Genomic DNA, 115,343 nt, shown 5'->3' on the forward strand with positions numbered 1-115,343 from the left:
GACCGCCGAGCCGGTGCGCTTTGTTTATCAGCGCGACATGCCGAACGAAATGGTGGAACTGCTGCGCGGCAAGCTGGGCATCTCCAACTACGATTCGGTGATCGCCGGTGGCCGCTACCACAACTTTAAAGACTTCATCAGTTTCCCGAACGTCGGCAAGGCCAATCTGGTCAACAAGCCGCTGCCGCGCCTGCGCCACATCTGGTTCGACGGTTTCCGCAACGGCTTCGACGCCATTCGTGAAAAAGACGTGCTGCTCTACTACCCGTACCACACCTTCGAGCACGTGCTGGAGCTGCTGCGCCAGGCGTCGTTCGATCCGAGCGTGTTGGCGATCAAAATCAACATCTACCGCGTGGCGAAAGATTCGCGCATCATCGAATCGATGATCCACGCCGCGCACAACGGCAAGAAGGTCACGGTGGTGGTCGAGCTGCAGGCGCGCTTCGACGAAGAGGCCAACATTCACTGGGCGAAGCGCCTGACCGAAGCCGGCGTACACGTGATCTTCTCCGCGCCGGGGCTGAAAATCCACGCCAAACTGTTCCTGATTTCGCGCCGTGAAGGCGATCAAATTGTGCGCTATGCTCATATCGGCACCGGCAACTTTAACGAAAAAACCGCGCGCATCTACACCGACTATTCGCTGTTGACCGCCGACTCGCGCATCACCAACGAGGTGCGTCGGGTGTTCAACTTTATCGAGAACCCCTACCGGCCGGTCACCTTCGACAACCTGATGGTGTCGCCGCAGAACTCGCGCCTGAAGCTGTATGAGCTGATCGACAACGAAATCGCCAACGCCCAGGCCGGGGAACAGGCCGGCATTATGTTGAAAATAAATAATCTGGTGGATAAAGGGCTGGTAGATCGGTTATATACCGCGTCCGGCGCCGGCGTGAAGATCCGCCTGCTGGTGCGGGGCATGTGTTCCCTGATTCCCAACCTGCCGGGGATCAGCGACAATATTCAGGTGATCAGCATCGTCGATCGCTTTTTGGAACACGATCGGGTTTACGTTTTCGACAACAAAGGTGACAAACGGGTGTATCTGTCCTCCGCCGACTGGATGACCCGCAACATAGATTACCGTATCGAAGTGGCGGTATCGCTGCTGGATCCGGCGCTGAAACAGCGCGTTCTGGACATTCTGGAGATCCTGTTCAGCGATACGGTCAAGGCCCGTTATGTGGATAAAGAACTGAGCAACCAGTACGTGCCGCGCGGCAACCGCCGCAAAGTGCGCGCCCAGGTGGCTATTTACGAGTATTTAAAAGCTCTGGAACAACCAGGACAGTAGGCCAGCAACTATGCCGCTAAAAAACACTGCAACGAACAAACCGCAGGAAATCGCCGCCATCGACCTCGGGTCGAACAGTTTCCACATGGTGATCGCCCGCGTCGTCAACGGCGCCTTACAGGTATTGGGCCGTTTGAAACAACGGGTACATCTCGCCGACGGATTGGACAGCAACAACGTACTCAGTGAAGAGGCGATAGAACGCGGCCTGGCCTGCCTGGCCCTGTTTGCCGAACGGCTGCAGGGCTTCCCGGCGGATAACGTCACCATCGTCGGGACCCACACCCTGCGTCAGGCGGTGAACGCCGAAGTATTCCTCAAGCGCGCCGCCAAAGTGATCCCCTACCCGATCGAAATCATCGCCGGCCAGGAAGAGGCGCGCCTGATCTTCATGGGCGTGGAACACACCCAGCCGGAGAAAGGCCGCAAGCTGGTGATCGACATCGGCGGCGGCTCCACCGAGCTGGTGATCGGCGAAGACTTCGAGCCGCTGCTGGCGGAAAGCCGTCGCATGGGCTGCGTCAGCTTCGCCCAGCTGTTCTTCCCGGGCGGAGAGATCAGCAAAAACAACTTCCGCCGCGCTCGGCTGGCGGCGGCACAGAAGCTGGAAACGCTGGCCTGGCAGTACCGCATTCAGGGCTGGCAGTACGCGCTGGGCGCCTCGGGTACCATCAAGGCCGCCCACGAAGTGCTGGTGGCGATGGGAGAAAAAGACGGTCTCATCACCCTGGAACGCCTGGAAATGCTCGCCGAACAGGTGCTGCAGTTCAAAAGCTTCGGCTCGCTGAGCCTGCCGGGGCTGTCGGAAGACCGCCAATCGGTGTTCGTGCCGGGGTTGGCTATCCTGTGCGGCGTGTTCGACGCGCTGGCGATCCGCGATCTGCGCTTGTCCGACGGCGCGCTGCGCGAAGGCGTGCTGTATGAAATGGAAGGCCGTTTCCGCCACCAGGACATCCGCAGCCGCACCGCCAAGAGCCTGGCCGATCACTACAACATCGACCGCGAACAGGCCAAGCGGGTGCTGGAAACCACCGAACTGCTCTACTCGCAGTGGATGGCGCAAAACACCAAGCTGGCGCATCCGCAGCTGGAGGCCCTGCTGAAATGGGCCGCCATGCTGCACGAAGTGGGGCTGAGCATCAACCACAGCGGCATGCATCGCCATTCGGCCTACATTCTGCAAAACTCCAATCTGCCTGGCTTTAACCAGGAACAGCAGCTGCTGTTGGCGGCGTTGGTGCGTTTCCACCGCAAGGCGATCAAGCTGGAAGAGCTGCCGCGCCTCAACCTGTTCAAAAAGAAACACTACCTGCCGCTGATCCAGCTGCTGCGTCTGAGCACCCTGCTCAACAACCAGCGCCAGTCGACCACCACGCCGGAAACGCTGCGCCTGACCACCGACGACAACCACTGGACGCTGCGCTTCCCGGCCGGCTACCTGGCGCAAAACAACCTGGTGCAGCTGGACTTCGAGCGCGAGCAGGCCTACTGGAACGACGTCGTCGGCTGGAAGCTGCTGATCGACGAAGAAGGCTCGCAAGACGAACAGCGCTCCGCCTGATCCCCCGCCCCCTGCCAGCCAGGGGGTTTTTCTTTCCGCCCCCGCTCCGCCAACCTAAACGAAACCCTAATACGGCGCGCCGCCCGCCGGAAAAAAATGGACAACTTTTGTCATCAGCGCCTAAAATCCGGTTACAAATTCTCGAGCGAATAACACAGGACACCGGCATACCGGGTGATATATGCGCAAGAAAACCACCGGACAGATGACGAAGATAGTGTTGTTTATCAGCTTTATCATTTTAGTCGGCCGACTGCTGTACGCCGCCGTGGTGGCGGTGCCTCATCATCAGGAAAAAAAGCAGGCCGCTGCGCAAAACGCCGCCGAAGTCAGCGCGCCGCAACAGGACGCCTCCTCTGAATAACCGCCGCGCCCCGTCCGTTTCATAAAAATGACTCCGGCACTCGCTATGCTCTATCTTTTAATGAGCCTGCGTCAGGAACGCCGAGCGCCCGTTAAGGAACACCATGTCAGCCGCAACCCATAACGTCAAAAAAGTCGCTGAACACCGCCAGCGCATTCTTACTCTGTTGTTGAACAATAAGGAATTGGTCGACGGCATTCTCGGCCGGCCGGGGGATGAACACGCCCTCAGCCAAAGCGAACGGCTGAACCAAACGGCGGAAATTACCGGCCTGCTGGACGACATGCACGCCGCCGACCTGGCGGACCTGCTGGAAGCGCTGCCGCAGGACGAACGCATGGCGCTGTGGCGGCTGGTGGGCAACAGCAAGCGCGGCCAGACGCTGGTGGAAGTCGCCGAGCCGGTCTGGGACAGCCTGATCGAGGAAATGAGCGACAAAGACCTGCTCAAGGCGATCAAAACGCTGGATGTCGACGAACAGGCCTACCTGGCGCAATACCTGCCGCGTAACCTGATGGGCCGGTTGCTGACCTCGCTGGAGCCGGAGCAGCGCGCCCAGGTGCGCGAGATGAGCCAATACGCCAAAGACAGCGTCGGCTGGATGATGGATTTCGAACTGGTGACGGTGCGGCCGGACGTCACGCTCGGCGCGGTGCACCGCTTTTTGCGCATGCGCAAAACCATTCCCGACGCCACCGATAAACTGTTCGTCACCGATCGCAAAAACACCCTGCTGGGCGAGCTGCCGCTGACCGCGGTGCTGCTGAACGACCCGGAGATCCCGGTGCGCGACGTGATGGACAGCGATCCCGCCACCTTTCAGCCCGAAGACAAGGCCGATGATGCGGCCGGCGCCTTCGAACGTTATGACCTGATCAGCGCCCCGGTGGTTGATGCCAAAGGCAAACTGATGGGCCGCCTGACCATCGAAGAGATCGTCGACGCCGTCAACGAAGAGAGTGACACCAATTTGCGCCGCATGGGCGGTTTGAGCCCGGAAGAAGACGTGTTCGCCCCGGTCAGCAAGGCGGTCAAGACCCGCTGGGCCTGGCTGGCGATCAACCTCTGCACCGCATTCATCGCCTCCCGCGTGATCGGCCTGTTCGAACACACCATTTCCCAGCTGGTGGCACTGGCGGCGCTGATGCCGATCGTCGCCGGCATCGGCGGCAACACCGGCAACCAGACCATCACCATGATCGTGCGCGCGCTGGCGCTGCACCAGATCGAAGTCGGCAACATCTCGCGCCTGATGCTCAGAGAGTTGGGGGTGGCCATCATCAACGGCGTAGTGTGGGGCGGCATCATGGGCGTGATCACCTGGCTGCTGTATGGCGACGCGGCGATGGGCGGCGTAATGACGCTGGCGATGCTGCTCAACCTGCTGCTGGCGGCGCTGATGGGCGTGGTGATCCCGATGACCATGCTCAAACTGGGCCGCGATCCGGCGGTCGGCTCCAGCGTGCTCATCACCGCGCTGACCGACACCGGCGGCTTCTTCATCTTCCTCGGCCTCGCCACCCTGTTCCTGCTGTAAGACGCTCAAAGCCGGCCCCGCGCCGGCTTTTTCGTCATTCTGTCGCCGGGCCTGCGCTAATGCAGTAAAGTCGGCCCTCCCGGTAGGTTTTCCTCTCACGCTGTACTACCCTTTGCCAATAAATCGTCTTAATTCATCCACGTCATGAATTCAATCACAGGCAGAGGCCATCGGTAAGGGTGTCTATGGAGATCAGCGCGCCGAACACGTTCGGCACACACAAAGGCGTCGTGCTGACGCATTCCCTGTTCGTGGCGCTGGCGACGTTTTTGCTCGCCTTGCTGAGCCTGTCGTTATCCAGTGAGGCTCATCACTTCACGCCGCTGTGGTTCCCGACCGCCGCCGCGATCGCCGTGCTGTATCGCCATCCCCCGCGTCATTGGGGTTTGCCGCTGCTGGCCAGCGGCACAGGCATCGTGCTCGCCAGCTTCCTGCTGTTCGGCCTCAGCGCCATTCCCGTCAAGCTGGCCGCCATCAACCTGCTGGAAGCGGCAGTGTGCGCTCTGCTGCTGCGCCGCACGCTGCCGGCGATCGATCCGCTGAGCGATCTGGGCTGTTGGCTGCGCTTCGTGGTCTGCGCGGTGATATTTACCCCATTGTTCAGCGCGCTGCTGGCCGCCGGACTGACCCCCACGCCGGACCAGACGTTTTGGCAATCGTTCGGCACCTGGTTCATCGCTGAGGCGATAGGGGTGCTGTCGCTGGCGCCGCTCGGGCTCACCTATCACCGCCGCCTGTTGGCTGGGCTGAATCCGTATCCGCTGCTGTTGACCCTGATGGGATCGCTGGCCTTCAGCTATCTGGCGCTGACGCATCTGCCCTTCCCCTTTACCTTCGTCATCCTGCCGCTGCTGTGGGCGGCTATCGCCCTGTCGCGCTTCGAAACCTTCACCGTCTGTTTCTGTACAATCCTGCTGATCACCGTCCTGCTGTCGCTGGGCCTGATGCGCCTTACGTCTTCCCGGCACACTTTCCTGGGCGAACTCGGCCTCTATCTGCCGATGTTGCTGATCCTGATCCCGGCGCACGCCATGGCGATGGTGATGCACACCTTCCGGGTGGAAAAGCAACATATCGTCGAGAGCGAAAGCCGCTTTCGCAGCGCGCTGGAGTATTCCGCCATCGGCATGGCGCTGGTGTCGCCGGAGGGCAAATGGCTGCAGGTTAACCAGGCGCTGTGCAAGCTGCTCGGCTATCCGCCCGAAAGACTTTATCGCCTGACCTTTCAAGAGATCACCCACCCGGACGATCTGAACGCCGACCTATCCCAACTGCACGAACTGCTCGACGGCCATATCAGCAGCTACACCCTAGAGAAGCGCTATATCCGCAGCGACGGCCAGACGGTCTGGGCGCTGCTGGCGGTCTCGCTGGTGCGCGACGGCGAAGGCCGGCCGTTGTACTTCATCTCTCAGGTGGAGGACATCAGCGACCTTAAGCGCAGCGAGGCGGAGAACAACCGGTTGGTGGAGCGCATCACGCTGGCCAACCAGGTGGGCGGCGTCGGCATCTGGGAATGGGTGATGGGCCAGGAAAACTTCACCTGGGATCAGCGCATGTTCGAACTCTACGATCTCACCCCCGACCAAACGCCGACGCTGGCGTTGTGGCGCACCCTGCTGGTGCCGGAAGATCGCGAGCGCACCGATCGCGAACTGGCCGAGCTCCTGGCGCAGCCGCGGCCATTCATCATGGAGTTTCGCATCACGACGCGTGGCGGCAAAGTGCGCCATATCCGCGGCCAGGGCAACGTGATCCTCGACGATCAGAGTCGGCCGCTGCGCCTGATCGGCACCAATATCGACATGACCGAGCTCAAGAGCCTCGCCGAGGCGCTGCACGAAGAAAAGGAGCGCCTGCACATCACTCTCGACGCCATCGGCGAAGGGGTGATCTCCACCGACAGCCACCTGCGTATCACCTTTATGAACCCGGTGGCGGAACAGATGTGCGGCTGGCCGCTCGAACTGGCGATCGGTATGCCCGTCGCCGGCGTGGTGCGCCTGACCAACGGCAAAGACGGCCCGGAAATCGAAAACCTCACGCAATACCCACGGCAGTGGCCGGCGGATTATGCGCTGGTGCTGCACAGCCGCGACGGGCGTTATTTCGACGTACAGCAGTCGGTCTCCCCGCTGAAAACCCTCGACGGGGAAACCATGGGTGCGGTGATGGTGCTGCAGGACGTCACCGCTTCGCGCGAACTGATGAAAAAACTCAGCTACAGCGCCTCGCACGATGCGCTGACCGGGTTGCCGAACCGCACCCGCTTCGAGAAACAGCTGAAAGCGGCGATCGTCGCCGGCGGGGAACCGTCGTCGCCGCATTCGCTGGTGTTCCTCGATCTGGATCGGTTCAAGGCGGTGAACGACACCGCCGGCCATGCGGCGGGCGATGCCCTGCTGCGGGACATCGCCCAGCTGATGCGGCATCAGCTGCGCCATAGCGACTGCCTGGCCCGGCTGGGCGGCGACGAGTTCGGGCTGATCCTGTACGACTGCCGGCTGGAACAGGCCAAATCGCTGGTGCAGCAAGTGGTTAATCAAATCAGCCAGCACCCGTTCTACTGGGAAGGGAAGATTTACCGCGTCGGCGCCAGCGCCGGCATCACACGCATCAGCGCCGACGCCAAAAGCAGCGAACTGCTGGCGCAGGCCGATATCGCCTGCTACACCGCCAAGCACCAGGGGCGCGGCCAGGTTTATCTGTACGAAACACGGCAGAAACAGCGACTGGAGCGGCAGCACGAGGTGCTGAGCCTGCAGGAAGTGCAGACGATCATCAGCGAGGGGCAACTGCGGCTGCTGACTCACGCGGTCGCGCCGCCGGCGACGCCGCTGTCGGCCGCGTTTCACCAGGTGAAGCTGCAGGTGATGGCGCCGGACGAGTGCCCGCTGTCGCACGAGGCGTTCATCGCCGCCGCGCAGCTGTACGGCCTGATGCCGGACATCGACCGTTGGACGGCGGCGCAACTGCTGGTGAAATATGCCGACGACATCAAACGCAAAGGGCTGTCGCTCGCGCTGCCGCTGGCTATCGATAGTCTGCTCAGCGCCGACTTCCAGCGCGAGCTGACGGAAACGGTGCGCACTTCCTCGCTGCCGCCGCAGGCGCTGCTGTTCAGCGTCGATGAGGCCGCGATACTGGAGCACGCCGCGCAGTGTCGGGCATTTCTCCGCGAACTGCAGCAGCAGGGCTGCCGGCTGATCGTCAACGGCTTCGGGCATAACATCAATGCGTTCGATGAGCTCAGCGACCAGAGAATCGACATCATTCGCATCGATGAGCGCTTTATCACCAACGTGCACTGCAACCAGATGGACGAGCTGATGGTCGCGATGCTCAACGGCGCGGCGCATCGAATCAAGGCGCAGACGCTCGCCGGGCCGGCCCACCAGCCGGTGACGCTGCAGGCGCTGCGCGATATCGGCATCGATCTGGCGGACGGCGATCAGGTGGCGCTGGAGCAGCCGCTGGCGGTGTTGCTCAGCGACGGTTATTTCGGCATTCGCTAATCCCTCTTCCTCACCGGCGCCGTCGCACGGGCGCCGCCGCACTCCCCCGTATTTCACATTGTGTTAACCCATACGAGATTAGTGATATAAATAACACCTTAGGCTTAAACGATTAAGTAAGATGAATCGCCCATGCGAGTATCAGCGTATCCGTTGATTTTCCTCGACATGTGATGACTCAGGATAAGGGACTATGGAAAAGAAATGGTTTTCCGCCAGGGAACTGATGGGGAAGGCGGGGTTGCCCTCAACCCCACAAGGAGTCAATTTGATGGCCCGGCGAGAAGGCTGGGTCAGTCGCCGCCGCAGCGGCGTACAGGGCAAAGCGCTGGAATACCATATCGACAGCCTGCCATTCGGCGCGCGCAGCCTCTCGGCGTTGCACGAGGCCGATCATCCGGACTACGACGTCAAACGCCAGGATCCAATACGGGTCTGGATCGAGTATTACTACCACCTGACGCCGGCCGAACGGGAAAAGCTGCTGGCGTTCCTGATGCGTGAAGGCATGAGCCGCCTGCTGCAGCTGATCGAGTCCCCCCGCTAGCCACGTTCAACTCTCCCCTTCCGGCGCCCAGCCACCGTTGTGCCACAGGTGCAGCGTGGCGTAAGAGCGCCACGGGCGCCAGCGCTCGGCGTAGCGTTCAATCTGGCGCGGCGTCATGCCAGGGAAACGCTGTTTGATCAGGTAGTCGCCGGCCAGGAACACGTCCGGCCACGACCAGGCGCGCATCGCGATATAGCTGGCGGTCCAGTTGCCGATACCGGGCAGCGCGGTCAGCGCCTTGATGCCCTGTTCGATATCCAGCACGTTGTCGAGCTGCAGCCGCCCTTCGCCCAGCGCGCGGGCAATCTCGATCAGCGCCGCCGCACGCTTCACCTGCACCCCGAGCGGGCGCAGTTCTTCGGGCTGCAGCTGCGCCACCCGTTCTACGGTGGGGAAAACGTGGGTGATGCCCTCATGCGGCGTCGCCAGCGCTTCGCCCCAACGTTCGGCCATCCGCCCGGCGAAGGTCGCCGCCATTTTCACGCTGACCAGTTGCCCCAGCACCGCACGCGTCGCCTGCTCGAAACTGTTCACGCAGCCCGGCAGGCGCAATCCCGGCGCATCGGCCGCCAGCGAGCCCAGCGCCTCATTAATGCGATCCGGCGCGGCGTCCAGATCAAACAGCAAGCGGACCCGGCGCAACACCTCCGTCGTCACCAGACTGAGCGTCGGCGCGATCTCGACCCGAACCCGATTGCGCGCCTCTTCCGGCTGCACGCTGAACCAGCCGCGGTGTTCAGTGCCACCCTGGCTGACGGCGATCGAGCGCAGGTAGCGGCGCCCCTCGACCCGCTCCACGCCCTGCACGGCGCGCGCCTGCAAGAAATTCAGCATGCGCGCCCAGTCATAGGGCGGCCGATAGCCCAGGTGAAACACCAGCCCGCTGGCGGCCGCCCGTTCACCGCGCGCGCCGCCGCTGCGCAGCGCCGACGGGATCAGGCGGTAGCGCGCCTTGAACAGCTCGTTGAAACGCCGCAGGCTGCCGAAACCGGCGGCGAACGCCACCTCGCTGAGCGGCAGGTCGGTATCCGCCAGCAGACGCTTGGCCTGTAGCAACCGGTGCGACTGCGCGTAATCGATCGGCGAAGCGCCAAACTGTTCGGCGAAGATACGCCGCAGGTGGCGATCGGAAATGCCCAGCCGCGCCGCCAGCGCTTCGCAGCTGTGCTCGGACAGATAGCCTTGCTCGATGAGCTGCACCGCCACCTGGGCATAGCGGTTGCCCAGATCGATCAGCGCCAGGCCAGGGGCCAGTTCCGGTCGGCATTTGAGGCAGGGGCGAAACCCCGCCAGTTCAGCCGCCGCCGCGCTCGGATAAAAGGTGCAGTTTTCCCGCTTCGGCGTGCGGGCGCTGCACACCGGGCGACAATAGATGCCGGTGGAAGAGACGCCGACGAAAAAACGGCCGTCGAATTTGCGGTCACGCGCGCGCAGCGCGTCGTACAACGCTTGCTGTTGAGTATTCATGGCAACGCTCGGGTTCGGTTTTTTCTGCATTATGGGGCTCGCCTGGCGCGCTGACGTGCGGAATTCGGACATTAAGTTAAGCACGCCGCCGCCGCGCCCGCTAAATTTTTCGACACTCGCGCATTGGCGCATTGCCCGCCGGCCCCGTCTCGGGTAAAGTCGCCCCCCTTCATTGGCATGGGGACAAAAAAGAGATGTTTATTGGATTCGATTACGGGACAGCCAACTGTTCCGTTGCAGTGATGCGCGACCACGGCCCCGAGCTGTTGACGCTGGAAAACAACGAGCCGTATCTGCCTTCGATGCTGTGCGCGCCGACCCGCGAAGCGGTGAGCGAATGCCTGCACCGCCATTGGCAGGTGCCGACCGGCAGCGAAGAAAACCAGCAGCTGCTGCGCCGCGCCATCAGTTACAACCGCGAAGAAGACATTCCGGTCAACGGCGACAGCGTGCTGTTCGGCCTGCAGGCGCTGGCGCACTATATGGAAGATCCCGAAGAGGTGTACTTCGTGCGCTCGCCGAAGTCCTTCCTCGGTGCCAACGGCCTGAAACCGCAGCAGATCGCGCTGTTCGAAGACCTGGTGTGCGCCATGATGTTCCACATCAAACGCCAGGCAGAAAACGTGCTGCAGACCGGCATCGATCAGGCGGTGATCGGCCGGCCGATCAACTTCCAGGGCATCGGCGGCGACGAAGCCAACCGGCAGGCGCAGGGCATTTTGCAGCGCGCCGCCGAACGTGCCGGTTTCAAGGACATTGAATTCCAGTTCGAGCCGGTGGCGGCGGGGCTGGACTTCGAGGCGACGCTGAGCGAAGAGCAAACCGTGCTGGTGGTGGACATCGGCGGCGGCACCACCGACTGCTCGGTGCTGCTGATGGGGCCGCAGTGGCGCGACCGCGCCGATCGCCAGCAGAGCCTGCTGGGCCACAGCGGCTGCCGGGTCGGCGGTAACGATCTGGACATCATGCTGGCCTTCAAACAGCTGATGCCGCTGTTCGGCCTGGGCGGCGAAACCGCGAAGGGCATCGCCCTGCCGGCGCTGCCTTACTGGAACGCGGTGGCGACCAACGACGTGCCGGCGCAAAATGACTTCTACAGCGCCGCCAACGGCCGCGTCCTGCGCGATCTGATCCTCGACGCGGCGGAGCCGGAAAAGGTCAAACGCCTGCTGAAAGTGTACCAACAGCGCCTGAGCTACCGATTGGTGCGGGCGGCCGAAGAGAGTAAGATCGCCCTGTCCGGCCAAACGGCCATCAGCGCGCCGCTCAATTTCGTGCAGGCCGATCTGGCGGAGAGCATCAGCCAGGCTCAGCTCGCCGACGCCATTTCGCAGCCGTTGATGCGCATTCAGGAGCAGGTCAGCGCCGCGCTGGCCAGCAGCCAGACCGCGCCGCAGGTGATCTACCTGACCGGCGGCAGCGCACGCTCACCCCTGCTGCGCGCCGCGCTGCAACAGCAGCTGCCAGGCATTCCGATCGTCGGCGGCAACGACTTCGGCTCGGTCACCGCCGGGCTGGCGCGCTGGGCGCAAACGCTGTTCCGTTGACAGCCCAAGGGCGCGGCTCGCCGCGCCCTTGTTCATTGGAGGCTATGCATCATGTCGACCATCCTTACCCTCGACAGCGCCAGGCTGCGGCTGCGCGCCTGGCGCGACGACGATCTGCCGGCCTTCGCCGCGCTTAACGCCGATCCGCAGGTGATGCGCTATTTCCCGGCGACGATGACGGCCGAGGAAAGCCACGCGCAGGCCGAACGCATCCGCGCCTTCATGCAACAACATAGCTGGGGGTTATGGGCGGTGGAAGTGAAAGGCGGCGCGCCTTTTATCGGTTTTGTCGGGCTGGCGCGGCCGGGCGACGATCTGCCTTGTGCCCCCTGCGTGGAGATTGGCTGGCGGCTGGCGGCGGCTCACTGGGGCAACGGCTACGCCGCTGAAGCGGCGCGCGCCGCGCTGGCGTACACCTTCGACACGCTGCACTTGCCGGAAGTGGTGTCCTTCACCGCCGAAAATAACCAGCCGTCGCGCCGGGTGATGACGCGCATCGGCATGCAGTTTGACGGCGAAACCTTCCTGCATCCGCGCCTGCCGACGGGCCATCCGCTGCAAAAGCACGTCTTGTATCGGCTGAACCGGCAAATGTGGCGCGAACGCCACGGCGATTAATACAGCGTATCCTTCAGCCGCTGCGGCAGCGCGCTGTCGTACTCCTCACCGTCGAAGCGCGTTTGGCTCACCGCGGCCAAAATATGGCCGGGGCTGGGCAGCGCCGAACGTTCGAGGCGGCTGCCCTCTTCCCACAATCCCGAACGCAAGATCGCCCGGCTGCACTGGAAGAACACCGCCTCCACCCGAATGCGCAGCACCGAACGCGGCAGCTGGTTGCGGTGGACGAAGCGCTGCAGCATCGCCGGCGCCACCACGATTTCCGCCCGCCCGTTAATCCGCAGCGTTTCGCCGATGCCGGGGATCAGCAACAGCAGCGCCACCCGGTTGTCGTGCAGGATATTACGCAGGCTGTCGATGCGGTTATTGCCGCGACGGTCCGGCAGCAGCAGGGTTTTCTCGTCTTCGATATGGATAAAACCGGCCGGATCGCCGCGCGGAGAGACATCCATGCCGTCCGGCCCGACCGTCGAGAGCGCGGCAAACGGCGCCGCCTCGATAAACGGGCGGTACACCGGGTGAATATAGCTGACTTCTTTAAAAACCGAGGGCGCGGCGGGTTTGCCGTACAGCTGTTCCAGCGTCGCGAGGTCGTTGATGATATCACCAGACATTGCGGGTTCCTGAATGGGCCATGTTAACCCCTTCAGCATAGAGCAAAATCGCCGCCGGGTAACGCCCCCTACTCGGCGCTGGCGTCGTTCAGCGCCTGAATGTCGTCCGCATCCAGCGTCAGCTTAGTGGCGCTGACCAACTCATCCAGCTGCGGCAACGAGGTCGCACTGACGATCGGCGCGGTGATGCTCGGGCGCGCTATCAGCCAGGCCAGCGAAACCTGCGCCGGGGAGCTGCCGTGTTTGCCCGCCACCTGATCCAGCGCCGCCAGAATGCGGAAACCGCGCGGGTTCAGGTAGCGTTCGACGATGCGATCGCCGCGCTGGCTTTTGCCCTCGTCCGCTTTGCTGCGGTATTTGCCGGTCAGAAAACCACTGGCCAGCGCGAAGAAGTTGATCACCCCGAGGCCATGGCGCTGCGCCACGCCTTCCAGCTCGGCTTCATACCCTTCGCGCGCATACAGGTTATATTCCGGCTGCAGGGTTTCGTAGCGCGCCAATCCGTTGCTCTCGCTCACCCGCAGCGCTTCTTCCAGGCGATCCGCCTGATAGTTGGAGGCGCCGATCGCCCGCACCTTGCCGGCCTTGATCAGCGCATCGAACGCCGCCAGCGTCTCTTCCAGCGGCGTATCGCGGTCATCGTCGTGCGACTGATAAAGATCGATATAATCGGTTTGCAGGCGACGCAGCGAGTCCTCCACCGCCTGCTGAATATAGCGCGGCGACAGCCCCTGCTTGCCTTCGCCCATCGGTTTGCCCACCTTGGTGGCGATGATCACCTGGTCGCGCTTGCCGCTCTTCTTGAGCCATTCGCCGATGACGGTTTCCGATTCGCCGCCCCGGTTGCCCGGCGCCCAGCTGGAATAAACGTCGGCGGTATCGATAAAGTTGAGCTGATTGTCCACCAGCGCATCCAGCAGGCTGAACGAGGTCGCTTGATCCGCCGTCCAGCCGAACACGTTGCCACCGAAGGTTAACGCCGGCACCTGAATGCCTGAACGACCCAGTTGTTTCTTGCTCATCACAAAGGCTCCATGGGTTAAATGATTTGCCTGTTAATTATTAGCGCCAAATACAGGAAATCGTTAAAACGTATTGGCTATAAGCCGGAATAAATCACTTATAAACATAGCACGCTCAAATCACCCACTTATTAAGACAATGCTGACGGTTCCTCCATATTTCCTTCATTTTTATGCCGTCTTCGCTGGCTAAACTAGTATCCTGTAAGGAGTGTCATTTTTGTGGCAATGAGTGCCCGCGCCCCTGCCTTTTGGAGAGAATTTTCACCACCATGAATGCAAAACCCCAACGTCGTTCCCTGCTGCTGCGCCTGCTGGTTGCGGCGATTGCGATCATCGTCGCCGTTCTGGCCTGGCGCCATTTCAGCGCCGCCCAACCGACCGCTGGGACGACGCCGGGCGCGCACCAGGCCGCCGGTAAAACGGGAGCGGGCCGCGCGGCGGGCGGCAGACGCGGCGCGCCGATGTCACCGGTGCAAGCGGCGACCGCCACGCAACAGACGGTGCCACGCTATCTTTCCGGTTTGGGCACCGCCACCGCCGCCAATACCGTGACCGTCACCAGCCGGGTCGATGGCCAACTGATGGCGATCCACTTTACCGAAGGCCAGCAGGTCAAAGCCGGCGATCTGCTGGCGGAAATCGATCCCCGGCCATTCCAGGTTCAGTTGACCCAGGCTCAGGGGCAGTTGGCAAAAGATCAGGCCACGCTGGCCAACGCCCGACGCGATCTGGCGCGCTATCAGCAGCTGGTGAAAACCAATCTGGTGTCCCGTCAGGAGCTGGATACGCAGGCCTCGCTGGTGCAGCAGACCGAAGGCGCGATCAAGGCCGATCAGGGCGCGGTCGACAGCGCCAAACTGCAGATCACCTACAGCCGCATCACTGCGCCAATCGACGGCCGCGTCGGCCTGAAACTGGTCGACGTCGGCAACTACGTTACCAGCGGCAGCACCACCGGTCTGGTGGTGATCACGCAGACGCACCCGATCGACGTGGTGTTCACGCTGCCCGAAGGCAACATCGCCGATCTGCTCAAGGCGCAAAAAGCCGGGCCGGTGAGCGTCGAAGCCTGGGATCGCACCAACCAGAACAAGCTGACGACCGGTTCGCTGCTGAGCCTGGACAACCAAATTGATACCGCCACCGGCACCATCAAGCTGAAAGCGCGCTTCGCCAACGAAGATGACGCGCTGTTCCCCAATCAGTTCGTCAACGCGCGGCTGCAGGTGGATACCCTGCACGATGCGGTGGTGATCCCGACCGCTGCGCTGCAGATGGGCAACGAGGGCAACTTCGTTTGGACGCTCGGCGAAGACAATAAGGTCAGCAAACATCGGGTCACCGCCGGCGTGCAGGACAGCCGGCAGGTGGTGATCAGCGCCGGTCTCAACGCCGGCGATCGGGTGGTGACTGACGGCATCGATCGCCTGACCGAAGGCATGCAGGTGGAAGTGCTCGCGCCGAGCGAAGCGCCGGCGGCGGCCAACGCCAAGCGCGAACCTGACGTTCAGAGGAAGTCCTGATGCAGGTGATGCCTCCCAACGCCGGCGGCGGTCCGTCCCGCCTGTTTATTCTGCGTCCGGTCGCCACCACGCTGCTGATGGTGGCAATATTGCTGGCGGGGATTATCGGTTATCGCGCGCTGCCGGTGTCCGCCCTGCCGGAGGTGGATTACCCCACTATCCAGGTGGTGACGCTGTACCCCGGCGCCAGCCCGGACGTGGTGACCTCCGCCATTACCGCGCCGCTGGAACGCCAGTTCGGCCAGATGTCCGGCCTGAAGCAAATGGCGTCGCAAAGCTCCGGCGGCGCCTCGGTGGTCACACTGCAGTTCCAGTTGGCGCTGCCGCTCGACGTCGCGGAGCAGGAAGTGCAGGCGGCGATCAACTCCGCCACCAACCTGCTGCCGACCGATTTGCCTTACCCGCCGATCTACAGCAAGGTTAACCCCGCCGATCCGCCGATCCTGACGCTGGCCGTGACCTCCACCGCCATGCCGATGACGCAGGTGGAAGACATGGTGGAAACCCGCGTGGCGCAAAAAATTTCTCAGGTGACCGGCGTCGGCCTGGTGACGCTGGCCGGCGGCCAACGCCCGGCAGTGCGCGTAAAATTGAACGCGGCGGCGGTCGCCGCCTATGGCCTGAACAGTGAAACCATTCGCGCCGCCATCAGCAACGCCAACGTCAACTCGGCGAAAGGCAGCCTTGACGGCCCGACCCGATCGGTCACCCTCTCCGCCAACGACCAAATGAAATCTGCCGACGACTATCGCCAGCTGATCGTCGCCTATCAGAACGGCGCGGCGATCCGCCTGCAGGATATCGCCACCATCGAACAAGGGGCGGAAAACACCCGGCTGGCGGCCTGGGCCAACCAGCAGCAGGCGATCGTGCTGAACATCCAACGCCAGCCCGGCGTCAACGTCATCACCACCGCCGACAGCATCCGCGAAATGCTGCCGACGCTGATTAAAAGCCTGCCCAAGTCGGTCGACGTCAAGGTGCTGACCGATCGCACCACCACCATCCGCGCCTCGGTCAGCGACGTGCAGTTCGAGCTGCTGCTGGCAGTCGCGCTGGTGGTGATGGTGATCTACGTGTTCCTGCGCAACGTGCCGGCGACCATTATCCCCAGCGTGGCGGTGCCGCTGTCGCTGGTGGGCACCTTCGCCGCCATGTACTTCCTCGGCTTCTCCATCAACAACCTGACGCTGATGGCGCTGACCATCGCCACCGGCTTCGTGGTGGACGACGCCATCGTGGTGATCGAGAACATCTCGCGCTACATCGAGAAAGGGGAAAAACCGCTCGACGCCGCGCTGAAAGGGGCCGGCGAGATCGGCTTCACCATCATCTCGCTGACCTTCTCGCTGGTGGCGGTGCTGATCCCGCTGCTGTTCATGGGCGACATCGTCGGCCGCCTGTTCCGCGAGTTCGCCGTCACGCTGGCGGTGGCGATTTTGATCTCCGCCGTGGTGTCGCTGACGCTGACGCCGATGATGTGCGCGCGCATGCTCAGCCACGAATCGCTGCGCAAGCAGAACCGTTTTTCCGCCGCCTCCGAACGCTTTTTCGAGCGGGTGATCGCGCGATACGGCCAGTGGCTGAAAACGGTGCTTAACCATCCCTGGCTGACGCTCGGCGTGGCCGTGGGCACCCTGGCGCTGACGGTATTGCTGTATCTGCTGATCCCGAAAGGTTTCTTCCCGGTGCAGGACAACGGCATCATTCAGGGCACGCTGGAAGCGCCGCAGAGCGTCTCGTTCAGCAACATGGCCGAGCGCCAGCAGCAGGTCGCGGCGCAGATCCTCAAAGATCCGGCGGTGGAGAGCCTGACCTCGTTCGTCGGCGTCGACGGCAGCAACGCCACGCTCAACAGCGGCCGGCTGCAGATCAACCTGAAGCCGCTGAGCGAACGCAGCGAGCGCATTCCGGCGATCATCAGCCGCCTGCAGCAGCAAACGGCGCAGTTCCCCGGCGTGAAACTGTATCTGCAACCGGTGCAGGATCTGACCATCGATACCCAGGTCAGCCGCACCCAGTACCAGTTCACCCTGCAGGCGATGTCGCTGGACGATCTCAGCCTGTGGGTGCCGCAGCTGATGGATGAGCTGAAGCAAACCCCGCAGCTGGCGGACGTCACCAGCGACTGGCAGGATCAGGGGCTGGTGGCCTATGTCAACGTCGATCGCGATTCGGCCTCCCGCCTCGGCGTCACCATGAGCGACGTGGACAATGCGCTGTACAACGCGTTCGGCCAGCGCCTGATCTCCACCATCTACACCCAGGCCAACCAATACCGCGTGGTGCTGGAGCACGACGTCAGCGCGACACCGGGGTTGGCGGCGCTCAATGAGATCCGTCTGAGCGGCAACGACGGCGCCGTGGTGCCGCTGAGCGCCATCGCCAAAATCGAAGAGCGCTTCGGCCCGCTGTCGGTGAACCATCTCGACCAGTTCCCGTCGGCCACCGTTTCGTTCAACGTCGCCGACGGCTACTCGCTCGGCGAGGCGGTCGACGCGGTCACCCAGGCGGAAAAAAATCTCAATATGCCAAGGGACATCACCACCCAATTCCAGGGGGCGACCCTGGCCTTCCAGGCGGCGCTCGGCAGCACGCTGTGGCTGATTTTGGCGGCGGTGGTGGCGATGTACATCGTGCTGGGCGTGCTGTATGAAAGCTTCATTCATCCGGTCACCATCCTCTCCACCCTGCCGACCGCCGGGGTCGGCGCCCTGTTGGCGCTGATGTTGGCCGGCAGCGAGCTGGACGTGATCGCCATCATCGGCATCATCCTGCTGATCGGCATTGTGAAGAAGAACGCCATCATGATGATCGACTTCGCGCTGGCGGCGGAACGCGAGCAGGGTTTATCGCCGCGCGACGCCATCTATCAGGCCTGTCTGCTGCGTTTCCGGCCGATCTTGATGACCACGCTGGCGGCCTTGCTCGGCGCGCTGCCGCTGATGCTGAGCACCGGCGTCGGCGCGGAGCTGCGGCATCCGCTCGGCGTCTGTATGGTCGGCGGTTTGATCATGAGCCAGATCCTGACGCTGTTCACCACGCCGGTGATCTACCTGCTGTTTGACAAGCTGGCGCGCAACACGCATCGCCAGCTGGATACGCAGGAGCTGCCGTGAAATTCTTCGCCCTGTTCATTCACCGGCCGGTGGCCACCACCCTGCTGACGCTGGCCATCGCCATCAGCGGCGCGATCGGCTTTCGCCTGCTGCCGGTGTCGCCGCTGCCGCAGGTGGATTTTCCGGTGATTTCGATCAGCGCGTCGCTGCCGGGCGCCTCGCCGGAAACCATGGCGTCCTCGGTGGCGACGCCGCTGGAGCGCGCGCTGGGCCGCATCGCCGGGGTTAACGAAATGACCTCGATGAGTTCGCTCGGCAGTACCCGCGTCATTTTGCAGTTCGATCTCGATCGCGACATCAACGGCGCCGCGCGCGACGTGCAGGCGGCGATCAACGCCGCGCAAAGCCTGCTGCCGACCGGCATGCCGAGCCGCCCCAGCTACCGTAAGGTCAACCCCTCCGACGCGCCGATCATGATCCTGACGCTGACCTCGGACACCTACAGCCAGGGGCAGCTTTACGATTTCGCCTCCACCCAGCTGGCGCAGAAGATCAGCCAGACCGAGGGCGTCGGCGACGTTTCCGTAGGCGGCAGCTCGCTGCCGGCGGTGCGGGTGGAGCTGAACCCTTCGGCGCTGTTCAATCAGGGCGTGTCGCTGGACAGCGTGCGGCAGGCCATCGCCAACGCCAACGTGCGCCGTCCGCAGGGCGCCGTGGAAAACCCGCAGCAGCGCTGGCAGATCCAGGCCAACGACGCGCTGAAAACCGCCGATGCTTATCGTCCGCTGATCATTCATTACAACAACGGCTCGGCGGTGCGTTTAGCCGACGTGGCCGAGGTCAAAGACTCGGTGCAAGACGTGCGTAACGCCGGGATGACCGACGCCAAACCGGCGATCATTCTGGCCATCAGCCGCGCGCCGGACGCCAACATCATCGAAACCGTCGATCGCATTCGCGCCGAGCTGCCCGCCCTGCAGGAGAATATCCCGGCCTCGATTCAACTCAACGTCGCGCAGGATCGTTCGCCAACCATCCGCGCGTCGCTGGCCGAGGTGGAACAGTCGCTGGCGATCGCCATCGGGCTGGTGATCCTGGTGGTGTTCATCTTTCTGCGCTCCGGGCGCGCCACGCTGATCCCGGCGGTCGCCGTACCGGTGTCGCTGATCGGCTCGTTCGCCGCCATGTATCTGTGCGGCTTCAGCCTCAACAACCTGTCGCTGATGGCGCTGACCATCGCCACCGGCTTTGTGGTGGACGACGCCATCGTGGTGCTGGAAAACATTTCCCGCCACGTCGAGGCCGGCATGAAACCGATCAACGCCGCGCTGCTGGGCGCGCGGGAAGTCGGCTTCACCGTGCTGTCGATGAGCGTTTCGCTGGTGGCGGTGTTTATCCCGCTGCTGCTGATGGAAGGCCTGCCCGGCCGGCTATTCCGCGAGTTCGCCGTCACCCTGTCGGTATCGATCGGGCTGTCGCTCATCGTCTCGCTGACGCTCACGCCGATGATGTGTGCCTATTTGCTGCGCCACCAGCCGGCGCGTTCGCAGCGGCGCGCACGCGGCTTCGGCAAAATGCTGCTGGCGCTGCAGCAGGGTTACGGACGCTCGCTGAACTGGGTGCTCGGCCACTCGCGCTGGGTGCTGGCGGTGTTCCTCGCCACCGTTGCGCTCAACGTCTGGCTGTATATCAGCATCCCGAAAACCTTCTTCCCTGAACAGGATACCGGGCGTCTGATGGGCTTTATCCAGGCCGACCAAAGCATTTCGTTCCAGGCGATGCGCGGCAAACTGGAAGACTTCATGAAAATCGTGCGCGAAGATCCGGACGTGGAAAACGTCACCGGTTTTACCGGCGGCTCGCGCACCAACAGCGGTTCGATGTTCATCTCACTGAAACCCCTGTCGGTACGCAGCGACGACGCGCAGAAAGTGATCGCCCGCCTGCGTGCCCGCCTGGCCAAAGAGCCGGGCGCCAGCCTGTTTCTGATGGCGGTACAGGATATCCGCGTCGGCGGCCGGCAGGCCAACGCCAGCTACCAATATACGCTGCTGGCGGACGATCTCGCCGCGCTGCGCGAATGGGAGCCGAAGATCCGCACCGCGCTGGCCGCATTGCCCGAGCTGGCGGACGTCAACTCGGATCAGCAGGATAAAGGCTCGGAGATGGATCTGGTCTACGATCGCGAAACCATGGCGCGCCTCGGCATTTCGGTGTCCGACGCCAACAACCTGTTGAACAACGCCTTCGGCCAGCGACAGATTTCGACCATCTATCAACCGCTCAACCAATACAAAGTCGTGATGGAAGTGGCGCCGCCCTACACTCAGGACGTGAGCTCGTTGGACAAAATGTTCATCATCAACAACGAAGGCAAGGCGATACCGCTCTCCTACTTCGCCAGTTGGCGACCGGCCAACGCGCCGCTGTCGGTAAACCATCAGGGGCTGTCCGCCGCCTCGACCATCTCCTTTAACCTGCCGGACGGCGGCAGCCTGTCGGACGCCACCGCGGCGGTAGAGCGCACCATGACTCAGCTCGGCGTGCCGTCCACGGTGCGCGGCGCGTTCGCCGGCACCGCCCAGGTATTCCAGGACACCCTGAAGTCGCAGCTCATCCTGATCCTGGCAGCGATCGCCACGGTGTATATCGTGCTCGGCGTGCTGTATGAGAGCTATATCCATCCGCTGACCATCCTTTCCACGCTGCCTTCCGCCGGCGTGGGGGCGCTGCTGGCGCTCGAGCTGTTCGGCGCACCGTTCAGCCTGATCGCGCTGATCGGCATCATGCTGTTGATCGGTATCGTGAAGAAAAATGCCATCATGATGGTCGACTTCGCGCTCGAAGCGCAGCGCAACGGCGGCATCAGCGCCCGCGAGGCGATTTTCCAGGCCAGCCTGCTGCGTTTCCGGCCGATCATGATGACCACGCTGGCGGCGTTGTTCGGCGCGCTGCCGCTGGTGCTGACCCGCGGCGACGGCGCGGAGCTGCGCCAGCCGCTCGGCATCACCATCGCCGGCGGCCTGGTGATGAGCCAGCTGCTGACGCTGTACACCACCCCGGTGGTCTACCTTTACTTCGACCGGCTGCAGGCGAAGTTCCGCCGCAACAAGCAACTGGCCCCGCTGCCCCATTAATGGCCGACCGATGCTGATGAAACACACCGCCACGGTACGCTGGCAACTCTGGATAGTGGCATTCGGCTTCTTTATGCAGACGCTGGATACCACTATCGTCAACACCGCCCTGCCCTCGATGGCCGCCAGCCTGGGGGAGAACCCGCTGCGCATGCAGTCGGTGATCGTCTCCTATGTGCTGACGGTGGCGGTGACGCTGCCGGCCAGCGGCTGGCTGGCGGACAAGGTCGGCGTACAGCGGGTGTTTTTCAGCGCCATCGTGCTGTTCACCCTCGGCTCCCTCCTCTGCGCCCGCTCGGAAACCCTGAACGAACTGATCGCCTCGCGCGTGCTTCAGGGCGTCGGCGGCGCGATGATGGTGCCGGTCGGCCGTCTGACGGTGATGAAAATCGTGCCGCGCGAGCAGTACATGGCGGCGATGACCTTCGTAACGCTGCCAGGCCAAATCGGCCCGCTGATGGGGCCGGCGCTGGGTGGCTTCCTGGTGCAATACGCCAGCTGGCATTGGATTTTCCTGATCAATATTCCGGTGGGTATCGTGGGCGCCATCGCCACGCTGCTGCTGATGCCCAACTACCAAATGCAGACCCGCCGCTTCGACGTCAGCGGCTTTCTCCTGCTGGCGATCGGCATGGCGTCGCTGACGCTGGCGCTCGACGGCCACAAAGGCATGGGGCTGTCCGGCAGCGCCATCGCCGGCCTGGTGGCGCTAGGCGTGGCGGCGCTGTTGGGGTATGTTTGGCATGCTTACGGCAATAGCCGCGCCCTGTTCTCGCTGCGGCTGCTGCGCACCCCGACTTACAAGATCGGACTGCTGGCCAGCCTGCTGGGGCGCATCGGCAGCGGCATGCTGCCGTTCATGACGCCGCTGTTTCTGCAGGTGGGCATGGGCTTCTCGCCGTTCCACGCCGGGCTGATGATGATCCCGATGATCATCGGCAGCATGGGCATGAAGCGCATCGTGGTGCAGGTGGTCAACCGCTTCGGCTACCGCAACGTGCTGGTGGCCGCCACGCTGCTGCTGGCGCTGGTCAGCCTGAGTTTCCTGCTGGCGGCGATGCTCGGCTGGCTGTGGCTGCTGCCGGTGGTGCTGTTCTTCCAGGGGATGGTCAACTCGCTGCGCTTCTCGGCGATGAACACCCTGACGCTGAAAGATCTGCCGGACCGGCTGGCCAGCAGCGGCAACAGCCTGCTGTCGATGGTCATGCAGCTGTCGATGAGCCTCGGCGTCAGCGTCGCCGGCATCTTGATCGGCAGCTTCGCCCATCACCAGGTGGTGGCCGATAGCCCAGCCATTCACAGCGCATTTATTTACAGCTACTGCTGTATGGCGTTGATTATCGCCCTGCCCGCGCTCGCCTTCGCGCGCGTGCCGGCCGATAGCGCGCCCAACCGCACGCTGACCAAAGAGCCGGGTACCGGCTCAACGAGGTTGCAATGAGGATAGGCATTACCGGGAAGCTGTTCCTGGCCATTTTCGCTACCTGCATGCTGGTGTTGATCACCATGCATTGGGGGGTGCGCGTCAGCTTTGAGCGCGGCTTTATCGATTACATCAAGAGCAGCAACGAGCAGCGCATCAACATGCTGAGCGAAGCGCTGGAGGAACAGTACAGCCATCATGGCAATTGGATATTCCTGCGCAACAACGATCAGGTGGTCTACCAAATCATGCGTTCGTTCGAACAGAACAGCGACAGCAGCCACAATCTGCCGCCCAAGGGCTGGCGCACCCAGTTTTGGGTGGTGGACAGCCAGTTCAATCGGCTGGTCGGGCATTCCGGCCCGTTGCCGAAAGAGGGGCCGCGCCATCCAATCCGCTATAACAACGAGATCGTCGGCTGGGTGCTCACCACCCCGGTCGAGCGCCTGACGCGCAATACGGACATCAACTTCGATCGCCAGCAGCGGCGCACCAGTTGGATTATCGTCGCGCTCTCCACCCTGTTGGCAGCGGCAGTGACCTGGCTGCTGTCGCGCGGCATGCTGGCCCCGGTCAAGCGCCTGGTGGCGGGCACCCACCGCCTGGCGGCGGGCGATTTCACCACCCGCGTGGCGGTCAGCAGCCAGGATGAACTGGGCAGGCTGGCGCACGACTTCAACCAGTTGGCCACCTCGCTGGAAAAAAACGAGCAGATGCGTCGCGCCTTTATGGCCGACGTGTCGCACGAGCTACGCACGCCGCTGGCGGTGCTGCGCGGCGAGCTGGAGGCGCTGCAGGACGGCGTGCGCCAGCCGACGCCGGCGTCGCTCAGCTCGCTGCAGGCTGAGGTATCCACCTTGACCAAACTGGTCGACGACCTGCACCAGCTGTCGCTCTCCGATCTCGGCGCGCTGGCCTATCGCAAGGCGCAGGTGGACTGCGTGCACCTGGTGCAGATCGCCGTCGCCGCCTTCCGCGAACGCTTCCGCGCCAAAGGGCTGGAGATCGTCACCCATCTGCCGGCCCAGGCGCCGCTGTTCGGCGATCCCGATCGCCTGAACCAGCTGTTCAATAACCTGTTGGAAAACAGCCTGCGTTACACCGACGTCGGTGGCCGGCTGGAGATCGGCGCCGAGCTGCAGCCGGGGAGACTGATCCTCTGCTGGCAGGACAGCGCGCCGGGCATCAGCGATCAGCAACTGACGCGCATTTTCGAACGCTTCTATCGGGCGGAAGGTTCACGCAACCGCGCCAGCGGCGGCTCAGGGCTGGGGTTGGCGATCTGCCACAACATCGTGGAAGCGCACGACGGGAAAATCCGCGCCGAGCATTCGCCTTTAGGCGGCGTGCGCATTACAGTAGAATTTGCTACCCCGATAAAAAATAAGGCGCCCTGATGGACATTCAGAATCAACCCGTGCAGATCATGATTGTTGAAGATGAGCCCAAGCTGGGCCAGCTGCTGGTGGATTATCTGCAGGCGGCGGGCTACGCCACCCGCTGGCTGACCAACGGTAATGAAGTGGTGCCGACCGTGCACCAGCATCCGCCGGCGCTGATCTTACTCGACCTGATGTTGCCAGGGGCCGACGGCCTGACGGTGTGCCGCGAGCTGCGCCGCTTCAGCGACGTGCCCATCGTGATGGTGACGGCGAAAATCGAAGAGATTGACCGCCTGTTGGGATTGGAGATCGGCGCCGACGATTACATCTGCAAACCCTACAGCCCGCGTGAAGTGGTGGCGCGAGTGAAAACCATCCTGCGCCGCAGCTATCGGCCGCAGGAGAACGCGCGGGAAGATGACCTGCTGCACATCGATGAACCGCGCTTCCAGGCCAGCTATCAGGGGCAGTTACTGGATCTGACGCCGGCGGAGTTCCGCCTGCTGAAAACGCTGGCCAGCCAGCCAGGCAACGTGTTTTCTCGCGAGCAGCTGCTGAACAACCTGTACGACGACTACCGGGTGGTCACCGACCGCACCATCGACAGCCACATCAAAAACCTGCGCCGCAAGCTGGAACTGATCGACGGGGAAAAATCCTTTATTCGCTCGGTATACGGTGTGGGCTACCGCTGGGAAGCCGAGCCCTGCCGGCTGATGAATGGGGTTTAGAGGGAAATCAGCGCGTCCAGTCTTCAACCGCCAACCCGGGCACCATGGCGAATGCGCGATCGTTGGTCACCAGCGTCGCGCCACGGCTCTGCGCGTGAGCGGCGATCAGTTGATCCATCGCGCCCATGATTTTGCCCTTTCTCACCATGTTTGCCCGCATTTCACCGTAGCAGCGGGCGGCCTCGCGATCCCATGCATAGACCGTCACCGCAGCAAGAAAGGCCTCGACCATGCTTTGCAACGCCTTGTTCCGCCGTTTGGCCACACCGTAAAGCAGTTCCGCCTCCGTGACGCTGGAAATACATACGGCAGAAGGCGGGAGCTTTTGCATGACGTTAAGCACCTGCGGATGCTGCCGAAACAAGTGGCTGACGGTGTTGGTATCAAACATGTACATCGCCTACTCTTCCTCTGAGAATGGATCGCGGTCTGCAACCCCTTGCTGACGATCTTCCGCGCCAAGAAACTCTTGCGGCACCGGCGTTTGGGCGATAATGCTCAGCAGCGGTGCCCAGCTGTCCGGCTTTGCTGGATATTTGGATAAAATCACGTTTCCCTCCCGATCGCGACGGATATACACACGATCCATATCAAATTCAAATTCCACCGGTAACCTCACCGCCTGATTTCTACCGTTTTTAAACAGCTTGGCGATTCTTTCCATCTCGACACTCCACAGCAGGCATAGGCCAAAGCATATGCCTGCAGCGCGTCGATGCCAAGATCTATCGCTCACTTTTCACTCACCTTTACGTAGCGGGCAAACGGTAACGCGCAATGCTGCTCGATGAAACCACGTAATTGTCATTATGCGGCGCACTGCGCAATCACCGCGCCTTTCCTTAGCTTCCCGTGCGGCGCCGGGCTCACCGAATGAAAACTCCGCGCCGGCGCAAAAAAACTGCGCATTTTTTCGACTAAGCTGCAGTGAGGTTTAGCCGCCGATTTTCAAGCGATTGGCTACACTTACATCACGAATCGGAACCTACAGGAGAAGAACCATGGCAATCGGTCATTACGAGCTGAAAAAAGCAAAGAACGGACAGTACCACTTCAACCTGAAAGCCAGTAACGGCGAAATTATTCTGGCCAGCGAGATGTATGCCAGCAAAGCCTCGGCGGAGAACGGCATCGCCTCGGTGCAGACCAATTCACCGCACGAAGCGCAGTACGAACTGAAGCACAGCGCCAGCAATCAGCCCTATTTTGTGCTGAAGGCCAAGAACCATCAGGTGATCGGCGTCAGCGAAATGTACAGCTCCGAAAGCGCGGCCAAAAACGGTATCCAGTCGGTGACGAAAAACGGCCCGACCACCGATATCCGCGATTTGAGCGCCTGATCCCCCGTTTCGCCCGCGCGGTGGCCGCCACCGCGCGTTTTCCGTTTGACCGGGATCAATCTCCCTTGAATAAATCCGGTTAACTGCTGATTTCTTGCCGCGCTGCGGCTACAATCCCCCGCTTTTACTGCGCCATCAGGTGGCGTGGTGCTGACCTGAAATCAGACCGAGACACACTATGTTTACACCGGAACTTCTCTCCCCGGCCGGAACGCTGAAAAACATGCGTTACGCCTTTGCCTACGGCGCCGATGCGGTTTACGCCGGCCAGCCGCGCTACAGCCTGCGGGTACGCAACAACGAGTTCAACCACGAGAATCTGGCGCAGGGTATCAACGAAGCGCATGCGCTGGGCAAAAAATTCTACGTGGTGGTGAACATCGCCCCGCACAACGCCAAGCTGAAAACCTTCTTGCGCGATCTGAAGCCGGTTATCGATATGGGCCCGGATGCGCTGATCATGTCCGATCCTGGCCTTATCATGATGGTGCGCGAAGCCTTCCCGCAGATGGACATCCACCTGTCGGTGCAGGCCAATGCCGTTAACTGGGCGACGGTGAAGTTCTGGAAGCAAATGGGCCTGACCCGCGTGATCCTGTCGCGCGAACTGTCGCTGGAAGAGATTGCCGAGATCCGCGCCGAAGTGCCGGACATGGAGCTGGAGATCTTCGTCCACGGCGCGCTGTGCATGGCCTACTCCGGCCGCTGCCTGCTGTCCGGCTACATCAACAAACGCGATCCCAATCAGGGTACCTGCACCAATGCCTGCCGCTGGCAGTACAAAGCGGAGGAAGGCAAAGAGGACGACACCGGCAATATCGTGCACCTGCACGAACCGATCCCGGTGCAGACCGTCGAGCCGACGCTGGGCATCGGCGCGCCGACCGACAAGGTGTTCATGCTGTCTGAAGCGCAAAAGCCAGGTGAATATATGAGCGCCTTCGAAGACGAACACGGCACCTATATCATGAACTCCAAGGATCTGCGCGCCATCCAGCACGTGGAGCGTCTGACGCAGCTCGGCGTGCATTCGCTGAAGATCGAAGGGCGCACCAAGTCCTTCTACTACTGCGCCCGCACCGCCCAGGTCTACCGCCGCGCCATCGACGACGCCGTTGCCGGCAAACCGTTCGATCCGACCCTGCTCACCACGCTGGAAGGCCTGGCGCACCGCGGCTATACCGAAGGCTTCCTGCGCCGCCACGTGCACGAAGCGCAGCAGAATTACGAATACGGCTCTTCGCTCTCCGAGCGCCAGCAGTTCGTCGGCGAGTTCACCGGCGTGCGCCGCGAAGGCTGGGCGGAAGTCGACGTGAAGAATAAATTCTCACTCGGCGACAGCGTCGAGATGATGACGCCAGGCGGCAACGTGCTGTTCACCCTCGAAAGCATGCAAAATAAGAAAGGCGAGCCGATTGAGGTCGCGCCGGGCAACGGCCATATCGTTTATTTGCCGATCCCGCAGGATATTGATCTCAATTATGCATTGCTGATCCGCAATTTGGCGGAAGAAAATAGCGCCGGAGCCTAACAATCAATCGTCGCCATTCGGCGGCGATTTTTAGCAAATATTAGAATTGGATCACATCAATGTGCCCGCAGCTTGGTTACTATCACGCTGCTTAAAACGAACAACGAAAATATTTGCATAGCAATACTAGGAACCACCTCCTTAGCCGGCCCAATCTCCCTTGGGCTGGCTTTTTCTTTATGGGTCCGCCATTGCCGCCGGTGCGCCTATTTTTCATTACGTTTTCCCGTTATCCATTTTAATAAAAATAATAACGCCACATCGATATATAAATAACGCTATAGCGATTAATCCTGCCGCCATTAAAATTCCGCTTATTGTCAGGTTAAATTCAGATAAATTCGCATCGTCTTCATATTCACGGCACAATAGGAAATAACCGGAATTAGCTGAATATTCTGATGGCTTGGCGGCGTAGGCTGGTTTATCTTGAGGCATTCTTGGTTTTCCGCCGGAGGAGATCGGTAATGCCTCAACACTCACATGCAGCCGCCCTGCTTATTCTCAACGGCAAGGGCGCCGGCAACGAAGAACTGCGTCAGGCGGTCACACGGCTGCGCGAAGAGCAAATCACGCTGTACGTGCGCGTGACCTGGGAGCACGGCGACGCCGCGCGCTACGTCGCGGAAGCTGCACAACTCGGCGTCGGCACCGTCGTCGCCGGCGGCGGTGACGGCACCATCAACGAAGTGGCCGCCGCGCTGGTGCAGCTGCCGGCGCATAACCGGCCGGCGCTGGGCATTCTGCCGCTCGGCACCGCCAACGACTTCGCCATGGCGTGCAATATCCCCCCATCCCCCGAACTGGCGCTGCAGCTGGCGATCAAGGGCCGCTCGGTACCGATCGATCTGGCGAAGGTCAACGGCGAGCGCTACTTCATCAACATGGCCACCGGCGGCTTCGGCACCCGCATCACCACCGAGACACCGGAGAAGCTGAAGGCAGCCTTGGGCGGCGTGTCCTACTTCGTGCACGGCTTGCTGCGCATGGATACGCTGCAGGCCGATCGCTGTGAAATCCGCGGGCCGGACTTCCGCTGGGCCGGCGAAGCATTGGTGATCGGCATCGGCAACGGCAAGCAGGCCGGCGGCGGCCAGGAACTGTGCCCCAGCGCGCTGATCAACGACGGCCTGCTGCAGCTGCGCCTGCTGATCGCCGATGAACTGCTGCCGGCGCTGGTCGCCGCCCTGTTCAACGACGAAGAGAGCAACAGCATCCTCAGCGCGGCGCTGCCGTGGCTCGAGATCGACGCGCCGCATGAGATGACCTTCAACCTCGACGGCGAACCGCTCAAAGGCCGCCATTTCCGCATCGAAGTGTTGCCGCAGGCCATCGAATGCCGCCTGCCGCCTAACTGCGCCCTGCTGGGCTGACCTTGTCGGGCGCAGCCGCTGCGCCCCACTTCTTCCCCTCCGTTCATCCGCTTCCACTCGCGATCAAATGTGATCCTCTCCGGCAAATTCATCAATTCATACTTGTATGGTAGTTAGTTCATGACGTATTTTCGCGCTATCTCTCCGCAGCTACAGGATGTGAAGGTTATGAAAATCGTCAACGCCGAGGTGTTCGTCACCTGCCCGGGGCGCAACTTTGTCACGCTGAAAATCACCACCGATGACGGCATCATCGGCCTCGGTGACGCCACGCTGAACGGGCGCGAATTGCCGGTGGCCTCTTACCTGAAAGATCACCTCTGCCCGCAGTTGATCGGCCGCGACGCGCAGCGGATCGAAGACCTCTGGCAATTCTTCTACAAAGGCGCTTACTGGCGGCGCGGCCCGGTGACCATGTCCGCCATTTCCGCCGTCGACATGGCGCTGTGGGACATCAAGGCCAAGGCCGCCAACATGCCGCTGTATCAGCTGTTGGGCGGCGCCTCACGTTCGGGAGTGATGGTGTATTGCCATACCACCGGCCACTCGATCGACGAGGTGCTCGACGACTACGCCAAACATAAAGAACAAGGCTTCAAGGCGATCCGCGTGCAATGCGGCGTGCCCGGCATGAAAACCACCTACGGCATGGCCAAGGGCAAAGGCCAGGCCTATGAGCCGGCCACCAAGGGTGACTGGCCGGAAGAGCAGCTGTGGTCGACGGAAAAATACCTCGATTTCACCCCCAAACTGTTCGACGCGGTGCGCAACAGGTTCGGCTTCAACGAGCACCTGCTGCACGACATGCACCACCGCCTGACGCCAATTGAAGCGGCGCGCTTTGGTAAAAGCGCCGAGCCGTATCGCCTGTTCTGGATGGAGGATCCGACGCCGGCGGAAAATCAGGCCTGTTTCCGCCTGATCCGCCAGCATACCGTCACGCCGATCGCCGTCGGCGAGGTGTTCAACAGCATCTGGGACTGCAAACAGCTGATCGAAGAACAGCTGATCGACTACATCCGCACCACCCTGACGCACGCGGGCGGCATTACCGGCATGCGGCGCATCGCCGACTTCGCCTCGCTGTATCAGGTGCGCACCGGTTCTCACGGCCCTTCCGATCTGTCGCCGATCTGCATGGCGGCGGCGCTGCACTTCGATCTGTGGGTGCCAAACTTCGGCGTGCAGGAATACATGGGCTATTCCGAGCAAATGCTCGAGGTGTTCCCGCACAGCTGGACGTTCGACGACGGCTATATGCATCCGGGCGACAAGCCGGGCATCGGCATCGAGTTCGATGAGAAGCTGGCGGCCCGTTACCCCTATGAACCGGCCTACCTGCCGGTCGCGCGTCTGGAGGATGGCACCTTATGGAACTGGTAAACACCATGCGCAGCGTCGTGATCGAACAGCCCGGGCGCCTGGCGCTGCAGACGCGCGCGCTGCCACAGCCGGCGGCCGGCGAGGTGCGGGTCAAGGTGAAATTCGCCGGCATCTGCGGCTCCGACGTCCATATCTATCACGGCCATAACCCGTTCGCCCGCTACCCGCGGGTGATCGGCCACGAGTTCTTCGGCCTGATCGATGCGCTGGGCGAAGGCGTCGATCCGGCGCGCCTCGGCGAACGCGTCTCGGTAGACCCGGTGGTGAGCTGCGGCCACTGCTATCCCTGTTCGGTCGGCCGCCCCAACGTCTGCACCTCGCTGCAGGTGATCGGCGTGCACCGCGACGGCGGCTTCAGCGACTACGCCTGCGTGCCGGCACGCAACGCCTATCCGGTTCCGGCCGCCATCAGCGATCGCCACGCCGCGATGATCGAACCCTTCACTATCGCCGCCAACATTACCGCCCATCTGCAACCACGCCCCGACGACATCGCGCTGATCTACGGCGCCGGGCCGATGGGGCTCACGGTGATCCAGACGCTGAAAGGCGTGTACGGCGTCAAGCAGGTGTGGGTCGTCGATCGCATCGCCGAACGGCTGGACATGGCACGCGCCAACGGTGCCGACGAAGTATTCAACAACGCCGAGGCCGCATTGCCGCAGGCGCTGCAGCAGCGCGGCATTCAGCCGACGCTGATCGTCGATGCCGCCTGCCACCCCGCCATTTTGCCGGAGGCGATCGCGCTGGCTTCGCCGGCGGCACGCATCGGCATCATGGGCTTTTCCGGCGATGCCTGCACCCTGACCCAGCAGAGCATCACCAGCAAGGAGCTGTCGATCTTCTCCTCGCGCCTGAACAGCGCGCGCTTCCCACAGGTGATCGCCTGGATGGCGGACGGCAAGCTAGACCCGCAGCGGCTACTCACCCACTGCGTGCCCGCCGGCGACGTCGAACGGGCAATGCAGATGTTCGAGCGGGATCAGCGCACCTGCTGCAAGGTACTGCTGCAGTTCGAGTAACGTCACGGCAGCATCGGGGCATGGGGCGGCACCCGCCGCCCGTGCAAACAACGAAGCATCACGATTAAAACGACACCCAGTGGAGTGCTTTATGTTTAAAAACCTGCGTTGGACCATCGTGTTCCTGCTGTTCATGGTCTACATGATCAACTACCTCGATCGCGTGGCGCTGTCGATCACCGTGCCGATGATCGAACAGGATCTGATGCTGAACGCCGAACAGTTCGGCCTGATCTTCGGCAGCTTCTTCTTCGGCTACGCCATCTTCAACTTCGTCGGCGGGCTGGCGGTCGACCGCTTCGGCCCGACGCTGGTGCTGGGCGTGGCGGTCGGCCTGTGGTCCATCTTCTGCGGCATGACGGCGATCGCCACCGGCTTTTACTCAATGCTGATCCTGCGCGTCCTGTTCGGCATGGCCGAAGGGCCGATCTGCGCCTCGGCCAACAAGATGATCAACGGCTGGTTCCCGAAGAAACAGGCGGCGACCGCTATGGGCCTGCTCAGCGCCGGTTCACCGTTGGGCGGCGCGGTGGCCGGGCCGATCGTCGGCTATCTGGCGCTGGCGTTCGGCTGGCGGCCGGCGTTTATGATCATCTGCGCCATCGGCATCGTCTGGATGCTGGTGTGGTTCTTCGTGGTGGCGGATAACCCGGCGAAAAGCCAACGCGTCAGCAACGAAGAACGGGCGCTGATCGCACAGTTGAAACAGGAAAATCTCGGCGAGGAAAGCGCGCTGAGCGACGCCGCTCACGGGCTGGGTTACTACCTGAAGCAGCCGATCATTCTGGTCACCGCCTTCGCCTTCTTCTGCTACAACTACATCCTGTTCTTCTTCCTGAGCTGGTTCCCCTCGTATCTGGTGCAGGCGCACAACCTGAACATCAAAGAGATGAGCCTGACCACGATGATCCCGTGGATCGTCGGCTTCGTCGGGCTGGCGCTCGGGGGCTATATTTCCGACAAGATCTTCAACATCACCGGCAAATTGCTGCTGTCGCGCAAGATCGTGCTGGTCACCAGCCTGCTGGCGGCGGCGGTGTGCGTGGCGTTGGCGGGCACCGTCAGCAGCGTGGTGCCGGCGGTGATGCTGATGTCGGTGTCGATCTTCTTCCTCTACATTACCGGCGCTCTCTACTGGGCGATTATCCAGGACGTGGTGCATAAATCCCGGGTCGGCGGCGCCAGCGGGTTCATTCATTTGATCGGCAGCGTCTCCGGCATCATCGGGCCGATCGTCACCGGCTACATCGTGCAGAACACCGGCAAATTCGACAGCGCCTTTATGCTGGCGGGCGGCGTCGCCGCGCTGGGCGCGCTGCTGGTGCTACTGGTGATCAAGGCGCCGCGCGCAACGGCGGGCGTGCAAATCTTAAAACCCTAACGCCAGACGGGGCGGCTTCGCCCCTTTGCTTACCTCTCCAGGGACATTGAACATGAGACTTTCCGACCACAGCGCGCTGCCGGCCGCCGTTATCCGGCCCGGCTACGCACGTGAGCGCGTGAAACCGCGCATGGCGCATATAGGCTTCGGCGCGTTTCACCGCGCGCACCAGGCGATGTACGCCGACAGGCTGGCCAGCGAGTACGGCAGTGACTGGGGCTACTGCGAAATCAGCATGCAGCACGGCCAGCAAAAGATCGCCGACCTACGGCAACAGGACCTGCTGTTCTCGGTGGCGGAGATGGACGACGACGGCTGGCGGGGCCGGGTCATCGGCGTGGTTCGCCAGGCGCTGCACTTGCAAACCGACGGGCTGGCGGCGGTGCTGGCGGCCCTGACACAGCCTGAGATCGCCATCGTCTCGCTGACCATCAGCGAAAAGGGCTATTGCTACCACCCCGCCAGCGGTCGGCTGATGGAGGAACACCCGGCGATCGCGCACGATATCGCTCACCCGGCACAGCCGCAGTCGGCGCCGGGGCTGCTGCTGGCGGCGCTGCGCCTGCGCCGTGAACTCGGGCTGCTGCCGTTCGCCGTGATGTCCTGCGATAACATGCCGGCTAACGGCCGGGTCACGCGCCAGGTGCTGGTCGAACTGGCGCAGCGGCAGGATCCGGCGTTGGCCGACTGGGTGCGTCAAGAGGTCGCCTTCCCTTCCACCATGGTGGATCGCATCGTGCCGGCGGTAACGCCGGAGGCCCGCCGGCAGTTGCGCACCTGGCTGGGCGGCGTCGAGGATGACGTCGGCGTGGCCTGCGAGCCGTTCAGCCAGTGGGTCATTGAGGACCGATTTCCTCAGGGGCGCCCGGCCTGGGAAAAGGCCGGCGCCGAACTGGTGAGCGACGTGCTGCCGTACGAGGAGATGAAGCTGCGCATGCTGAACGGCAGCCATTCCTTCCTCGCCTACCTCGGCTACCTGGCCGGTTATCAGCACGTCGGCGACTGTATGCAGGATGCGGATTTTGTCCGCGCCGCCCGTCACCTGATGCTGGCGGAACAGGCGCCGACCCTGCAGGTGCCGAACGTCGATTTGGCGCAGTATGCCGACTCGCTGCTGCAGCGTTACCGCAACCGCGCGCTGAAACACCGCACCGCGCAGATCGCCATGGACGGCACGCAGAAGCTGCCGCAGCGGCTGCTGGACGCGATCCGCTGGCATCTGGCGCGCGGCAGCCGCTTCGACTGCCTGGCGCTGGGCGTCGCCGGCTGGATGCGCTACGTCGGCGGCCGCGATGAACAAGGCGAGCCGATCGCCATCAGCGACCCGCTGCGCGAGCGCCTCGCCGCGTTGGTCGCCGGCAGCGAGGAAGGCCGGCCCCGCGTCCTGGCGCTGCTGCAGCTCGACAGCGTCTTCGGCCACGATCTGCCCGATTCGCCTGACTTCGTCCGCGCCGTCAGCCACGCTTATCATCAACTGCTGAGCCAGGGGGCCAAAGCCGCCGTCGCCGCTCTGCCGCTTACCGACCGGGAGGTTTCCGATGACCGTCACCACGCATAACGCCGTCAATACCGGCAATCAACCGCTGCTGCGGCGCGTCGCCAGCGCTTCGGCCATCGGCACCGCCGCCGAATATTATGATTTCTTCGCTTACGGCACCGCCGCGGTGCTGTTCTTCGGCCAGCTGTTTTTCCCCAGCGCCGATCCGCTGATCAGCACGCTGGCGGCCTTCGCCACCTACGCGGTCGGTTTCCTGGCGCGCCCGCTGGGCGGCATCGTGTTCGGCCATATCGGCGACAAGGTCGGCCGCAAGAAGGCGCTGGTGATCACCATCCTGATCGTCGGCCTCGGCACCTTCTGCATCGGCCTGCTGCCCACCTATGAGCAGATCGGCATCTGGGCGCCGCTCGCGCTGATCTTTATCCGCGTGCTGCAGGGCTTCGGCGTCGGCGGCGAACAGGCAGGCGCGGTGCTGATGACCGCCGAATATGCGCCGCCGCCCCGGCGTGGCTTCTACGCCAGTTGGGTGCAGATCGGCGCGCCCGCCGGTTTCCTGCTGCCGTCCGGGCTGTTCGCGCTGCTGACCGCCGTGCTGTCGCCGGCGCAGATGCTGGACTGGGGCTGGCGCATTCCGTTCCTGCTCAGCCTGCTGCTGGTGCTGGTCGGGCTGTTTATTCGCCTGAGGATCGACGAATCGCCGGTGTTTACCCAGATCCGCGCCACCAAAGCGGTGGAGAGCCGGCCGGTGGTGGAAGTGGCCCGCCGCTATCCCGGCCTTATCGGCAAAGGGGTATGTGCCAAGCTGATCGAAGCCTGCGCCTTCGCCATGTTCACGGTGATCGTACTGGCCTACGGCAAAGCCAACCACCTCAACGAGACCATTCTGCTGGAGGCGATGATCGTGGCGGTGCTGCTGGAGATTTTCGCCATTCCGCTGATGGGCCGCCTCTCCGATCGGCTGGGGCGCAAACCGGTTTACATCGCCGGCGCGCTGCTGCAGGTGGTGTGCATCGTGCCGTTCTTTATGGCGATCAACCTCGATAGCTTCTGGGTGACGCAGATCGCCATGATCGTGGTGCTGACCTTCGGCCACAGCATGTGCTACGCGCCGCAGGCCTCTTACTTCCCGGAGCTGTTCCCCACCCGCGTGCGCTGCAGCGGCATCGCGCTGATCTGGCAGATCGGCTCGCTGATCGGCAGCGGCATTCTCGGGCTGTTGGCGGTGAAGATCCTGCAGGTGACCGGCGGCCACTACTACGGGCTGGCGGGGTACATGATGGTGCTGGGCGTGGTGTCGGCCATCGGCCTGAGCCTGATGCCGGAAACTGCGCCAGCGCGGCGCAAGCAGGAATATCAGGATTGGCATCACTGAGTTACCCTGCTCGGCGGGTGGATTTATCCCCCCGCCCTTAACCAATAATCTGCTAGTATGGTGGCATTCGAATTCCAGCCAGATGCCTGATTGTCGCCATGTCTGAAACGTACAGTCTCACCAACAACGTCCCGGTCAACCAACAGATCTATCGCTTCCTGCGCAAGGATATCGTCGACTGCACCATTCCCCCCGGCACCCTGCTGTCCGAGAAAGAGATTTCTACCCGCTTTTGCGTTTCGCGCCAGCCGGTGCGCGAAGCCTTCATCAAGCTGGCGGAGGCCGGCCTGGTGCAGATCCTGCCGCAGCGCGGCACCTTCGTGATGAAGATTTCCGCCAAGCGCGTGGCCGACGGGCGCTTTATCCGTCAGGCGGTGGAATGCGCCATCGTGCGCCGCGCGGCCGAGCGCGCCACCCCGGCGCAGCTGATGACGCTGGAGCATAATCTGCACCGCCAGGCGCTGGCCGCGCAGAACGGGCAAACGCGCGAGTTTTTGGCGCTGGACGACGAATTCCACCAACTGCTGACCCAGTTTGCCGACTGCCCGCTGGCGTGGGAGACCATCGAAACCATCAAGGCCACTATGGATCGAGTGCGTTTCCTCAGCCTAAGCGAAGTCTCGCCGCCGGAGAGCCTGATCAAGCAGCACTACCGCATCTACGAGGCGCTGAAAGCGCGCGATGCCGAGGCGGCGGAGCGCGCCATCCACGATCACCTGCAGGAGATGATCTACTCCATCACCCCGATCGCCCTGCAGAACACCGAGTGGTTCGAGATCGAATAATCAATCGCTTAGCGCGCCGGGGGCGATCGCCCCCGCGTATTTGGCCACGCCAATGGCATTTCCTCTCAATCGCATCTATTGTTTGTCCTTGCCGGATCAAGTTCGGTAGCATCGCTTTACAGCTTCAATCACCGCTTTTTTACTGCGCCGGTGGTCAAAAACCCTTGCATTGCCGGTGTATGAAGAAGCTTAATCGGGAGTGAATCATGACTGATATTGTGCAGTTGCTAGGAAAGGAAGCGGAAGATCTGCTGCAACACCGCTGTACCACTATCCCCGCCGAGAATCTCTACCTGCCGGGCGACGACTTCGTCGACCGCGTAATGATCGATAACAACCGCCCCAACAGCGTGCTACGTTCGATGCAAACCCTGTTCAACCACGGCCGCCTGGCCGGCACCGGCTACCTGTCTATCCTGCCGGTCGATCAGGGCATAGAGCACTCCGCCGCCGCCTCGTTCGCCGCCAACCCGCTGTATTTCGATCCGAAGAACATCGTCGAGCTGGCGATTGAAGCCGGCTGTAACTGCGTCGCCTCCACCTACGGCGTGCTGGCGTCGGTATCGCGCCGCTACGCGCACAAGATCCCGTTCCTGGTCAAACTCAACCACAACGAAACGCTGAGCTACCCGACCCAGTACGACCAGACCCTGTACGCCAGCGTCGAGCAGGCGTTCAACATGGGCGCGGTGGCGGTCGGCGCCACCATTTACTTCGGCTCCGAGCAGTCGCGCCGCCAGATCGAAGAGATCTCGATCGCCTTCGAGCGCGCGCATGAGCTGGGCATGGTCACCGTGTTGTGGGCCTATCTGCGTAACCCGGCGTTCACCAAGGACGGCGTGGACTACCACTCCAGCGCCGATCTGACCGGCCAGGCTAACCACATCGCCGCCACCATCGGCGCCGACATCGTCAAACAGAAAATGGCGGAAAACAACGGCGGCTACCGCGCGGTGAAATTCGGCTATACCGACGATCGCGTCTACAACAAACTCACCACCGATCACCCTATCGATCTGGTGCGCTACCAGCTGGCCAACTGCTACATGGGCCGCGCCGGGCTGATCAACTCCGGTGGCGCCGCCGGTGAGAACGACCTGCAGGAATCGGTGCGCACCGCGGTGATCAACAAACGCGCCGGCGGCATGGGCCTGATCCTGGGGCGTAAAGCCTTCAAGAAATCGATGAAAGACGGCGTGGCGCTGATCAACGCCGTGCAAGACGCCTACCTGGACAAGAAGGTCACCATCGCCTGATGTGACAGACCGCCTGTCCCAAAGCCCGGCTCGCCGGGCTTTTTTGTGCATCGAGGGAGGTCTTGACAAGGAAATAATGCAACCGAATGTATTTTATAAGCAAAAATAAGAATTAGTTTTTATTTACTATCCTTGGGCTTTTTTTATTCTAAATATGCGAAAGAGAACGACATAAATCATTAAAGATTGAAAGTTAACCTTATCAAATTTTAAATTTCCCACCTTTTCCAAAAACACAAAAAGTTAGCGCATTAATAATTATTATAGTTCATTGTTATTTATGGACTTTTGACTAAATTTCACGCTAATTAATCCACACTTTTATGGTGGTGCTATCATGAAAGTCAATATTGTCATCATCTCCCTGCTCATCCTTTCGCTATCGTCTTGCGCGCTATTTAAATCTCCGGCCTCTAAGCATGAGTTGAAACCGGGAGAAACGTATTGGTTTGACTATGACTCAACAAGAAGCAGCGCCATTTATATTCCCGCAGACTCAAATATCAAGTACTGCGTGGCTCCCCCACCTGATGTCGCGCAGTCCGTTATTGCCGCGCTGAAAGCTGAAATGAGCACGGAACAAATTCAAAAAGTCAGTGGTGATGCAGGGTTCAGCACCGCCGTAGTCGATCTGGCTCGGCGCACCACCACGGTAAATTTTATCCGTGATACGTTGTATCGCGTCTGCGAAGCCAGACTACAAGGCCCGCTCACCGCTACGGAAAAAGAAATTTTCCTGGCCGCGATAGCCGCCGCCAAAGATATGGCAATCGCTGAAAAAGACAAACAAAAGCAAGAGCTGGCCCAAACGGCCGAAAGAAACGGTGCTTCCGTACAGACAATACAAAAGATTCTCGAACAGTAACAGAAACAAGCTAACAACGGCGATTTCCGTATATCACCCTACCCAAAGCCCGGTTCGCCGGGCTTTTTTGTGCCCGTTCCCCTAAACCCGACGCCGTCAACCTTCTCTTTCTTTCACCTTAAACTTTCAAAATAAAATATTTATCTTTCAAATTGTGATCTATTTAAAACAAATAGCCCACCAAAGTGACTACTGTAAGGCCCATGGCGACAGAGCCGCCGTTCGCTCCAGGCCATATCAGTCCATTACAGGAGAACATAATGATTGAGCTAATCACCCACGGCGCCGAGTGGTTTATCGGCCTGTTTCAGAAAGGCGGTGAAGTGTTTGTCGGCATGGTGACCGGCATTTTACCTTTGTTGATCAGCCTGTTGGTTATCATGAACGCGCTGATCAAATTTGTTGGCCAGGAACGTATCGAACGATTGGCGCAGCGCTGCGCGGGCAACCCCGTTTCGCGTTATCTGCTGCTGCCGCTAATTGGCACCTTTGTCTTCTGCAACCCGATGACCCTCAGCCTGGGGCGCTTCATGCCGGAGAAATACAAGCCGAGCTACTACGCGGCGGCCTCCTACAGCTGCCACTCGATGAACGGCCTGTTTCCGCACATCAACCCCGGCGAACTGTTCGTTTATCTCGGCATCGCCAGCGGCCTGACCACCCTCGGTCTGCCGCTCGGCCCGCTGGCGGTGAGCTATTTCCTGGTGGGGCTGTTCACCAACTTCTTCCGCGGCTGGGTCACCGATCTGACCACCAGCCTGTTTGAACGCAAGATGGGCATCCGTCTGGATCGCCAGGTGCAACTTTAATTCGTGGAGTGCAGCATGAGTGCTTATATCCGTATTGAAAAAGGCGCCAGCGGCTGGGGCGGCCCCCTGGAATTGCCGATCGAACCCGGTAAAAAAGTGGTGTACATCACCGCCGGCACCCGACCTTCCATCGTCGATCGCCTCAGCGAATTGACCGGCTGGCCGGCCGTCGACGGCTTCAAAGAGGGCGAGCCGCCGGCGGAAGAGATCGGCGTGGCGGTGATAGACTGCGGCGGCACCCTGCGCTGCGGCCTGTACCCGAAACGCCGCATTCCGACAGTCAACATCCACGCCACCGGCCAGTCCGGCCCGCTGGCGCAGTTTATCCTCGAAGACATCTATGTCTCCGGCGTGCGTGACCACAACATCAGCCGAATCGAAGCGGCAGATAGCCAACCCGCCGCCGCCGTTGCAGCGCCGCCCAAGGCGCGCGACTACGACACCAGCAAGAAAATCACCGAGCAAAGCGACGGGCTGTTGGCGAAGGTCGGCATGGGCATGGGATCGGTGGTGGCGGTGTTCTTCCAGGCCGGGCGCGACACCATCGACACCGTGCTGAAGACCATCCTGCCGTTTATGGCGTTCGTCTCGGCCTTGATCGGCATCATCATGGCCTCCGGCCTCGGGGACTTTATCGCTCACGGCCTGACGCCGCTGGCCAATAGCCCGATCGGCCTGGTAACGCTGGCGCTGATCTGCTCATTCCCGCTGCTGTCGCCGTTCCTCGGCCCCGGCGCGGTCATCGCCCAGGTGATCGGCGTGCTGGTCGGGGTGCAGATCGGCCTCGGCCATATTCCGCCGCAGCTGGCGCTGCCCGCACTGTTCGCCATCAACGCGCAGGCCGCCTGCGACTTCATTCCGGTCGGCCTGTCGCTGGCGGAAGCCAAGCAGGACACCGTGCGAGTCGGCGTGCCCTCGGTGCTGGTCGGCCGCTTCCTGACCGGCGCGCCGACGGTGTTGATCGCCTGGGCCGCCTCGGCCTTCATTTATCAATAATTTGATTCACAGGGAGACATTTATGCACACCATTTTTCATACCACCATCACACAGATCGGCGGCTGCGCCCGCGACGCGTTGCTGGACAACATGCTGATCACCTTCCGTGAAGGCGCGCCGGCGGATATCGAAGAGTTCTGCTTCATCCACCGCCACGGCGCGACCGCCGGTGAGCTGCAGGTCGGCGGCGTGATGGAACTGGCGCAGCAGCGCTACGCCATCACCGCCGTCGGCAGCGTCGCCACGCAGAATCTGCGCGAGCTGGGCCACATCACCGTGCGCTTCGACGGCGAAGCCGAAGCCGAATTCCCCGGCTCGATCCACGTATCCGGCCCGACGCCGACCGATATCCCGTTGGGCAGCACGCTGTCATTTATCGCATAAGGAGTAGACCATGTCTGAAGTAGCTGTAGTGATTGGCGGCGGCCAAACGTTAGGTGCCTTTTTGTCCCACGGGCTGGCGCAGGCCGGTTATCGGGTGGCGGTGGCCGATCTGAACGCCGACAATGCCAATCGGGTGGCACAGCAGATCAACGAAGCGTTTGGCGCAGGCAGCGCCTGCGGTTTTCAGGCCGACGCCACCGACGAACAGAGCGTGATCGCGCTGGCGGCGGCGGTTGACCGGGCATTCGGCCAGGCCAACCTGCTGGTGTACAGCGCCGGCATCGCCAAGGCGGCGCCGATCACCGATTTCCCGCTGGGCGACTTCGACCGCTCGCTGCAGGTGAACCTGGTGGGCTATTTCCTCTGCGCCCGCGAGTTCTCGCGCCTGATGATCCGCGACGGCATCGCCGGGCGCATCATTCAGATCAACTCCAAGTCCGGCAAGGTCGGCAGCAAGCACAACTCCGGCTACAGCGCCGCCAAGTTCGGCGGCGTGGGGCTGACGCAGTCGCTGGCGCTCGATCTGGCGGAGTACGGCATCACCGTGCATTCGCTGATGCTCGGCAACCTGCTGAAGTCGCCGATGTTCCAGTCGCTGCTGCCGCAATACGCGCAAAAACTGGGCATCGCACCGGAGCAAGTGGAGCAGTACTACATCGACAAGGTGCCGCTGAAACGCGGTTGCGACTATCAGGACGTGCTGAACACCCTGCTGTTCTACGCCAGCGAGAAGGCCTCTTACTGCACCGGCCAGTCGATCAACATCACCGGCGGCCAGGTGATGTTCTGACGTCATCGAGGCCCCATTCCGCGGAAGGGGGCCTAAGGAGAACCCCATGACACAAGCTCTGATCGCCTTTGCACTGCTGGCCTGGCTGCTGCAAATCGCCTTCGGCTGGTGGCAACTGCAGCGCTTCAACCGCGCCTTCGACGGCCTGTGCCAACTGGGCGCCGTCGGCGTCGGCCGTTCCGGCGGCCGTTTCCGCCCGCGGGTGGTGCTGGCGCTGGCCTTCGATGCCGATCGGCGGGTGTGCGGCAGCCTGTTGCTACGCGGCCTGACCGTTTTCGCCCAGCCCCGCCCGCTGCCTCGATTACACGGTTTGCATCAGCGGGATTTGCGCCCGGATGTGATCTTCCCCGAGGATCGCGCATGCCAGTCTGCACTATCGTTAGCGATTGAACCCAAATCGTGATATTTTCACATTAAAAGGCATTACCTTTCATAGTGAATTATTCAGCGAGGGGAAATGCCCCACTCTTGTGAACGGGAATCGCGATGAAACCAAAGCAGCGGCAGGCCGCTATCCTTGAATATCTGCAGCGGCATGGCAAAACGGCAGTGGACGCCCTGGCCGAGCATTTCTCCACCACCGGCACCACCATCCGCAAGGATCTCACCCTGCTGGAAGAAGAAGGCGAGGTGATCCGCACCTACGGCGGCGTGGTGCTCAGCCGCGACGACGGCGATCAGCCGATCGACCGCAAAACCCATATCAATACCGAGAAAAAGCGCCACATCGCCAGCGCCGCTGTGGCGCTGATCGCCGACGGGGACTCGCTGATCTTCGACGCCGGCAGCACGGTGCTGCAGATGGTACCGCACCTGGCGCAGTTCAATAACATCACGGTGATGACCAATAGCCTGACCATCGTCAACGCGCTGGTGGAGCTGGACAACGATCAGACCATCCTGATGCCAGGCGGCACCTACCGCAAAAAATCGGCCTCGTTCCACGGCAGCCTGGCCGAATCGGCGTTCCAGCAGTTCAGCTTCGACAAGCTGTTTATCGGCGCGGACGGCGTCGATCTCAACGCCGGCGTCACCACCTTCAACGAAGTGCACAACGTCAGCAAAGCGATGTGCGAAGCCGCCGGCCGCATTATTCTGTTGGTCGACTCCTCGAAATTCGGCCGTAAGAGCCCGAACGTGGTGTGCGAACTCAGCGCCGTCGACACGCTGATCACCGACCGAGACATCAACCCCGATTACCTCGCCGCCCTGCAGGCGAAAGGCATCAATATCCTTCTGGTAGGAGACCCCGATGAGTAACGCCAACGCCCTGCTCGCCTTCGCCCGCGAAACGCTGGAGATCGAGCTGACCGAAGCGCAGCGCCTGCTGGCGCGCCTGGACGACAACTTCGTCTGCGCCTGCGAACTGCTGCTGAACTGCCGTGGCAAAGCGGTGATTTCCGGCATCGGCAAGTCCGGCCATATCGGCAAGAAGATCGCCGCGTCGCTGGCCAGCACCGGCACGCCGTCGTTCTTCGTGCACCCGGCGGAGGCGCTGCACGGCGATCTCGGCATGATCGGCGCCGACGACGTGGTGGTGTTCATCTCCTACTCCGGCCGCGCCAAAGAGCTGGACCTGATCCTGCCGCTGCTGGCGGAGAACGGTATTCCGGTGATCGCCGTTACCGGCGGCAAAGAGTCGCCGCTGGCGCAGGCCGCGGCCTGCGTGTTGGATATCGGCGTCGAGCGAGAAGCCTGCCCAATGGGGCTGGCGCCCACCTCCAGCGCGGTCAACACCCTGATGATGGGCGATGCCCTGGCGATGGCGCTGATGCGCCAGCGCGGTTTCAACGCGGAAGACTTCGCCCGCTCGCACCCAGGCGGCAGTCTGGGCGCGCGCCTGCTGAACCGCGTGCATCACCTGATGCGCACCGGCGATCGCCTGCCGCGCGTGAGCGAAAGCGCCAACGTGATGGAAGCGATGCTGGAACTGAGCCGCACCGGGCTCGGGTTGGTGGCGGTCTGCGACGCGCAGCAGCGGGTGGTGGGCGTATTTACCGACGGCGACCTGCGCCGCTGGCTGGTGAAGGGCAACAGCCTGCAGGATCCGCTCAGCCCGGCGATCACCCGCCCCGGCTATCGGCTGCCAGAGCAGTGGCGCGCCGGCGAGGCGCTGGAAGCGCTGCACGAACAGCACATCAGCGCGGCCCCGGTGGTCGATATGGACGGCGTGCTGGTGGGGGCGCTCAACCTGCACGATCTGCATCAGGCCGGCATCGGCTGATCAACGCCGGGGGCGCCATCACCGGCGCCCCCGGTCAGATCATTTCCAGTCGGGATTGTTCTCGAACTGCTGCTTCAGCAGCGCCTTCATGTCGTCATCCGGCTTGCCGAGCCACTGGTACTTGGCATACTTCTTCGGATGATCGACGGCTTCCGGCCGATCTTCCACTTCCACCCGCACGCCCCAGGCCTGGGATTTGTCCGCGCTGAACGCCACGATCAAAAAGTTGTTGCCGCAGTCGTGCGGTTTGCACAGGTTGCCGACCAGATACTCTTTGCCCTTCCAGTTCAGATTCTGCGCCGGCGTAGAGGTGCCGACGCCCTTGCGCGCCCAGCCCGGCATCCGCGCCTGGCCTTTCACCATGTTTTGCCAGCTGGCCTGATACCCCGGCTGCTGAATCAAATCCGACGTGGTGACGATCTGCTGGGCAAAGCTGCCCGCGCTGAAGCTGAGCAGTGCGCCGAAGAGGGCGCAACGCAGCGCCTGGTGTCCCGTCATAGTCCTTCTCCCTAGGTTAAATCAGGTTTCGCCCGTCAAACCGGGCCTGAACTAGTCAGACCACGGTTGCGGCAAAAAGTTGACTCACCACCAGGCGTGAAAATGATGCACCGGCCCGATGCCGTGCCCCACTTCCAGGGTGTCCGCCTGTTGCAGCGCTTGTTGCAGGTAGTCCTTGGCGGCGGCCACCGTGGCCGCCCAGTCGGCATGGCGCGGGCGCAGCGCCGCCAGCGCGGCCGAGAGCGTGCAACCGGTGCCGTGGGTGTGGCGGGTGGCGACGCGCGGCGCGGTAAAGCGCTGCTCGCCTTCTGCGGTAAACAGCCAGTCCGGGCTCTCACTTTCGCTCAGGTGGCCGCCCTTCATCAGCACCGCCCGGCAGCCCATCGCCAGCAGCGCCCGCCCCTGCTCACGCATCTGCGCTTCATCTTCCGCCGGCGCGCACGCCAGCAGCGCCGCCGCTTCTGGCAGGTTCGGCGTAATGATCGACACCAGCGGCAACAGCTCGCGCCGAATAGACGCTACCGCCTCCGGCGCCAGCAGCGGATCGCCGCTTTTCGCCAGCATCACGGTATCCAGCACCACGAACTCCGGCCGATAATGGCGCAGGCGTTCGGCCACCGCCTGCACGATGTCGGCGTTGGCCAGCATGCCGATCTTGACGCTGTCGATGCGCACGTCGCTGAACACCGAGTCCAGCTGCGCGGCGACGAACGCCGGATCGATGTAATACACCGACTGCACGCCGCGGGTATTTTGCGCCACCAGCGCGGTGATCACCGAGGTGCCGTAGGCGCCAAGCGCCGAGAAGGCCTTCAAATCGGCCTGAATGCCGGCGCCGCCGCTGGGATCGGTGCCGGCGATGGTCAGCGCGTTAATGCGTTTCATCACAGATCCTCCCCGCGCAGTTGATACAGCGCGTCGAGGAACGCCGGCGTAAAGCTGCCCGGCCCGGCGGCCTGCCTGGCCGCGAGGCCGCCGCAGTGGGACATCACCCGGCAGGCGGACGCCACGTTGTCCAGGCGATCGCCCGGCAGGGCGCAAAACGCCGCCGCCACCGCCGACAGCGCGCAGCCGGTGCCCACCACCCGCGTCATCAGCGGGGAACCGCCTTCGATCGCCCAATCGCGCTGGCCGTCGGTGACGTAATCCACCGCGCCGGTGACCGCCACCACCGCGCCGCTGCGCCGCGCCAGCTCACGCGCGGCGGGCAATGCTGCCAAGGAATCGTCGCCGCTGTCCACGCCGCGGCCGCTGGCCAGCAACCCACTGAGCGCCATGATTTCCGAAGCGTTGCCGCGTATCGCCGCCGGTTTCTCGTCCAGCAGCTGTTTGGCGAAGGCGGTGCGGTAGGAGAGCGCACCGACCGCCACCGGATCCAGCGTCCAGGGCTTGCCGGCCCGATTGGCGGCGGCCACCGCCGCCCGCATCGATTCGGCACGCAGCGCGTTGAGGGTGCCGACGTTGATCAGCAGGCCGTCGGCCAGCGCGCTGAACTGCGCCGCCTCTTGCGGCTCCACCACCATCGCCGGGGAAGCGCCGAGCGCCAGCAACACGTTGGCGGTCAGCGATTGCACCACTTCGTTAGTCAGGCAGTGGATCAGCGGAGGGCGCTGTTGGAATTGGGTCAGACAGGCCGCGGCGCGCGCGCCGGGTAGTGCATCAGGTCGAGCGATCATATTCCTCCCAACCGGCGTTCAAGAAGGCGGCGCCGGCTGGGCGGCCGTGACTTCCCTACGCTGGCATTATCCAGATCAGGTAATACGGGTATTTCTCAGCCTTCACGTAGAAGGGCACCCCGAGTCATGAAAATCAATAGGTTGTGATCAACGTTGCGTTAATCCCTGCAGGGGATCATGCCAGCGGCGGCGCGGACAAACAAGCGAATAAATTGACTCGCGCCTAAGCGATGTTTCCCTCTTTTCCCGCCAGATACAGGCTCAGCACGCCGGGCAGCTCCGCCAGCGTGAACGCCACGCTCTGCGGCGCCGTCTTGAAGATATGGTGCAGCGTACCGGCCACCAGGCTTTGCAACAGCCGGGTTTGCTGCAGGATCTCCGCTTCGGCGGTCTCGGGGCGGCGCAGCTGCAACACGCTGGCGATCAGCGTCAGGAAGCTGGACTTTTCATCCGGCAGGTTCATTTCCCGCATCACCGGCAGGTAGTCGGCATGCTCACGCAGGTACTGCGCATAGGGTGAAAACAGCCGCTGGATCACCGCTTCAGCGGAGAGGCGCCGCCACTCATCGTCACTGGCCAACGCCATGTCGCGCACCAGCGCCTCAATCGACTCGGTATGCCGATCTGCCAGCGCCTTGATCACCGCGTGGCGATCGGGAAAAAAGTGATACATCGAACCGATGGAGGTTTTGGCGTGCTTGGCGAGCCGCTGCATGCTGAGCGCCGCCAGGCCGTCCTGCGCCACGATCGCCGCCGCTGAATCCAGAATGGTTTGTACGCGTTGCCGCCCTCTTTCCTGCTGTGGCTCTCGCCCGGTGATGTTTTCGTCGATTTGCATATTCGTTTCTGCCCGCTGTCATCAACGCATTATACCCATTTGCCGCTACGAAGGCAGGGCGACACAAAAAACTAGATTAACTCCTCTAGTTTAGAGTAGAGTATTTATTCTAGTTTACCCTGACGCAAGCGTGGGGAAGACAAACAGTGACCTCACTCACTGAAAAAGAGTCATTTCATTCGGCCCGTCGCCCAAGCCAATCGTCAGAGAATGCCCTATGCCCGACAAAAAACTGCTTATCACCTGCCTGACCGCGCTGTTGCTCACCGGGTGCTCGCCGGCACCGTCGATAGTGGTGTTCGGCGCTTCGTTCCCCGACTGGCTGTTTTGCCTGTGCGGCGGCGTGGCGGGTATGGTGGCGATCCACCTGCTGCTGCGCACCCCGGAAAAACGCGCCTGGCTGGCGCCGCAGCTGCTGACGTATCCGGCGCTGACCGCGCTGATCGCCATGCTGATCTGGTTACTGGTTTTCCCCCACTGAGACTGACGCCATGACCCAACCACACACCCCAAACCGGCGCAGACTGCTGGTGCTTACCATCCTGGCGTTGACATTCATCGTGGCCGCCGTCGTCGTCTGGCGGGTGGAAAACGCCCCCAGTACCGACGATGCCTACGCCTATGCCGACACCATCGACGTGGTGCCGGAGGTGAACGGTCGCATCGTCGAGATGCCGATCCACGACAACCAGGAAGTGCGGCAAGGCGATCTGCTGTTCCGCATCGATCCGCGCCCTTACCAGGACGCGCTGGCGGCCAGCGAAGCGCGCCTGATCACGCTGAATGAACAGATCAAGCTGACGCAGCGTTCGGTCAACGCACAGCAGTACAACGCCGAATCGATGAACGCCATCGTCAAACGCTCACAGGCGCTGGTGGCGCAGGCGACCGACACCCTTAACCGCCGGCAAAAGCTGCTCGGCAAGAACTACGTTTCGGCGGAAGAAGTGGAAACCGCCCGCACCTCCCAGCGCTCGGCGCAGGCGGAATTGCAGGCCGCATTGCTGCAGGCGAAACAGGCGGAAGCCGCCGTCAGCGGCGTCGAAGCCCTGGTCGCACAGCGCGCCGAAGTGCAGGCCGACATCGCCATCGCCAAACTGAACCTGGAGTTCACCGAGGTGAGGGCGCCGTTCGACGGCCGCATCGCCTCCCTGAAAACCACCGTCGGCCAATATGCCTCCAGCGCCAAACCGGTGTTCACGCTGATCGACACCCGCCACTGGTACGTGGTCGCCAACTTCCGCGAAACCGACCTGAAAGGCGTGCATCCCGGCGTGCCGGCCACGCTGTATTTAATGAGCGACGCCGGCCAGACCTTCAGCGGCAAGGTGGAATCGATCAGCTACGGCGTGCAGCCCGACGACGGCGGCACCGTGCTGGGCGGGCTACCCAACGTGTCGCGCAACATCAACTGGGTGCACGTGTCGCAGCGCTTCCCGGTCAAGATCGCGGTCGAGGCCCCCAACCCGGCGCTGTTCCGCGTGGGCGCTTCGGCGGTGGCCAAGCTGAACCTGCGCCATGAAGAATAAAACGATGTCTCGCGGCTGGCTGTCCCCGTTGATCGACGAGCTGCGCCCTTCGGACAGCCGCATCAACCTGATGATCCGTGCTCTGCTCTCCAGCGCGATCGCCATCGTGATCTCGCAGACGCTGCAGGTGCCGTGGCTGGCGCTGTCGCTGATCGCTGTCTTCTTTATCACGCAGTCCAATATCGTTATCACCCGCACGATCGGCATCCTGTTTTTCGTCAGCTCCACGCTGGCGATCGGCGCCGCTATCCTGGTACTGAAGTTCACCTACGACTACCCGATGCTGCGCATCCTGCTCTCCAGCGCGCTGTTTTTCCTCAGCGTGTTCCTGATGCGGGTGACCAAGGTTGGGGTACTGTTCTTCCTGATGGCGCTGGTGGTGATCTACACGCAAAGCTTTGTCGATCTCACTCCGCAGGCGGAAGTGGTGATACGGCTGGTGCTGTGGGTATGGGTGGCGATCAATTACGCCATCCTGCTCACCCTGATCGTCAATACCCTGCTGCTGCCGGCCGAACCGCTGAAGCAGCTAAAGGGCCGGATGAACGCGGTGTTGGACGAAACCCGCGCTATGTTGGCCAATGGCGGCGAGACGCGCGATCTGAGCGCCATCTCGCAGCACGCCACCGAGCTGCATAAGCTGCTGCGCTTTTCGGTGATGCGCAGCGATCGCTGCCGCGCCAGCGAGCCCGGTTATCTGGCGCTGATCACCCTGGTGTTGCAGCTGAATATTCTGGCCTATCAGCTGCCGCCGGCTTTCGGCGCGGCCGCGCGTCAATTGGCGCAAGAGATAGACGCCGCCTGCCGCGCGCTGCAAACCGCGATCAGCCACGACAGCGCGCTGCGATTTTCCGTCGCGATCGCCGGCAGCGACGATCCGCAGGTGCCGGCGCCGCTCAATGAAATGGCCGGCCTCCTGCAGGTCTACACCAACCGCAGCGACTACGCCGACGCCCTGCAGGCCGCGCCACCGCCAAAAGTGCCCTTCTTTACCCCCGATGCCCTGACCAACCCGGTTTACATCCAGTTTTCGTTGAAAACGCTGCTGACCGTGCTGGTCGCCTACGTGTTTTATACCGCCGTCGATTGGCCCGGCATTCATACCATCATGCTGAGCTGCCTGATCGTGGCCCAGCCCAGCCTTGGCGCCACACAGCGGCGGGCGCGGCTGCGTCTCGGCGGCGCGGCGATCGGCAGCCTGCTGGCGCTGATCTCGGTGGTGTGGATCATGCCTCACCTCGACAGCCTCGTCGGCTTACTGCTGCTGACGCTGCCGGTGATCGCCCTCTCCGCCTGGATCGCCGCCGGCTCCGAGAAGATAAGCTATGCAGGGGTACAGATCCTGTTCACCTTTTCCCTGGCGCTGCTGGAAAGCTTTGGCCCGGTCACCGAGCTGACCGAGATCCGCGATCGCCTGATCGGCATCGTGCTGGGGGTAGGGTTCGCCACTTTCATTCACGCCACGCTGTGGCCGGAATACGAAGGAGAGTCGCTGCGGCAGCAGGTTGCCAACGTGCTGCGGGAACTGGCGCGCTTCCTCGGCGGCGAGAACACAAACGCCATCGGCATCTGGCAAAAGATCGAGGGCTGCGAAGCGGTGGTGGCCCGGGTGACGCTGGAGCCTACCTGGCAGTTGGCAGATGATAACCATGAAAGCTTCACCCGGCACATCCAACTGATCTTTAACCAGACGCGCAGCCTGTTGCTGACCAGCGAAAAGCTCAACACCTATCTGGCAGGCGGCGGCGCGGCGCTGTCCGTGCACGAACGCCAGGCGCTGATCGAGGTGCAACGCCAGGGCGGGCGCGTTCTCGCCGAGTATGCGGCGCAGCTTGCCAGCGCGCCGCAAGCGCTGCGGACGCCCGACTTTCATCCACCGCTGGCCGCCCTGCATGCCGACACCGTGCGCCACCTGGCTCAGGAGTTGAGCGACGAGCTCAATCGCCTGCCCGCCTGGGGCGACGCCTAGCATTTTCCGTTTGTGGCCGTGCACGCCCGGTGCAATGCGCTATAGTGAGCACAAACCACCGGGAGATGCCATGCAGATAAGACCCTACCAAGAGACCGATCGCCCCTTCCTGCGCACGCTGTACCTGGCGTCGCGCAAGGCGGCGTTCGGCTGGCGCGATACCTCAAACTATCAGTTGGAAGATTTCGACGGCGCGACGCTGGGCGAAGCGATTTGGGTGGCGGAAGACGGCGGCACGCTGCTGGGATTCGTCTCCGTCTACCGCGAAGATAACTTCATTCATAACCTGTATGTCGATCCCCATCAGCCGCCGCGCGGCGTCGGCAGTGCGCTACTGCAGGCAGCGCAAGCCACCTTCACCGCCACCGGCTCGCTGAAATGCCTGGTGAAGAATGAAAATGCGCTGGCGTTCTACCGCAAACACGGTTGGCGCATCATCTCTACCGGTAACGACGGCGAAGAAGATTATTACCTGATGCATTCGCCGGCCCGCTAGCCCTTACCCGCCGCATCCGGCATGCCGCGCAGCGTCAGCCGCCAAAACAGCAGCGCGCTCAGGCTGACGCCCGCCCCCAGCCAGCAGACGCCGCTCCAGCCCGCCCAGGCGTACATATGGGTGCCGGCAAAGGCGCCCAGACCGCTGCCGACGGCGTAAAACAGCATATAGCAGCCCACCAGCCTGCTGTGCGACTGCGGGTGCGCGCTGAAGATCATGCTCTGGTTCAGCACGTGGATCGCCTGGCCCGCCAGATCCAGCAGCACGATGCCCGCCACCAGCCAAACCAGGCCGCTGCCGAGCAAACCAAGCGGCAGCCAGGCCAGCGTCAACAGCAGCAGACACACGCCGCTGGCCGCCTGCCCCAGCCCGCGATCCGCCAGATGCCCGGCGCGCACCGCCGCCAGTGCGCCCACCGCGCCGACCAGGCCGAACGCCCCCACCGCGGCATGGCTGAAGTTGAACGGCGCCTGGCTCAGCGGCAACACCAGCGAACTCCAAAAGAGGCTGAAAGCGCCGAACATCAGCAGCGCCAGCATGCCGCGAATTTGCAGCGTGCGGTCATGCAGCAACAGGCTCAGCATCGAACGCAGCAGCGCGGGATAACTCAGCGTGCTGGGAGCGGTGTGCGGCGCAGGCAGCAGCCGCGACAGGATCGGCAGCAATACCAGCGTCACTCCGGCAGAGAAGAAATACACCGTGCGCCAACCGCCAACGTCCGCCAGCACGCCGGACAGAGTGCGCGCCAGCAGCAATCCCAGCACCACTCCGCCCTGCGCCGCACCAACCACCCGCCCGCGCTCCTGCGGCGCCGCCAGGGCTGCGGCGTAAGCGATCAGCCCCTGCGTCATGGCGGTGCCCAATAAGCCTACCAGCAACATCCCTACCAGCAGCCAGGGCGCGCTGTGCGCCCAGCCCACCAATAGCAGCGCGCCGATCAGCCCCAGCTGTTGTCCCGCCAGCAACCGATGCCGGTTCAACCGATCCCCCAGCGGCACCACCAACAGCAACGCCAGCGCGCAGCCCAACTGAGTCACGGTGATCACCATGCCAACCGCCGCCAGGCTGATGGAAAAATCACGGGCGATGGCGTCCAGCAACGGCTGCGCATAATAAACGTTGGCCACGCTGAAGGCGCTGGCGGCAGCCAGCAGCAGCACCAGGGTGGCCGGCAGGCGCCCTAGCGCCGCACAGGGGGGATCCAGCAGTTTGTCGCTCATTACACACCTCAATCTGGTTTCATTATTAAACCCAATGAACTTTAGGTGCAGAGGTTTTATAATGCAACCAGAATGTGCAGCTGGAGATAAACGCCGTGAAACGTAAAAGCCTGGAAGACGCGCCGTGCCCGGTGGCGCGCACGCTGGATGTGATTGGCGACTGGTGGTCGCTGCTGATCGTGCGCGACGCCTTCGACGGCGTCACCCGCTTTAGCGAATTTCAAAAAGGGCTGGGGATGGCGAAGAATATCCTTGCCACCCGGCTGCGCGCCCTGGTGACGCACGGCGTGCTGGAGATCGTGCCCGCCGCGGACGGCAGCGCCTATCAGGAATATGTGCTGACCGAGAAAGGCCGCGCGCTGTTTCCGGTGATCGTCGGCCTGCGCCAGTGGGGGGAAGATCATTTGTTCGCCGAGGGAGAGGCGCACTCAACGCTGGTGGAAAGCGACAGCGGTCGCCCCGTCCCGCGCCTGACGCCGATCGGCAGCGCCGGGCAGACGCTCACCCCGCTGAATACCCGGGTGGTGAAGGTATGAAGCGTCTCAATAAGGCCTGCATCACCTTGCGCTATTGCATCTATTATCGAACAGCTTCCGCAATCCCCTGCGGGTAATGTATAGTCCGCGTTTTACGGAGATCCCATGCTGACTAACTCATCCATTCGTTTGAACAAATACATTAGCGAGAGCGGTATCTGCTCACGCCGCGACGCCGATCGATACATCGAACAGGGCAACGTTTTCATCAACGGTAAACGCGCCACCGTTGGCGCCCAGGTATTTGCCGGCGATGTGGTAAAGGTTAACGGTCAGCTGATCGAACCGCGCAATGAAGAAGATCTGGTGCTGATCGCGCTGAACAAACCGGTCGGCATCGTCACCACCACCGAAGACGGCGAGCGCGACAACATCACCGACTTCGTCAACCACAGCAAGCGCATCTTCCCGATCGGCCGCTTGGACAAGGATTCGCAGGGGCTGATCTTTCTGACCAACCACGGTGACCTGGTCAACAAGATCCTGCGCGCCGGTAACAATCACGAGAAAGAGTATCTGGTGACGGTCAACAAACCCGTGACCGACGAGTTTATTCGCGGCATGGGCGCCGGCGTGCCGATGCTGGGCACCGTGACCAAAAAGTGCAAGGTGAAGAAAGAGGCGCCGTTCGTGTTCCGCATCACGCTGGTGCAGGGGCTGAACCGCCAGATCCGCCGCATGTGCGAACACTTCGGCTACGAGGTCACCAAGCTGGAACGCACGCGCATCATGAACGTCAGCCTGAAAGGGTTGCCGCTGGGCGAGTGGCGCGATCTGACCGATGACGAGCTGATTGAGCTGTTCAAGCTGATTGAAGGCTCTTCGTCCGAGGCTAAACCGACGAAGAAAGCCCCGGCCAAATCTGCCCCGGCGAAAAAACCGAACGCCGGCGGGCCGAAAGGCGCCGACAAAGCCGCTGCGCCAGCCGGCCGCAAGCGCTTTGCCCAGCCAGGGCGCAAGAAAAAAGGGCGTTAACGCCCTTTCTCCCTCGCTCAGCCCGCCTTTGCGCGGGCTTTTTCATCATAAAAGTCAGCCACAGGCCGCCACTGCGTTCTCACCATAAAAAAGGCCCGCATCAAGCGGGCCTGCAAGTACCAGAGAAGTCTGGAGGAAAAAATCAGAACGACCAGCGCAGGTTGGCGTTGACCGAATTAACGCGAGTATCGGCGCCAAATTGCCCCTGATAGCCGACATCCAGCGTCGCGGCGTGCGACAGTTTCACGCTCACACCGACATCGCCCACCATCACGTTGTCATCCACGGCCTGGCCCTGCGTGACGAACGCGTCGCTGCCGGCAAACGCCATGCGCGATGAAGTGTTCTTATCGCCGTAGGCGTGCTGCCAGCCGAGCGAGCCGTAAAGGCTGACGTTCTTCGGCAGTTCGGTCACGCCGCGCACCCCGAGCGTAGAGTAGAAGGTGTTCATCGTTTCATTGCGCACGCTCAGCGCCGCCGCGCCACCCGACTCCTGGAAGCTGTCGGTATGCAGGCGGATGTAGCTCAGGTTGATGAACGGTTCGACGTTCATCTCCGGCTGGCCGAAACGGTAACCCGCTTCGGTGAACGCCAGCAGCGAGTTCGCGTCATAATCCGACTTCAGCCGATCCGAGAAGCCGCTGAAATCGACGTTGCGCTTGCCTTCAATCTTGTGCCAGGTGTAACCCAGCGCGCCGCGCAGCGAGAACGCATCCTGCTGCCCGGCCGCATACAGGCCGAGGTGGTAGTTGTCGGTATCGGCCTTGGAACGGCGGCTGTCGACGTCGTAGTCGCCGCGGCTGTAACCAAAGTAGCCGCCGATGCGCACGTTATGGTCCGCCAGCTTGCGATCCGCGCCCAACAGGAAGCCAGTGGTGTTGCCATCCAGCTTGCCCACGTTGCCGTTGCCGCTGTTTTTGCCCCAGGAACTGAAGGTTTGCCCCCAAACGCCGCTGTTTTGCGCCTGCGCCGGTTGCACCAGCGACATCGCCAACGGCGGTATCGGCAGGCTGTCATTGTCGAACAGGCGCAGCATGCGCTGGTTCAGCACGTTGAACAGCTGGGTGCTGCCGGCGATCAGGTTAGACTGCATCGACGGATAGACTTCACCGGACAGCTGATTGAACGCCTCGCGCGCTTCCGGCGCGCTCAGCAGCAGCAGCGAGTTATACAGCGCCAGCGAAGGGCCGCTCTGCGCCAGCGTCGAGAGCGCGCCAGCGGTATTCCACTGGTTGCCGCTCTCGGCCACCGTTTGGAAAATGCCCGGTTTGCCGCTGCCTGGATTCTCGCCCCCCGGATTTTCACCGCCTGGATTCTCTCCCCCTGGGTTTTCCCCGCCCGGATTCTCGCCCCCTGGATTCTCACCGCCTGGGTTTTCCCCACCCGGGTTCTCGCCGCCAGGGTTTTCACCGCCCGTGTCTTTCTGCGCGATGGTCAGATCCACGGCGTTGGCGCTGTGGTTCAACGCCACATCGAGGAAGGCGGACTTGGAAACCGCCGACGCGAACTGGCCGTCAATGCCGCCGTCCGAGGTCAGAATGCGGTAGCTTTGGCCGGTTTTATAGCTGGTTTGCGGATCCAGCGCCGTAACCTGCACCTTGGCCTGATCGCTGATGGTGGTTTTGCCCGCCACCAGCAGTTGATCGCTGCGGCCGTCGCCGGCGATATCGACGTCATAGAAGGATTCGCCGATAAAGTTCAGGTAGCGTTTCAGCGTCAGCGTGCCGATATTGCCGTCGCCGGGCGAGATATGGCCGCCGGACAGGATCTCGGTCTGGCCCAGCGTGCCGTTGCCGCCCAGCGTGCCGCCGGCCTTAATCGACGCGGCGCTGCTGTAGCCCTGCCCGTTATTGACGTCGGAACCCGCCGTCGCATTGAGGATCAGCGTGCCGCCGTTTTCGGCGCTGAGGGTTTGGATCTCGAAAATGTCGTCTTCTTTCTGGGTATTGATGTCGCTGGCGATGATGAGCTTACCGCCGCGCGCGGTGACGTTTGCCTGCAGGCCAGTGAGATCGCCGTTCAGCGTCGTGTGCCCGGCGGTGTTGATCACCTCGCCTTCGCCGCTCATCTTGTTGCTGAAGACGTAATTGCCGTCGGTATGGTTAAAGTACACATAGCTGCGGAACAATCCGCCCCGCAGGGCGATCGCCGTCTGGGCATCGATAGTGCCAGCAGCGCCCGCCGCGCCGAGCGTCGGCTCGGTCAACCCGGTGCCGGTATCCATGTTGCCGCGGCTGCCGATAATCAGCGCGCCGCGGTTAGAACCGGAACCGGTCTTGCCCAGCACCACTTCGTTGCCGCCGGCGGAGAATGTCCCGCCGTCCATGACCGCCAACACGCCATTGCCGTAATCGCCGACGTTGACGCTGCTGCCGCTGGTAAACCGTGAGCCGCTGCCGGCGATCGTCAGCTCGGCGGTTTTACGCGCGCCGGAGACGCCCGCCACCTGAATATTACCGACGTTGACCGCGCCGCCGTTCAGCACGTCCAGATCGCCGTAAAGCGTGAGCGCACGGCCGACGTTCCATTGGGAATTAGCCCCCGTGACCGTGGCTTTCGGGCTCAGCATATCGCTCTCGCCCGGCCCGCTGCCATTGCCGATGCTTGCGTCAAAGGCGGTATTCAGCACCGCGCCGTCTTCAATCGCCAGCGTGGATCGTGCCCCTAAATCGGTGCCGACGCTGAGAAAATTGCTGGTGACGCGAGAACCGGCGCCGGTGGCGATAAGGTGGCTGTCATAGCCACGGGTGGTGCCGACCACGATCTCTTTCGCGCTGGCCAGCGCACCGTCTTCAACCCGCAAGGTGCCCCGCCCCAGATTCAGGCCGCCACGCAGCACGAACTGATCGTTCACCGCGTTCAGCTCGGCGTTCGGCCCACGGACCGTGACTACGCTCTCATGAATTTGGCCGTTGAACATCCGGCCAATATTGATGTTATAGGCGCTGATCTTGCCATTCTCGATCAGCAGATTGCCGCTTTGATTGCGGCCGACGTAAACGTCCCCGGTGTAGGCCAATGATTCGGTAATTTTTGAGTCGCCGTCAAAAATGGCATCGTCTGCGCGAGCGATATCGGCGGGCGCCAGCATCAACAGCGGCGCAGAAAATAGAGCGAGGTAAAGTTTGGAAAGCGGTGTACTAACCGCTAAAGGGTGCGATGTCTTGTCATTCACGGGCTATCTCCGTACTCGTTAGCGTGATGTCGCGAAATTTATTGTTATAGGAAAACTCAATACACTAGAGGAGGTGTGAGGCGTTATTTCGCGCACGCCGGTTTAGTGATCGTCGAAGCAAAAGCTTATTGCCCCCCGGCGCTGACGCTCCGACGATGGAAAACCAGGAAGCGGCAATACCGCCCCCGAAGCGAATTATTTATGCGTGACCACCGGCGTACAGGTCGGCGCGCTCAGCGACGGCGACGAACCTAAAATTCCCGGCATCATCAGCGACGAGCAATCAAAAATACGGCCTTTTTCCGTGGTGGCGCGATAAGAAAGTTTTTGGCCGCCCAGCGCATCTGGCTGTGCGCCATTGACATTGGTCACGGTAATTTCGTCCGATGAGCCCAGGCCCAGCATTTTGGCGGTTTCCGCCTGCAGTAATGGAATGGCCTGATCGGTTTTCAGGGTGGAACAACCGGCTATCATCATCGTAACGGTTAAAGCGATAAGTGGTTTCTTCATAAATTATCCTTTATAACCAATCAGTTAAAATTACCGATTAGCTTTATGTTTTCTCTTATCCAAATCCTCGAATAATATATTTCCCTTTCCTAAACGAAAAAACCCTCCTAAAGTAGGGAGGGTTGATAATAATTCATCAGACCTATCTGATATTTGAAGGCGAAAGGAGAATCCTTTGGGGCAGGATTATGCGTTGGTCGTTGATGACCATCCATTGGTAGCAAGCGGCATTGCCAATTTTCTCAGCACGCATTGCCGATTCAAACAGGCGCATGTGGTGACCAATGAAGAGAATTGCTACCGCCATATTAGGGAAAATGGCCCACCGCGTTTACTGGTGATTGATTTTTGGCTCTCTTCCGGTACGGCGTTGAAATTACTCAAAGAAGTAAAACAACGTTATCCGCAGGTGCGGATTTTGGTGGTCAGCGGCGACGAGAATAACAATATCTGGCAGAAAGTGCACAATGCCGGCGGGCATGGGTTCGTGTTAAAAAATGAACCGCCAGAATTATTCGCCAGGGCGGTTTTTGCGCTGAATAACAATCAGGAATGGTTCCCGGAAGGCAATGAAGCCGCCATTAAAAACAACCATGACCATTTAAATAAATTCAATTTAACGCCGAGGCAATTAGACGTATTAACTATGATGCTGCGCGGCCTGCCAAATAAAAGAATTGCGACACAACTGTCTATTTCCGAGCCGACCGTCAAAGAGCATATCAGCAATATATTGAAAAAGATCGGCGTCAACAGCCGAGTGGAAGCCATCACGCTGTTGCACGGCAAACGGGATCCGTCGTCATGAGGTTTTTCCAGCATTTACAAAATGATGGCATCTCCCCACGCGCACAGATCCGCCTGCTGGACAACACCTTCATGCGGCTGGTGTTCAGCTTCACCGCCGTGCCCTTTGTCGGCATTCCGTTCGCCATCTGGATTTATTTGCTGGGTGATGAACTCGGCCCAACCATTACCTGGATCATCGTTTACCTGCTATGCGCCGTGGCGATCCGAATAGGACATCGTCGCTACCTGCATGAGGCCAAAGAAAATGATGAAGACACCGTGCTGCGCCGCTGGCTGCCGCGCATTAATAAGGTGGCGTTTATTCACGGGTTGGGGATCTCATCACTCTATTTAATTACCCCACAGACCCATAACTTTGACTTTTTTCTGCTGCTCAATATCAGCATCGCTGCGATCGTCGCCGCCAACGCAACGCACCTGACGCCCGTCATCAGCACCTTTACCCGCTTTTTCTTCGCCTCCTGGGGGCTGCTGAACCTCGGCATCATCTGGCGGCTGGAAGACGTGATGTTCATCGTACTGATGCTGAACTTGCTGTACGGCTTCGCCATTTACCGCCACGCATTAACCTCGCATGCGTTCTTTATTCAGCAGGCGCTGCTCGAAGAACAAAGCTCGCGCCTGGCGGAGCAGTTCCGCCAGGCTAAAGAGGAGGCGGAACAGGCGCTACTGGACAAGAACCAGTTCCTGACCACCGCCAGCCACGATCTGCGCCAGCCGGTGCACGCCATGGGTTTTCTGATCGAAGCCATCATCCACAAAAACCGGGACGACAGCCTGACGCCGCAGCTGCTGGATCTGCAACAAAGCGTGCGTTCGGTGCATTTGATGTTCAATTCACTGCTCGATCTCAGCAAGATCGAATCCGGCAACGTGCGCACCGCCGCCACCCATGTGGATATCGGCGCCCTGCTCGACTCGGTAGTCACCCTGTTCCGCGAAGAGGCCAACAGCCGCGCCCTGGCGCTGCGCACCTGGCGGCCTAGACGGCGTATCAGCGTGATGGGCGATCCGCTGCTGGTGCGGCAATCGCTGATCAACCTGATCCAAAACGCCCTGCGCTATACGCAACAGGGCGGCGTGCTGATCGCCATCCGCCCACGCGGCCCCGAGTGCCTGGTGGAAGTGTGGGACACCGGCGTGGGCATCGCCGACGAAGAGAAAAGCAAAATCTTCTCCCCTTACTACCGCCCTGAACTGGCGTGGAAAATCGACAGCGCCGGCCACGGGCTGGGGCTGGCGGTGGTGGCGCGCTGCGCCAAGCTGATGAAGGTGAAGTACGGCATGCACTCCGTCGAAGGCAAAGGATCGCGTTTCTGGATGCGCTTCACGCAATATATCGGCGAAGACAAAGCACCGGAAACCGCGGCCGCCTACGACAACACCGCCACGCCTACCCGCTATGCACCGCTGCGCGGCGCCTGCCTGGTGGTGGACGACGATCCCTTGGTGACCTCCGCCTGGGAGAGCCTGATGAGCACCTGGGGTATCACCGTGCGCTGCGCGGCTTCCGCCGAGGAAGCCTTCGCCATTGTCGAGGACGGTTTTACGCCGTTCGCTGTGCTGTGCGATCAGCGCCTGCGTTCCGGCGAGAGCGGTTTCGACATCCTGAAAGCGCTGTTCGAACGCCTGCCGGACGTGAGCGGCGCCATGGTCAGCGGCGAGTTCAACTCACAGATATTGCAAGAGGCCGAGCAGGAAGGCTATCTGGTGCTGCGCAAGCCGCTGGAGCCGGCCAGGCTGCATGCGCTGCTGACGCAGTGGGGGGCCGGCTAGCGCGAGGCGGTGCCTTAGCGGGCAAGATGCCGCAGCAGGCCTTCAAGGTTGCGCTCCCCCTCCGGGGTTTGCGCACCGGCTTTCAGCCCACCGCGGATCAACCGCTCCGCGGCCGGGCGTGCGAACAATCCCGCCCAAGCGTCGTGCTCGCGATAAAAACCGGCCTGCAGATCCGGCGCTGGCATCGCCTGCTTGGCCGCCGCAATCACGCCCGCAGGCAATGCCGCGATATTGCGCGCTAACCGATCGACGAAATCATCCAGCTCGGCGGCAGGCAAGGCGCGGTTAATCCAGCCGTAGCGTTCTGCGGTAGCGGCATCGATCAGATCGGCGCCCAGGATCACTTCCAGAGCGCGGCCGCGCGTCATTCGGCTCGTCAGATACTGCGTCGCACCGCCGCCGGGCGTAATGCCCATCAAGGCCTCGCACTGGGCCAGCCCCGCCGCTTCCCGTGCCGCGAAAGCCATATCGGCCGCCGCCACAAACTCGGCGCCGCCGCCGCGCGCCAGCCCAGCCAACTTAACGAGAGTGACCTGCGGCTGGCTGCGCAGCAGTTCGCCAAACGCCTGGAACGGATTTAGCCCCTCCGGCGCATTGCTCGCCAGTTCGTCGAAAGCGTGCGGCTCATCGATCAAGGTCATGTCGACATGAGCAATAAAGAACGCTGGGTTCGCGCTCTGGAACACCAACACCCGCGTATCCGGATCGTCGCGCACCGCGAGCAATAAACGGCTGATTTCCGACATCAGCGCCACATCAAGTACGTTTACCGGTGGGTTATCGATAGCGATGGTCATCACGCCGTGCGCATGAGACAGCCTGAGCTTGCTGAAATCTGTATCTGTCATCTCAATGTCCTTTTACCTGGGGTACAAGTGCGGGTTTTTCGCGCCCTGTGCCGAATGGTATACTTTGCATACCTGGCGTCAATTACGCACCTTAAGCATCCCAGGGATGCAGGAGGATACCGATGGATACGACCGACCTTGTTTACCGCGCCGACTGCCCAAGCCGCATCGTGCTCGATCAGATTGCCGATAAATGGTCCATGATGGTGCTGGAAGTGCTGCGCGAGCCGCAGCGCTTCAACGCCATCAAGCGCCGTTTGGATGGCGTCACGCAACGCGTGCTGACCCAGACCCTGCGCAAACTGGAACGCAACGGCATGGTGCATCGCAAAGTGTTGGACGGGCGGGTGCTTGGCGTTGAGTATTCGCTGACGCCGCTCGGCAAATCCCTGCAGGGGCCGTTCTCGATACTGTTCGACTGGACGCTGGGGAATATTGAGGCGATTCAGGAGTGCCAACGCAAGTATGATGAGCAGGACGAGTGATGTAATATCCATAAAAACAGAAAATTAATTCAGAAGTAATTTAACTCAAAAAATTCAGAACATTAATTAGATGGCCACCGAAACGGTCATCGAAAAAATACATACTGAACAAAAACATTACCGAACATACTTAAATTTAACGAACTTGTTGATGAAAGCATTAAGCCCATCACCCTTTTCGGCTAGCTTCTTCATCGTCTCTACATTTTCTGCACCGGCACTCGCGTAACTATAGGTATAAGGTCTAGTAGTACCGTCGAACCATACAGTTATATATGTATCCCCTACATCATAACCTCGGATACCTGAATCATGATTAACATCCCTATAAACTTGCACTTTAACCTCCTGATTAATAATTCAAAATGAATTTATAACCAAGGGAAACACCATAGCAAGGATTTATTAAAATATTAAAAAAAATGAATATATATGTCATGAATTACAAAACACTGTTAACCACCAAGCAAATTAAATTATTTTGATTTATAATCAATCAAATAATTATTCGCATGAGTAACTAAAAATTACAGCGCATCGCAAACATTAATTATTTTTAAATGATAGCTAGTTAATAGCACATGCACATTTAGATATCTTATTGCCCGCGAGTAAAGTTGCAGCACAGAGTTTTATAAATATCAACAAGGGATTTAATTTTTAATATTACAGATAACTCTGTTACAGTTAATACGCTGGTACAACTTAACCAGCGTTAGCCTTTAAAAGCTTACGTATCTAAACCCAACCATTCCGTAATCTATCATACAGGCAGGCGAGTTTTTTAAAGTAAGTCGCATAACTAGAGTTTTCAGGATTAAGTTTTTCAATGTTTTTAATCAAAAAATCACTTGTAATATCAAGTTCTAATTTATCCCATAAAAAAGGAAGATAAATCGCTGCAGACTCTGGTGTATTATGCTCTATAATATATTTTGTATCTTTATCTTTAAATTTTTTAACAAAATACCTTAAATAGCCAGTGCATTGATAATTTTTGTCTATTCTGGAAACCCACTTATCTAATTCCAAATGAGAGCTTAGATACTCATCACGATTTTTAATCCCTAGCCTATTCAGGTATTTAAAAACAGGAATATTAGGAGAACGCTTGCCAGCAACTGGAATTACACTAGTGATAACACTATTAGCATCATACTCTTTATTGTCTAAGAGTAGATCTTCAAATAAATCCAAGTTACTAATCTGTGTATATCCCACTAAACCAACTTCCTCTTCTCTCTTCCTTGCAGCTGCTACACCTACCCCAACGACAAATTCAACATCCTCATGTTTCTCCACTTCGTCAATATCTACAACATAAATTTTCTTCTCCGGCTCATTAGATTGAACTAAGTTATAAAGTTGCTCCTTACAATAACGTAATATACGCGCAGGTATTTTTCTTTTATTTTCAGATATAGCTTCATATATCGGAGTAAAGTCATCAGCTCTAATAAGAGTAATCGGAATCTGTACCCGCTCAATAGTTGTATATGTTTCTGATATTGAACACTCCAATAAGCCTTCCTCTCGCTCAACAAATATCAAGTTATTTCTTAGTTGCTCTATATTTTCTCGACCAATACAAATAGATATTGAACTTAATAAATCACTGATATTTTTATCAGATAATGAATACCCAATAAAAATCACAGGATGCTCAACAAATATTGTTATTAACTTCGAGGCTAAATATGGGTTTTTCTGATTAAACTCCTGATAATCATTATCTGTCATTATTAACGTTCGTGGTTTATGAGCACTCCCATGAATTTTATAAATCTCAGCAATTGATTGTGGGTTGGAGAACAATAGTTCGTTTTGGCCTGTATATACCTTGTAGTCAGGAAATAGTTGTTCTAGAAAACAGTCCCAATTCGTAGTTATCACACCATCAACATTTAAATTTGATAATAGCACTATCTCATTAAAGTACTTACTTTCATGAAGTGGAATATTAATTGCACTAGTTAAAAAATCGCAGATTTCAAATCTCAAAGCAGACGTTTTATCGGTAACACGCTTGCTATGCTTCTCACGACTAGCAGTGTAACGTGCATCCGACCACCATTCATTGTTAAAGTCCTCAGCAATCAACCGCGCTGCAGTTGGGTATGTCCCGTCACCAGTAGAGAGATAATACTCAAATGGTTTACCCGTTACGCAAAATTTTTCTAGAAGTGTTTTCCAATCAGGCAAGCCAAGATACCGACGAGAAAAACCTGAACCGATAAAGAGGAATGGGCCTGAGCTACGATCCTTAAATATAGCTATTAGTGATTCTTTGAGTTCTTCATTATTCATTTTTAACCCCATCGATATGCTGTGCTATCTAGGATGATAAACTTTTCATCCTAGTTATATACTAATAACCCAAGTAGCAACTAAATTCTATGCGATGCGTTCAAAAATTTGATAACAAAGTTTTATAATTATTATGCTAATGATATTTATGGTTATATATCACGTAAATGTGCACGAAATCACTATATAATATAGGGTGCGCGCACGGAGCAGCATCCTGCAATCCCCAATATTAGGGCTCTGCATTCATTGTGGCGACTGGTTCCAATAGTAATCTATATTCGTAGCTCCCAAAATTAACGCGATGCTGTTACTGGTAGAGCAAAAATCACTCTTTTCGATATAAGATCAGCTCAAATCAGAGTAGGTTAATAGCATCTAGCATACAGCCCATCTTTATCATTATTGCAATTTTAGCAAGATAGTCTTAAGTAAAAAGCCCGCATCAACGCGGGCTTAAGTATACTTTTTGTTATTCAGTACCAGCCTACGCCAGGCACCAAATCACTCCCACTCAATCGTCGCCGGCGGCTTGCCGCTGATGTCGTACACCACGCGGGAGATGCCGTCCACTTCGTTGATGATGCGGTTGGAGACGCGGCCGAGGAAGTCATACGGCAGGTGCGCCCAGTGCGCGGTCATGAAGTCGATGGTTTCTACCGCACGCAGGGAGACCACCCAGTCGTATTTGCGGCCGTCGCCCATCACGCCGACCGAACGCACCGGCAGGAACACGGTGAACGCCTGGCTGACTTTGTTGTACAGGTCGGCTTTGTGCAGCTCTTCGATGAAGATGGCATCGGCGCGGCGCAGCAGATCGCAGTACTCTTTCTTCACTTCGCCCAGCACGCGCACGCCCAGACCCGGGCCCGGGAACGGGTGACGGAACAGCATGTCGTACGGCAGGCCCAGCTCCAGGCCGATCTTGCGCACTTCGTCTTTGAACAGCTCTTTCAGCGGCTCGACCAGGCCCAGCTTCATCTCTTTCGGCAGGCCGCCCACGTTGTGGTGCGATTTGATCACGTGCGCTTTGCCGGTGGCGGAAGCGGCGGATTCGATCACGTCCGGGTAGATGGTGCCCTGTGCCAGCCATTTCACCTGCTCTTGCTTGCAGGCTTCTTCGTCGAACACTTCAACGAACACACGGCCGATGATTTTACGCTTGGCTTCCGGCTCGTCCACGCCCGCCAGTGCGGTCAGGAAGCGGTTTTCCGCCTCAACGTGCACGATGTTCAGGCCGAAGTGGTCGCCGAACATTTCCATCACCTGCTTGGCTTCGTTCAGGCGCAGCAGGCCGTTGTCGACGAACACGCAGGTCAGGCGTTTGCCGATGGCGCGGTGCAGCAGCATCGCGGTCACGGAGGAGTCGACGCCGCCGGACAGGCCGAGGATCACGTGGTCTTCACCCACCTGCTCGCGGATGCGCTCGACCGCATCTTCGATGATGGTGGCTGGCGTCCACAGGGCTTCACACTGGCAGATGTCCAGTACGAAGCGCTCCAGCATGCGCTGGCCCTGGCGGGTGTGGGTCACTTCCGGGTGGAACTGCACGCCGTAGAAGCGTTTTTCTTCGTTGGCCATAATAGCGAACGGGCAGGTATCGGTGCTGGCGATGGTCACGAAGTCGGACGGGATCGCGGTCACTTTGTCGCCGTGGCTCATCCACACGTCCAGCAGCGGTTTGCCGGCCGGGCTGATAGCGTCTTCGATGTCGCGCAGCAGCGCGCTCTCTTTGACGATTTCCACCTGCGCGTAGCCGAACTCGCGTTCGTTGGAACCCTGCACATGGCCACCCAGCTGCATCGCCATGGTCTGCATGCCGTAGCACACGCCCAGCACCGGCACGCCGGCGTTGAACACGTAGTCAGGGGCGCGCGGGCTGCCGGCTTCGGTGGTGCTTTCCGGGCCGCCGGACAGGATGATGCCGCTTGGGTTGAATTCGCGGATCTGCGCTTCGCTAACGTCCCAGGCCCACAGTTCGCAGTAAACGCCGATTTCGCGCACGCGGCGGGCGACCAGTTGAGTGTATTGCGAACCGAAGTCCAGTATCAGGATGCGATGCTTATGGATATTTTGTGTCATGTGAGGCGAATTCCAGCAACAAGAGAAAAAGAGCGAAAATGTGTATTTCGGGATGGGGCTTGGCGCCCCACCCCGGCCTCTCACTCAGGAGAGGTTAAGGCATCAGCCCATGCGGTAGTTCGGCGACTCTTTGGTGATGGTCACGTCGTGCACGTGGCTTTCCTGAATGCCGGCGCCGCTGATGCGCACGAACTCCGCCTTGGTGCGCAGATCGTCGATGGTGGCGCAGCCGGTCAGGCCCATGCAGGAGCGCAGGCCGCCCATCTGCTGGTGCACGATGGCTTTCAGCATGCCTTTATAGGCGACGCGGCCTTCGATACCTTCCGGCACCAGTTTGTCGGCGGCGTTATCGGTCTGGAAGTAACGGTCGGAAGAGCCTTTGGACATCGCGCCCAGCGAGCCCATGCCGCGGTAAGATTTGAACGAACGGCCCTGATACAGCTCGATTTCGCCCGGGGATTCTTCGGTGCCCGCCAGCATGGAGCCGACCATCACGCAGGATGCGCCCGCGGCGATCGCTTTGGCGATGTCGCCGGAGAAGCGGATGCCGCCGTCGGCGATAACCGGAATGCCGGTGCCTTCCAGCGCTTCCACCGCGTCGGCGATGGCGGTGATCTGCGGTACGCCCACGCCGGTCACGATGCGGGTGGTGCAGATGGAGCCAGGGCCGATACCCACTTTCACCGCGCTCACGCCGGCTTCAGCCAGCGCTTTGGCGCCCGCTGCGGTCGCGACGTTGCCGCCGACGATCTGCAGATCCGGGTATTTGGCGCGAGTTTCGCGGATGCGCTGCAACACGCCTTCGGAGTGGCCGTGCGAGGAGTCGATCAGCAGGACGTCAACGCCTGCCGCCACCAGCGCGTCAACGCGCTCTTCGTTGCCGGCGCCGGCGCCGACCGCCGCGCCCACGCGCAGACGGCCGTGCTCGTCTTTACAGGCGTTCGGCTTACGTTCCGCTTTCTGGAAGTCTTTAACGGTGATCATGCCCAGCAGGTGGAAGCTGTCGTCCACCACCAGCGCTTTTTCTACGCGCTTTTCGTGCATCTTCTGCAGCACCACGTCGCGCGCTTCACCTTCTTTCACGGTGACCAGGCGATCTTTCGGCGTCATCACCGCAGTCACCGGCTGAGACAGATCGGTCACGAAGCGCACGTCACGGCCGGTGATGATGCCGACCAGCTCGTTGTCTTCGGTAACGACCGGGTAACCGGCGAAGCCGTTGCGCGCGGTTAGCTCTTTCACTTCCTGCAGCGTGGTGGACGGGGTAACGGTCTGCGGGTCGGTAACTACGCCGCTTTCATGCTTCTTCACGCGGCTGACTTCTTCAGCCTGGCGCTCGATGGACATGTTTTTGTGGATGAAGCCCAGGCCGCCTTCCTGCGCCAGCGCGATGGCCAGGCCGGATTCGGTCACGGTATCCATGGCTGCGGACAGCATAGGGATGTTCAGGCGGATGGTTTTGGTCAGTTGAGTGCCGAGCTCTGCGGTGTTAGGCAGAACCGTGGAGTGGGCTGGAACCAGGAGGACGTCGTCAAACGTCAGAGCTTCTTTAGCGATACGTAGCATGGGCAATATCTCACCAGGGTGGGCTGTGAAAAAGATAAAATATTGCCGCGGCATTATACAGAGCGGAATCGGTTGCCTCCAGCACTTTCTTACAAAAAGTCTTGATTACCTTTTTCAGCCATGTAGTATCGACCAATTAAGTGATTGTTTTGAAATTTGATCTGGGTCACATGTCGCTACCTGTTTCGCCTTCCATTTTTACCGTAAGCCGCCTCAATCAGACGGTTCGCCAACTGCTGGAAAGGGAAATGGGGCAGATTTGGCTCTCCGCCGAGATCTCCAACCTCTCCCAGCCCGCCTCCGGCCACTGGTATTTCACGCTGAAAGACGACCGCGCCCAGGTGCGCTGCGCGATGTTCCGCAACAGCAACCGCCGCGTCACCTTCCGGCCGCAAAACGGCCAGCAGGTCTTGGTGCGCGCCAGCATCACGCTGTATGAACCGCGCGGCGACTACCAGCTGATCGCCGAGAGCATGCAGCCCGCCGGCGACGGCCTGCTGCAGCAACAGTTCGAGCAGCTGAAACAGCGCCTGAGCGCCGAAGGGCTGTTCGATCAGCAGTTCAAGCAGCCGCTGCCCGCCCCGGCCAAACGCGTCGGGGTGATCACCTCCGCCAGCGGCGCGGCGCTGCACGATATCCTGCAGGTGTTGCAGCGGCGCGATCCATCGCTGCCGATCGTCATCTACCCCACCTCGGTGCAGGGCGCGGAAGCGCCGATGCAAATCGTGCGCGCCATCGAGACCGCCAACCGCCGCGATGAATGCGACGTGCTGATCGTCGGCCGCGGCGGCGGTTCGCTGGAAGATCTGTGGAGCTTCAACGACGAACGCGTGGCGCGGGCGATCTTCGCCAGCCGCATTCCGATCGTCAGCGCCGTCGGCCATGAAATCGACGTCACCATCGCCGACTTCGTCGCCGATCTGCGCGCGCCGACCCCTTCCGCCGCCGCCGAACTGGTCAGCCGCAATCAGCTTGAGCTGTTGCGCCAGCTGCAGTCGCAGCAGCAGCGGCTGGAGATGGCGATGGATTACTATCTGGCGCAGCGCCAGCAGCAGTTCACCCGCATTCACCACCGTTTACAGCAGCAGCATCCGCATCTGCGCCTGGCGCGCCAGCAGACGCTGCTGTTCAAGCTGCAGCGCCGAATGGAAGACGGCATGCAGCAGCAGCTGCGCCTGGCCGCCCGCCGCAGCGAACGCGTCCAGCAGCGGCTGGCGCAGGTGCAGCCGCAGGGCCGCATTCACCGCTACCAACAGCGCGTGCAGCAGCAGGAATACCGTCTGCAGCAGGCGATGGAGCGCCAGCTCAACGCCTACCGCCAGCGTTTCGGCGTGGCGTGCAGCCAGCTGGAGACCGTCAGCCCGCTGGCGACGCTGGCGCGCGGCTACAGCGTGACGCAAACTCCGCGCGGCGAACTGCTAAAAACCACCAAGCAGGCGCAGGTCGGCGAACTGCTGAAAACCCGCCTGCAGGATGGCTGGGTGGAAAGCGAGGTGAAAACCATCACCGTCGCCAAAAAGCCGCGCAAGAAGCGCGCGGCCGAGTAACCCCCCTACTCCAGCGTAAAACGCTCGCCCGGTTCGCCGTTCACCCACAGCGCGCGCGTTTCACCTTCCGGCAGGCTGAGCGTCAGCGTGCGCCAGGCCGGGCAGAAACGCCCTTCCGTCGTGATATCCAGCATGATGCGTTGATTGTCGCAGCGCATTTCCCAGCGCAGCCACAGCGCATCGCCCTGCCGCCAGCCGTCGCTTTCACCGTCGTCCTCAAACAGCAGCCCACGGCTTGCACCGCAGCCCTTGAGCGGAAACAGCCGCAGCTCGCGCCGATCGTCGGCGGCCACGTCCACATGCGCCAGCCGCTGCGACAGCGGCAGCGCCGCCCCGGCACGCACCAGCAACGGCAGGCGCTCCAGCGGCGCCGCCAGCGTCACCGTCTGGCCGCCGCCGAACCACTGGCCGCTGTAGAAGCAGTACCAGCCTTCGCCGTTGTCCGGCAAATACACCGAACGCCGGCGCTGCGCCGGTTCCACCACGCTGGCCACCAGCAGATCGCGGCCAATCAGAAAATCGTCGTTCTCGCCAAAGGTGCGCGCATCCTGTTCGTGATCGAGGAAGGTCGGGCGCAGCATCGGCTCGTCGTCCGCGCAGGCCTGCCATAGCAGGGTGTAGAAATACGGCAGCAGCCGGTAACGCAGATTGATCGCCTCGCGCACCGCCGGGGTGGCGGCCGGGTACATCCAGGGCTCGTTGACCGTGGCGTCGTCGTTCCAGGAGTGGATAGTGAAACGCGGATGCATCACGCCGTTTTGCACCCAGCGCACCAGCAGCTCCGCGTCCGGTTTGTCGCCGGAGAAGCCGCCGACGTCGTGGCCGAGGTTATACAGCCCGGACAGGCTCATGCCCAGCCCCATGCGGATGTTGTAGCGCAGCGTCTGCCAGCTGGTGCGGTTGTCGCCGCTCCAGGTCTGCACGTAGCGCTGCATGCCGGCGCAACCGGAGCGCGAGATCAGGTACGGCCGCTTCTGTGGCGCGAAGCGCTGCTGGGCCTCCATCGAGGCGCGCATCATCAGCAATGGCATCACCGGGCGGATATGCTTGATGGCGATCGGCCGCCCGAAGCCGTGGCAGCGTGCTTCGCCGTCCCACACTTCGTACTCGTTGTTGTCGTTCCAGGTCGAATCGATGCCCATCTCCAGCAGCTGCCGCGTGACGCCCTGCTGCCACCAGCGCACCGCCGCCGGGTTGGTGAAGTCGAGGTGCGATCCCTCGTCGTCCCAGAAACTGGAGCGCTCCGGTGCGTCGCTTTGCGAATCGCGGATAAACAGCCCCTGCGCCGCCACCGCCTGATACTGCGGGTGATCCTGCAGCAGGCATGGCTTGATGTTGGCCGCCAGCCTGAGGCCGGCGTCGTGAAACGCCTGGCTGAGCAGCTTGGGCTGCGGCACCTTGTCGTAGTTCCAGTTGAACACGTAGCGCTTGTTATTGATCGAGGTGTAGCCCGACGACAGCTGGAAAGAGTCGCAGGGTATGGCGTGTTGACGGCACAGCGCGATGAACTGCTGCAGCTGCTGCTGGGCGTCCGGCGCGTCGGTGTAGTGCATGGTCGAACCGCTGTAGCCCAGGCTCCACTTCGGCCCGAAGTGGGTGCGGCCGGTCAGGCGCACGAAGGCCTTGGTGACGTCCAAAACCTTCGGCCCGAGGAACAGGTAGTAATCCAGATCGCCCGCTTCGGCCTGATAGCGGCGGTAGGCCACGTGGTAGTTGTCTATCTCGTTGCCCAGATCCAGCCAGCAGTTGCTCAGGTTATCGTAGAACAGGCCAAAGCTCGCCTCCGGCCCACGGGTGATGGTAAACGGAATGTGCTTGTACAGCGGATCGGTGCTGGCGGCGTTGTAGCCCATGGCGTCCAGATTGCGCATCTCAAAGCGGCGGCCGGTGCGTTCCAGATCGCCGGCTTTCTCCCCCAGGCCGTAATAGCGCTCATCGGCGAAACGCCGCTGGTAATGCGCCACGCCGTCGCCGTGCGCATTGAGCAGGTAGGCGCTGGTTGGCCGATCCGACGCCAGCGGCCGCCACTCGCCGTCGGCATTGCAATACTCCCACGCCAGCCACAGCGGCTGATGCACCGTCACGCGCAGCAGCGGCGTGCTGACCACCAGCCGATCGCCCTCCCGACGCAGCTGATAGCCCGGCAGGCTGAAACCGGCGACGCTGAGCCGATCGCGCCCTTCCCAAGGCACATCCTCCTGCGGCGCGATGCTCCAGGTGCGATCCAGCGCCAGCCCGCCATCACGTTTGATCAACACGCGGAACAGACCGTCTTCCAGCACGTACAGGCAGAAACGGTGGCGTTCATCGACCAGCAACTCGACGTGGTCGGCATGCTGCGCCGCCAGCGTCCAATTTTTCAACGTTTTCATAAATATTCCACTTAGCTGTGTGAAAGGGTTTTCTTACCGCCGCGCTCGGCGATCAGGGCGACCAGGAACAGGGCGCCAATCAAATCGAAGAAGCCCATCGCAATAAACAGCGGGTTAAAGCCGAGGGTGTCGGATACCGCGCCGATCAGGAGCGTGAACAGGAAGCTGGCGATCCAGGCGCTGGAGCCGCGCATGCCGTTGACCGTCGCCATTTGGTTTTTATCGAACGATTCCACCACCAGGGCGCTGAGCATGCAGGAGATCACCTGATGGCCGAATCCGCCGATCGAGATCAGCGCGATCGCCACATAGGGATCTTGGGTGATCGCCACGAACGCCAGCGACACCATCAGGAAAGCGCCGGTCACCGAGCTGGCGACCACCGAGTTGACGCGGCTGCAGCCGAACCATTTGCGGTACAGGGTGGTGAGATAGCCGCTGGCGACGCTGCCGATATCCGCCGCCAGGAACGGCAGCCAGGCAAACATCGCGATCTGCTTCAGATCCATGCCGCGTTCGGTGGCCAGGTACAGCGGCACCCAGAAGCTGAAGACCGCCCAGGCCGGCTCGGCGAGAAAAGCCGGGATGGCGATGCCGTAGAATTTCTTGTTCTTGCACAGGCTGGCCAGCGAGGTGAGAAATGGCAGCTTCGGCAGTACCGGTTCGTTGTCTTCGCGGATCAGATCCAGCTCCTGCTGGCTGAGGTTCGGGTGCTGCTGCGGCGAGTGGTAGAACAGCCACCACAGCACGACCCAGATCAGCGCCAGCCCGCCCGAGAACAGGAACGCGCCCTGCCAGCCGAAGGAGACGTGAGCGATGACGATGATCGGCGGGGCCAGCATGGCGCCGATGGAGAAACCGACGCCCGCCCAGCCGGCGGCGATCGGCCGCTCCTTCTTCGGGAACCAGTCGGAGATCGCCTTGGCGTTGGCCGGGGTGGCCGCCGCCTCCGCGCCCCCCATGAAGAAGCGCAGAATGGACAGTTGCAGCCAGCTGCCGGCACCGGCGTGCAGCATGCACACCACCGCCCAAATGCCGGCACAGATCAGAAAGCCCATCTTCAGGCCGATGACGTCGATCAGCCAGCCGCAGATCGGCTGGAACACCGTGTAGGCCAGCTGGAACGACGCCACCACCCAGGCATATTGTTCGGTGCTCATGTTCAGGCTGGTTTTCAGCTCCGGCGCCAGAATGCCCAGCGAGTTGCGGGTGATGTAGTTGACCGTGACGCCCAGCAAGAACAGCGCCAGCATCCACCAGCGCAGCGATTTGAACTTGCGCCGGCCGCTCTGCGCGACCGCCTGATTGATCTCCACACTCATCGATTCTCTCCCCGCGGCCGCCGGCTATGGCGACACGCGTTTTGGTAGGGTACGTTGTGCTATCAAATAAGGGACAGTGAAAACGGGTCGGCGCCATATCGCCGGCCGACAGAAAATCACAACCCCATGATTTATTTTTTGTTTTCTTCTTTGCACACCGTTAAAATTGGACTGACAGGTCGTTAAAATTGGTGTACCAATGCAGACTACTCAGCGAGAGCGCGCAGCGAAACGGGGTTTTTTGCAAAGATTTTCACAGGTGGGTGAAAAAATAGTCATAATGGGCATGAAAGCCGGTCAAGACGCTGAAAATCCGCGGTGAAAATATTCTCATGGACGAATTTGAAGGAGATCACAGAATGAACGGAAAGCTGAAAATCCAGGAGATCGCTCGCCAAACCGGGTTGTCGATCAGCACCGTTTCCCGCGTGCTGGCGGGCAAGGCCAACACCAGCGCCGAGGCGCGCCGCAAGGTGCTGGACTGTGCGCAGCAAAACGGCATTCTGCAGGGTATTTCCAGCGGCCGGCTGATGCTGAACAACGTGATGGTGTTCGCGCCGCAGCGCGCGTTCGACGTACGCACCGACATCTTCTACTACAAGGTCATTCAGGGTATCGCCGCCGCGCTGATGGAGCACGAGGTGCGCATCCGCTACTGCGGGCTGGAAGAGCAACACAGCGACGGCGCGCTGTTTCTGGAAAAGATGAGCGACCCGCACACCGAAGCGGCGCTGATCATCGGCATCGACGACGAGCATATCCACACCCTGGCCGCCGATCTGCACAAGCCCTGCGTGCTGATCAACTGCAGCGATCGGCAGATGCGGCTGGACAGCGTCTCGCCGGATCATCAGCTGATCGGCGACTATTCCGCCAGCTACCTGTTTCAGCAGGGGCATAGCCATATCCTCAATCTGCAGTGTCTGCGCCGCCACACCATGGAGCTGCGGCTGGCGGGCATTCGGCAGGCCTACGCCCGGCATCATCTGCCGTTCGACGATGGCAGCCATCTGGTCACCACCTCCGGCTTCGGCAGTGAAGAGGCCGAGCAGGCGCTGACCACCTATCTCGATGGCCTCCACGGCCACTCCCCGCTGCCGACGGCGATCCTGGCCGGCGGCGACTACATGGCGGTCGGGGCGGTCAAGGCGCTCAACAAGCGGGGGCTGAGCGTGCCGGGCGACGTCTCGGTGATGAGCACCGACGGCTTCAACCTGGCGGAAATCCACGATGTGCCGCTGACCTCGGTGCAGGTGCCGCGCGATGAGCTGGGCTACGAGGCGATCCAACTGTTGCAGCGGCGCATGCTGCGCGCCGACGCGCCGCCGTGCAATCTGCTGCTGCACGGCCGGCTGGCGGTGCGCGCCTCAGTGCGGCGCATCAGCCCGCACAAGACCGCACCGGCGGTGAGCACGCATGACCACAGGCTTTATGACGAGTAGACTACACTTAGGCTCAGTGCATTCATTCGATGAGGTAAATTTTTTGCCTAAGGAGAGCCACTATGCCAACCCAGCGCATGCGTTCCGTCATTCCTCCCTACATGCTGCGCCGCATTATTGAACACGGTAACGCCCCGCAGCGCGACTGCGCGCTGCACACCCTGAACCACGTGCAAAGCCTGCTCGGCAACAAGCCGCTGCGTTCACCGACCGAGAAAAACGCCCGAGCCGGCGAAGCGCTCCGCGATATCTACGACGTCCAGAACGGCACCCAACTGCCCGGCAAACAGGTGCGCAAGGAGGGGCAGCCCAGCAACCACGACGTGGCGGTGGACGAGGCCTACGACTATCTCGGCGTCACCTACGATTTCTTCTGGCAGGCCTACCGGCGCAATTCGCTGGATAATAAAGGGCTGCCGCTGGTCGGCAGCGTGCACTACGGCAAGGAGTACCAGAACGCTTTCTGGAACGGCCAGCAGATGGTGTTCGGCGACGGCGACGGCGAGATCTTCAACCGTTTCACCATCGCCATCGACGTGGTCGGCCACGAGCTGGCACACGGCGTGACCGAGAGCGAGGCTGGGCTGATCTACTACCAGCAGTCCGGCGCGCTCAACGAATCGCTGTCTGACGTGTTCGGTTCGTTGGTCAAGCAATTCCACCTGCAGCAAACCGCCGATAAAGCCGACTGGCTGATCGGCGCCGGGCTGCTCGCCAAGGGCATCAAAGGCCAAGGGCTGCGCTCGATGTCGGCACCCGGCACCGCCTACGACGACCCGCTGCTGGGCAAAGACCCGCAGCCCGCCAGCATGAAGGATTATATCCAGACCAAGGAAGACAACGGCGGCGTACACCTCAACTCCGGCATTCCCAACCGCGCGTTCTACCTGGCGGCAACCGCGCTGGGCGGCTTCGCCTGGGAAAAAGCCGGCTACGTCTGGTATGACACGGTGTGCGACAAAGCGCTGCCGCAAAACGCCGACTTCGCCACCTTCGCACGCGCCACGGTGAAACATGCGCTAGCGCGTTTCGATCAAAGCGTGGCGGACAAGGTGCAACAGGCCTGGCATCAGGTGGGGGTGGAGTAATGAAACCGCTGCCGACGCTCAATCAGGATACGGTCATTGAGCTGGCGCGCGAGGGAGGCTTCGCCTACATTCCCAAACTGGCGGGCCAGCGCCGCATTGCGCTGGCCGATATCACGCCGGAGCAACGGCAGCGCCTGAATCAGTTGCTGAATCAGACACTGCCGTACGCCCAGGAAGAGGGCCAACCCAACTCCCCCGGCTGCGGCGACCAGCGCTACTACCGCGTACAGATCAACTACACCAGCCCCACCCTGAGCACCGAGATCGTGCTGTTAATCCCGGAAAGCAGCGCGCCGCAGGCGCTGGTGGATTTGTGGAAAACCGGCCAGGTGGATGAGTGAGGGCTTACAGCGGCTGATAGCTGAAATTCACCCGTTTTTTGGAGATCAGCCCGTGCCCGTTCTGGCACAGGTAATCCACCGCCCCGCAGGCTTTCAATTCTTGCAGCGGCTGCCCGCACTCCGGGCAGCTCGCCAGCTGCCGATAATCGCAGAGGCAGGCTTCACAATGGTAATGACCCGCTACCCACTTCATGGTCTGACGGCAGTGCGGACAGTGCGCTTCCATAACGACTCCAGATTAAATCGCACCCCATGAGCGCAAGAAATAGATGCCCAACGCGGTGGTGAAGAACGAACCGACGGTGGTGATGGCGATAATGTTGGCCGCCAGCGTGGCGTTGCCGCCCATGGCGCGCGTCATCACATAACTGCCCGAAGCGGTCGGCGTGGCGGAAAACAGGAAGATAATGCCCAGCGCCGCACCCTGAAACCCGCACAGCCAGCCGGCCAGCGTCATCAGGAACGGCACCAGAAACAGCTTGGCCGCCGACGACAGCGCCGCCACGTTGGACGAGCGGAACATGGCGCGAAAATCCAGGCTGGCGCCGGTGCACAGCAGTGCCAGCGGCAGCGACAGCGCGGAGATATAGCTGCCGGTCTGGCGGATCACGGTCGGGATGCCCAGCCCGGTTTGCGCATACAGCAGCCCGCACACCAGGCCGATGATCAGCGGGTTGGTAACGATGCTGCGCAGCAGCGACAGGTGGCTGATTTTCTTGCCCTGCCCACCCTGTAGGCTGCGCGTGAGGGTGATAACCGACAGTATGTTGAACAGGATCACCGTCACCGTCAGGTACAGCGAGGCGAGCGCAATGCCTTCGCTGCCATAGGCGGTCATGGCGTAGGCCAGGCCGACGATGGCGGTATTGGCGCGGAAGCCGCCCTGCACGAACACCCCGCGCTCACGCGGTTCTTTCACCAGCCACTTGGCCGCCAGCTCCAAGAGCAGGAAGGTCGCCAGCGTGCCGACCGCGCCGAACAGCACCAGCGGCAGGTTGCCGAGCAGCTGCGGGTGGTTGGTGGCGATGCTGAAAAACAGCAGGCACGGCAGCGCCAAATTGAACACCAGGCGGGTCGCGCCGTCGACGAAACGGTCATCCATCAGGCGCCAATGGCGCAGCAGGATCCCCAGCAGCATCATCAGCAGATTCGGCACGGTGACGTTAAACGCAAAACTCCAGGTTTCCCAGGACATGGTGTTCCTTCAGGCAGGCGAGGTAATCTTCAGATAATAAAACGATTTCGGGCCAATAAAAAAGGGGCGCGGCATCACTGCCGCGCCCCTCATGAGCAATTACTTGCTCTTTTTCAGGTGGCTCATCAGGCGCTTGCGCTTACGCATCTGGGTCGGCGTCAGCAGGTTGCGTTTGCCGGCGAACGGGTTGTCACCCTCTTTGAACTGGATGCGGATCGGCGTCCCCATCACGTTCAGCGAGCGGCGGAAGTAGTTCATCAGATAGCGCTTGTACGAATCGGCCAGATCGCTGACCTGGTTGCCGTGGATCACCACGATCGGCGGGTTGTAACCGCCGGCGTGGGCATATTTCAGCTTCACGCGGCGGCCGCGCACCAACGGCGGCTGGTGATCGTCAACCGCCATCTGCATGATTTTGGTCAGCATCGAGGTGTTTACGCGACGGGTTGCGCACTCGTAGGCTTCCTGTACCGATTCGAACAGGTTGCCGACACCGCTGCCGTGCAGGGCGGAAATAAAGTGCACGCGCGCGAAGTCGACGAAGCCCAGACGCAGGTCGAGCATCTCTTTCACGTGCTCGCGATCTTCTTCGCTCATGCCGTCCCACTTGTTGACCGCAATCACCAGTGAGCGCCCACTATTGAGGATAAAGCCGAGCAGCGAGAGATCCTGATCGGAGATGCCTTCACGCGCGTCGATCACCAGCAGCACCACGTTGGCGTCTTCAATCGCCTGCAAGGTCTTGATCACCGAGAACTTCTCGACGGTTTCAGTCACCTTGCCGCGTTTACGCACCCCGGCGGTGTCGATCAGCACATATTCGCGTTCGTCGCGCACCATCGGAATGTAGATGCTGTCGCGGGTAGTGCCCGGCATGTCATACACCACCACGCGCTCCTCGCCGAGGATACGGTTAGTGAGCGTAGACTTACCGACGTTCGGGCGGCCGACGATCGCCAGTTTGATCGGCAGATCCTGCGGGTTGAACGCTTCTTCCGGCTCTTCGTCTTCTTCGCCTTCCAGCGTTTCACCGTTTTGCTCGGCCCAGTAAGCGGCGTTGGCCTCTTCCTCGGTCAGCTCGACGTCTTCCGGTTTTTCCGGCACGAACGGCACCAGCACGTGTTCAATCAGCTGGGTCACGCCACGGCCGTGAGAAGCGGCGATAGCGAACACTTCACCCAGGCCGAGCGAGTAGAAATCGGCGGTGGCGGTGTCCGGATCCAGACCGTCGGTCTTGTTGGCCACCAGGAAGGTCGCCTTTTGGCGGCTGCGCAGGTGCTGGGCGATGCCCTGATCCGCCGGCATCAGGCCGGCGCGGGCGTCGACCATGAACAGCACGATGTCCGCTTCTTCGATCGCCAGCAGCGACTGACCGGCCATGCGCGTTTCGACGCCGTCTTCGGTGCCGTCGATGCCACCGGTATCGACGATGATGAATTCATTGCCTTCGATTTCAGCACGACCATACTTGCGGTCACGCGTCAGCCCCGGGAAATCCGCCACCAGCGCATCACGCGTATGGGTTAAACGGTTGAACAAGGTGGATTTACCCACATTCGGGCGCCCGACCAGCGCGACGACAGGTATCATTGTTGAAGCCTCATTACTTAATAATCAATGCGTTACTGCACTGTGGATAGACACCAGCGGTGCAGCTTATAAAATACGAAACGGCCCCTGAACATTCAGGAGCCGTTTTCCCCTTCATCTTTCGCGCCACAGCGGCGTTGTCTGCGCACCTTCGCCTCGGTCACTTAGCTCACTAAGCTCCCGAGGACTCATGCGCTTGCCGCCTGGCTGCAACCCGAAATCTTTCGGGCGCAAGAAGGATCACGACGAGCGGCGTTAGCGGGTGAAAGCGTAAACTTTCCCGCCGCGAGCCTGGATGACCAGCTTGTCGCCGGCCACCATCGGCGCAGACAGGAAGCCGGAGCTGTCCACTTCCTGCTGGGCGACAAAACGGCCATCGGTGGTGTTGACCCAGTGCAGATAGCCTTCGGCGTCACCGGTCACCAGATAACCATTATACATCACCGGCGGCGTCAGGTTGCGGTGCAGCAGATCGCTTTGCGTCCACACGGTCACGCCGCCTTCGGTGCTGAGCGCCACCACGCGATCGTTCTGGTCGATCAGGTAGATGCGGCCCGCGTCGACGATGAAATCATTCACCGAACCCAGCTCGCGTTTCCAGATGATCTGACCGGAACGCAGATCCAGCGCCGTCAGGTTGCCGTTGTAACCCAGCGCGTAGACCACGCCGTCAACGATTACCGGCGTGGTGTCCACGTCGTTCAGGCGATCGATTTCGGTCGCGCCGCTCGGCTGAGAAATGCGCTGTTGCCAGATCAGTTGGCCCTGCTGCATCAGCACGGCGCTGACGCGGCCGTTGTCACCGCCGACGATGGCGGCGCCAAAGGCGACGGCCGGCGCGGATTCACCGCGCAGCGACAGCGAAGGCATGTCCAGGTTAACCGTCCACTTCACCGCGCCGTCGGCTTCGTTCAGCGCCTGCAGCATGCCGTTGGAGGTGTGCACCAACACCATGCCGTCGCTGATAACCGGACGTGAAATCGCTTCGCCGGCCACTTTGGTCTGCCAGGCGATGGCGCCGTCGGCGGTGTTCAATGCGTAAACCACCGCTTTTTCGCTGCCGACGTAAACCTTGTCACCCGCAACCGTCAGGCCGCCCGACAGCAGCGCAGACAGGTTGCTGGAGAAGAAGCCGGTCTTCTCGGAGAGATTGACCTTCCACTTCTCGTTGCCGCTGTCGGCGTCCATCGCTTTCACGATGCCGAAGCGATCGGCGGCGTAAATGGTGCTGTCCTGATAGGCCGGACGCAGGTGGGAGTAATACTCACCGATGCCGTCGCCCACCGAGGTACTCCACGCCTTGCTCGGCGTGAACTGATTTTCAACTTTCGGCAACGGCGACATGGTAACCACGTCTTCTTCGCTGTTAAACAGCGAGCAACCACTCAGCAAGGCAGCGGAAACCAGTCCGACCAAGAGTGTTTTACGCAATTGCATGGGAATTCCCCTTAGCTGGACAAGTTATTCAATTTCATGCGCAGCAGAACCTGCAGCGCCTGAGAAGCATTGGACTCAATGCCTTTGCTGTAAGCTTCGCGCGCGCCCTTGGCGTCGCCCTTGGCCTGCAATACATCGCCGCGCACATCCTGCATCATCGCCGCCCAGCCTTCGCCTTTCACGCCATCCAGCGTTTTCAGCGCTTCATCCAGCTTTTTCTCCTGCAGCTGGACACGCGCCAGACGCAGGTCGATCATCGCCAACAGGTTGTCGTCTTTGGTCTGGCCCTGCGCCAGCACCAGCTGCTGTTCCGCCTTGGCGAAATCATTCTGTTCGACAAAGTGCTTGGCCAACTGCAGCGCGGCCAGTACGCCGTAGCTGTTGCCGTTAGCCTGGACAAATTTCTCTGCGGCAGCCACGTCATCCGGCTTGCCGGCCGCCAGACGATCGCTGGCTTCCTGATAGGATTGCGATGCCGCCATCATGTTGGAGTTTTCATGGCTCTGCCAGTAACGCCAGCCAACCAGGGCACCAATTCCGAGCACCACGCCCACCGCCAGCGCTTTGCCGTTCTCGACAAAGAACCGACGCAGTGCGTCGACTTGTTCGTTTTCAGTGGTATAGACTTCCACGGTGTCCTTCTCCTTAACCTAACATCAAAGCCAGACGCGCAGCGACTTCGCTTTGCGCCAGCGTTTCTTGTTCACCACTGCGCAGGTCTTTCACCACCACCTGCTGCGCCGCCACTTCGCTCTCACCCAGGATCAGCGCGATGCGCGCGCCCCATTTGTCCGCACGGGTGATCTGTTTCTTGAAGTTGCCGCCGCCGTAATTGGTCATCAGCTTCAGCTGCGGCGCCGCGTCGCGCACCTGTTCAGCCAGCTGCATCGCCGCGCTCTGGGTGCCCGCGCCGGAAGAGATGACGTACACGTCGATAGCCGACGGCGCCTTGAATTCCGGGTTAACCGCCTGCACCAGCAACACCAGGCGCTCGAGGCCCATGGCGAAACCGACCGCCGGGGTAGCACGGCCGCCCAATTGCTCGACCAAGCCGTCGTAACGGCCGCCCGCACAGACGGTGCCCTGCGCGCCCAGGCTGGTGGTCACCCACTCAAACACGGTGCGGTTGTAGTAATCCAGACCGCGCACCAGGCGCTCGTTAACGGTATATGGGATACCTGCCTGCGCCAAAAGTTCACACAGACCGGCGAAGTGAGCACGGGATTCTTCGTCCAGGTACTCGGACAGGCGCGGCGCGTCGTTCAACAGCGCCTGCACCTCAGGATTCTTGGAGTCCAGCACGCGCAGCGGGTTGCTGTACATGCGGCGTTTGCAGTCTTCGTCCAGCACCTCGACGTGCTGCTCCAGGAACGCCACCAGCGCGTCGCGGTAGTTGGCGCGCGCTTCCAGCGAACCGATCGAGTTCAGCTCCAGCTTGACGTGCTCGGCGATGCCCAGCGCTTTCCACCAGCGGGCGGTCAGCAGGATCAACTCAGCGTCGATATCCGGGCCTTGCAGGCCGAACACTTCCGCGCCCAGCTGATGGAACTGGCGATAGCGGCCCTTCTGCGGGCGCTCGTAGCGGAACATCGGGCCGATGTACCACAGACGCTGTTCCTGATTGTACAGCAGACCATGTTCGATGCCGGCGCGCACGCAGCCGGCCGTCCCTTCCGGACGCAGCGTCAGGCTTTCGCCGTTGCGGTCTTCGAAGGTATACATCTCTTTTTCCACGACGTCGGTCACTTCGCCGATCGCGCGTTTGAATAACGGGGTCTGCTCTACAATCGGCAACCGGATTTCGCTGTAACCGTAGCCGCCCAGCACCTGCTTGAGGGTGCCTTCAATACGCTGCCATAATGCCGTTTCTTCCGGCAGGTAGTCGTTCATGCCGCGAATGGCTTGAATGTTCTTTGCCACGTGAGTTCTCTGTCCGTTGTCTGTAAAAATGAACCCGATTATAGGGACTTTGCCGCCCGGTATTCAACGCGGATGCGGTTTTCTGCCCTTCAGGCTCATAAACAAGCGGGCCAACTGGCCCGCCGTGTAGCGATAACGCTTATTTTTCCAGCAGGTTGACCGTGATGCGGTTGCTTTCGTCCATCATCGCGGCCTTGGCGCGAATTTTCGCTTCCAGCTGGTCGATCATCTGTTCGTTGTCGAAACGCTCTTTCTGGCGCACGCCGTCTTCATAGAAGCCGCTCTTCTTGTGGCCGCCGGTCACGCCCATGGTGGACACCAGCGCTTCGCCCGGGCCATTCACCACGCAACCGATGATCGAGACGTCCATCGGCGTGATGATGTCTTCCAGGCGCTGCTCCAGCGCGTTCACCGTGCCAATCACATCGAACTCCTGACGCGAACAGGTCGGGCAGGCGATGAAGTTGATGCCGCGCGCGCGGATGCGCAGCGACTTCAGAATGTCGAAACCGACCTTCACTTCTTCAACCGGATCCGCCGCCAGCGAGATGCGCAGGGTGTCGCCGATGCCTTCAGACAGCAGCATGCCCAGGCCGATGGCCGATTTGACCGACCCGCTGCGCGCGCCGCCGGCTTCGGTGATGCCCAGATGCAGCGGCTGATCGATGCGCGACGCCAGCAAGCGGTAGGATTGCACCGCCAGGAACACGTCCGACGCCTTGACGCTGACCTTGAACTGGTCGAAGTTGAGGCGATCGAGGATGTCCACGTGGCGCATGGCGGATTCCAACAGCGCTTCCGGCGTAGGTTCGCCGTACTTTTCCTGCAGGTCTTTCTCCAGCGAGCCGCCGTTGACGCCGATGCGAATCGGGATGTTCTTGTCGCGGGCGCAGTCCACCACCGAGCGAATGCGCGATTCGTTGCCGATGTTGCCCGGGTTGATGCGCAGGCAGTCTACGCCATATTCGGCAACCTGCAGCGCGATGCGATAATCGAAGTGGATATCGGCGACCAGCGGCACGTTGACCTGCTGCTTGATCAGTTTGAACGCCTCGGCGGCGTCCATGGTAGGAACCGAAACGCGGACGATGTCGACGCCCACGCGCTCCAGCGCTTTGATCTGATTAACCGTTGCTTCAACATCGGTGGTACGGGTGTTGGTCATCGACTGCACGGCAATCGGCGCGCCATCACCAATAGGCACCTTGCCGACGTAAATGCGTGTAGATTTTCGACGGTTGATGGGCGCTTGGTTATGCATTACTTACTCTCCATTGCTGCTCTGACATCACGACCAGCCGCGCGATTACTGCGCGGCGACGGTCAGGCGAGCAACACGGTTTGACTTAACGAACCGGCTTAAATCAACCGGTTTACCCTGATACTGGATCTGAACTGCCGCCGGCGCGCCGATGGTCAGTTTATACGGCGCAGTGCCGGTCAGGTTCAGCTTGCCACCTTGCTTCTGGGTGCCGCTGAACAGCGTTTTACCGCTCGCGTCGGTCACCTGCAGCCAGCAATCGGCGGAGAAATCCATCACCAGCGCGTTCGGATCGGCCGCCGGCGCAGCCACGCCCGCATCGGCGGTCGGCAGCGGCGCTTGTGCCGCCGGCGCGGTTTCCGGCAGGGTTGTCTGGCTTGGCGACACCACGGCAGGCTGCTGCTGGGCCGCGCTCGGCGCCTGGGCGGTCGCCGCAGGCGTCTGAGCCGCTGCGCCGGTATCAGCCGGCGCGGCGCTGTTGTCGGTCAACGGCACGTTGGTGCCGGCGTCGGCATTGCCGTCCGTCAGCGGCACGGACTGCCCTTCGTTATTCTGTGAAAGCTGCGCCGAGGATTGATCGGCCATGGTGGCGATCTCTTCCTGCTGCGCCTTGTGGTTTTGCCACCACCAGGCGCCGGTCAGGCCGATCACCACGAACACGATAAGCCAGGTGAAGCTCATCAGCCAGCCGTCGCGTTTCTTGCGGCGCTTGCCCAGCGAGAAGCTTTGCATCGGCGCCACTTTCGCCATCTTCAACGGCGCCTGCTTGGCCAGCATCGGCAGCAGTTCGTCTTCCGGCAGATGCACCAGCTTGGCGTAGGAACGGATGTAGCCGCGCACGAAGGTGGACGCGAGGTCAGCAGACACGCTGTCTTCCTCGATATCGCGCACGGTGGACATTTTGAGACACAGGCGTTCTGCAACGGTCTGTTGGCTCAGCCCGAGTTGCTCACGGGCCTGACGCAGGCGCTGGCCCGTCGTCATGGATACGGTTTTATCTTGGGAGGCTTCAGTATTCATTAGCTAAGAACTGCTGGTACTGTTTGGATTGTGGAAAACTTCGCGCTAGCTGCTTGCCATAGCGTTGAACGCTATCCTGGCGGCCGGCTGACGCGGCGAAACGAATCTGTAACCATAAGCTGCTGGCGCTGGCCGGCAGAACATGCTGATAAACATCCAATAAAAGTTGCGACTGGGCGCGCTTCCCTTCTCCAAATTGCTTTTCGGCCTCCGCCAACAGCGGAGTGCCTTTGTCCGGATCGACTTTTAGCGCGCGGCTCAACAGCGTGCGCGCCTCATCGTTTTGTCCGGCCTTGAGAAAACAGTAACCTGCGTTTTCCAGGCTGTCGGCGACCTGGCCATAATCGGGCACCAGCGCCGCAGCGCTAAACTGCTGTTGCGCCGGTACATACTGCCCTAAACCGCAAAGAAACGCACCGTAATTATTCAATACGGTGCCATTGCCCGGCGCAAGTTTGAGCGCTTGCCGATAACGCTGTTCGGCCTCGGTGTTTTCACCGTTCCGCTGCGCGTAGAGCGCCATGCCCAACTGCGTGCGGTAATCCTGCGGGGCTGCGTCCAGCGCCTTTTCCAGGTTCTGGCGCGCGGCGTCCATGTCGCCTTGCTGCAGGTACTCCAGGCCCAGTTGCAACCGCGTCTGGCCCGCCTCAGAGACTTGTGCTTCCTTTTCCGGCGCTGAACCGGAACACCCGGCCAACAACCCGGCCGCCAGCCACATACCCCACAGTTTCAGCTTCATGCCCGCATTCATTTCCTTATCGGCCGTCAGCTAACGCCCGCCAGCGACATGCTTGCGCATAACAGGCTGTTAGATAACAAAAAATGGTACTATAGGATTCAGACCGCCCGTACGTTGATAGGTTCCCCGGCCATTTTCTTCTTCAGGGTACGCTTGGTACGGTCGATCACTTCACCCGCCAGTTGCCCGCAGGCGGCGTCGATATCGTCACCACGGGTTTTACGAACAATAGTCGTAAAGCCGTATTCCATCAACACCTTGGAGAAACGATCCACCCGGCTGTTGGAGCTGCGGCCGTAGGGGGCGCCCGGGAACGGGTTCCATGGGATCAGGTTAATCTTGCACGGCGTGTCTTTCAGCACTTCCGCCAGCTGATGCGCATCGTCGGTGCTGTCGTTGATATGATCCAACATCACGTACTCGACGGTCACGCGGCCCTGGTTGGCGTTGGATTTCTCCAGATAGCGACGCACTGCGGACAGGAAGGTCTCGATGTTGTATTTGCGGTTGATCGGCACGATCTCATCGCGGATGGTGTCGTTCGGCGCGTGCAGCGAGATCGCCAGCGCCACGTCGATCATGTCGCCCAGCTTGTCCAGCGCCGGCACTACGCCAGAAGTAGACAGGGTCACGCGGCGTTTGGACAGGCCAAAGCCGAAGTCGTCCAGCATGATTTCCATCGCCGGCACCACGTTGTTCAGGTTGAGCAGCGGCTCGCCCATGCCCATCATCACCACGTTGGTGATCGGACGTTGGCCGGTCACCTTCAGCGCACCGATGATTTTCGCCGCGCGCCACACCTGGCCAATGATTTCCGACACGCGCAGGTTGCGGTTGAAGCCCTGCTGCGCCGTCGAACAGAATTTGCACTCCAGCGCGCAGCCTACCTGCGAGGAGACGCACAGCGTCGCGCGGTCGGCTTCCGGGATGTACACGGTTTCGACCTGCTGATCGCCGACTTTAATCGCCCACTTGATGGTGCCGTCGGCCGAACGCTGTTCTTCCGCCACTTCCGGCGCGCGGATTTCCGCCACGCGCTGCAGCTTGCCGCGCAGGACTTTGTTGATGTCGGTCATCTGCTCGAAATCGTCGCAGCAGTAGTGGTAAATCCACTTCATCACCTGATCGGCGCGGAACGGCTTCTCGCCCATTTCGGCGAAGAACTCGCGCATTTGCTGGCGGTTCAGATCCAGCAGGTTGATTTTGGCCGCAGCCGGTTGCTCCACGTTAACGGAGGGGGTAGTCAGCGAATTATTTTCAGACACGGTGTGCTCGGACGTGATGGGTTCTAACATAATGATCTCTGGCCTCGTTATTACACGTTATGGCGCTAAAGAATGGACAGTAAGTTGTGCATTTCAGCCCGCATGATTCGGGTGGCGGCACTAAAAACACGCCCCTGACAAGTCGTCTTATCAGGGGCGCGGCATTGTACAAATTTTAGTAGCGGGTGGCTACGGCTGAAAGGCATTCAGGGCATTTTTATTGTTTCAGCCGGTGAATGCCTGGCTATCAGCTCAGAAACGCGCGATTAACGTGCGCAGATTTCGCTTTCGTTGAAGAAGTAAGCGATTTCGCGCTGTGCGGATTCAACAGAGTCGGAACCGTGAACGGCGTTAGCGGTGAAGCTGTCCGCGTAGTCGGCGCGCAGGGTGCCGGCCAGTGCGTTGTCCGGGTTGGTTGCGCCCATGATGTCGCGGTTGCGCTGCACGGCGTTTTCAGATTCCAGAACCTGCACCATGATCGGGCCGGAGGTCATGAACTCAACCAGACCGTCGAAGAATGGGCGGCCTTTGTGCTCAGCGTAGAAGCCTTCAGCTTGTTCGCGAGTCAGACGCAGCATTTTAGCGGCGATGATTTTGAAACCGGCGCGCTCGAAACGCGCGTAGATAGCGCCGATGTCGTTGTTGGCTACAGCGTTTGGTTTAACGATGGAAAAGGTACGTTCTACGGTCATGATGGCCTCTGTATGACTTCCAAAACAGGCCGGTCTGCAATGTTGCCGGCCTTCTCAAGTGGCGCAGATTATATGTGCGCCGTTAACGCTTGCCTACGGGAAAATCAACATTTCATTAAAAAAATATGATCTTCATGGGGCATTTTCGACCACGCGGCGGCGCTACTGGGTCTTGTCGGTAGACGGGATCAAATTGCGCAGCCAACTGCCCCAGCGGCGCTGGTAAAACGGCTGCGTATGGGCGATCAGATAGTGGCTGATGCCGCGCTCGTTCTCCGACACCAGGCAGAAATCCACCGGTTCGTCGTTTGGCGCCGTTTCGCTGGCGACGCTGCCGGCCTCGTTGATCAACGCCTCGATCTCCGCCGGCTCGGCGTCCACTTCCAGCCCGATCAGCAGATTCGGCTTCTCGTCCGCCACCTGGTCGTGCATCAGCGCCAGGAACGCGCGGCGCACCGGTTTGCGCTGGCTGAACAGCGTGGTCAACGCATCCACCATCGCCGACGGGTACTCCTCGGGCTGCCCCAGCAGAATTTGGGTCTCTTTATCGACGTAATGCTCCACCGGTTTGACGACGCCGCCGGTCGCCAGCAGCATCGCCACCTCTTCCGGGTAGAACTCCTTGCCGTACTCCGCCTTCGGGTTGAGGAACAGATCCGCGCCCTGGGTGATTTCGAACAGCACCCGCGCCGGCATGGCGATGAATGGCTGTTCGTCCTCAACGGCCTTCTGCAGTGCTTCCAGCGAGGTGAAGAACGGAATGATGCTGCCGCCGTCCTGCTTTTCCCAATGCTGGATATTGACCGGCGTATCCGCGTTCAGCGTGATGTCGCCGTCCTGCTGCACCTGTTCGCTGTCGCCGAGGATCAGCACCGTGGCCTCGAGCAGTTCACGGAAGAACGCCGGGCGGTGGGCCGGCTCCGTCACCGCCAGCTTCAGCAGGCGTTCAAGTTCGTTCTCGCTCGGGGCGGCATCGTGATGATGGGCACTCATGGCAAACTCCAGGATCAAATAGCGAGGCCCAGCATGCTGGGCCCCGAAGATAATGCGCATTCTAGCGCCCGATGCGGCGGGCGTTCAATTATTTGGCTTTGCTCAGCAGCAGGTTGGCCAAGGTACGCACGCCCAAACCGGTCGCGCCGGCCGACCACTGATCCACCGCGCCTTTGCGGTAGGTGGCGGAGCAGTCGATGTGCAGCCAGCCCTGTTGGTAATTCTTGACGAAGTGCGACAGGAAGGCCGCCGCGGTGCTGGCGCCGGCGGTGTAGGCCGGGCCGGCTACGTTGTTCAGCTCGGCGAAGTTGGACGGCAGCTGGCTACGGTGGAACTCGGCCAGCGGCAAACGCCAGAACGGCTCTTGCTCGGCGGCGGCGCTGCTCAACAGTTCCTGCGCCAGCGCATCGTCGAAGCTGAACAGGGCGTGGTAGTCGTTGCCCACTGCGGTTTTGGCCGCGCCGGTCAGGGTGGCGCAGTCGATAATCAGCTGCGGATCCTGCTCAGAAGCGTCGATCAGGCCGTCGGCCAGCACCAGGCGCCCTTCCGCATCGGTGTTCATCACCTCAACGGTTTTGCCGTTGCGGTAGCGAATGATGTCACCCAGTTTGAAGGCGTTGCCGCTGACCATGTTGTCGGCGCAGCACAGGTACAGCTTCACGCGCTGCTTCAAGCCGCGCGCCGCCGCCAGCGCCAGGGCGCCGGTGATGGTGGCCGCACCGCCCATGTCAGCCTTCATCGAATCCATAAAGGCGCTCTGTTTCAGGCTATAACCGCCGGTATCGAAGGTGATGCCCTTGCCGACCAGGCAAGCGAACACCGGCGCGTCCGGGTTACCGGTCGGGTTGAAGTCCAGCGCCAGCAGCACCGGCGGGCGTTCGGAACCGCGGCCGACGGTGTGGATGCCAGCATAGTTCTGCTCGCGCAGATCTTCGCCCTTGGTGATACGGTAGCTGACGGCATCGCAGCCGACGTCGCACATCAAATCGACAGCGCGGGTCGCCAGTTGCTCCGGCCCCAGCTCTTCCGCCGGCATGTTGATGGTGTCACGCACCCAGTCGACGATCTTCAGGCGCTTATCCAGCTCCTGACGCGCGGCTTCCGGCAGTTCAGCCCATTCGACGTTGCGCTGCCCTTTCGGCCCGCGATAGCCTTGCCAGAACGCCCAGCTGTTTTCCAAATCCCAACCGTCGCCGGCCAGCTTGACGTTTTTGATGCCCTGGCCATCAATTTTGCGGCCCGCGCGCTGGATCGCGCCCAGCTTGTCGGCCCTGGTCAGGTGGATGGTCATCCCTTCGCCGTTGGTACTCAGCAGCGCTTTCTCGCCCCAGCGGGCGTCGGCAGGTTGTTGCGACAGCGTGACCTGCATGAATTCTGTTGTCATAGCCTTCTTACTCCGGATTATTCTTTTATTAATCTTGTCGGATACAAAATAAACGGGCCGCCCATGGCAGCCCGTTACGCTATTTACTCCGCTTCATCTAACCAGACCAGCAGGATCGCTTCCAGTATTTTTTCGTTGGAAGCCTGCGGATCGTCGTCGAACTCTTCGAGATCGCAGATCCACTGATGCATGTCGGTAAAACGCACGGTTTTCGGATCGGTGTCCGGGTATTGGTCGTACAGGGCTTCGCCGATTTCACGGCTGTCGGTCCACTTCAGTCCCATTATGATCTCCGGGTTGACGCTGCGGCTAACAATTAATGCTCACGCGCGTGGTTGACGGTGTAGCGCGGCATTTCGACCACCAGATCTTCGTCGGCGACCAGCGCCTGGCAGCTCAGACGGCTTTCCGGCTCCAGCCCCCAGGCTTTGTCCAGCATGTCGTCTTCCAGCTCGCTGCTCTCTTCCAGCGAATCGAAGCCTTCGCGCACGATGCAGTGGCAGGTGGTGCAGGCGCAGGATTTCTCGCAGGCGTGCTCGATTTCAATGCCGTTGCGCAGCGCAACGTTGAGGATCGACTCCCCTTTTTCGGCTTCCAGAACCGCCCCTTCCGGGCAAAGGTCTTGATGGGGCAGGAAAACAATTTTAGGCATGGTTAAACCTCATCCACAGAATGGCCAGCCAGCGCGCGGCGAATGGAAGCGTCCATGCGGCGCGCGGCAAAATCTTGCGTTTGTGCATCTAATGTTTTGATGGCGTCTTCGATAGCGGCGGGATCTTCACCCTGCGCCGCCTGCTGCAACGCCTGGGTCGCGGCGGCGATCGCCTGGCTTTCCGCCTCGCTCAGCAGCGCGGCGTCGGTGGCCAGCGCACCCTGCAGGCTTTCCAGCACCCGCGCGGCTTCCACGCGTTGCTCCGCCAGCTTGCGCGCGCCCACGTCGCTTTGCGCGTTGGCCATCGAATCCTTGATCATGCCGGCGATTTCGCTGTCCGACAGACCGTATGACGGCTTGACCTGGATCGAGGCTTCAACGCCGGTGGATTTCTCCATCGCGGTGACGCTCAGCAGACCATCGGCATCCACCTGGAAGGTGACGCGAATGTGCGCGCCCCCGGCAGGCAATGGCGGCAGGCCGCGCAGCGTGAAGCGCGCCAGCGAACGGCAATCCTGCACCAGCTCGCGCTCGCCCTGCAGCACGTGGATCATCATCGCGCTCTGGCCATCTTTAAAGGTGGTGAACTCCTGCGCGCGCGCCACCGGAATGGTGGTGTTGCGCGGGATCACTTTCTCCACCAGACCGCCCATGGTTTCCAGGCCCAGCGACAGCGGGATCACGTCCAGCAGCAGCATGTCGCTGTCCGGCTTGTTGCCCACCAGGATGTCGGCCTGGATCGCGGCGCCGATGGCGACCACTTTATCCGGATCGATCGACGTCAGCGGCGTGCGGCCGAAGAAGGCCCCCACCTGCTCACGCACCAGCGGCACGCGGGTGGAACCGCCGACCATCACCGCTTCCAGCACCTCGTCGGCGGCGACGCCGGCATCTTTCAGCGCGCGGCGGCAGGCCATCAACGTACGTTTCACCAGCGGAGCGATCAGCGCTTCGAACTGGGCGCGGGTCACCTCGCCCTGCCAGCCGGCTACCTCAACGCACACGCTGTCGGCATCGCTCAACGCGATTTTGGCGGCGATGGCGGCGTCCAGCAGTTGGCGCTGCACACCATGATCGCTGCGATCGGCCACGCCGGCCTGCTCGCGCAGCCAGTCGGCCAGCAGGTGATCGAAATCGTCGCCGCCCAGCGCGGAATCGCCGCCGGTGGCCAGCACTTCGAACACGCCGCGGCTGAGGCGCAGAATGGAGATATCAAAGGTGCCACCGCCCAGATCGTAAACCGCGATCACCCCTTCCTGGCCGGAATCCAGCCCGTAGGCGATCGCCGCCGCGGTCGGTTCATTCAGCAGGCGCAGGACGTGCAGGCCGGCCAGACGCGCCGCGTCTTTGGTGCCCTGGCGCTGCGCGTCGTCGAAGTAAGCGGGAACGGTAATCACCACGCCATCCAGCTCGCCTTCCAGCGCCGCTTGCGCGCGCGCGGACAGAGCCCGCAGGATATCGGCGGAGACGCCAACCGGGTTAACCGGGCCGGCGGCGGTGACGATCAGCGGCAGGCCGTTGTCGCTGGCCTGAAATTGATACGGCAGGTTCGGGTAACGTTGCTGCACGTCCGCCAACGAACGACCCATCATGCGTTTGATGGAGCTGACGGTATTGGCCGGATCCTGCGCCGCCTGTTGGCGCGCATCCCAGCCGACGCGCTGCGCGTCCGCCTGATAATGCACCACCGAAGGCAGCAAATGGCGTCCCTGATCGTCGGCCAGCGTTTCCGCTTGCCCGCTGCGCACCGTGGCGACCAGCGAGTTGGTGGTGCCTAAGTCGATGCCGGCGGCCAGGCGTCGCTGGTGCGGCGCGGCGCTGAGGCCAGGCTCACTAATTTGTAATAAGGCCATGTTGAAGCTTCCACAATCAGAATCAGAAGGTGTTACTCAAAACCCAGCAGTTTTTCTTCGAGTTGTTCAACCTGTTGCTGGAGTTTGTCCAAAAAGCGCAGCTTGCGCACGGTGTCGGCGGCCTCCGCCCACTGTTCACTGTCCAACTGCTGCAGCATCAGCGCGCTGCGCTGCTTGATGGAGGTGGCCAGCCGCGCGCCGAAATCGGCCAGCAGGCTTTCCGCCTCCGGCTTGCGCTCAATGGCGTCGAGCTCTTCGCGCAGCTCCAGCTGTTCCATCAGAAAGGCGGTGTCGCGCATCGTATGCTGTTCGTTGCCCAGATCGAAGCCGTGCAAAGATAGCATATACTCCGCGCGTTTTAACGGGTGCTTCAGCGCCTGGTAGGCTTCGTTGATGGTCGCCGCCTGCTGCAACGCCATCAGGCGTTCGCGCTCCGGCTGGTTGGCGAAACGATCGGGGTGGAATTGGCGCTGCAGATCCTGGAAGCGGGACGCAAGCAGGCTGCCGTCCACGGTGTAGCGAACGGGCAGCCCGAATAAAGTAAAGTAATCCATAGCGTGCTCTGGGCGTTAGCGGATGAAGTTCCCCCGCCGAAACGGGGGAGCACGATGGACTGTCAGACGTTGAAACTCTCGCCGCAGCCGCACTCGCTTGAGACGTTCGGGTTGTTGAACTTGAAGCCTTCGTTCAGGCCTTCCTTAACGAAATCAAGCTCGGTGCCGTCAAGGTAGACCAGGCTCTTGCCGTCGATGATCACCTTGATGCCTTTGTCTTCAAACACGATGTCGTCATCGTTGGCTTCGTCAACAAATTCCAGCACATAGGCCATCCCGGAGCAGCCGGAAGTTCGCACTCCCAGACGCAGGCCGAGACCCTTGCCGCGGTTCGTCAAAAACGCCTGAACACGCTGCGCAGCGCTGTCGCTCATGGTAATAGACATCACAACCTCACACTTCACATCAAAGCCCGGCGCGGCCGGGCCGATTCAGACAAATTACTTGGCGCTATGCTTGCTCTTATAGTCGGCAATCGCTGCTTTGATGGCGTCTTCAGCCAGGATCGAGCAGTGAATTTTGACCGGCGGCAATTCCAGCTCTTCGGCGATCTGGGTGTTTTTGATCGCTTCAGCCTGATCGAGCGACTTGCCTTTCATCCATTCGGTCACCAGCGAGCTGGAGGCGATGGCGGAACCGCAGCCGTAAGTTTTAAAGCGCGCGTCTTCGATGATGCCTTCATCGTTAACCTTGATTTGCAGCTTCATCACGTCGCCGCAAGCCGGTGCCCCTACCATGCCGCTGCCGACGGTAGGATCTTCGTTGTCGAAAGAACCCACGTTACGCGGGTTTTCATAATGATCGATTACTTTTTCGCTGTAAGCCATGACCTTGCTCCTGAAACCTGAGAATTAATGATGCGCCCATTCGATGCTGTTGATGTCCACGCCCTGCTTGAACATCTCCCACAGTGGGGACAGATCGCGCAGACGGCCGATGGATTTACGCACCAGTTGAATGGTGTAGTCGATCTCTTCTTCCGTGGTGAAACGCCCCAGGGAGAAACGGATCGAGCTGTGCGCCAATTCATCACTCATGCCCAGCGCGCGCAGCACGTAGGACGGCTCGAGGCTGGCGGAGGTACAGGCTGAACCGGAAGAAACGGCCAGGTCTTTCAGCGCCATGATCAGCGACTCGCCTTCAACGTAGTTGAAGCTGACGTTCAGGATGTTCGGTGCGCCGTGCTCCAGATCGCCGTTCAGATACACTTCTTCCATATCTTTCACGCCGTTCCACAGACGATCGCGCAGGGTGCGCAGACGCGACATCTCTTCGGTCATCTCTTCTTTGGCGATGCGATAAGCTTCGCCCATGCCGACGATCTGGTGGACAGGCAGGGTACCGGAACGCATGCCGCGCTCGTGACCGCCGCCGTGTACCTGCGCTTCGATGCGGATGCGCGGCTTACGACGCACGTACAGCGCGCCGATGCCTTTCGGACCATAGATTTTGTGGCCGGAGAACGACATCAGGTCGACTTTCAGCTTGCTCAGATCGATAGGCAGTTTGCCCACGCTCTGGGTGGCGTCAACGTGGTAGATGATACCGCGCGCACGGCACATTTCACCGATCGCTTCGATGTCCTGCACCACGCCGATTTCGTTGTTGACGTGCATGATGGAGACCAGGATGGTGTCATCGCGCAGCGCCGCTTCGAGATCCTGCAGGCTGATGATGCCGTTGCTCTGCGGCGCCAGGTAGGTGACTTCAAACCCTTCGCGCTCCAGCTGACGGCAGGTGTCCAGCACGGCTTTGTGTTCGGTTTTGCTGGTGATGATGTGCTTGCCTTTTTTCTGGTAGAAATTGGCAGCACCTTTAATCGCCAGGTTGTCGGATTCGGTCGCCCCGGAGGTGAAGACGATTTCGCGTGGGTCGGCGCCCACCAGTTCGGCGATTTGGTTACGGGCGATGTCTACCGCCTCTTCCGCCTGCCAACCGAAACGGTGGGAACGGGAAGCCGGGTTGCCGAAAGTGCCGTCCAGGGTCAAAAACTGCATCATCTTCTCAGCAACGCGCGGGTCAACCGGCGTCGTTGCTGAGTAATCCAGATAAATCGGTAATTTCATTGCTCTTGTGCTCCGTACATCACTTCCAAAAACTAAAATAATTTCGCCAGCTGCTTATGCGCGCAGATTAACGTTGATAGTTTCTTGCGGACGACCGTTGGCCGTGCGGCGCGTATCGTTGTTTTGACGATCCGCCACCACCAGCACCTCCTGGTTATTGACCAGTTCTGCCAGCGTAATGTTGTTCAGGAACCCGCTGATGCGCTCGCTCAGATCGCGCCACAGGGCGTGGGTCAAGCAGCGATCGCCGCCCTGACAGCCTTCTTTGCCCTGGCAACGGGTTGCATCTACCGATTCATCGACGGCAGTGATGACAGCGCCAACGGCGATCTCACCCGCGTCTTTACCCAGCAGATAACCACCGCCCGGACCGCGCACGCTGGCCACCAGGCCATTCTTGCGCAGACGGGAGAATAATTGTTCCAGATAAGAGAGCGAAATACCCTGGCGTTCGGAAATGTCCGCCAGTGGCACCGGCCCTTCCTGGGAATGCAGCGCTACGTCAAGCATAGCGGTTACGGCATAACGGCCTTTGGATGTCAGTCTCATAGCTCAATGGTTACCTGTTGGTCAAATATGGCCGAAAGTCTGACATTCCTGAGTAAAACAGTCAACTATTTAACCTAGTAATTAACTCAAGTATTAGCACGTTTTGAACTTAGCAAGAACAAAGGTATATAAAATACATGTTATAACCTTTGGATAACTAATACTATTGTCGCCCACCGTTATGCCACATCAATTAATTACCTTGATGTTTATCCTGTTTCTCGATCGACGTCAGCATGCCGCGCAGGATATTCAGCTCCTGCCCTTCCGGGCGCGCGCGGGTGAACAGCCGGCGCAGGCGGCTCATCACCTGGCCCGGATGGGACGGGCGAATAAAGCCGGTGCGCTGCAGCGTCTGCTCCAGGTGCTGATAAAAACGCTCGAGGTCATCCACCAGCGGATACGGCGTCTCTTCCAGCTGCGGCGCGCCCGCCTGTTGGCGATCGAGGTAAGCCACGCGCACTTCATACGCCAGGATCTGCACCGCCATCGCCAGGTTCAGCGAGCTGTAGTCCGGGTTGGCCGGAATGGCGACGTGGTAGTGGCACTTCTGCAATTCATCGTTGGTCAGCCCGACGCGTTCGCGGCCGAACACCAGCGCCACCGGCGCGTGCTCGCCCTCGTGCACCGCGCGCACGCCGCATTCACGCGGCTCCAGCATCGGCCACGGCAAGGTGCGAGAACGTGCGCTGGTGCCCACCACCAAGCTACAGCCGGCGATGGCGTCATCGAGGGTATCGACGATGGTGGCGTTGCCGATCACGTCGCTGGCGCCGGCAGCCAGGGCGATGGCCTGAGAATCGGGTTTGATCAGCGGATTAACCAGATAAAGGTTGGTTAACCCCATGGTTTTCATGGCTCTGGCGGTCGAGCCCATGTTGCCGGTATGTGAAGTCTCTACCAGAACAATGCGGATATTGTGCAGCATACAAACTCTGAGCGTGGCGGAAAATCGCAGCATCTTAACACAGCCGTAGGCAATTTGCCGAACAGCTGCTATACTTCGCGCCGTTTCCTGTTCTTTAACATCCTAGTTGGAAGATACCCATGCATCCGATGCTGACTATCGCCGTGCGCGCTGCGCGCAAGGCCGGTAACCTGATTGCCAAAAACTACGAAACCCCGGACGCTGTAGAAGCGAGCCAGAAAGGGACCAATGACTTCGTCACCAACGTCGATCGCGATGCAGAGCATCTGATCATCGACGTCATCCGCAAGTCTTATCCGCAACACAGTATCGTGAGCGAAGAACGCGGTGAGCTGATCGGCGAAGATCGCGATGTGCAATGGGTGATCGATCCACTGGATGGCACTGCAAACTTCATCAAACGTTTCCCTCATTTCTCCGTTTCCATCGCCGTACGCATCAAAGGCCGTACTGAAGTGGCCGTGGTTTACGATCCGATGCGCAACGAACTGTTCACCGCCACGCGCGGTCAGGGCGCACAGCTCAACGGCTACCGCCTGCGCGGTACCAACGCCAAAGATCTGGATGGCACCATCCTGGCGACCGGCTTCCCGTTCAAAGTCAAACAGCACGCAACGCCTTACATCAACATCGTCGGCAAGCTGTTCACCCAGTGCGCAGACTTCCGTCGCACCGGTTCCGCCGCGCTGGATCTGGCCTATGTGGCCGCCGGCCGCGTAGACGGTTTCTTCGAGATCGGCCTGAAGCCGTGGGACTTCGCCGCGGGCGAGCTGCTGGTGCGTGAAGCCGGCGGCCTGGTGACCGACTTCGTCGGCGGCCACAACCACTTCAGCTCAGGTAACCTGGTCGCAGGTAACCCACGCGTGGTGAAAGCCATGCTGGCCACCATGCGTGAAGAACTGAGCGAAGCGCTGAAGCGTTAATCGCCAGAAGCGAATCGAAAAAAAGCGCTGCCGATGCAGCGCTTTTTTTATGCCAGTTAGCGGGAGAAGGGGCGGATGCCGCCGCCGAATTCCGGCTGCGCGCTGACGTACAGCAACAGCCCGGCGGCCAACAGGATCAGACCGCCGGCCAGCGCCAGCGAGCCCCAGGCCACCGCGCTCCAGGCGGCGGGCGCGCGCGAACGGCTGAGGCGCACCGCCAGCCGGCGGCTGTAATGCACCAGCAGCGCCAGCATGGAGATGGTCAACGAGGTGCCGAACGCCATCGCCAGCGCGGAGAACACTCCCCAACCGAACACGCCGATCACCTTGGAGAACAGCAGCACTAAAATCGCCCCCGAACAGGGACGCATGCCCATCGCCAGCACGATGGCGGCCTGAGTGCGCCAGTCGCTTCCCGCCTGCAGCTCGCTGTCGCTCGGCAGATGCCGGTGGCCGCAGCCGCAATTGGCGCTGTGCACATGATCCGCCGCCAATGGCGTCAGGCTGTTGATGCGCAGCGCCGGCGCCGGGCGCATCGCCTTGATCGCCGCAAACAGGCGTTTCAGCGCGCGCCAACTCAGCAGCACGCCAAGCAGCATCACCAGAATAAAGCTGCCCTTCTCCAGCCAGAAACTGCTTTGGTGCAGCTGGCGCGAAGAGAGCTGTAACACCACCAGCATCAGCGTGACCAGCGCGATCGCCACCCCGCCCTGCACCAGCGAAGCCGCGAAGGTCAGCTTCAGGCTGCTTTTCAGCCGCGCCGGATGGGTGGCCAGGTAGGTGGCGATCACCACTTTGCCGTGGCCGGGGCCGAGCGCATGCAAGACGCCATAGCCGAGGCTGAACAGCATCAGCGCCAGCCCGGCCTGCTGCGGCGCGGCCTTCACCTGCTGCAACAGCCCCGACATCTGCTGGTGCAGCGCTTTTTGCCACACCACGCTCTGCATCAGCAGCTGCGGCCAATAGTGCCACGCCAGCAGCGCGGCGGCCGCCAGCACCAGTGTGAACGGCAGCAGCGGCCACAGGCCGAAGGCCCAGTGACGCCGGCTCGTCGTCGGTTGCGAGAGATTTAACGACATTGCAGCGTCACCCGCTGGGCGAACTGTTGCCCCAGCGCCAGGTCTTCGCCGGGCGAGTCGTTCTTGTCGAGCGACAGCGCATAGGCCTGCAGCGACGCATTCGGCTGCGGCGTCATCAGCTTGTAGCTGCACTGCTGCGCCATCTCCGGCGGCAGATGCAGTGCATTTTGGTCTTTATAGGTCATATCCACGAAATAAGTCGGATCGTAAGTAGAAAGTTCGAACGGCTTGCCCGCCAGCGGCTGCGGTTCGGCCAACGGCAGCACGAACTCCAGCACCGCCTGATTGCCCTGGCGCGACAGGTGATATTCGCTGGGCAAGTTCAGGTATTTCACCGGTTTGCCGTCGCGGTAAAGATCGGTGAAATAGTGCTGCCCCAGCACGTTGGCCATCACTTCCGCCGCCAGCTTTTTCCACACTTCCGAATCGCTCTTGGCGTTTTTCGCATCGTAAAGCAGATCCGCCGAGGTGATTTCATCCATCACCCACACCATTTTCAGGCCAACCAGCCGCTGGTCTTTGGCGACGAAGGTGGTATTCATGTCGATAAAGCTGTGCGGATGCGCGATCGCACCGGCGCTGAACACGGCGCCAAAGGCAGCCAAAAGTCGACGTAACTTCATCATTATCCTGCCTTACCCATATTTGTTATAACGTAACATAAATAACTGCCGAACGGCCCGCCTCCGCCGGCGATATTTGTGACGAAAGTTGTAAGCCGAAGTAAAAGCCGCGCGTTAACCCTGCCGGCACAAAGCCTTTTGCTATGCTTAGGCATAATCGCAACCTTTTATGCCGGAAGGTGATAATGAGCCTGGACACCTCTCCCGTGCCCGCGCTCTCCGGACAACAACGGCGCTGCCATCTGCTGCTGATGCTGTACACGCCGGAGCCCGAGTTACAGCTGGAGACCCTAAGCCGAATCAACGGCGTCGCCCCCCCGATAACCCGGCAAGATATAGCCGAGGTGGCCAGTGAAATCCAGCGTTTCCATCACCTGGAGATCGCCGTCGATCCCGACCATGGCTACCACCTGCGGGGCAGCGCGCTCAACCAACGCCTGTGTCTGATCCATTGGCTGCGACGGGCCCTGCGCTGCAGCCCGCGGTTCGTCGAAGACGATTTCGCCCCGCGCCTGCGGCACGCGCTGGCGGCAGATGCCGCCCCAGCGTCTGCGCTGGCTCAAGCGATCGACGCCTGCGAGCCACTGCTCAGCCGCCACTTTGACGCGCGCGACCGCCAATTCCTGCAGCATTACCTGCTCTACTGCGCCTGGCAAAATCGCCTGCAGCGCCATCCGCATTTCGACGCCGTTCAACGCGACTGGCTGCGGCAAAAGCCGGAGCAGCAGGCCGCCGCTTGGTTGCATCAGGCCAGCAACCGGCTGTTTAACCAGCCGCCGCAGGCAGACGAGCGCGATTTTTTGGCGCTGACCTTCACCATGTTGAAAAATCACAGCTACCACAGCAATGACTCGGCGCAAGAGCAGAGATTGATAGCGGCGATCGACAGCATGGTCGAGCGTTTCCAGCAGCTTTCCGGCATGGCCTTCAGCAGCAAGACGGAGCTGGTCAGCCAGCTGTTCGCCCACCTGGCGCCGGCGCTGGAGCGCTGCCGTTTCGCCATCGGCATCGACAATATGCTGCTGGAAGAAGTGGTGCGCAAATACCCGCGGCTGATGCGCACCACGCAGGAAGCGCTGATACCGCTGGAACAGGAATACGGCGTGCATTTTTCCAACGAGGAGGCGGGCCTGGTGGCCATCAGCTTCGGCGCCTGGCTGATGCAGGACAACGCGCTGCAGGAGAAACAGGTGCTGCTGCTGACGCTGGATAACCCGCAGTTGGAAGAGGAAGTGGAATACCAGATCCGCGAGCTCACGCTGCTGCCGCTGAACATCAAGTATCTGCCGTTGAGCGACTATCTGCGCGGCGGAGCGCCGCAGGGCGTCATGCTGGTGATCACCCCTTATGCGGCGGTGCACAGCGATCCGCACCCGCCGTTGATCTATACCGAACTGCCGCTGGAAACCCGGCAGCGCCAGGCCATCCGCGCGCTGCTGGAAGCGCCTTAATCAGCGGCTGACGCTGACCGCCGGCGGCCGGATGAACAAGGCCGGCACCGCGACCGCCGCCATCACCCAGAAAACCCCGCCCTGCCAATGTTCGAACAGGAACCCGGCAATGACCGTCATGACGGCAATACCGCCGCCCATCGCCAGCGCCGAATACACCGCCTGCAGCCGGATCACCTCTTGTCCCTGGCGCGCGGCGATAAAGCGCATCGCCGCCAGATGGCAGACGGTGAAAGTGCCGCAGTGCAGGATCTGGATCAGCAGCAGCCAGCCCAGCTCGGTGCTATAGGCCATCAGGCTCCAGCGCAACACGCCGCAGCAGGCGGAGAGCAACAGCAGGTTGCGCGCATTCCAGCGGCGGAACAGCACGTTGCTGCTGGCGAAAATAATCACCTCCGCCACCACGCCCAGCGACCACAGATAGCCGATGGTCGAGGCCGAATAGCCCGCCTCCTGCCAGTAAATGGAGCCGAAGCTGTAGTAGCCGGCATGCGCCCCCTGCAGCAGCGTGACGCACAGCAGGAAGCGCCAGACCGGCCCTTCTTTCAGCAGTGCCCACAGCGAACGTTCGGTATCGCTGTGGGTGCGTGCTTCGCCCTGCGGCATGACGCTCGGCTTCAGCAACATGCCCAGCAGCATCGCCAGCACGCTGAAGATCAGGCTGTAGAGAATGGCGTTATGGCCCCACACCGCCACCAGCTGCCCGGTCAGCGCCGAGCCGATGACGAACGCCAGCGAGCCCCACAGCCTTACCCGGCCGTAGTCCATACGGATCTGCTTTTGCCAGGTGGCGGCCAGCGCGTCGGTCAGCGGCACCAGCGGCGAGAAGAACAGGTTGAACCCCGCTATCACCAGCATCAGCCAGCCCCAGCCGTTGCCGAAACAGAAGCCAACCGCGAAAGCCAGTGTCAGCAGCGCCAGCAGGCGCAGGGCGGAGACTAAATGAGAGGGATCTTTAACGCGGGGTGCAATCAGTAAACTGCCGAGGAAGCGGGCCACCAAACCGGCGCCGAGCAATATGCCGATGGTTTCCGGCGCGATGCCTTCGCCTTTCAGCCACACGCCCCAGAACGGTAAGAAGATGCCATAGGAAAAGAAGTAGGTGAAATAGCTGAGCGCGAGCCAACGCGTGGATTGCAGAACCATGATCCCTCCGGAGTGAGGGCAATACTTTGACAGAGCTCACACCGCCCCGCAATCTTCATTCCGCTTCAATGCGTTAGAGTGCCAGACAGCTCACAGTTTACCGCGAGCGGCCACAAAAAAACCCGCCGCAGCGGGTTTTATCAGGCAAAAGCGGGATTATGCGTAAACCGGCAGGCGGGCGCAGATATCCAGCACTTTCTTCTTGGTGCGTTCGATGGTGGCTTCATCGTTGATGTTGTCCAGCACATCACAGATCCAACCGGCCAGTTCGCGCACGTCGGCTTCTTTGAAGCCGCGACGGGTGACGGCCGGGGTGCCGATACGCACGCCGGAGGTGACGAACGGGCTCTTCGGATCGTTCGGCACGCTGTTTTTGTTGACGGTGATGTTGGCGCGGCCCAGGGCGGCGTCCGCTTCTTTACCGGTCAGGTTTTTATCGACCAGATCCAGCAGGAACAGGTGGTTATGGGTGCCGCCGGAGACCACTTTGTAGCCGCGCTGCAGGAACACGTCCACCATCGCCTTGGCGTTGACCGCCACTTGCTGCTGGTAAACCTTGAACTCAGGCTCCATCGCTTCTTTCAGCGCCACCGCCTTGCCGGCGATCACGTGCATCAGCGGGCCGCCCTGGCCACCAGGGAACACGGCGGAGTTCAGCTTCTTGTACAGCTCTTCGTCGCCGCCCTTCGCCAGGATCAGGCCGCCGCGCGGACCCGCCAGGGTTTTGTGGGTGGTGGTAGTGACGATGTGCGCGTGCGGTACCGGGTTCGGGTACACGCCGGCGGCGATCAGGCCGGCCACGTGCGCCATGTCGACGAACAGGTAAGCGCCGATGCTGTCGGCGATTTCGCGCATTTTGGCCCAGTCAACCACGCCGGAGTAAGCGGAGAAGCCGCCGATGATCATTTTCGGCTTGTGGGTTTGCGCCTGTTTGGCCAGATCGTCATAGTCGATTTGGCCTTTGTCGTCGATGCCGTAAGGCACCACGTTATACAGTTTGCCGGACAGGTTAACCGGGGAACCGTGGGTCAGGTGGCCGCCGTGCGCCAGGTTCATGCCCAGAATGGTGTCGCCCGGCTGCAGCAGCGCGGTGTACACGGCGAAGTTAGCCTGGGAGCCGGAGTGCGGCTGCACGTTGGCGTAATCGGCGCCGAACAATTCTTTGGCACGATCGATAGCCAGCTGCTCAACGATATCCACGTATTCGCAGCCGCCGTAGTAACGCTTGCCCGGATAGCCTTCAGCGTATTTGTTGGTCAGCTGGGAACCCTGAGCCTGCATCACGCGCGGGCTGGTGTAGTTCTCAGACGCGATCAGCTCGATGTGCTCTTCCTGACGCACCACTTCCTGCTCCATGGCACGCCACAGTTCCGCATCGTAATCGGCAATGTTCATTTCACGCTTTAACATCCGGCATCTCCTGACTTAAATCAGCTAACTAAAAAATCACCAAATAACTACCCGTTTGGGTTCTGGGCCACAGTGTAAACCGTTTCGCCCCACCGAAGATAGGTCTTGACAGAGGTTTTTACGCAAACGATTGGCATGAGGTGGCGCAAGGCTTTGATCCGCTAAATGCCGCCGTTTATCAACGGACATTTCCTCATGCGAACAATGCGCTTTTTTCATGTTCTGTGAGCGCGATCGACGCCCGAAGAACACCGCAACGAAAACAAGGGTATTTACAAGCGACGCGGAACCCAATAAGATGCATTTAAAATACATCATTACAATTATCGTCAAGATCCTAACCTAAGGAGCGCTTCCATGCTGGATAGCCAAACCATCGCCACCGTGAAATCCACCCTTCCCCTGCTGGCTGCGACCGGGCCGAAGCTGACCGCCCACTTTTACGATCGCATGTTCGCGCATAACCCGGAATTGAAAGATATTTTCAACATGAGCAACCAGCGCAACGGCGATCAGCGTCAAGCGCTGTTCGACGCCATCTGCGCCTACGCCGCCAACATCGAGAACCTGGCGGCGCTGCTGCCGGCGGTGGAGCGCATCGCGCAGAAGCACACCAGCTTCAATATCCAGCCGGAGCAGTACCAAATCGTCGGCGGTCACCTGCTGGCGACGCTGGACGAAATGTTCAGCCCGGGCCAGGAAGTCCTGGACGCCTGGGGCAAGGCCTACGGTGTGCTGGCCAACGTATTTATCCAGCGTGAAGAGCAGATTTATCAGCAGAGCGAAACCGACAACGGCGGCTGGCGCGATCTGCGCGCATTCCGCATCCTGAAGAAACAGCCGCAGAGCGACGTGATCTGCAGCTTCGTGCTGGCGCCGGTGGACGGCGGCCGGGTGGCGGACTTCAAACCGGGGCAATACCTGGCGGTCTACATCAAGCACGACAGCCTGGAGCATCAGGAAATTCGCCAGTACTCGCTGACCACCTCGCCAAACGGCGAGTTCTACCGCATCGCGGTGAAGCGCGAAGATCAGGGGAAAGTGTCCAACTACCTGCACCAGCAGGCGCAGGAAGGCGACGTGATCGACATCGCCCCGCCGCACGGCGACTTCTTCCTCGACGTGGCGCCGACCACGCCGGTGGCGCTGATCTCCGCCGGCGTCGGCCAAACCCCGATGCTCGGCATGCTCAACACCCTGCACGACAGCCAACATCAGGCGCAGGTCCACTGGCTGCACGCGGCGGAAAACGGCAGCGTACACGCCTTTGCCGATGAGGTAGCGGATATTGCCGGCCGTATGCCAAATCTGAGCCGCCATGTGTGGTACCGCGAGCCGGGTGCCGATGACGTGGAAGGCCGCGACTACCACAGCCGCGGATTGATGGATTTGAGCGCGCTGCAAGGCAGCCTGGCCGATCCGCAGATGCACTATTACTTCTGCGGCCCGGTGGCCTTCATGCAGTTCGTGGGCAAACAGCTGCTGGAGATGGGGGTAGAGGCCGAACGCATCCACTACGAATGCTTCGGCCCGCATAAGGTGCTGTAATGCTTGCGGAGCGCGGCCGTCAGACCGCGCTCCCTCTTCATTTCGCCTGCAGTTGGCGCGCGTCCTGGACCTGCTGCACCGTCACCGGCGCCGCCTGGTTGCCCCAGCTTCCCCGCAGATAGCTCATCAGATCCGCCGCCTGCCGATCGTTCAACGCCCAGCCGTAAGCCGGCATGTCGAACGCCATCGCCTGCTGCGTGATCGGCGTATGCGCCCCCTCCAGCACCACCCGCAGCGCGGTCAGCGGATTGTCCGCCGTTACCGTGGCATTGCCTGCCAGCGCCGGAATGGCGAAGTCGGTACCCTCCCCCTTATTGCCGTGGCAGGTCGAGCAGTACATTGCATAGGTCGCCTTGCCACCCGGGTTATCCGCCTGCGTGGCTGGCGCAGCGGCTTTGGCGGCGGTTTCCGGCGCCAGACTGCGCAGGTACACCGCGATGGCGTTCAGATCGCCGTCGCTGAGATACTGCGTACTGTGGGTTACCACCTCGCTCATCGGCCCGGCGACCGCCGCATGGCGGCTGCGCCCGGTTTTCAGCAGCGCCGTCACCTCTTCCGGCGGCAGGCCGCGCAGATTGGAGGCGTACCAGCCGTCCAGCTCGGCGCCGCTCAGGAATACCGGCGCCTTACCGTCCAGGCCCTTCTCCTGCATCGCCCAGCCGCGCGGCGTGTGGCAGCTGCCGCAATGGCCCGCGCCCTGCACCAGATAGGCGCCGCGGTTCCACTCGGCGCTTTGCTGCGGATCTGCCTGATACGGTTGGTCGTCGTGGAACAGCGAGTTCCACACCGCCAGCGGCCAGCGCATCGACAGCGGCCAGCTGATATCGCTGTCGCGGTTGGCGACGTTCTGCGCCGGCACCTCTTTCATCAGATAGTCATACAGCGCGCGCATGTCTTCCGCGCTCATTTTGGCGTACGAGGTGTACGGCATCGCCGGATAAAGCCGGTGACCGTCTTTGGCGATCCCCTGACGCATGGCGCGATCGAACTCTTCGAATGAGTAAGCGCCGATGCCGTGCAGCTTGTCCGGCGTGATGTTGGTGGCGTAGATAGCCCCGAGCGGCGTCGGGAACTTCATGCCGCCCGCCAGTTCAGCGCCACCCGGCGCGGTGTGGCAGGCGGTGCAATCACCGGCTTTGGCGACGTATTCCCCGGCCGACATCGCCTGGGCAGAACCGCCGGCGGCCAGCAGGCTCAACAGGTACAGCGAGCGCAGACTCATGCTCCCTCCTTGGCGGCAACCTTGCCGTAGGCCAGTTCATTCACCGCACGCCACGCCTGATCGATCGCCGAGTTGGCGTACGGGCTCCAGTCGGCATCAGAGTTGGCGATAACGATCTTGCCGATCGGCTGCCGCGCCGTTCCGATGATTTTCTTGGCTTCATCTTCGTCGTCAAACAACCCGTTGAGGAAGTAGGAGTAACCGTGCGACCAGCGGTTGACGGTGATCGCCTGAATGTCGCGCTGATGGTCGAAACCGGCGTCGCCCAACATGCCCTGCAATTGTTCGCGGATCATCTGTTCGTGCACCTCGAACGGGGTGCCCAGCAGCAGCGCACGCCCTTTGCGCGACTGCTCGCGCGGGCTGAGGCCGCTGCCCGGCAGCGTCGGCACATAGACCATATGCAGGCCGATTGGCCGATCCGGATCGCGCGGGTGCTGATACCCGCCCATGCTCACCGGATAGTCCAGCTTCACGCGGCTGTACGGCGCGGCCGGCGAATAAATTTCGTGCACGCCCAGCTTGATGAACGGCTGCCAGTTGCGGATCACCACCTTGCTGTACACCAGCGGCGCCTTGACGTTCTGCTTCAGCGCCTCCTGCTGCTCGTGCGACATCTCAGGCACCAGGTATGGGATCATCATGTTGTAGCCGGCCATCACTACCTGCCCGGCGCGCACTTTGGTCATCTTCTCGCCGGTCATATAGGTGACTTCCACCTTGTCGCCGACGTTGGCCGCGTGCAGCCCGGTGCTGTTTAAACGCAGCTTCACCGGCGACTCCGGCCGATCGAGCTGGCTGTAGTCGAATTTGGCCAGCACCACGTCGTTCATGTCTTTGCCGGCCGGCGCCACCGCCGGGATCAGCTTGCGCACCATCAGGCGCGCCAGCGTGGCGTTGCCGTCCGGGAAGTGGAACACGTAAGGATCGTCGAGATCCGCCTGCGACTCTTCGTCCAGCGGCGGCAGATTCATGCCGCCGAGGCCCGGCAGATCGCAGATGCGTGCATCGCTGCACGAGGTGCCGTCGATGCCCACCGCCTGGAAGTCGTTGGTGGTCTGCTGGAAATACCGGATCGCCAGCTCGCTCAGGCCCACCTTCTCGCGCAGGAACTGGGTGTAGCTGTGGGTATCCAGCCACTCGACCTTCTGCTCCAGCGTCATCTCCGGCAGATAATCTTTCTCCACCGTATGCAGTGCGATCAGCGCCTGGCGATCGCTTTCCGGCAGCGGGAAATCGCCGATGAACGCTTCATACGAACGGCCGTTGAGGCGATCGCGCGGAATGTCGTCCGCCACTGTGCGGCCCGGATCGCCGCTCACCACCTTGTCGACGCCGAAGTTCTTGCGATCGAAGTAAACCCCGCGGCTCAGGTTAAGATCCGGGTAGAAGGTGGTGTCAAACGCCTGCTCCAGTTGGTCGATATCGACGCCGAGCTTGTGCAGCAGCCCCATCGCCACCGGGCTGAAGTTGGAGCGCGGCGACTGCAGCGATTCGCTGCCGCCGTAGCCGAGCAGCATGCCGTCGTCGGTGTTGAATTCGTTGCGCTTGGCGTGGCCGCCGAAGTCGTCATGGTTGTCGATCAAAAGAATGCGCTGCTGCTCGCCTTTCAGCTGCTGCCAGAAACAGGCGGCCGCCAACCCGCTGATGCCGGCACCGACCACCACCAGATCGAACTCTTCAACGGCGGGTACGCTGCCGAAATCAAAGGTTTTACCGTCGCGCCCCAGTTGATGCGCATGCTCGAACGAGCCCGGATGGTTACCCCGCAGCCCGGTCAGCGCCGGCGGGTAGTACAGGGTTTGATTGGCGGTTTGCGGCGACGCGCGCAAGATTTGCAGCGGCGTCAACCCGGCGGCGATGGTGATCGCCACCCCGTTGAGAAAATCGCGTCTGGTGATACCCATATAGGCTTCCTTTCAATTTTTATTATCATCAGCCGGCCGGAGCCGGCTCGAAGGCCGCGCTATTGTGCGGATAATTACTGTAAAATCAATGTTTGAACATTACATGACGAATGGCCGTGTAATCCTCCAGCCCGTACATCGACATATCCTTGCCGTAACCGGACAGTTTCTGGCCGCCGTGCGGCATTTCGCTCACCAGCATGAAGTGGGTGTTCACCCAAGTGCAGCCATATTGCAGCCGGGCGCTTAAGCGATGCGCGCGGCCCACGTCGCGGGTCCACACGGACGACGCCAGCCCGTAGTTGGATTCATTCGCCCAGGCCAGCACCTGCTCTTCATCGTCAAACGGCGTCACCGTCACCACCGGGCCGAACACTTCGCGCTGCACGATCTCATCTTCCTGGCGCGCGCCGGCCAACAGCGTCGGCTGGAAATAGTAACCCGGCCCTTTCACCTTCTCGCCGCCGGTCACCACCTGCACGTGCGGCAACGCTTTGGCGCGCTCGACAAAACCGGCCACCCGCTCCAGATGCTGGGCGGTAATCAACGGCCCCAGTTCGGTGCTCTCGTCGTCCGGCGCACCAATCTTCAGGCTGGCCACCGCCTCGCCCAGCCGCTTCACCAGCTCGGGATAAATGCTTTTCTGCGCGTAGATGCGGCAGGCGGCGGTGCAATCCTGCCCGGCGTTGTAGAAACCGAAGCCGCGAATGCCGTCCACCACCTGCTGCAGATCGGCATCGTCGAACACCAACACCGGCGCCTTGCCGCCCAGCTCCATATGGGTGCGCTTAATGCCGGCGGCGGTGTGAGCGATGATGTGCTCGCCGGTGGCGATCGAGCCGGTCAGCGACACCATGCGCACCTTGTCATGCCCGGTCAGTCGATCGCCGACGCCGGCGCCGCGGCCGAACAGCACGTTGAGCACGCCCGGCGGGAACAGCCCGGCGGCCAGTTCGGCCAGTTTGAAAGTGGTCAGCGGCGTTTGCTCCGACGGCTTGATCACCACGCAGTTGCCCGCCGCCAGCGCCGGCGCCAGTTTCCAGGCCGCCATCATCAGCGGGTAGTTCCACGGGGCGATCGAAGCCACCACGCCGAGCGGATCGCGGCGGATCATCGAGGTATGCCCGGCCAGATACTCGCCGGCGGCCATGCCGGTCAGGCAGCGGCTGGCCCCGGCGAAGAAGCGAAACACGTCGGCCACCGCCGGCAGTTCGTCGTTCAACACGCAGTGATAAGGCTTGCCGCAGTTGAGCGACTCCAGCCTGGCGAAGGTCTCGGCATGCTCGTCGATCAGATCTGCCAGCTTGAGCAGATGCTCGGCGCGCTCCTTCGGCGTGGTTTGCCCCCAGGCGGCGAACGCGGCATCCGCCGCCAGCACCGCGCGATCGACCTGCTCCGGGCTGGCCTCCGCCACCTGCGCGATCACTTCGCCGGTCGCCGGGTTATACACCGGCTGGGTCGCGCCCTGGCCATTCACCAGTTGGCCGTCAATCAACAGTTGGCTTTGCATAGGGTTATCCTTTTATCAGAGGTCGGGTAAGGAAATTATTTGCCGCTGCCGGCGACGCTTTCTCCACCTTTGGTTAGGTAGTAAGCGCCGAGGATCGGCAGCATGGTCAACAGCATCACCGACAGCGCCACCACGTTGGTGATCGGCACGTCGCGCGGGCGGCCAAGCTGGTTCAGCAGCCACAGCGGCAGCGTGCGCTCGTGGCCAGCGGTAAAGGTGGTCACGATGATTTCGTCGAACGACAGCGCAAACGCCAGCATGCCGCCGGCCAGCAGCGCCGAGCCGAGGTTCGGCAAGATCACGTAACGGAAGGTTTGCCAGCCGTCGGCGCCGAGATCCATCGACGCTTCGATCAAGCTGTACGAGGTGCGGCGGAACCGGGCGATGACGTTGTTGAACACGATCACCACGCAGAACGTCGCATGGCCGACGACGATGGTCAGGATGCCCGGCTCGATGTTCAGCGCCTTGAACGCCGCCAGCAGCGCTAGGCCGGTGACGATCCCCGGCAGCGCGATCGGCAGCAGCAGCAGCAGCGAAATGCTGTCCTTGCCGAAGAAATCGCGCCGATACAGCGCCGCCGCCGCCAGGGTGCCGAGCACCAGCGCGATGGCGGTCGCCAGGCAGGCGATCTGCGCCGACAGCAGTACCGCATCGAGGATGTCCTGCCGCCCGGCGGCGACGTTAAACCAGTGCAGCGTGAAGCCCTTCGGCGGGAAGCTGAAGGCCGCATCCTCGGTGTTGAAGGCATAGATGGCGATGATCGCCAACGGGAAATGCAGGAAGACAAGTCCGCCCCAGGCGGCCAGCTTCAGCCCTAAGGGCGCGCGTTCAGAGTGCATCGAAAGCCCCCAGACGTTTGACGATGGAAAGGTAGATGGCGATCAGGACGATCGGCACCAGCGTAAAGGCCGCGGCCATCGGCATATTGCCGATCGCGCCCTGCTGGGCGTACACCATGCTGCCGATGAAATAGCCCGGCGGCCCCACCAGCTGCGGCACGATAAAGTCGCCCAGCGTCAGCGAGAAGGTGAAGATCGATCCGGCGGCGATACCCGGCACCGCCAGCGGCAAAATAACGTGGCGGAAAGTCTGCGCCGGTCGCGCGCCCAGATCCGCTGAGGCATGCAGCAGCGAGGGCGGCAGGCGCTCCAGCGCCGCCTGGATCGGCAGGATCATGAACGGCAGCCAGATATAGACGAATACCAGAAAACGCCCCAGCCCCGAGGTCGACAGCGTGTTGCCGCCGACGCCGGGCACCGTCAGCAGCGAAGCCAACAGCGGCTCCAGCCCCAGGTGCTGCAGGAACCACTGCGCCACGCCGTCTTTCGCCAGCAGCAGGGTCCAGGCATAGGCTTTAACGATATAGCTGGCCCACATCGGCATCATCACGGCGATATAAAAGAACGCCTTGACGCGGCCGCTGGTGTAGCGCGCCATATAATAGGCGATGGGGAACGCCAGCACCGCGCTGGCCAGCGACACCAGCACCGCCATGGTCAGCGTGCGCAGGATGATGTCGTAGTTGGCCGGGTTGAACAGCGCCGCCAGGTTGGCGAAGGTCAGGTCCGGCGTCACCGCCATGGTGAAATCGTCGAAGGTGTAAAACCCCTGCCACAGCAGCGTCAGCAGCGAACCGAGGTACACCGCGCCGAACCACAGCAGCGGCGGCACCAGCAGCAAAAGCAGATACAGCGTCGGCCGGCGATAAAGCCAGGTCGACAGCGCGCGCACGGTACCGCCGCGCGCCGAGGGGGAATCGATGCTCATGTCCATCTCACCTCTCCTCCAGCAGCGGCACCATCGCCGCGCGCGGCCAGCAGGCGACGATCGGCTGGCCGATCTGCCGCTGTTGCCCTTCGGCGATCCACTGCGGATTGGCCTGGCTGACCAGCAGCTTTTCGCCGCCGTTCAGCGCGATTTCATAGCGTGTGGCCGCGCCCTGGTAATGGATTTCCTGCAGCGTGCCCTGCACCTGGATCTCGTCCTGCGCCGCGCCGCCTTGCTCCAGCAGGCGGATATGTTCCGGCCGGATCGAGAAGGTTCGACTTTCGCCGAGCAGGCGCTGCGCCAGCTCGCTACGTACCACGTTGGAGGTGCCGACGAACTCGGCGACGAACGGCGTCTTCGGCCGCATGTAAAGCTCGCGCGGCGTATCCACCTGTTCGATGCGGCCGTTATTGAACACCGCCACCCGATCGGACATCGACAGCGCTTCGCTTTGATCGTGGGTGACGAAGATAAAGGTGATGCCCAGCTGGCGCTGCAGCTTCTTCAGCTCGCCCTGCATCTGCTCGCGCAGCTTGAGATCCAGCGCGCCGAGCGGCTCGTCCAGCAGCAGCACCCGCGGCCGATTGACCAGCGCGCGCGCCAACGCCACGCGCTGACGCTGGCCGCCCGACAGGTGCGCCGGCTTGCGTTCGGCGACGAAACCGAGCGCCACGCTCTCCAGCGCCTCTTGCGCCCGCGCCAGCCGCTCGCGTTTGGCGACGCCCTTCACCATCAGGCCGTAGGCGACGTTTTCCAGCACCGACATGTGCGGGAACAGCGCGTAATCCTGAAACACGGTGTTCACGTCGCGCTGGTACGGCGGCAGGTTGGCGGCTTCCTGGCCGTGGATGCGAATCGAGCCGGAAGTGAGCTGTTCAAAGCCGGCGATCAGGCGCAGGCAGGTAGTTTTGCCCGAGCCGGACGGCCCGAGCATGGAGAAGAATTCCCCGTCCTGAATATCGATGGATACCCGATCCACGGCGCGAACATCGCCGAAAGTCCGCGAAACATCGATGAATTGCACGGCAATGGTCATTTTCTGTGCTCCATACGGATGTGATTCGGGCGCAGCGGGCTGCGCCCCGCGGCTTAGCGGCCGCCCATGATGGCGATGTAGTCCTGGGTCCAGCGGCTGTACGGCACGAACTTGCCGCCCTGCGCCTGCGGCGTTTTCCAGAAGGCGATTTTGTCGAACTGGTTGAAGCCGTTGGTTTCGCAGCCCTTCTCACCCAGCAGCGCGCTGGCCTTGCAGCCCGCCGGCGAAGCCGGCACCGACCCGAACCAGGCCGCCACGTCGCCCTGCACCTTCGGCTCCAGCGACCAGTTCATCCACTGGTAGGCGCAGCTCGGGTGTTTGGCGTCGCTGTGCAACATGGTGGTATCCGCCCAGCCGGTCACGCCCTCTTTCGGGAACACGGTGGCGATCGGCTGCCCCTCGCCCTTCAGGGCGTTGGCCTGATACGGCCAGGCGCTGGAAGCCACCACGCCTTCGTTTTTAAAGTCGCTCATCTGCACCGAGGTATCGTGCCAGTAGCGGTGGATCAGCGCGTGCTGGCTGCGCAGCAGCTTCAGCGCCGCCTGATACTGCTCTTCGTTGAGCTGATAAGGATCGCTGATGCCGAGCTGCGGCTGGGTGGCCTTCAGGAACAGCGCCGCGTCGGCGATGTAGATCGGGCCGTCGTAAGCCTGCACCCGCCCCTGGTTGCTCTTGCCGTCCGGCAGGTTCTGCTGCTGGAAGATCACCGCCCAGCTGTCCGGCGGCGTCGGGAAGGTTTTGGTGTTGTACATCAGCAGGTTTGGCCCCCACTGGTACGGCGTGCCGTAGGTTTTGCCGTCCACGGTGTACCAGGCGCCGTTCAGCAGGCGCGGATCGATGTTCTTCCAGTTCGGGATCAGCGCGGTGTTGATCGGCTGCACCCGCTTGCCGAAGATCAGGCGCAGCGAGGCGTCGCCGGAGGCGGTCACCAGATCGTAGCCGCCTTTGGCCATCAGGCTGACCATTTCATCGGAGGTAGCGGCGGTCTTCACGTTCACTGCGCAGCCGGTTTGCTTCTCAAACTGGGTGACCCAGTCGTAGTTTTTGTCGGACTGGCCGCGTTCGATGTAGCCGGGCCAGGCGATGATATCCAGCCGGCCTTCGCCTTTGCCCAGTGACTGCGGCAGATCGGCCGCCTGGGCCAGGCCGCACAGCACGGTGAGACAGAGCGCGGAGACGGTGGTGGTGACTGCGGTAGTTTTTCTCATCGTAATTACCCCTGTGTTGCGTATCTGTGTGCGGCAGGGAACGGCTGCCGCCCGATTTTGCTTTATAGAACCGCTAGAAGCTGGCTTTGAACTTCGCCATTACGTGTCTGACAACGCTGTAATCCTGCAGCGAATCGCTGGACAGATCCTTGCCGTAGCCGGAGCGTTTCAGGCCGCCGTGCGGCATCTCGCTCGCCAAGGTGAAATGGGTGTTGATCCAGGTGCTGCCGTACTGCAGATGGGCGGCGATGTGCAGCGCCCGATCGATATTTTGCGTCCACACCGACGAAGCCAGCCCGTATTCCGAGTCGTTGGCCCACTCGACTGCCTGCGCCAGATGCTCGAAGCGCGTGACGCTGACCACCGGGCCAAACACCTCGCGCTGCACGATTTCGTCGCTTTGCAGGCAGCCCGCCAGCAGGGTCGGCTGGTAGTAGAACCCCGGCCCGGAGTGGGCCGCGGCGCCGGTGATCAATTCGATATGCGGTTGGCTGAGCGCCCGCTCGACGAAGCTGGCGACGCGATCGCGCTGGCGGCTACTTATCAACGGGCCGATCTCGTTGTCCTGATCGCGCTTGCGGGCGAAGCGCAGGCTGGCGACCGCCTCGCCCAGCGCGTCCACCAGTTTGGGATAGATGCCCGCCTGCGCGTAGATGCGGCAGGCGGCGGTGCAGTCCTGGCCGGCGTTGTAATAGCCGTAGGTGCGAATGCCGTTGACCACCTCGTCGAGATCGGCGTCGTCGCAGACGATCACCGGCGCCTTGCCCCCCAGTTCCAGGTGGGTGCGCTTGACGCTTTTGGCCGCCGCCTGAAGAATTTTTTGCCCGGTGACGATATCGCCGGTGACCGACACCAGCCGCACCTGCGGGTGCCCCACCAGCTGGCTGCCGACCCCTTCACCGCCGCCGTAGACGATATTCAGCACGCCCGGCGGCAGGATCTCCTGCAGCGCCGGCACCAGCGCCAGAATGGTCAGCGGCGTATGTTCGGACGGTTTAAACACCACGGTATTGCCCGCCGCCAGCGCCGGCGCGATTTTCCACGCCGCCATCATCAGCGGATAGTTCCAGGGGGCGATCGAGGCCACCACGCCAATGGGATCGCGGCGGATCATCGAGGTGTGGCCGGGCACATACTCGCCGGCCAGCTGCCCTTGCTGCGTGCGCACCGCGCCGGCGAAGAAGCGAAACACGTCGACCGCCGCCGGCAGATCGTCATTGAGCGCCTGATGCAGCGGTTTGCCGCAGTTGAGGGCTTCCAGCTGCGCCAGCTGCGGCGCCTGCCGCTCGATGGCGTCGGCGATGCGCAGCAACAGCGTGGCGCGCTGGGCCGGCGTGGTGCGCGACCAGTGGCTGAACGCCTGCTGCGCGGCTTTCACCGCACTGCCGACCTGCGCCGAAGAGGCTTCGGTCAGGGCGATCAGCGTCTCGCCGTTGGCCGGATTGACGATGCATTCCTGCTGGCCTTCGCCGTCGATAAGCTGACCGTTAATGAACTGCTGACAGGACAAACCTGAGAGAACCTGCACATCCGCCATCGCCTGACGCCCCTAAGTGACAAAAACGTTAACCAAATGTGAATAAGTTAGTTTTAATCAGCCTAAGCGAGCCTCTGGCGGGCAACAAATTCTAAATACTGAACGACGCGTTCGATTAAATCGAATGCTTAAGCCCGGCGGCGTGTTTGCTGCCGTTCTCGCGCGCGATGGTGAGGAACGGCGTCACCAGCTCCGGCCGCGCGCTGCCGCGCCGCCATGCCAACCCGATATCCAGCGGCTCCAGCAGATCGTCCAGCTTGCGCGCCTCGATCATGTTGCCCTCCAGCGACCAGGCGCGGTACGCCATGTCCGGCTGGATGGAGACCCCCATCCCCGCCGCCACCAGACTGCGCACCGCCTCGGTCGAGGCGGTCTTCATGGCGATCTCCGGCTTCAGCCCGGCGCGCGCCCAGATGCGCCGCGCGTGCACGTCCATTTCATCGGCGTTGAGCTGGATCAGCGGCTGTTTGGCCACGTCCGCCAGGCTGATGCTCTCGTGCTCCAGCAGCGGGTGCAGCGGCGGTAGCCACAGGCGATACGGCGAGTGCATCAGCACCTCGGTCTGCAGCGCGTCGCGGTCCTCGATGTTCGACAAGATCAGCACGCCGATGTCGATCTCGCCGCTAACCAGCAGATGCTCGATGTACGGGCGTTCATCTTCAACCACCTGCACGGTGACGTTGGGATAGGCCGATTTAAAGCGCGTGAGCAGCTCCACCAGAAAGTAGCCGGCCACCAGGCTGGTGACGCCGACGGTCAGCTTGCCGGTCAGGCTTTCGGTGCCGATCTGCAGGCTGCGCTTGGCGTTGTCCACCGTCGCCAGGATCAGATACGACTGGCGCAAAAACTGATGCCCCTGATGGGTCAGCGTCATGCCCTTGGCGTGGCGATCGAACAGCCGCACGCCGATCTCGGTTTCCAGCTGCTGGATAGCGAGCGTCAGCGAAGACTGGGAGACAAACACCGCCTGGGCGCCGGCGGAGATCGACCCGGTTTCCGCCACGGCGATGAAGTGGCGGATTTGGCGTAACGTCATCATGGGGGGGATTCCTCAAGCAAAAACATTGCGTTGAGTGTAGACGCCGGCCACGAAGCGATCGGGAAAAG

Annotated in this window: 102 protein-coding genes and 1 riboswitch (1 of these 103 running past the window's edge); of the genes, 48 read left to right on the plus strand and 54 right to left on the minus strand. The window is 61.1% G+C overall.

The window, feature by feature from the left end; translation table 11 throughout:
- From ppk1 to ACJ8J4_RS18755, 6 genes are all read left to right on the plus strand, one after another.
- Positions 1-1,300, plus strand: the 3' portion of a protein-coding gene (gene ppk1 / locus ACJ8J4_RS18730) for a polyphosphate kinase 1 (RefSeq protein WP_264383679.1). Its footprint begins 764 nt before the window's first position; 1,300 of the gene's 2,064 nt are visible here — the last part of the coding sequence; its start codon lies off the left edge, out of view; its stop codon occupies positions 1,298-1,300.
- Positions 1,301-1,310: 10 nt separating this feature from the next.
- Positions 1,311-2,861 carry an exopolyphosphatase gene (gene ppx, locus ACJ8J4_RS18735; protein ID WP_043137936.1) on the plus strand — a complete coding sequence of 517 codons (1,551 nt, stop codon included), beginning with the start codon at positions 1,311-1,313 and terminating at the stop codon, positions 2,859-2,861.
- Positions 2,862-3,042: 181 nt separating this feature from the next.
- A complete protein-coding gene (locus ACJ8J4_RS18740) occupies positions 3,043-3,225 on the plus strand; it encodes a YfgG family protein (protein WP_004941600.1) in 183 nt (60 codons plus the stop codon).
- A 103-nt stretch (positions 3,226-3,328) separates the two neighbouring features.
- Positions 3,329-4,762, plus strand: coding sequence for a magnesium transporter (gene mgtE / locus ACJ8J4_RS18745; RefSeq protein ID WP_025303851.1), 1,434 nt, complete (start codon positions 3,329-3,331; stop codon positions 4,760-4,762).
- A gap of 185 nt (positions 4,763-4,947) precedes the next feature.
- Positions 4,948-8,277: a diguanylate cyclase gene (locus ACJ8J4_RS18750; RefSeq protein ID WP_264383680.1), complete on the plus strand. Its 3,330-nt coding sequence runs from the start codon at positions 4,948-4,950 to the stop codon at positions 8,275-8,277.
- 193 nt (positions 8,278-8,470) lie between these two features.
- Entirely contained in the window at positions 8,471-8,824 is a 354-nt protein-coding gene (locus ACJ8J4_RS18755; RefSeq protein ID WP_025303853.1) for a DNA-binding protein, read from the plus strand.
- Between the two features lie 6 nt (positions 8,825-8,830).
- Here ACJ8J4_RS18755 and alkA read toward each other — a convergent pair whose 3' ends face one another.
- A complete protein-coding gene (gene alkA / locus ACJ8J4_RS18760; protein ID WP_197822477.1) occupies positions 8,831-10,321 on the minus strand; it encodes a DNA-3-methyladenine glycosylase 2 in 1,491 nt (496 codons plus the stop codon).
- Between the two features lie 164 nt (positions 10,322-10,485).
- Between alkA and yegD the strand changes: the two genes are divergently transcribed.
- Positions 10,486-11,838 carry a molecular chaperone gene (gene yegD / locus ACJ8J4_RS18765; protein WP_025303855.1) on the plus strand — a complete coding sequence of 451 codons (1,353 nt, stop codon included), beginning with the start codon at positions 10,486-10,488 and terminating at the stop codon, positions 11,836-11,838.
- 51 nt (positions 11,839-11,889) lie between these two features.
- Positions 11,890-12,456 (plus strand): GNAT family N-acetyltransferase, encoded by a 567-nt coding sequence (locus ACJ8J4_RS18770; protein ID WP_264383681.1) that lies wholly within the window; start codon positions 11,890-11,892, stop codon positions 12,454-12,456.
- Here the strand turns inward: ACJ8J4_RS18770 and ACJ8J4_RS18775 are convergent.
- Together ACJ8J4_RS18775 and ACJ8J4_RS18780 are read right to left on the minus strand one after the other, a co-directional pair.
- On the minus strand, positions 12,453-13,070 hold the full coding sequence (locus tag ACJ8J4_RS18775; protein WP_197813353.1) for a pyridoxamine 5'-phosphate oxidase family protein: 618 nt from the start codon (positions 13,068-13,070) through the stop codon (positions 12,453-12,455). The genes ACJ8J4_RS18770 and ACJ8J4_RS18775 overlap by 4 nt on opposite strands.
- A 68-nt stretch (positions 13,071-13,138) precedes the next feature.
- On the minus strand, positions 13,139-14,092 hold the full coding sequence (locus tag ACJ8J4_RS18780; protein ID WP_043137956.1) for an aldo/keto reductase: 954 nt from the start codon (positions 14,090-14,092) through the stop codon (positions 13,139-13,141).
- 272 nt (positions 14,093-14,364) lie between these two features.
- On the opposite strand from ACJ8J4_RS18780, the gene ACJ8J4_RS18785 reads away from it, so the two are divergent.
- The 6 genes from ACJ8J4_RS18785 to baeR are packed head-to-tail and all read left to right on the plus strand — an operon-like array spanning position 14,365 to position 25,350.
- Entirely contained in the window at positions 14,365-15,618 is a 1,254-nt protein-coding gene (locus ACJ8J4_RS18785; protein WP_025303859.1) for an MdtA/MuxA family multidrug efflux RND transporter periplasmic adaptor subunit, read from the plus strand.
- Positions 15,618-18,737, plus strand: a complete 3,120-nt coding sequence (locus ACJ8J4_RS18790; RefSeq protein ID WP_197813351.1) for an MdtB/MuxB family multidrug efflux RND transporter permease subunit — start codon at positions 15,618-15,620, stop codon at positions 18,735-18,737. The genes ACJ8J4_RS18785 and ACJ8J4_RS18790 overlap by 1 nt, the downstream gene beginning before the upstream one ends.
- A complete protein-coding gene (mdtC, locus tag ACJ8J4_RS18795; protein ID WP_025303861.1) occupies positions 18,734-21,814 on the plus strand; it encodes a multidrug efflux RND transporter permease subunit MdtC in 3,081 nt (1,026 codons plus the stop codon). Before ACJ8J4_RS18790 ends, mdtC begins: the two co-directional genes overlap by 4 nt.
- A gap of 10 nt (positions 21,815-21,824) precedes the next feature.
- On the plus strand, positions 21,825-23,255 hold the full coding sequence (locus ACJ8J4_RS18800) for an MFS transporter (protein WP_049204855.1): 1,431 nt from the start codon (positions 21,825-21,827) through the stop codon (positions 23,253-23,255).
- Positions 23,252-24,634, plus strand: coding sequence for a two-component system sensor histidine kinase BaeS (baeS, locus tag ACJ8J4_RS18805; RefSeq protein ID WP_049204856.1), 1,383 nt, complete (start codon positions 23,252-23,254; stop codon positions 24,632-24,634). Before ACJ8J4_RS18800 ends, baeS begins: the two co-directional genes overlap by 4 nt.
- Positions 24,634-25,350: a two-component system response regulator BaeR gene (baeR, locus tag ACJ8J4_RS18810; protein ID WP_004941568.1), complete on the plus strand. Its 717-nt coding sequence runs from the start codon at positions 24,634-24,636 to the stop codon at positions 25,348-25,350. Before baeS ends, baeR begins: the two co-directional genes overlap by 1 nt.
- A gap of 7 nt (positions 25,351-25,357) precedes the next feature.
- Here the strand turns inward: baeR and ACJ8J4_RS18815 are convergent, their stop codons facing one another.
- Positions 25,358-25,747, minus strand: coding sequence for a type II toxin-antitoxin system VapC family toxin (locus tag ACJ8J4_RS18815; protein ID WP_264383682.1), 390 nt, complete (start codon positions 25,745-25,747; stop codon positions 25,358-25,360).
- 3 nt (positions 25,748-25,750) lie between these two features.
- Complete coding sequence (locus tag ACJ8J4_RS18820) at positions 25,751-26,014, minus strand: antitoxin (protein ID WP_262237513.1); 264 nt, start codon at positions 26,012-26,014, stop codon at positions 25,751-25,753.
- A gap of 337 nt (positions 26,015-26,351) precedes the next feature.
- On the opposite strand from ACJ8J4_RS18820, the gene ACJ8J4_RS18825 reads away from it, so the two are divergent.
- Both ACJ8J4_RS18825 and trhP read left to right on the plus strand, forming a co-directional pair.
- On the plus strand, positions 26,352-26,690 hold the full coding sequence (locus ACJ8J4_RS18825; protein WP_016926703.1) for a YegP family protein: 339 nt from the start codon (positions 26,352-26,354) through the stop codon (positions 26,688-26,690).
- Between the two features lie 178 nt (positions 26,691-26,868).
- Positions 26,869-28,221, plus strand: a complete 1,353-nt coding sequence (gene trhP / locus ACJ8J4_RS18830; protein ID WP_025303865.1) for a prephenate-dependent tRNA uridine(34) hydroxylase TrhP — start codon at positions 26,869-26,871, stop codon at positions 28,219-28,221.
- A 216-nt stretch (positions 28,222-28,437) separates the two neighbouring features.
- Here trhP and ACJ8J4_RS18835 read toward each other — a convergent pair whose 3' ends face one another.
- Complete coding sequence (locus ACJ8J4_RS18835; protein ID WP_141998673.1) at positions 28,438-28,659, minus strand: hypothetical protein; 222 nt, start codon at positions 28,657-28,659, stop codon at positions 28,438-28,440.
- A 29-nt stretch (positions 28,660-28,688) separates the two neighbouring features.
- On the opposite strand from ACJ8J4_RS18835, the gene yegS reads away from it, so the two are divergent.
- The 16 genes from yegS (at position 28,689) to gutQ (ending at position 44,360) form a co-directional block, all read left to right on the plus strand.
- Positions 28,689-29,594, plus strand: coding sequence for a lipid kinase YegS (yegS, locus tag ACJ8J4_RS18840; RefSeq protein WP_043137977.1), 906 nt, complete (start codon positions 28,689-28,691; stop codon positions 29,592-29,594).
- A gap of 168 nt (positions 29,595-29,762) precedes the next feature.
- The gene (gene manD / locus ACJ8J4_RS18845; RefSeq protein ID WP_025303867.1) at positions 29,763-30,977 is read left to right on the plus strand and encodes a D-mannonate dehydratase ManD; all 1,215 of its coding nucleotides are present in this window, start codon (positions 29,763-29,765) and stop codon (positions 30,975-30,977) included.
- 5 nt (positions 30,978-30,982) lie between these two features.
- Positions 30,983-31,999 carry a Zn-dependent oxidoreductase gene (locus ACJ8J4_RS18850; RefSeq protein ID WP_161800876.1) on the plus strand — a complete coding sequence of 339 codons (1,017 nt, stop codon included), beginning with the start codon at positions 30,983-30,985 and terminating at the stop codon, positions 31,997-31,999.
- Positions 32,000-32,090: 91 nt separating this feature from the next.
- The gene (locus ACJ8J4_RS18855; RefSeq protein WP_025303869.1) at positions 32,091-33,380 is read left to right on the plus strand and encodes an MFS transporter; all 1,290 of its coding nucleotides are present in this window, start codon (positions 32,091-32,093) and stop codon (positions 33,378-33,380) included.
- 52 nt (positions 33,381-33,432) lie between these two features.
- Positions 33,433-34,938: a mannitol dehydrogenase family protein gene (locus ACJ8J4_RS18860; protein ID WP_264383683.1), complete on the plus strand. Its 1,506-nt coding sequence runs from the start codon at positions 33,433-33,435 to the stop codon at positions 34,936-34,938.
- Positions 34,919-36,250 carry an MFS transporter gene (locus ACJ8J4_RS18865; RefSeq protein ID WP_049204863.1) on the plus strand — a complete coding sequence of 444 codons (1,332 nt, stop codon included), beginning with the start codon at positions 34,919-34,921 and terminating at the stop codon, positions 36,248-36,250. Before ACJ8J4_RS18860 ends, ACJ8J4_RS18865 begins: the two co-directional genes overlap by 20 nt.
- 98 nt (positions 36,251-36,348) lie before the next feature.
- Positions 36,349-37,035: a GntR family transcriptional regulator gene (locus ACJ8J4_RS18870; RefSeq protein ID WP_025303872.1), complete on the plus strand. Its 687-nt coding sequence runs from the start codon at positions 36,349-36,351 to the stop codon at positions 37,033-37,035.
- A 206-nt stretch (positions 37,036-37,241) separates the two neighbouring features.
- A complete protein-coding gene (fbaB, locus tag ACJ8J4_RS18875) occupies positions 37,242-38,291 on the plus strand; it encodes a class I fructose-bisphosphate aldolase (protein ID WP_025303873.1) in 1,050 nt (349 codons plus the stop codon).
- Between the two features lie 337 nt (positions 38,292-38,628).
- Complete coding sequence (locus ACJ8J4_RS18880; RefSeq protein WP_025303874.1) at positions 38,629-39,156, plus strand: hypothetical protein; 528 nt, start codon at positions 38,629-38,631, stop codon at positions 39,154-39,156.
- 260 nt (positions 39,157-39,416) lie between these two features.
- Positions 39,417-39,965, plus strand: a complete 549-nt coding sequence (srlA, locus tag ACJ8J4_RS18885; protein ID WP_004941528.1) for a PTS glucitol/sorbitol transporter subunit IIC — start codon at positions 39,417-39,419, stop codon at positions 39,963-39,965.
- Between the two features lie 15 nt (positions 39,966-39,980).
- Positions 39,981-40,961: a PTS glucitol/sorbitol transporter subunit IIB gene (gene srlE / locus ACJ8J4_RS18890; protein WP_025303875.1), complete on the plus strand. Its 981-nt coding sequence runs from the start codon at positions 39,981-39,983 to the stop codon at positions 40,959-40,961.
- Positions 40,962-40,983: 22 nt separating this feature from the next.
- Entirely contained in the window at positions 40,984-41,346 is a 363-nt protein-coding gene (gene srlB / locus ACJ8J4_RS18895) for a PTS glucitol/sorbitol transporter subunit IIA (protein WP_004941520.1), read from the plus strand.
- 10 nt (positions 41,347-41,356) lie between these two features.
- Complete coding sequence (gene srlD, locus ACJ8J4_RS18900) at positions 41,357-42,136, plus strand: sorbitol-6-phosphate dehydrogenase (RefSeq protein ID WP_049204864.1); 780 nt, start codon at positions 41,357-41,359, stop codon at positions 42,134-42,136.
- Positions 42,137-42,182: 46 nt separating this feature from the next.
- Positions 42,183-42,539: a transcriptional regulator GutM gene (gene gutM, locus ACJ8J4_RS18905; protein ID WP_043138008.1), complete on the plus strand. Its 357-nt coding sequence runs from the start codon at positions 42,183-42,185 to the stop codon at positions 42,537-42,539.
- Between the two features lie 83 nt (positions 42,540-42,622).
- Complete coding sequence (gene srlR, locus ACJ8J4_RS18910) at positions 42,623-43,396, plus strand: glucitol operon DNA-binding transcriptional repressor SrlR (RefSeq protein WP_033635559.1); 774 nt, start codon at positions 42,623-42,625, stop codon at positions 43,394-43,396.
- A complete protein-coding gene (gene gutQ, locus ACJ8J4_RS18915) occupies positions 43,389-44,360 on the plus strand; it encodes an arabinose-5-phosphate isomerase GutQ (RefSeq protein WP_016926691.1) in 972 nt (323 codons plus the stop codon). Before srlR ends, gutQ begins: the two co-directional genes overlap by 8 nt.
- A gap of 39 nt (positions 44,361-44,399) precedes the next feature.
- Here the strand turns inward: gutQ and ACJ8J4_RS18920 are convergent, their stop codons facing one another.
- The 4 genes from ACJ8J4_RS18920 to ACJ8J4_RS18935 form a co-directional block, all read right to left on the minus strand.
- Positions 44,400-44,858: an inhibitor of vertebrate lysozyme family protein gene (locus ACJ8J4_RS18920; RefSeq protein ID WP_025303880.1), complete on the minus strand. Its 459-nt coding sequence runs from the start codon at positions 44,856-44,858 to the stop codon at positions 44,400-44,402.
- Between the two features lie 84 nt (positions 44,859-44,942).
- The gene (thiD, locus tag ACJ8J4_RS18925; protein ID WP_033648851.1) at positions 44,943-45,743 is read right to left on the minus strand and encodes a bifunctional hydroxymethylpyrimidine kinase/phosphomethylpyrimidine kinase; all 801 of its coding nucleotides are present in this window, start codon (positions 45,741-45,743) and stop codon (positions 44,943-44,945) included.
- Positions 45,743-46,534 carry a hydroxyethylthiazole kinase gene (gene thiM, locus ACJ8J4_RS18930; protein WP_197759291.1) on the minus strand — a complete coding sequence of 264 codons (792 nt, stop codon included), beginning with the start codon at positions 46,532-46,534 and terminating at the stop codon, positions 45,743-45,745. Before thiM ends, thiD begins: the two co-directional genes overlap by 1 nt.
- 35 nt (positions 46,535-46,569) lie before the next feature.
- Positions 46,570-46,666, minus strand: a riboswitch (TPP riboswitch).
- Positions 46,667-46,757: 91 nt separating this feature from the next.
- A complete protein-coding gene (locus ACJ8J4_RS18935; RefSeq protein ID WP_025303883.1) occupies positions 46,758-47,372 on the minus strand; it encodes a TetR/AcrR family transcriptional regulator in 615 nt (204 codons plus the stop codon).
- A 217-nt stretch (positions 47,373-47,589) separates the two neighbouring features.
- Here ACJ8J4_RS18935 and ACJ8J4_RS18940 point away from each other — a divergent pair, with 217 nt between their 5' ends.
- From ACJ8J4_RS18940 to ACJ8J4_RS18955, 4 genes are all read left to right on the plus strand, one after another.
- On the plus strand, positions 47,590-47,853 hold the full coding sequence (locus ACJ8J4_RS18940) for a YtcA family lipoprotein (protein WP_025303884.1): 264 nt from the start codon (positions 47,590-47,592) through the stop codon (positions 47,851-47,853).
- Positions 47,854-47,863: 10 nt separating this feature from the next.
- Positions 47,864-48,901: a multidrug transporter subunit MdtN gene (gene mdtN, locus ACJ8J4_RS18945; protein ID WP_025303885.1), complete on the plus strand. Its 1,038-nt coding sequence runs from the start codon at positions 47,864-47,866 to the stop codon at positions 48,899-48,901.
- Between the two features lie 4 nt (positions 48,902-48,905).
- Complete coding sequence (locus tag ACJ8J4_RS18950; RefSeq protein WP_264383685.1) at positions 48,906-50,870, plus strand: FUSC family protein; 1,965 nt, start codon at positions 48,906-48,908, stop codon at positions 50,868-50,870.
- A 70-nt stretch (positions 50,871-50,940) separates the two neighbouring features.
- On the plus strand, positions 50,941-51,366 hold the full coding sequence (locus ACJ8J4_RS18955; RefSeq protein WP_043138029.1) for a GNAT family N-acetyltransferase: 426 nt from the start codon (positions 50,941-50,943) through the stop codon (positions 51,364-51,366).
- On the opposite strand, the gene ACJ8J4_RS18960 is transcribed toward ACJ8J4_RS18955, so the two are convergent.
- A complete protein-coding gene (locus tag ACJ8J4_RS18960; RefSeq protein ID WP_264383686.1) occupies positions 51,363-52,586 on the minus strand; it encodes an MFS transporter in 1,224 nt (407 codons plus the stop codon). The two genes, ACJ8J4_RS18955 and ACJ8J4_RS18960, sit on opposite strands and share 4 nt — an antisense overlap.
- A 95-nt stretch (positions 52,587-52,681) precedes the next feature.
- Between ACJ8J4_RS18960 and ACJ8J4_RS18965 the strand changes: the two genes are divergently transcribed.
- Both ACJ8J4_RS18965 and rluF read left to right on the plus strand, forming a co-directional pair.
- On the plus strand, positions 52,682-53,122 hold the full coding sequence (locus tag ACJ8J4_RS18965) for a winged helix-turn-helix transcriptional regulator (protein WP_025303888.1): 441 nt from the start codon (positions 52,682-52,684) through the stop codon (positions 53,120-53,122).
- 105 nt (positions 53,123-53,227) lie between these two features.
- Positions 53,228-54,097: a 23S rRNA pseudouridine(2604) synthase RluF gene (gene rluF / locus ACJ8J4_RS18970; protein ID WP_264383687.1), complete on the plus strand. Its 870-nt coding sequence runs from the start codon at positions 53,228-53,230 to the stop codon at positions 54,095-54,097.
- Between the two features lie 142 nt (positions 54,098-54,239).
- Here the strand turns inward: rluF and ACJ8J4_RS18975 are convergent, their stop codons facing one another.
- Both ACJ8J4_RS18975 and ACJ8J4_RS18980 read right to left on the minus strand, forming a co-directional pair.
- Positions 54,240-57,272 (minus strand): autotransporter outer membrane beta-barrel domain-containing protein, encoded by a 3,033-nt coding sequence (locus tag ACJ8J4_RS18975; RefSeq protein ID WP_049209540.1) that lies wholly within the window; start codon positions 57,270-57,272, stop codon positions 54,240-54,242.
- Between the two features lie 195 nt (positions 57,273-57,467).
- Positions 57,468-57,782 carry a hypothetical protein gene (locus tag ACJ8J4_RS18980; protein WP_025303891.1) on the minus strand — a complete coding sequence of 105 codons (315 nt, stop codon included), beginning with the start codon at positions 57,780-57,782 and terminating at the stop codon, positions 57,468-57,470.
- Between the two features lie 175 nt (positions 57,783-57,957).
- Here ACJ8J4_RS18980 and ACJ8J4_RS18985 point away from each other — a divergent pair, with 175 nt between their 5' ends.
- Positions 57,958-58,590 carry a response regulator transcription factor gene (locus ACJ8J4_RS18985; protein WP_043138047.1) on the plus strand — a complete coding sequence of 211 codons (633 nt, stop codon included), beginning with the start codon at positions 57,958-57,960 and terminating at the stop codon, positions 58,588-58,590.
- Positions 58,587-60,368, plus strand: a complete 1,782-nt coding sequence (locus tag ACJ8J4_RS18990) for a hybrid sensor histidine kinase/response regulator (RefSeq protein WP_049209541.1) — start codon at positions 58,587-58,589, stop codon at positions 60,366-60,368. Before ACJ8J4_RS18985 ends, ACJ8J4_RS18990 begins: the two co-directional genes overlap by 4 nt.
- A gap of 14 nt (positions 60,369-60,382) precedes the next feature.
- On the opposite strand, the gene ACJ8J4_RS18995 is transcribed toward ACJ8J4_RS18990, so the two are convergent.
- Complete coding sequence (locus ACJ8J4_RS18995) at positions 60,383-61,216, minus strand: enoyl-CoA hydratase/isomerase family protein (protein ID WP_169541290.1); 834 nt, start codon at positions 61,214-61,216, stop codon at positions 60,383-60,385.
- Positions 61,217-61,338: 122 nt separating this feature from the next.
- Here ACJ8J4_RS18995 and ACJ8J4_RS19000 point away from each other — a divergent pair, with 122 nt between their 5' ends.
- Positions 61,339-61,701: a winged helix-turn-helix transcriptional regulator gene (locus ACJ8J4_RS19000; RefSeq protein ID WP_127146624.1), complete on the plus strand. Its 363-nt coding sequence runs from the start codon at positions 61,339-61,341 to the stop codon at positions 61,699-61,701.
- Between the two features lie 738 nt (positions 61,702-62,439).
- On the opposite strand, the gene ACJ8J4_RS19005 is transcribed toward ACJ8J4_RS19000, so the two are convergent.
- The 3 genes from ACJ8J4_RS19005 to guaB all read right to left on the minus strand — a co-directional run bounded on the left by ACJ8J4_RS19005 (position 62,440) and on the right by guaB (position 67,656).
- Entirely contained in the window at positions 62,440-64,008 is a 1,569-nt protein-coding gene (locus tag ACJ8J4_RS19005; RefSeq protein WP_197819525.1) for an SIR2 family protein, read from the minus strand.
- A gap of 504 nt (positions 64,009-64,512) precedes the next feature.
- Positions 64,513-66,090 carry a glutamine-hydrolyzing GMP synthase gene (gene guaA, locus ACJ8J4_RS19010; protein WP_043138057.1) on the minus strand — a complete coding sequence of 526 codons (1,578 nt, stop codon included), beginning with the start codon at positions 66,088-66,090 and terminating at the stop codon, positions 64,513-64,515.
- 102 nt (positions 66,091-66,192) lie between these two features.
- Positions 66,193-67,656 (minus strand): IMP dehydrogenase, encoded by a 1,464-nt coding sequence (gene guaB / locus ACJ8J4_RS19015; protein ID WP_038629838.1) that lies wholly within the window; start codon positions 67,654-67,656, stop codon positions 66,193-66,195.
- Between the two features lie 170 nt (positions 67,657-67,826).
- Between guaB and xseA the strand changes: the two genes are divergently transcribed.
- Positions 67,827-69,203, plus strand: a complete 1,377-nt coding sequence (gene xseA, locus ACJ8J4_RS19020) for an exodeoxyribonuclease VII large subunit (protein WP_264383688.1) — start codon at positions 67,827-67,829, stop codon at positions 69,201-69,203.
- Positions 69,204-69,208: 5 nt separating this feature from the next.
- On the opposite strand, the gene ACJ8J4_RS19025 is transcribed toward xseA, so the two are convergent.
- Positions 69,209-71,575, minus strand: coding sequence for a glycoside hydrolase family 31 protein (locus ACJ8J4_RS19025; RefSeq protein WP_264383689.1), 2,367 nt, complete (start codon positions 71,573-71,575; stop codon positions 69,209-69,211).
- 11 nt (positions 71,576-71,586) lie between these two features.
- Complete coding sequence (locus tag ACJ8J4_RS19030; protein ID WP_264383690.1) at positions 71,587-72,897, minus strand: MFS transporter; 1,311 nt, start codon at positions 72,895-72,897, stop codon at positions 71,587-71,589.
- A 359-nt stretch (positions 72,898-73,256) separates the two neighbouring features.
- Between ACJ8J4_RS19030 and ACJ8J4_RS19035 the strand changes: the two genes are divergently transcribed.
- The 3 genes from ACJ8J4_RS19035 (at position 73,257) to ACJ8J4_RS19045 (ending at position 75,768) form a co-directional block, all read left to right on the plus strand.
- Positions 73,257-74,339, plus strand: a complete 1,083-nt coding sequence (locus tag ACJ8J4_RS19035) for a LacI family DNA-binding transcriptional regulator (protein WP_089196172.1) — start codon at positions 73,257-73,259, stop codon at positions 74,337-74,339.
- A gap of 62 nt (positions 74,340-74,401) precedes the next feature.
- Positions 74,402-75,427 (plus strand): M4 family metallopeptidase, encoded by a 1,026-nt coding sequence (locus ACJ8J4_RS19040; RefSeq protein WP_264383691.1) that lies wholly within the window; start codon positions 74,402-74,404, stop codon positions 75,425-75,427.
- The gene (locus tag ACJ8J4_RS19045; RefSeq protein ID WP_016929750.1) at positions 75,427-75,768 is read left to right on the plus strand and encodes a protealysin inhibitor emfourin; all 342 of its coding nucleotides are present in this window, start codon (positions 75,427-75,429) and stop codon (positions 75,766-75,768) included. Before ACJ8J4_RS19040 ends, ACJ8J4_RS19045 begins: the two co-directional genes overlap by 1 nt.
- 4 nt (positions 75,769-75,772) lie before the next feature.
- On the opposite strand, the gene ACJ8J4_RS19050 is transcribed toward ACJ8J4_RS19045, so the two are convergent.
- From ACJ8J4_RS19050 to trmJ, 22 genes are all read right to left on the minus strand, one after another.
- Positions 75,773-75,994 carry a zinc ribbon domain-containing protein gene (locus ACJ8J4_RS19050; protein ID WP_025303905.1) on the minus strand — a complete coding sequence of 74 codons (222 nt, stop codon included), beginning with the start codon at positions 75,992-75,994 and terminating at the stop codon, positions 75,773-75,775.
- 12 nt (positions 75,995-76,006) lie between these two features.
- Entirely contained in the window at positions 76,007-76,963 is a 957-nt protein-coding gene (locus ACJ8J4_RS19055; protein WP_025303906.1) for an AEC family transporter, read from the minus strand.
- Between the two features lie 99 nt (positions 76,964-77,062).
- Positions 77,063-78,553 carry a ribosome biogenesis GTPase Der gene (der, locus tag ACJ8J4_RS19060; RefSeq protein WP_004941442.1) on the minus strand — a complete coding sequence of 497 codons (1,491 nt, stop codon included), beginning with the start codon at positions 78,551-78,553 and terminating at the stop codon, positions 77,063-77,065.
- Positions 78,554-78,808: 255 nt separating this feature from the next.
- Positions 78,809-79,990 carry an outer membrane protein assembly factor BamB gene (bamB, locus tag ACJ8J4_RS19065; RefSeq protein ID WP_025303907.1) on the minus strand — a complete coding sequence of 394 codons (1,182 nt, stop codon included), beginning with the start codon at positions 79,988-79,990 and terminating at the stop codon, positions 78,809-78,811.
- A gap of 11 nt (positions 79,991-80,001) precedes the next feature.
- A complete protein-coding gene (locus ACJ8J4_RS19070) occupies positions 80,002-80,622 on the minus strand; it encodes a YfgM family protein (RefSeq protein WP_197813329.1) in 621 nt (206 codons plus the stop codon).
- Positions 80,623-80,635: 13 nt separating this feature from the next.
- The gene (gene hisS, locus ACJ8J4_RS19075) at positions 80,636-81,910 is read right to left on the minus strand and encodes a histidine--tRNA ligase (protein WP_025303909.1); all 1,275 of its coding nucleotides are present in this window, start codon (positions 81,908-81,910) and stop codon (positions 80,636-80,638) included.
- Between the two features lie 139 nt (positions 81,911-82,049).
- Positions 82,050-83,171 carry a flavodoxin-dependent (E)-4-hydroxy-3-methylbut-2-enyl-diphosphate synthase gene (ispG, locus tag ACJ8J4_RS19080; protein ID WP_016929756.1) on the minus strand — a complete coding sequence of 374 codons (1,122 nt, stop codon included), beginning with the start codon at positions 83,169-83,171 and terminating at the stop codon, positions 82,050-82,052.
- A 45-nt stretch (positions 83,172-83,216) separates the two neighbouring features.
- Positions 83,217-84,191: a cytoskeleton protein RodZ gene (rodZ, locus tag ACJ8J4_RS19085; protein ID WP_049204899.1), complete on the minus strand. Its 975-nt coding sequence runs from the start codon at positions 84,189-84,191 to the stop codon at positions 83,217-83,219.
- The gene (gene pilW / locus ACJ8J4_RS19090) at positions 84,181-84,930 is read right to left on the minus strand and encodes a type IV pilus biogenesis/stability protein PilW (RefSeq protein WP_142591384.1); all 750 of its coding nucleotides are present in this window, start codon (positions 84,928-84,930) and stop codon (positions 84,181-84,183) included. The genes rodZ and pilW overlap by 11 nt, the downstream gene beginning before the upstream one ends.
- Before the next feature lie 98 nt (positions 84,931-85,028).
- Positions 85,029-86,225, minus strand: coding sequence for a bifunctional tRNA (adenosine(37)-C2)-methyltransferase TrmG/ribosomal RNA large subunit methyltransferase RlmN (locus ACJ8J4_RS19095; protein ID WP_004941426.1), 1,197 nt, complete (start codon positions 86,223-86,225; stop codon positions 85,029-85,031).
- 236 nt (positions 86,226-86,461) lie between these two features.
- Complete coding sequence (gene ndk / locus ACJ8J4_RS19100; protein WP_004941424.1) at positions 86,462-86,887, minus strand: nucleoside-diphosphate kinase; 426 nt, start codon at positions 86,885-86,887, stop codon at positions 86,462-86,464.
- Between the two features lie 162 nt (positions 86,888-87,049).
- Positions 87,050-87,880 carry an enhanced serine sensitivity protein SseB gene (sseB, locus tag ACJ8J4_RS19105; protein ID WP_049204939.1) on the minus strand — a complete coding sequence of 277 codons (831 nt, stop codon included), beginning with the start codon at positions 87,878-87,880 and terminating at the stop codon, positions 87,050-87,052.
- Between the two features lie 88 nt (positions 87,881-87,968).
- Positions 87,969-89,264, minus strand: coding sequence for an aminopeptidase PepB (gene pepB / locus ACJ8J4_RS19110; protein WP_197836406.1), 1,296 nt, complete (start codon positions 89,262-89,264; stop codon positions 87,969-87,971).
- Between the two features lie 83 nt (positions 89,265-89,347).
- Positions 89,348-89,548: a Fe-S cluster assembly protein IscX gene (gene iscX, locus ACJ8J4_RS19115; protein ID WP_006327336.1), complete on the minus strand. Its 201-nt coding sequence runs from the start codon at positions 89,546-89,548 to the stop codon at positions 89,348-89,350.
- Positions 89,549-89,580: 32 nt separating this feature from the next.
- Positions 89,581-89,916, minus strand: coding sequence for an ISC system 2Fe-2S type ferredoxin (gene fdx, locus ACJ8J4_RS19120; protein WP_004941417.1), 336 nt, complete (start codon positions 89,914-89,916; stop codon positions 89,581-89,583).
- A 2-nt stretch (positions 89,917-89,918) separates the two neighbouring features.
- Entirely contained in the window at positions 89,919-91,769 is a 1,851-nt protein-coding gene (hscA, locus tag ACJ8J4_RS19125; protein ID WP_025303914.1) for a Fe-S protein assembly chaperone HscA, read from the minus strand.
- Between the two features lie 32 nt (positions 91,770-91,801).
- On the minus strand, positions 91,802-92,323 hold the full coding sequence (gene hscB, locus ACJ8J4_RS19130; protein WP_049209549.1) for a co-chaperone HscB: 522 nt from the start codon (positions 92,321-92,323) through the stop codon (positions 91,802-91,804).
- A 62-nt stretch (positions 92,324-92,385) separates the two neighbouring features.
- Complete coding sequence (gene iscA, locus ACJ8J4_RS19135) at positions 92,386-92,709, minus strand: iron-sulfur cluster assembly protein IscA (protein WP_004941410.1); 324 nt, start codon at positions 92,707-92,709, stop codon at positions 92,386-92,388.
- A gap of 54 nt (positions 92,710-92,763) precedes the next feature.
- Positions 92,764-93,150, minus strand: coding sequence for a Fe-S cluster assembly scaffold IscU (gene iscU, locus ACJ8J4_RS19140; RefSeq protein WP_004941408.1), 387 nt, complete (start codon positions 93,148-93,150; stop codon positions 92,764-92,766).
- A 24-nt stretch (positions 93,151-93,174) separates the two neighbouring features.
- Complete coding sequence (iscS, locus tag ACJ8J4_RS19145; protein WP_043138101.1) at positions 93,175-94,389, minus strand: cysteine desulfurase; 1,215 nt, start codon at positions 94,387-94,389, stop codon at positions 93,175-93,177.
- A 54-nt stretch (positions 94,390-94,443) separates the two neighbouring features.
- Positions 94,444-94,938, minus strand: coding sequence for a Fe-S cluster assembly transcriptional regulator IscR (gene iscR / locus ACJ8J4_RS19150; RefSeq protein WP_004941404.1), 495 nt, complete (start codon positions 94,936-94,938; stop codon positions 94,444-94,446).
- Between the two features lie 193 nt (positions 94,939-95,131).
- Positions 95,132-95,866 (minus strand): tRNA (cytosine(32)/uridine(32)-2'-O)-methyltransferase TrmJ, encoded by a 735-nt coding sequence (trmJ, locus tag ACJ8J4_RS19155; protein ID WP_025303916.1) that lies wholly within the window; start codon positions 95,864-95,866, stop codon positions 95,132-95,134.
- Positions 95,867-95,985: 119 nt separating this feature from the next.
- Between trmJ and suhB the strand changes: the two genes are divergently transcribed.
- On the plus strand, positions 95,986-96,789 hold the full coding sequence (gene suhB, locus ACJ8J4_RS19160; protein ID WP_025303917.1) for an inositol-1-monophosphatase: 804 nt from the start codon (positions 95,986-95,988) through the stop codon (positions 96,787-96,789).
- Between the two features lie 56 nt (positions 96,790-96,845).
- Here the strand turns inward: suhB and ACJ8J4_RS19165 are convergent, their stop codons facing one another.
- Both ACJ8J4_RS19165 and ACJ8J4_RS19170 read right to left on the minus strand, forming a co-directional pair.
- Positions 96,846-97,868, minus strand: a complete 1,023-nt coding sequence (locus tag ACJ8J4_RS19165) for a nickel/cobalt transporter (RefSeq protein WP_043138105.1) — start codon at positions 97,866-97,868, stop codon at positions 96,846-96,848.
- Positions 97,859-98,494 carry a DUF1007 family protein gene (locus ACJ8J4_RS19170; protein ID WP_028127507.1) on the minus strand — a complete coding sequence of 212 codons (636 nt, stop codon included), beginning with the start codon at positions 98,492-98,494 and terminating at the stop codon, positions 97,859-97,861. Before ACJ8J4_RS19170 ends, ACJ8J4_RS19165 begins: the two co-directional genes overlap by 10 nt.
- Before the next feature lie 182 nt (positions 98,495-98,676).
- On the opposite strand from ACJ8J4_RS19170, the gene csiE reads away from it, so the two are divergent.
- Positions 98,677-99,942 (plus strand): stationary phase inducible protein CsiE, encoded by a 1,266-nt coding sequence (csiE, locus tag ACJ8J4_RS19175; RefSeq protein ID WP_043138108.1) that lies wholly within the window; start codon positions 98,677-98,679, stop codon positions 99,940-99,942.
- On the opposite strand, the gene ACJ8J4_RS19180 is transcribed toward csiE, so the two are convergent.
- Positions 99,943-101,088 carry a 3-phenylpropionate MFS transporter gene (locus tag ACJ8J4_RS19180; protein ID WP_025303921.1) on the minus strand — a complete coding sequence of 382 codons (1,146 nt, stop codon included), beginning with the start codon at positions 101,086-101,088 and terminating at the stop codon, positions 99,943-99,945.
- Positions 101,089-101,244: 156 nt separating this feature from the next.
- Positions 101,245-102,498: a serine hydroxymethyltransferase gene (gene glyA, locus ACJ8J4_RS19185; protein WP_025303922.1), complete on the minus strand. Its 1,254-nt coding sequence runs from the start codon at positions 102,496-102,498 to the stop codon at positions 101,245-101,247.
- A gap of 357 nt (positions 102,499-102,855) precedes the next feature.
- Between glyA and hmpA the strand changes: the two genes are divergently transcribed.
- Positions 102,856-104,046 carry an NO-inducible flavohemoprotein gene (gene hmpA, locus ACJ8J4_RS19190; protein ID WP_197836404.1) on the plus strand — a complete coding sequence of 397 codons (1,191 nt, stop codon included), beginning with the start codon at positions 102,856-102,858 and terminating at the stop codon, positions 104,044-104,046.
- Between the two features lie 37 nt (positions 104,047-104,083).
- Here the strand turns inward: hmpA and ACJ8J4_RS19195 are convergent, their stop codons facing one another.
- From ACJ8J4_RS19195 to ACJ8J4_RS19235, 9 genes are all read right to left on the minus strand, one after another.
- Entirely contained in the window at positions 104,084-105,268 is a 1,185-nt protein-coding gene (locus ACJ8J4_RS19195) for a c-type cytochrome (protein WP_049209555.1), read from the minus strand.
- Positions 105,265-107,175: an NAD(P)-binding protein gene (locus ACJ8J4_RS19200; protein ID WP_197836402.1), complete on the minus strand. Its 1,911-nt coding sequence runs from the start codon at positions 107,173-107,175 to the stop codon at positions 105,265-105,267. The genes ACJ8J4_RS19195 and ACJ8J4_RS19200 overlap by 4 nt, the downstream gene beginning before the upstream one ends.
- An 85-nt stretch (positions 107,176-107,260) precedes the next feature.
- Positions 107,261-108,685 (minus strand): aminobutyraldehyde dehydrogenase, encoded by a 1,425-nt coding sequence (gene patD, locus ACJ8J4_RS19205; RefSeq protein WP_049200734.1) that lies wholly within the window; start codon positions 108,683-108,685, stop codon positions 107,261-107,263.
- A 35-nt stretch (positions 108,686-108,720) separates the two neighbouring features.
- On the minus strand, positions 108,721-109,527 hold the full coding sequence (locus ACJ8J4_RS19210) for an ABC transporter permease (protein ID WP_004941378.1): 807 nt from the start codon (positions 109,525-109,527) through the stop codon (positions 108,721-108,723).
- Complete coding sequence (locus ACJ8J4_RS19215; RefSeq protein ID WP_025303927.1) at positions 109,517-110,461, minus strand: ABC transporter permease; 945 nt, start codon at positions 110,459-110,461, stop codon at positions 109,517-109,519. Before ACJ8J4_RS19215 ends, ACJ8J4_RS19210 begins: the two co-directional genes overlap by 11 nt.
- A 1-nt stretch (position 110,462) precedes the next feature.
- A complete protein-coding gene (locus tag ACJ8J4_RS19220; RefSeq protein WP_015378790.1) occupies positions 110,463-111,491 on the minus strand; it encodes an ABC transporter ATP-binding protein in 1,029 nt (342 codons plus the stop codon).
- A gap of 53 nt (positions 111,492-111,544) precedes the next feature.
- Entirely contained in the window at positions 111,545-112,699 is a 1,155-nt protein-coding gene (gene ydcS / locus ACJ8J4_RS19225) for a putative ABC transporter substrate-binding protein YdcS (protein ID WP_025303928.1), read from the minus strand.
- A gap of 73 nt (positions 112,700-112,772) precedes the next feature.
- On the minus strand, positions 112,773-114,236 hold the full coding sequence (locus tag ACJ8J4_RS19230) for a gamma-aminobutyraldehyde dehydrogenase (protein ID WP_043138131.1): 1,464 nt from the start codon (positions 114,234-114,236) through the stop codon (positions 112,773-112,775).
- A 115-nt stretch (positions 114,237-114,351) separates the two neighbouring features.
- Positions 114,352-115,275, minus strand: a complete 924-nt coding sequence (locus tag ACJ8J4_RS19235; protein ID WP_004941365.1) for a LysR substrate-binding domain-containing protein — start codon at positions 115,273-115,275, stop codon at positions 114,352-114,354.
- Positions 115,276-115,343 lie beyond the last annotated feature (68 nt).

Source organism: Serratia sp. CY47280, assembly GCF_052168655.1.
GTDB classification, from domain to species: domain Bacteria; phylum Pseudomonadota; class Gammaproteobacteria; order Enterobacterales; family Enterobacteriaceae; genus Serratia; species Serratia bockelmannii.

Bases quoted from the DNA above. Each gene is read 5' to 3' on its own strand.
- ppx (WP_043137936.1), top strand. From the start codon at position 1,311: ATGCCGCTAAAAAACACTGCAACGAACAAACCGCAGGAAATCGCCGCC.
- ACJ8J4_RS18740 (WP_004941600.1), top strand. From the start codon at position 3,043: ATGCGCAAGAAAACCACCGGACAGATGACGAAGATAGTGTTGTTTATC.
- mgtE (WP_025303851.1), top strand. From the start codon at position 3,329: ATGTCAGCCGCAACCCATAACGTCAAAAAAGTCGCTGAACACCGCCAG.
- ACJ8J4_RS18750 (WP_264383680.1), top strand. From the start codon at position 4,948: ATGGAGATCAGCGCGCCGAACACGTTCGGCACACACAAAGGCGTCGTG.
- ACJ8J4_RS18755 (WP_025303853.1), top strand. From the start codon at position 8,471: ATGGAAAAGAAATGGTTTTCCGCCAGGGAACTGATGGGGAAGGCGGGG.
- alkA (WP_197822477.1), bottom strand. From the start codon at position 10,321: ATGCAGAAAAAACCGAACCCGAGCGTTGCCATGAATACTCAACAGCAA.
- yegD (WP_025303855.1), top strand. From the start codon at position 10,486: ATGTTTATTGGATTCGATTACGGGACAGCCAACTGTTCCGTTGCAGTG.
- ACJ8J4_RS18770 (WP_264383681.1), top strand. From the start codon at position 11,890: ATGTCGACCATCCTTACCCTCGACAGCGCCAGGCTGCGGCTGCGCGCC.
- ACJ8J4_RS18775 (WP_197813353.1), bottom strand. From the start codon at position 13,070: ATGTCTGGTGATATCATCAACGACCTCGCGACGCTGGAACAGCTGTAC.
- ACJ8J4_RS18780 (WP_043137956.1), bottom strand. From the start codon at position 14,092: ATGAGCAAGAAACAACTGGGTCGTTCAGGCATTCAGGTGCCGGCGTTA.
- ACJ8J4_RS18785 (WP_025303859.1), top strand. From the start codon at position 14,365: ATGAATGCAAAACCCCAACGTCGTTCCCTGCTGCTGCGCCTGCTGGTT.
- ACJ8J4_RS18790 (WP_197813351.1), top strand. From the start codon at position 15,618: ATGCAGGTGATGCCTCCCAACGCCGGCGGCGGTCCGTCCCGCCTGTTT.
- ACJ8J4_RS18800 (WP_049204855.1), top strand. From the start codon at position 21,825: ATGCTGATGAAACACACCGCCACGGTACGCTGGCAACTCTGGATAGTG.
- baeS (WP_049204856.1), top strand. From the start codon at position 23,252: ATGAGGATAGGCATTACCGGGAAGCTGTTCCTGGCCATTTTCGCTACC.
- baeR (WP_004941568.1), top strand. From the start codon at position 24,634: ATGGACATTCAGAATCAACCCGTGCAGATCATGATTGTTGAAGATGAG.
- ACJ8J4_RS18815 (WP_264383682.1), bottom strand. From the start codon at position 25,747: ATGTACATGTTTGATACCAACACCGTCAGCCACTTGTTTCGGCAGCAT.
- ACJ8J4_RS18820 (WP_262237513.1), bottom strand. From the start codon at position 26,014: ATGGAAAGAATCGCCAAGCTGTTTAAAAACGGTAGAAATCAGGCGGTG.
- ACJ8J4_RS18825 (WP_016926703.1), top strand. From the start codon at position 26,352: ATGGCAATCGGTCATTACGAGCTGAAAAAAGCAAAGAACGGACAGTAC.
- trhP (WP_025303865.1), top strand. From the start codon at position 26,869: ATGTTTACACCGGAACTTCTCTCCCCGGCCGGAACGCTGAAAAACATG.
- ACJ8J4_RS18835 (WP_141998673.1), bottom strand. From the start codon at position 28,659: ATGCCTCAAGATAAACCAGCCTACGCCGCCAAGCCATCAGAATATTCA.
- yegS (WP_043137977.1), top strand. From the start codon at position 28,689: ATGCCTCAACACTCACATGCAGCCGCCCTGCTTATTCTCAACGGCAAG.
- manD (WP_025303867.1), top strand. From the start codon at position 29,763: ATGAAAATCGTCAACGCCGAGGTGTTCGTCACCTGCCCGGGGCGCAAC.
- ACJ8J4_RS18850 (WP_161800876.1), top strand. From the start codon at position 30,983: ATGCGCAGCGTCGTGATCGAACAGCCCGGGCGCCTGGCGCTGCAGACG.
- ACJ8J4_RS18855 (WP_025303869.1), top strand. From the start codon at position 32,091: ATGTTTAAAAACCTGCGTTGGACCATCGTGTTCCTGCTGTTCATGGTC.
- ACJ8J4_RS18860 (WP_264383683.1), top strand. From the start codon at position 33,433: ATGAGACTTTCCGACCACAGCGCGCTGCCGGCCGCCGTTATCCGGCCC.
- ACJ8J4_RS18865 (WP_049204863.1), top strand. From the start codon at position 34,919: ATGACCGTCACCACGCATAACGCCGTCAATACCGGCAATCAACCGCTG.
- ACJ8J4_RS18870 (WP_025303872.1), top strand. From the start codon at position 36,349: ATGTCTGAAACGTACAGTCTCACCAACAACGTCCCGGTCAACCAACAG.
- fbaB (WP_025303873.1), top strand. From the start codon at position 37,242: ATGACTGATATTGTGCAGTTGCTAGGAAAGGAAGCGGAAGATCTGCTG.
- ACJ8J4_RS18880 (WP_025303874.1), top strand. From the start codon at position 38,629: ATGAAAGTCAATATTGTCATCATCTCCCTGCTCATCCTTTCGCTATCG.
- srlA (WP_004941528.1), top strand. From the start codon at position 39,417: ATGATTGAGCTAATCACCCACGGCGCCGAGTGGTTTATCGGCCTGTTT.
- srlE (WP_025303875.1), top strand. From the start codon at position 39,981: ATGAGTGCTTATATCCGTATTGAAAAAGGCGCCAGCGGCTGGGGCGGC.
- srlB (WP_004941520.1), top strand. From the start codon at position 40,984: ATGCACACCATTTTTCATACCACCATCACACAGATCGGCGGCTGCGCC.
- srlD (WP_049204864.1), top strand. From the start codon at position 41,357: ATGTCTGAAGTAGCTGTAGTGATTGGCGGCGGCCAAACGTTAGGTGCC.
- gutM (WP_043138008.1), top strand. From the start codon at position 42,183: ATGACACAAGCTCTGATCGCCTTTGCACTGCTGGCCTGGCTGCTGCAA.
- srlR (WP_033635559.1), top strand. From the start codon at position 42,623: ATGAAACCAAAGCAGCGGCAGGCCGCTATCCTTGAATATCTGCAGCGG.
- gutQ (WP_016926691.1), top strand. From the start codon at position 43,389: ATGAGTAACGCCAACGCCCTGCTCGCCTTCGCCCGCGAAACGCTGGAG.
- ACJ8J4_RS18920 (WP_025303880.1), bottom strand. From the start codon at position 44,858: ATGACGGGACACCAGGCGCTGCGTTGCGCCCTCTTCGGCGCACTGCTC.
- thiD (WP_033648851.1), bottom strand. From the start codon at position 45,743: ATGAAACGCATTAACGCGCTGACCATCGCCGGCACCGATCCCAGCGGC.
- thiM (WP_197759291.1), bottom strand. From the start codon at position 46,534: ATGATCGCTCGACCTGATGCACTACCCGGCGCGCGCGCCGCGGCCTGT.
- ACJ8J4_RS18935 (WP_025303883.1), bottom strand. From the start codon at position 47,372: ATGCAAATCGACGAAAACATCACCGGGCGAGAGCCACAGCAGGAAAGA.
- ACJ8J4_RS18940 (WP_025303884.1), top strand. From the start codon at position 47,590: ATGCCCGACAAAAAACTGCTTATCACCTGCCTGACCGCGCTGTTGCTC.
- mdtN (WP_025303885.1), top strand. From the start codon at position 47,864: ATGACCCAACCACACACCCCAAACCGGCGCAGACTGCTGGTGCTTACC.
- ACJ8J4_RS18950 (WP_264383685.1), top strand. From the start codon at position 48,906: ATGTCTCGCGGCTGGCTGTCCCCGTTGATCGACGAGCTGCGCCCTTCG.
- ACJ8J4_RS18955 (WP_043138029.1), top strand. From the start codon at position 50,941: ATGCAGATAAGACCCTACCAAGAGACCGATCGCCCCTTCCTGCGCACG.
- ACJ8J4_RS18960 (WP_264383686.1), bottom strand. From the start codon at position 52,586: ATGAGCGACAAACTGCTGGATCCCCCCTGTGCGGCGCTAGGGCGCCTG.
- rluF (WP_264383687.1), top strand. From the start codon at position 53,228: ATGCTGACTAACTCATCCATTCGTTTGAACAAATACATTAGCGAGAGC.
- ACJ8J4_RS18980 (WP_025303891.1), bottom strand. From the start codon at position 57,782: ATGAAGAAACCACTTATCGCTTTAACCGTTACGATGATGATAGCCGGT.
- ACJ8J4_RS18990 (WP_049209541.1), top strand. From the start codon at position 58,587: ATGAGGTTTTTCCAGCATTTACAAAATGATGGCATCTCCCCACGCGCA.
- ACJ8J4_RS18995 (WP_169541290.1), bottom strand. From the start codon at position 61,216: ATGACAGATACAGATTTCAGCAAGCTCAGGCTGTCTCATGCGCACGGC.
- ACJ8J4_RS19000 (WP_127146624.1), top strand. From the start codon at position 61,339: ATGGATACGACCGACCTTGTTTACCGCGCCGACTGCCCAAGCCGCATC.
- ACJ8J4_RS19005 (WP_197819525.1), bottom strand. From the start codon at position 64,008: ATGAATAATGAAGAACTCAAAGAATCACTAATAGCTATATTTAAGGAT.
- guaA (WP_043138057.1), bottom strand. From the start codon at position 66,090: ATGACACAAAATATCCATAAGCATCGCATCCTGATACTGGACTTCGGT.
- guaB (WP_038629838.1), bottom strand. From the start codon at position 67,656: ATGCTACGTATCGCTAAAGAAGCTCTGACGTTTGACGACGTCCTCCTG.
- xseA (WP_264383688.1), top strand. From the start codon at position 67,827: ATGTCGCTACCTGTTTCGCCTTCCATTTTTACCGTAAGCCGCCTCAAT.
- ACJ8J4_RS19025 (WP_264383689.1), bottom strand. From the start codon at position 71,575: ATGAAAACGTTGAAAAATTGGACGCTGGCGGCGCAGCATGCCGACCAC.
- ACJ8J4_RS19030 (WP_264383690.1), bottom strand. From the start codon at position 72,897: ATGAGTGTGGAGATCAATCAGGCGGTCGCGCAGAGCGGCCGGCGCAAG.
- ACJ8J4_RS19035 (WP_089196172.1), top strand. From the start codon at position 73,257: ATGAACGGAAAGCTGAAAATCCAGGAGATCGCTCGCCAAACCGGGTTG.
- ACJ8J4_RS19040 (WP_264383691.1), top strand. From the start codon at position 74,402: ATGCCAACCCAGCGCATGCGTTCCGTCATTCCTCCCTACATGCTGCGC.
- ACJ8J4_RS19045 (WP_016929750.1), top strand. From the start codon at position 75,427: ATGAAACCGCTGCCGACGCTCAATCAGGATACGGTCATTGAGCTGGCG.
- ACJ8J4_RS19050 (WP_025303905.1), bottom strand. From the start codon at position 75,994: ATGGAAGCGCACTGTCCGCACTGCCGTCAGACCATGAAGTGGGTAGCG.
- ACJ8J4_RS19055 (WP_025303906.1), bottom strand. From the start codon at position 76,963: ATGTCCTGGGAAACCTGGAGTTTTGCGTTTAACGTCACCGTGCCGAAT.
- der (WP_004941442.1), bottom strand. From the start codon at position 78,553: ATGATACCTGTCGTCGCGCTGGTCGGGCGCCCGAATGTGGGTAAATCC.
- bamB (WP_025303907.1), bottom strand. From the start codon at position 79,990: ATGCAATTGCGTAAAACACTCTTGGTCGGACTGGTTTCCGCTGCCTTG.
- ispG (WP_016929756.1), bottom strand. From the start codon at position 83,171: ATGCATAACCAAGCGCCCATCAACCGTCGAAAATCTACACGCATTTAC.
- rodZ (WP_049204899.1), bottom strand. From the start codon at position 84,191: ATGAATACTGAAGCCTCCCAAGATAAAACCGTATCCATGACGACGGGC.
- pilW (WP_142591384.1), bottom strand. From the start codon at position 84,930: ATGAAGCTGAAACTGTGGGGTATGTGGCTGGCGGCCGGGTTGTTGGCC.
- ACJ8J4_RS19095 (WP_004941426.1), bottom strand. From the start codon at position 86,225: ATGTTAGAACCCATCACGTCCGAGCACACCGTGTCTGAAAATAATTCG.
- ndk (WP_004941424.1), bottom strand. From the start codon at position 86,887: ATGACCGTAGAACGTACCTTTTCCATCGTTAAACCAAACGCTGTAGCC.
- sseB (WP_049204939.1), bottom strand. From the start codon at position 87,880: ATGAGTGCCCATCATCACGATGCCGCCCCGAGCGAGAACGAACTTGAA.
- pepB (WP_197836406.1), bottom strand. From the start codon at position 89,264: ATGACAACAGAATTCATGCAGGTCACGCTGTCGCAACAACCTGCCGAC.
- iscX (WP_006327336.1), bottom strand. From the start codon at position 89,548: ATGGGACTGAAGTGGACCGACAGCCGTGAAATCGGCGAAGCCCTGTAC.
- fdx (WP_004941417.1), bottom strand. From the start codon at position 89,916: ATGCCTAAAATTGTTTTCCTGCCCCATCAAGACCTTTGCCCGGAAGGG.
- hscA (WP_025303914.1), bottom strand. From the start codon at position 91,769: ATGGCCTTATTACAAATTAGTGAGCCTGGCCTCAGCGCCGCGCCGCAC.
- hscB (WP_049209549.1), bottom strand. From the start codon at position 92,323: ATGGATTACTTTACTTTATTCGGGCTGCCCGTTCGCTACACCGTGGAC.
- iscA (WP_004941410.1), bottom strand. From the start codon at position 92,709: ATGTCTATTACCATGAGCGACAGCGCTGCGCAGCGTGTTCAGGCGTTT.
- iscU (WP_004941408.1), bottom strand. From the start codon at position 93,150: ATGGCTTACAGCGAAAAAGTAATCGATCATTATGAAAACCCGCGTAAC.
- iscS (WP_043138101.1), bottom strand. From the start codon at position 94,389: ATGAAATTACCGATTTATCTGGATTACTCAGCAACGACGCCGGTTGAC.
- iscR (WP_004941404.1), bottom strand. From the start codon at position 94,938: ATGAGACTGACATCCAAAGGCCGTTATGCCGTAACCGCTATGCTTGAC.
- trmJ (WP_025303916.1), bottom strand. From the start codon at position 95,866: ATGCTGCACAATATCCGCATTGTTCTGGTAGAGACTTCACATACCGGC.
- suhB (WP_025303917.1), top strand. From the start codon at position 95,986: ATGCATCCGATGCTGACTATCGCCGTGCGCGCTGCGCGCAAGGCCGGT.
- ACJ8J4_RS19165 (WP_043138105.1), bottom strand. From the start codon at position 97,868: ATGTCGTTAAATCTCTCGCAACCGACGACGAGCCGGCGTCACTGGGCC.
- ACJ8J4_RS19170 (WP_028127507.1), bottom strand. From the start codon at position 98,494: ATGATGAAGTTACGTCGACTTTTGGCTGCCTTTGGCGCCGTGTTCAGC.
- csiE (WP_043138108.1), top strand. From the start codon at position 98,677: ATGAGCCTGGACACCTCTCCCGTGCCCGCGCTCTCCGGACAACAACGG.
- ACJ8J4_RS19180 (WP_025303921.1), bottom strand. From the start codon at position 101,088: ATGGTTCTGCAATCCACGCGTTGGCTCGCGCTCAGCTATTTCACCTAC.
- glyA (WP_025303922.1), bottom strand. From the start codon at position 102,498: ATGTTAAAGCGTGAAATGAACATTGCCGATTACGATGCGGAACTGTGG.
- hmpA (WP_197836404.1), top strand. From the start codon at position 102,856: ATGCTGGATAGCCAAACCATCGCCACCGTGAAATCCACCCTTCCCCTG.
- ACJ8J4_RS19195 (WP_049209555.1), bottom strand. From the start codon at position 105,268: ATGAGTCTGCGCTCGCTGTACCTGTTGAGCCTGCTGGCCGCCGGCGGT.
- ACJ8J4_RS19200 (WP_197836402.1), bottom strand. From the start codon at position 107,175: ATGGGTATCACCAGACGCGATTTTCTCAACGGGGTGGCGATCACCATC.
- patD (WP_049200734.1), bottom strand. From the start codon at position 108,685: ATGCAAAGCCAACTGTTGATTGACGGCCAACTGGTGAATGGCCAGGGC.
- ACJ8J4_RS19210 (WP_004941378.1), bottom strand. From the start codon at position 109,527: ATGCACTCTGAACGCGCGCCCTTAGGGCTGAAGCTGGCCGCCTGGGGC.
- ACJ8J4_RS19215 (WP_025303927.1), bottom strand. From the start codon at position 110,461: ATGGACATGAGCATCGATTCCCCCTCGGCGCGCGGCGGTACCGTGCGC.
- ACJ8J4_RS19220 (WP_015378790.1), bottom strand. From the start codon at position 111,491: ATGACCATTGCCGTGCAATTCATCGATGTTTCGCGGACTTTCGGCGAT.
- ydcS (WP_025303928.1), bottom strand. From the start codon at position 112,699: ATGAGAAAAACTACCGCAGTCACCACCACCGTCTCCGCGCTCTGTCTC.
- ACJ8J4_RS19230 (WP_043138131.1), bottom strand. From the start codon at position 114,236: ATGGCGGATGTGCAGGTTCTCTCAGGTTTGTCCTGTCAGCAGTTCATT.
- ACJ8J4_RS19235 (WP_004941365.1), bottom strand. From the start codon at position 115,275: ATGATGACGTTACGCCAAATCCGCCACTTCATCGCCGTGGCGGAAACC.